The organism is Pseudomonas sp. JV241A (assembly GCF_900275665.1).
Taxonomy (GTDB): Bacteria; Pseudomonadota; Gammaproteobacteria; order Pseudomonadales; family Pseudomonadaceae; genus Aquipseudomonas; species Aquipseudomonas wadenswilerensis.
This window is the reverse complement of the sequence record NZ_OPYO01000032.1, coordinates 1-111143: the sequence shown is the minus strand read 5'-3', so window position 1 is coordinate 111143 and position 111143 is coordinate 1. Positions and strand designations below refer to the sequence as shown.

At 62.1% G+C, this 111143-nt stretch carries 112 protein-coding genes and 1 tRNA gene (1 of these 113 running past the window's edge); 70 read left to right on the top strand and 43 right to left on the bottom strand.

What is annotated here, in order from left to right:
- Positions 1-4, top strand: partial view of a superoxide dismutase family protein gene (gene sodC / locus JV241A_RS20540; protein WP_134064215.1) — the 3' end only. 509 nt of this gene lie to the left of the window's left edge; the window shows 4 of its 513 coding nt (coding positions 510-513); its start codon lies off the left edge, out of view; its stop codon occupies positions 2-4.
- A gap of 156 nt (positions 5-160) precedes the next feature.
- Here the strand turns inward: sodC and JV241A_RS20535 are convergent.
- Positions 161-245, bottom strand: a tRNA-Leu gene (locus tag JV241A_RS20535).
- Between the two features lie 108 nt (positions 246-353).
- Here JV241A_RS20535 and queA point away from each other — a divergent pair.
- From queA to JV241A_RS20505, 6 genes are all read left to right on the top strand, one after another.
- Positions 354-1403 carry a tRNA preQ1(34) S-adenosylmethionine ribosyltransferase-isomerase QueA gene (gene queA / locus JV241A_RS20530; protein WP_115088649.1) on the top strand — a complete coding sequence of 350 codons (1050 nt, stop codon included), beginning with the start codon at positions 354-356 and terminating at the stop codon, positions 1401-1403.
- 14 nt (positions 1404-1417) lie between these two features.
- A complete protein-coding gene (tgt, locus tag JV241A_RS20525) occupies positions 1418-2533 on the top strand; it encodes a tRNA guanosine(34) transglycosylase Tgt (protein ID WP_162195925.1) in 1116 nt (371 codons plus the stop codon).
- 47 nt (positions 2534-2580) lie between these two features.
- On the top strand, positions 2581-2916 hold the full coding sequence (yajC, locus tag JV241A_RS20520) for a preprotein translocase subunit YajC (protein WP_010223473.1): 336 nt from the start codon (positions 2581-2583) through the stop codon (positions 2914-2916).
- 63 nt (positions 2917-2979) lie between these two features.
- Positions 2980-4845: a protein translocase subunit SecD gene (secD, locus tag JV241A_RS20515; protein ID WP_115088648.1), complete on the top strand. Its 1866-nt coding sequence runs from the start codon at positions 2980-2982 to the stop codon at positions 4843-4845.
- Between the two features lie 9 nt (positions 4846-4854).
- On the top strand, positions 4855-5766 hold the full coding sequence (secF, locus tag JV241A_RS20510; protein ID WP_115088647.1) for a protein translocase subunit SecF: 912 nt from the start codon (positions 4855-4857) through the stop codon (positions 5764-5766).
- A gap of 119 nt (positions 5767-5885) precedes the next feature.
- Positions 5886-6434, top strand: a complete 549-nt coding sequence (locus tag JV241A_RS20505; protein WP_115088646.1) for a glycine zipper 2TM domain-containing protein — start codon at positions 5886-5888, stop codon at positions 6432-6434.
- 186 nt (positions 6435-6620) lie between these two features.
- Here JV241A_RS20505 and suhB read toward each other — a convergent pair whose 3' ends face one another.
- A complete protein-coding gene (gene suhB, locus JV241A_RS20500) occupies positions 6621-7439 on the bottom strand; it encodes an inositol-phosphate phosphatase (RefSeq protein WP_010223469.1) in 819 nt (272 codons plus the stop codon).
- A 145-nt stretch (positions 7440-7584) separates the two neighbouring features.
- Here suhB and trmJ point away from each other — a divergent pair, with 145 nt between their 5' ends.
- From trmJ to JV241A_RS20395, 21 genes are all read left to right on the top strand, one after another.
- Complete coding sequence (gene trmJ, locus JV241A_RS20495; protein ID WP_115088645.1) at positions 7585-8358, top strand: tRNA (cytosine(32)/uridine(32)-2'-O)-methyltransferase TrmJ; 774 nt, start codon at positions 7585-7587, stop codon at positions 8356-8358.
- Positions 8359-9141 (top strand): serine O-acetyltransferase, encoded by a 783-nt coding sequence (gene cysE / locus JV241A_RS20490; protein ID WP_115088644.1) that lies wholly within the window; start codon positions 8359-8361, stop codon positions 9139-9141.
- 153 nt (positions 9142-9294) lie between these two features.
- On the top strand, positions 9295-9786 hold the full coding sequence (gene iscR, locus JV241A_RS20485) for a Fe-S cluster assembly transcriptional regulator IscR (RefSeq protein ID WP_115088643.1): 492 nt from the start codon (positions 9295-9297) through the stop codon (positions 9784-9786).
- Between the two features lie 42 nt (positions 9787-9828).
- The gene (locus tag JV241A_RS20480; RefSeq protein ID WP_115088642.1) at positions 9829-11043 is read left to right on the top strand and encodes an IscS subfamily cysteine desulfurase; all 1215 of its coding nucleotides are present in this window, start codon (positions 9829-9831) and stop codon (positions 11041-11043) included.
- Between the two features lie 46 nt (positions 11044-11089).
- On the top strand, positions 11090-11476 hold the full coding sequence (gene iscU / locus JV241A_RS20475; RefSeq protein ID WP_002552476.1) for a Fe-S cluster assembly scaffold IscU: 387 nt from the start codon (positions 11090-11092) through the stop codon (positions 11474-11476).
- Between the two features lie 28 nt (positions 11477-11504).
- Entirely contained in the window at positions 11505-11828 is a 324-nt protein-coding gene (gene iscA / locus JV241A_RS20470; protein WP_010223463.1) for an iron-sulfur cluster assembly protein IscA, read from the top strand.
- Positions 11829-11836: 8 nt separating this feature from the next.
- Positions 11837-12358: a co-chaperone HscB gene (hscB, locus tag JV241A_RS20465; RefSeq protein WP_134064213.1), complete on the top strand. Its 522-nt coding sequence runs from the start codon at positions 11837-11839 to the stop codon at positions 12356-12358.
- Between the two features lie 42 nt (positions 12359-12400).
- Positions 12401-14263 carry a Fe-S protein assembly chaperone HscA gene (hscA, locus tag JV241A_RS20460; protein ID WP_115088640.1) on the top strand — a complete coding sequence of 621 codons (1863 nt, stop codon included), beginning with the start codon at positions 12401-12403 and terminating at the stop codon, positions 14261-14263.
- A 3-nt stretch (positions 14264-14266) separates the two neighbouring features.
- On the top strand, positions 14267-14608 hold the full coding sequence (gene fdx / locus JV241A_RS20455) for an ISC system 2Fe-2S type ferredoxin (RefSeq protein WP_134064211.1): 342 nt from the start codon (positions 14267-14269) through the stop codon (positions 14606-14608).
- A gap of 13 nt (positions 14609-14621) precedes the next feature.
- Positions 14622-14822: a Fe-S cluster assembly protein IscX gene (gene iscX / locus JV241A_RS20450; protein ID WP_028942766.1), complete on the top strand. Its 201-nt coding sequence runs from the start codon at positions 14622-14624 to the stop codon at positions 14820-14822.
- Positions 14823-14913: 91 nt separating this feature from the next.
- A complete protein-coding gene (ndk, locus tag JV241A_RS20445; RefSeq protein ID WP_007964426.1) occupies positions 14914-15339 on the top strand; it encodes a nucleoside-diphosphate kinase in 426 nt (141 codons plus the stop codon).
- A 28-nt stretch (positions 15340-15367) separates the two neighbouring features.
- A complete protein-coding gene (rlmN, locus tag JV241A_RS20440; RefSeq protein WP_134064209.1) occupies positions 15368-16513 on the top strand; it encodes a 23S rRNA (adenine(2503)-C(2))-methyltransferase RlmN in 1146 nt (381 codons plus the stop codon).
- A 13-nt stretch (positions 16514-16526) separates the two neighbouring features.
- Positions 16527-17285, top strand: a complete 759-nt coding sequence (gene pilW / locus JV241A_RS20435) for a type IV pilus biogenesis/stability protein PilW (protein ID WP_134064207.1) — start codon at positions 16527-16529, stop codon at positions 17283-17285.
- A complete protein-coding gene (locus JV241A_RS20430) occupies positions 17285-18319 on the top strand; it encodes a RodZ family helix-turn-helix domain-containing protein (protein WP_134064205.1) in 1035 nt (344 codons plus the stop codon). Before pilW ends, JV241A_RS20430 begins: the two co-directional genes overlap by 1 nt.
- Before the next feature lie 3 nt (positions 18320-18322).
- Complete coding sequence (ispG, locus tag JV241A_RS20425; protein ID WP_115088636.1) at positions 18323-19432, top strand: flavodoxin-dependent (E)-4-hydroxy-3-methylbut-2-enyl-diphosphate synthase; 1110 nt, start codon at positions 18323-18325, stop codon at positions 19430-19432.
- Positions 19433-19460: 28 nt separating this feature from the next.
- Positions 19461-20750 (top strand): histidine--tRNA ligase, encoded by a 1290-nt coding sequence (hisS, locus tag JV241A_RS20420; RefSeq protein ID WP_115088635.1) that lies wholly within the window; start codon positions 19461-19463, stop codon positions 20748-20750.
- A 72-nt stretch (positions 20751-20822) separates the two neighbouring features.
- A complete protein-coding gene (locus tag JV241A_RS20415) occupies positions 20823-21431 on the top strand; it encodes a tetratricopeptide repeat protein (RefSeq protein WP_176470444.1) in 609 nt (202 codons plus the stop codon).
- Entirely contained in the window at positions 21424-22575 is a 1152-nt protein-coding gene (gene bamB / locus JV241A_RS20410) for an outer membrane protein assembly factor BamB (RefSeq protein WP_115088634.1), read from the top strand. Before JV241A_RS20415 ends, bamB begins: the two co-directional genes overlap by 8 nt.
- Before the next feature lie 116 nt (positions 22576-22691).
- On the top strand, positions 22692-24155 hold the full coding sequence (gene der, locus JV241A_RS20405; RefSeq protein WP_115088633.1) for a ribosome biogenesis GTPase Der: 1464 nt from the start codon (positions 22692-22694) through the stop codon (positions 24153-24155).
- Positions 24156-24315: 160 nt separating this feature from the next.
- Positions 24316-25464 carry a pyridoxal phosphate-dependent aminotransferase gene (locus JV241A_RS20400; RefSeq protein WP_134064203.1) on the top strand — a complete coding sequence of 383 codons (1149 nt, stop codon included), beginning with the start codon at positions 24316-24318 and terminating at the stop codon, positions 25462-25464.
- On the top strand, positions 25452-26243 hold the full coding sequence (locus JV241A_RS20395) for an amidohydrolase (protein ID WP_115088631.1): 792 nt from the start codon (positions 25452-25454) through the stop codon (positions 26241-26243). The genes JV241A_RS20400 and JV241A_RS20395 overlap by 13 nt, the downstream gene beginning before the upstream one ends.
- A 63-nt stretch (positions 26244-26306) precedes the next feature.
- On the opposite strand, the gene JV241A_RS20390 is transcribed toward JV241A_RS20395, so the two are convergent.
- Together JV241A_RS20390 and JV241A_RS20385 are read right to left on the bottom strand one after the other, a co-directional pair.
- Positions 26307-28862: a sulfite reductase flavoprotein subunit alpha gene (locus JV241A_RS20390; RefSeq protein WP_134064201.1), complete on the bottom strand. Its 2556-nt coding sequence runs from the start codon at positions 28860-28862 to the stop codon at positions 26307-26309.
- A 104-nt stretch (positions 28863-28966) separates the two neighbouring features.
- On the bottom strand, positions 28967-31219 hold the full coding sequence (locus JV241A_RS20385) for a TonB-dependent siderophore receptor (RefSeq protein WP_115088630.1): 2253 nt from the start codon (positions 31217-31219) through the stop codon (positions 28967-28969).
- Between the two features lie 216 nt (positions 31220-31435).
- On the opposite strand from JV241A_RS20385, the gene JV241A_RS20380 reads away from it, so the two are divergent.
- The 3 genes from JV241A_RS20380 to JV241A_RS20370 all read left to right on the top strand — a co-directional run bounded on the left by JV241A_RS20380 (position 31436) and on the right by JV241A_RS20370 (position 33488).
- Entirely contained in the window at positions 31436-32116 is a 681-nt protein-coding gene (locus JV241A_RS20380) for a Fe2+-dependent dioxygenase (RefSeq protein WP_115088629.1), read from the top strand.
- Between the two features lie 3 nt (positions 32117-32119).
- Positions 32120-32881: a tetratricopeptide repeat protein gene (locus tag JV241A_RS20375; protein WP_115088628.1), complete on the top strand. Its 762-nt coding sequence runs from the start codon at positions 32120-32122 to the stop codon at positions 32879-32881.
- A gap of 112 nt (positions 32882-32993) precedes the next feature.
- Entirely contained in the window at positions 32994-33488 is a 495-nt protein-coding gene (locus JV241A_RS20370) for a hypothetical protein (RefSeq protein WP_134064199.1), read from the top strand.
- A 56-nt stretch (positions 33489-33544) separates the two neighbouring features.
- Here the strand turns inward: JV241A_RS20370 and JV241A_RS20365 are convergent, their stop codons facing one another.
- Positions 33545-34708, bottom strand: coding sequence for a type III PLP-dependent enzyme (locus JV241A_RS20365; RefSeq protein WP_036993923.1), 1164 nt, complete (start codon positions 34706-34708; stop codon positions 33545-33547).
- Between the two features lie 648 nt (positions 34709-35356).
- Here JV241A_RS20365 and JV241A_RS20360 point away from each other — a divergent pair.
- From JV241A_RS20360 to JV241A_RS20350, 3 genes are all read left to right on the top strand, one after another.
- A complete protein-coding gene (locus JV241A_RS20360; protein WP_115088627.1) occupies positions 35357-35845 on the top strand; it encodes a sigma-70 family RNA polymerase sigma factor in 489 nt (162 codons plus the stop codon).
- A gap of 17 nt (positions 35846-35862) precedes the next feature.
- Complete coding sequence (locus tag JV241A_RS20355) at positions 35863-36837, top strand: FecR family protein (RefSeq protein ID WP_115088626.1); 975 nt, start codon at positions 35863-35865, stop codon at positions 36835-36837.
- A 108-nt stretch (positions 36838-36945) separates the two neighbouring features.
- Entirely contained in the window at positions 36946-39384 is a 2439-nt protein-coding gene (locus tag JV241A_RS20350; protein WP_134064197.1) for a TonB-dependent receptor, read from the top strand.
- 67 nt (positions 39385-39451) lie between these two features.
- Here JV241A_RS20350 and JV241A_RS20345 read toward each other — a convergent pair whose 3' ends face one another.
- Genes JV241A_RS20345 through JV241A_RS20330 form a run of 4 tightly spaced genes read right to left on the bottom strand, consistent with a single transcriptional unit; the run spans position 39452 to position 42861 of the window.
- The gene (locus JV241A_RS20345; RefSeq protein ID WP_115088624.1) at positions 39452-40606 is read right to left on the bottom strand and encodes an ABC transporter ATP-binding protein; all 1155 of its coding nucleotides are present in this window, start codon (positions 40604-40606) and stop codon (positions 39452-39454) included.
- On the bottom strand, positions 40603-41250 hold the full coding sequence (locus JV241A_RS20340) for an ABC transporter permease (RefSeq protein ID WP_115088623.1): 648 nt from the start codon (positions 41248-41250) through the stop codon (positions 40603-40605). The genes JV241A_RS20345 and JV241A_RS20340 overlap by 4 nt, the downstream gene beginning before the upstream one ends.
- A gap of 1 nt (position 41251) precedes the next feature.
- Complete coding sequence (locus JV241A_RS20335) at positions 41252-42160, bottom strand: glycine betaine ABC transporter substrate-binding protein (RefSeq protein ID WP_134064195.1); 909 nt, start codon at positions 42158-42160, stop codon at positions 41252-41254.
- 14 nt (positions 42161-42174) lie between these two features.
- A complete protein-coding gene (locus JV241A_RS20330; protein ID WP_166675730.1) occupies positions 42175-42861 on the bottom strand; it encodes an ABC transporter permease in 687 nt (228 codons plus the stop codon).
- A gap of 361 nt (positions 42862-43222) precedes the next feature.
- Between JV241A_RS20330 and JV241A_RS20325 the strand changes: the two genes are divergently transcribed.
- A complete protein-coding gene (locus JV241A_RS20325) occupies positions 43223-44806 on the top strand; it encodes a peptide chain release factor 3 (RefSeq protein WP_010223431.1) in 1584 nt (527 codons plus the stop codon).
- A 130-nt stretch (positions 44807-44936) separates the two neighbouring features.
- On the opposite strand, the gene JV241A_RS20320 is transcribed toward JV241A_RS20325, so the two are convergent.
- The 14 genes from JV241A_RS20320 to JV241A_RS20255 form a co-directional block, all read right to left on the bottom strand.
- On the bottom strand, positions 44937-45299 hold the full coding sequence (locus JV241A_RS20320; protein ID WP_134064193.1) for a hypothetical protein: 363 nt from the start codon (positions 45297-45299) through the stop codon (positions 44937-44939).
- 110 nt (positions 45300-45409) lie between these two features.
- Positions 45410-46489 carry a polyamine ABC transporter substrate-binding protein gene (locus tag JV241A_RS20315; protein WP_134064191.1) on the bottom strand — a complete coding sequence of 360 codons (1080 nt, stop codon included), beginning with the start codon at positions 46487-46489 and terminating at the stop codon, positions 45410-45412.
- Between the two features lie 55 nt (positions 46490-46544).
- Entirely contained in the window at positions 46545-46886 is a 342-nt protein-coding gene (locus JV241A_RS20310) for a cupin domain-containing protein (protein WP_115088618.1), read from the bottom strand.
- Between the two features lie 32 nt (positions 46887-46918).
- On the bottom strand, positions 46919-48325 hold the full coding sequence (locus JV241A_RS20305; RefSeq protein WP_134064189.1) for an FAD-dependent oxidoreductase: 1407 nt from the start codon (positions 48323-48325) through the stop codon (positions 46919-46921).
- Positions 48326-48386: 61 nt separating this feature from the next.
- Positions 48387-49196, bottom strand: coding sequence for a nuclear transport factor 2 family protein (locus tag JV241A_RS20300; RefSeq protein WP_115088616.1), 810 nt, complete (start codon positions 49194-49196; stop codon positions 48387-48389).
- A 137-nt stretch (positions 49197-49333) separates the two neighbouring features.
- Positions 49334-50302 carry a peptide ABC transporter ATP-binding protein gene (locus tag JV241A_RS20295; RefSeq protein WP_134064187.1) on the bottom strand — a complete coding sequence of 323 codons (969 nt, stop codon included), beginning with the start codon at positions 50300-50302 and terminating at the stop codon, positions 49334-49336.
- Positions 50302-51270 (bottom strand): ABC transporter ATP-binding protein, encoded by a 969-nt coding sequence (locus tag JV241A_RS20290; RefSeq protein WP_115088614.1) that lies wholly within the window; start codon positions 51268-51270, stop codon positions 50302-50304. The genes JV241A_RS20295 and JV241A_RS20290 overlap by 1 nt, the downstream gene beginning before the upstream one ends.
- A 10-nt stretch (positions 51271-51280) precedes the next feature.
- Positions 51281-52210, bottom strand: coding sequence for an ABC transporter permease subunit (locus tag JV241A_RS20285; RefSeq protein WP_036993939.1), 930 nt, complete (start codon positions 52208-52210; stop codon positions 51281-51283).
- A 10-nt stretch (positions 52211-52220) separates the two neighbouring features.
- On the bottom strand, positions 52221-53231 hold the full coding sequence (locus JV241A_RS20280) for an ABC transporter permease subunit (RefSeq protein ID WP_036993941.1): 1011 nt from the start codon (positions 53229-53231) through the stop codon (positions 52221-52223).
- A 74-nt stretch (positions 53232-53305) separates the two neighbouring features.
- Positions 53306-54901: an ABC transporter substrate-binding protein gene (locus JV241A_RS20275; protein ID WP_115088613.1), complete on the bottom strand. Its 1596-nt coding sequence runs from the start codon at positions 54899-54901 to the stop codon at positions 53306-53308.
- Positions 54902-54973: 72 nt separating this feature from the next.
- Positions 54974-56323 carry an OprD family porin gene (locus JV241A_RS20270; RefSeq protein WP_115088612.1) on the bottom strand — a complete coding sequence of 450 codons (1350 nt, stop codon included), beginning with the start codon at positions 56321-56323 and terminating at the stop codon, positions 54974-54976.
- A gap of 203 nt (positions 56324-56526) precedes the next feature.
- Complete coding sequence (locus JV241A_RS20265; RefSeq protein ID WP_115088611.1) at positions 56527-58119, bottom strand: ABC transporter substrate-binding protein; 1593 nt, start codon at positions 58117-58119, stop codon at positions 56527-56529.
- Positions 58120-58373: 254 nt separating this feature from the next.
- Complete coding sequence (locus JV241A_RS20260) at positions 58374-59999, bottom strand: ABC transporter substrate-binding protein (RefSeq protein ID WP_115088610.1); 1626 nt, start codon at positions 59997-59999, stop codon at positions 58374-58376.
- 314 nt (positions 60000-60313) lie between these two features.
- Positions 60314-61030 (bottom strand): SIMPL domain-containing protein, encoded by a 717-nt coding sequence (locus JV241A_RS20255; protein ID WP_115088609.1) that lies wholly within the window; start codon positions 61028-61030, stop codon positions 60314-60316.
- 201 nt (positions 61031-61231) lie between these two features.
- On the opposite strand from JV241A_RS20255, the gene JV241A_RS20250 reads away from it, so the two are divergent.
- Complete coding sequence (locus JV241A_RS20250) at positions 61232-62488, top strand: ATP-binding protein (protein WP_010223416.1); 1257 nt, start codon at positions 61232-61234, stop codon at positions 62486-62488.
- On the top strand, positions 62488-63048 hold the full coding sequence (locus tag JV241A_RS20245; protein ID WP_010223415.1) for a response regulator transcription factor: 561 nt from the start codon (positions 62488-62490) through the stop codon (positions 63046-63048). Before JV241A_RS20250 ends, JV241A_RS20245 begins: the two co-directional genes overlap by 1 nt.
- Positions 63049-63163: 115 nt before the next feature.
- On the opposite strand, the gene JV241A_RS20240 is transcribed toward JV241A_RS20245, so the two are convergent.
- Together JV241A_RS20240 and JV241A_RS20235 are read right to left on the bottom strand one after the other, a co-directional pair.
- Complete coding sequence (locus tag JV241A_RS20240; RefSeq protein ID WP_115088608.1) at positions 63164-63352, bottom strand: hypothetical protein; 189 nt, start codon at positions 63350-63352, stop codon at positions 63164-63166.
- A 14-nt stretch (positions 63353-63366) separates the two neighbouring features.
- Positions 63367-65007 (bottom strand): phospholipase, encoded by a 1641-nt coding sequence (locus tag JV241A_RS20235; RefSeq protein ID WP_115088607.1) that lies wholly within the window; start codon positions 65005-65007, stop codon positions 63367-63369.
- Between the two features lie 182 nt (positions 65008-65189).
- Here JV241A_RS20235 and JV241A_RS20230 point away from each other — a divergent pair, with 182 nt between their 5' ends.
- Both JV241A_RS20230 and JV241A_RS20225 read left to right on the top strand, forming a co-directional pair.
- Positions 65190-66131 (top strand): AEC family transporter, encoded by a 942-nt coding sequence (locus JV241A_RS20230; protein WP_134064185.1) that lies wholly within the window; start codon positions 65190-65192, stop codon positions 66129-66131.
- Positions 66132-66183: 52 nt separating this feature from the next.
- Positions 66184-67557: an amino acid permease gene (locus tag JV241A_RS20225; protein WP_134064183.1), complete on the top strand. Its 1374-nt coding sequence runs from the start codon at positions 66184-66186 to the stop codon at positions 67555-67557.
- Positions 67558-67579: 22 nt separating this feature from the next.
- On the opposite strand, the gene JV241A_RS20220 is transcribed toward JV241A_RS20225, so the two are convergent.
- The 6 genes from JV241A_RS20220 to gatC all read right to left on the bottom strand — a co-directional run bounded on the left by JV241A_RS20220 (position 67580) and on the right by gatC (position 72795).
- Positions 67580-67957 (bottom strand): carboxymuconolactone decarboxylase family protein, encoded by a 378-nt coding sequence (locus JV241A_RS20220; RefSeq protein ID WP_115088604.1) that lies wholly within the window; start codon positions 67955-67957, stop codon positions 67580-67582.
- A gap of 10 nt (positions 67958-67967) precedes the next feature.
- Positions 67968-69011 (bottom strand): calcium/sodium antiporter, encoded by a 1044-nt coding sequence (locus JV241A_RS20215; protein WP_134064407.1) that lies wholly within the window; start codon positions 69009-69011, stop codon positions 67968-67970.
- 62 nt (positions 69012-69073) lie between these two features.
- On the bottom strand, positions 69074-69445 hold the full coding sequence (locus JV241A_RS20210) for a septal ring lytic transglycosylase RlpA family protein (RefSeq protein WP_115088603.1): 372 nt from the start codon (positions 69443-69445) through the stop codon (positions 69074-69076).
- A gap of 137 nt (positions 69446-69582) precedes the next feature.
- Positions 69583-71028: an Asp-tRNA(Asn)/Glu-tRNA(Gln) amidotransferase subunit GatB gene (gatB, locus tag JV241A_RS20205; protein ID WP_115088602.1), complete on the bottom strand. Its 1446-nt coding sequence runs from the start codon at positions 71026-71028 to the stop codon at positions 69583-69585.
- Positions 71029-71039: 11 nt separating this feature from the next.
- Positions 71040-72491 (bottom strand): Asp-tRNA(Asn)/Glu-tRNA(Gln) amidotransferase subunit GatA, encoded by a 1452-nt coding sequence (gatA, locus tag JV241A_RS20200; RefSeq protein WP_115088601.1) that lies wholly within the window; start codon positions 72489-72491, stop codon positions 71040-71042.
- A 16-nt stretch (positions 72492-72507) separates the two neighbouring features.
- Positions 72508-72795 (bottom strand): Asp-tRNA(Asn)/Glu-tRNA(Gln) amidotransferase subunit GatC, encoded by a 288-nt coding sequence (gatC, locus tag JV241A_RS20195; RefSeq protein ID WP_115088600.1) that lies wholly within the window; start codon positions 72793-72795, stop codon positions 72508-72510.
- Positions 72796-72997: 202 nt separating this feature from the next.
- Here gatC and mreB point away from each other — a divergent pair, with 202 nt between their 5' ends.
- From mreB to tldD, 8 genes are all read left to right on the top strand, one after another.
- Entirely contained in the window at positions 72998-74035 is a 1038-nt protein-coding gene (mreB, locus tag JV241A_RS20190) for a rod shape-determining protein MreB (protein WP_008371426.1), read from the top strand.
- 143 nt (positions 74036-74178) lie between these two features.
- Entirely contained in the window at positions 74179-75294 is a 1116-nt protein-coding gene (mreC, locus tag JV241A_RS20185) for a rod shape-determining protein MreC (RefSeq protein WP_166675729.1), read from the top strand.
- Positions 75294-75782, top strand: a complete 489-nt coding sequence (gene mreD / locus JV241A_RS20180; RefSeq protein WP_010223402.1) for a rod shape-determining protein MreD — start codon at positions 75294-75296, stop codon at positions 75780-75782. The genes mreC and mreD overlap by 1 nt, the downstream gene beginning before the upstream one ends.
- A gap of 35 nt (positions 75783-75817) precedes the next feature.
- Positions 75818-76420: a Maf family protein gene (locus JV241A_RS20175; RefSeq protein WP_134064179.1), complete on the top strand. Its 603-nt coding sequence runs from the start codon at positions 75818-75820 to the stop codon at positions 76418-76420.
- 80 nt (positions 76421-76500) lie between these two features.
- Complete coding sequence (gene rng / locus JV241A_RS20170; protein WP_010223400.1) at positions 76501-77958, top strand: ribonuclease G; 1458 nt, start codon at positions 76501-76503, stop codon at positions 77956-77958.
- A gap of 88 nt (positions 77959-78046) precedes the next feature.
- Positions 78047-81862 carry a YhdP family protein gene (locus JV241A_RS20165; protein ID WP_134064177.1) on the top strand — a complete coding sequence of 1272 codons (3816 nt, stop codon included), beginning with the start codon at positions 78047-78049 and terminating at the stop codon, positions 81860-81862.
- Between the two features lie 8 nt (positions 81863-81870).
- Positions 81871-82722 (top strand): carbon-nitrogen hydrolase family protein, encoded by an 852-nt coding sequence (locus JV241A_RS20160; protein WP_115088596.1) that lies wholly within the window; start codon positions 81871-81873, stop codon positions 82720-82722.
- Between the two features lie 2 nt (positions 82723-82724).
- The gene (gene tldD / locus JV241A_RS20155) at positions 82725-84164 is read left to right on the top strand and encodes a metalloprotease TldD (protein ID WP_134064175.1); all 1440 of its coding nucleotides are present in this window, start codon (positions 82725-82727) and stop codon (positions 84162-84164) included.
- A gap of 42 nt (positions 84165-84206) precedes the next feature.
- On the opposite strand, the gene yjgA is transcribed toward tldD, so the two are convergent.
- The gene (yjgA, locus tag JV241A_RS20150; protein WP_115088594.1) at positions 84207-84728 is read right to left on the bottom strand and encodes a ribosome biogenesis factor YjgA; all 522 of its coding nucleotides are present in this window, start codon (positions 84726-84728) and stop codon (positions 84207-84209) included.
- A 108-nt stretch (positions 84729-84836) separates the two neighbouring features.
- Between yjgA and pmbA the strand changes: the two genes are divergently transcribed.
- The 6 genes from pmbA to JV241A_RS20120 all read left to right on the top strand — a co-directional run bounded on the left by pmbA (position 84837) and on the right by JV241A_RS20120 (position 90177).
- Positions 84837-86183 carry a metalloprotease PmbA gene (gene pmbA, locus JV241A_RS20145; protein ID WP_115088593.1) on the top strand — a complete coding sequence of 449 codons (1347 nt, stop codon included), beginning with the start codon at positions 84837-84839 and terminating at the stop codon, positions 86181-86183.
- Between the two features lie 216 nt (positions 86184-86399).
- A complete protein-coding gene (locus JV241A_RS20140) occupies positions 86400-86801 on the top strand; it encodes a FagA protein (RefSeq protein WP_134064173.1) in 402 nt (133 codons plus the stop codon).
- The gene (locus JV241A_RS20135) at positions 86794-88170 is read left to right on the top strand and encodes a class II fumarate hydratase (protein WP_134064171.1); all 1377 of its coding nucleotides are present in this window, start codon (positions 86794-86796) and stop codon (positions 88168-88170) included. Before JV241A_RS20140 ends, JV241A_RS20135 begins: the two co-directional genes overlap by 8 nt.
- A gap of 27 nt (positions 88171-88197) precedes the next feature.
- Positions 88198-88659 carry a tetratricopeptide repeat protein gene (locus JV241A_RS20130; protein WP_134064169.1) on the top strand — a complete coding sequence of 154 codons (462 nt, stop codon included), beginning with the start codon at positions 88198-88200 and terminating at the stop codon, positions 88657-88659.
- Between the two features lies 1 nt (position 88660).
- A complete protein-coding gene (locus JV241A_RS20125; RefSeq protein WP_134064167.1) occupies positions 88661-89272 on the top strand; it encodes a superoxide dismutase in 612 nt (203 codons plus the stop codon).
- Between the two features lie 11 nt (positions 89273-89283).
- Positions 89284-90177: a ZIP family metal transporter gene (locus JV241A_RS20120; protein WP_115088588.1), complete on the top strand. Its 894-nt coding sequence runs from the start codon at positions 89284-89286 to the stop codon at positions 90175-90177.
- Between the two features lie 14 nt (positions 90178-90191).
- Here JV241A_RS20120 and JV241A_RS20115 read toward each other — a convergent pair whose 3' ends face one another.
- The 10 genes from JV241A_RS20115 to JV241A_RS20070 all read right to left on the bottom strand — a co-directional run bounded on the left by JV241A_RS20115 (position 90192) and on the right by JV241A_RS20070 (position 97202).
- Positions 90192-90464 carry an HPr family phosphocarrier protein gene (locus JV241A_RS20115; protein WP_115088587.1) on the bottom strand — a complete coding sequence of 91 codons (273 nt, stop codon included), beginning with the start codon at positions 90462-90464 and terminating at the stop codon, positions 90192-90194.
- Between the two features lie 20 nt (positions 90465-90484).
- Positions 90485-91339, bottom strand: coding sequence for an RNase adapter RapZ (rapZ, locus tag JV241A_RS20110; RefSeq protein WP_045196339.1), 855 nt, complete (start codon positions 91337-91339; stop codon positions 90485-90487).
- 2 nt (positions 91340-91341) lie between these two features.
- Positions 91342-91806, bottom strand: coding sequence for a PTS IIA-like nitrogen regulatory protein PtsN (ptsN, locus tag JV241A_RS20105; protein WP_115088586.1), 465 nt, complete (start codon positions 91804-91806; stop codon positions 91342-91344).
- A gap of 12 nt (positions 91807-91818) precedes the next feature.
- Positions 91819-92127 (bottom strand): ribosome-associated translation inhibitor RaiA, encoded by a 309-nt coding sequence (gene raiA / locus JV241A_RS20100; protein ID WP_010223385.1) that lies wholly within the window; start codon positions 92125-92127, stop codon positions 91819-91821.
- Between the two features lie 81 nt (positions 92128-92208).
- Positions 92209-93702: an RNA polymerase factor sigma-54 gene (locus JV241A_RS20095; protein WP_115088585.1), complete on the bottom strand. Its 1494-nt coding sequence runs from the start codon at positions 93700-93702 to the stop codon at positions 92209-92211.
- A gap of 179 nt (positions 93703-93881) precedes the next feature.
- A complete protein-coding gene (lptB, locus tag JV241A_RS20090) occupies positions 93882-94607 on the bottom strand; it encodes an LPS export ABC transporter ATP-binding protein (RefSeq protein ID WP_038996944.1) in 726 nt (241 codons plus the stop codon).
- Positions 94608-95132 carry a lipopolysaccharide transport periplasmic protein LptA gene (lptA, locus tag JV241A_RS20085; protein WP_010223382.1) on the bottom strand — a complete coding sequence of 175 codons (525 nt, stop codon included), beginning with the start codon at positions 95130-95132 and terminating at the stop codon, positions 94608-94610.
- Positions 95119-95694 carry an LPS export ABC transporter periplasmic protein LptC gene (lptC, locus tag JV241A_RS20080; protein ID WP_115088584.1) on the bottom strand — a complete coding sequence of 192 codons (576 nt, stop codon included), beginning with the start codon at positions 95692-95694 and terminating at the stop codon, positions 95119-95121. Before lptC ends, lptA begins: the two co-directional genes overlap by 14 nt.
- An 8-nt stretch (positions 95695-95702) precedes the next feature.
- Complete coding sequence (locus JV241A_RS20075) at positions 95703-96227, bottom strand: HAD family hydrolase (RefSeq protein WP_115088583.1); 525 nt, start codon at positions 96225-96227, stop codon at positions 95703-95705.
- Positions 96228-97202, bottom strand: a complete 975-nt coding sequence (locus tag JV241A_RS20070; RefSeq protein ID WP_115088582.1) for a KpsF/GutQ family sugar-phosphate isomerase — start codon at positions 97200-97202, stop codon at positions 96228-96230.
- A gap of 244 nt (positions 97203-97446) precedes the next feature.
- Between JV241A_RS20070 and JV241A_RS20065 the strand changes: the two genes are divergently transcribed.
- The 14 genes from JV241A_RS20065 (at position 97447) to JV241A_RS20000 (ending at position 108417) form a co-directional block, all read left to right on the top strand.
- A complete protein-coding gene (locus JV241A_RS20065) occupies positions 97447-98256 on the top strand; it encodes an ATP-binding cassette domain-containing protein (RefSeq protein ID WP_010223378.1) in 810 nt (269 codons plus the stop codon).
- Positions 98256-99053: a lipid asymmetry maintenance ABC transporter permease subunit MlaE gene (gene mlaE, locus JV241A_RS20060; protein WP_115088581.1), complete on the top strand. Its 798-nt coding sequence runs from the start codon at positions 98256-98258 to the stop codon at positions 99051-99053. Before JV241A_RS20065 ends, mlaE begins: the two co-directional genes overlap by 1 nt.
- Positions 99053-99520 carry an outer membrane lipid asymmetry maintenance protein MlaD gene (gene mlaD / locus JV241A_RS20055; RefSeq protein ID WP_010223376.1) on the top strand — a complete coding sequence of 156 codons (468 nt, stop codon included), beginning with the start codon at positions 99053-99055 and terminating at the stop codon, positions 99518-99520. The genes mlaE and mlaD overlap by 1 nt, the downstream gene beginning before the upstream one ends.
- A gap of 9 nt (positions 99521-99529) precedes the next feature.
- Positions 99530-100180 (top strand): ABC transporter substrate-binding protein, encoded by a 651-nt coding sequence (locus JV241A_RS20050; protein WP_115088580.1) that lies wholly within the window; start codon positions 99530-99532, stop codon positions 100178-100180.
- The gene (locus JV241A_RS20045) at positions 100177-100482 is read left to right on the top strand and encodes an STAS domain-containing protein (RefSeq protein WP_115088579.1); all 306 of its coding nucleotides are present in this window, start codon (positions 100177-100179) and stop codon (positions 100480-100482) included. The genes JV241A_RS20050 and JV241A_RS20045 overlap by 4 nt, the downstream gene beginning before the upstream one ends.
- Before the next feature lie 115 nt (positions 100483-100597).
- Positions 100598-100837 (top strand): BolA family protein, encoded by a 240-nt coding sequence (locus JV241A_RS20040; protein ID WP_010223373.1) that lies wholly within the window; start codon positions 100598-100600, stop codon positions 100835-100837.
- A gap of 23 nt (positions 100838-100860) precedes the next feature.
- Positions 100861-102126 (top strand): UDP-N-acetylglucosamine 1-carboxyvinyltransferase, encoded by a 1266-nt coding sequence (gene murA, locus JV241A_RS20035; protein ID WP_010223372.1) that lies wholly within the window; start codon positions 100861-100863, stop codon positions 102124-102126.
- A gap of 107 nt (positions 102127-102233) precedes the next feature.
- Positions 102234-102869 (top strand): ATP phosphoribosyltransferase, encoded by a 636-nt coding sequence (gene hisG, locus JV241A_RS20030; RefSeq protein WP_115088578.1) that lies wholly within the window; start codon positions 102234-102236, stop codon positions 102867-102869.
- A 126-nt stretch (positions 102870-102995) separates the two neighbouring features.
- The gene (gene hisD, locus JV241A_RS20025; RefSeq protein WP_115088577.1) at positions 102996-104321 is read left to right on the top strand and encodes a histidinol dehydrogenase; all 1326 of its coding nucleotides are present in this window, start codon (positions 102996-102998) and stop codon (positions 104319-104321) included.
- 2 nt (positions 104322-104323) lie between these two features.
- Positions 104324-105370: a histidinol-phosphate transaminase gene (gene hisC, locus JV241A_RS20020; RefSeq protein WP_134064165.1), complete on the top strand. Its 1047-nt coding sequence runs from the start codon at positions 104324-104326 to the stop codon at positions 105368-105370.
- A gap of 131 nt (positions 105371-105501) precedes the next feature.
- Positions 105502-106161 (top strand): FadR/GntR family transcriptional regulator, encoded by a 660-nt coding sequence (locus tag JV241A_RS20015; protein WP_134064163.1) that lies wholly within the window; start codon positions 105502-105504, stop codon positions 106159-106161.
- A 13-nt stretch (positions 106162-106174) separates the two neighbouring features.
- Positions 106175-107458, top strand: a complete 1284-nt coding sequence (locus tag JV241A_RS20010) for a CynX/NimT family MFS transporter (protein WP_115088884.1) — start codon at positions 106175-106177, stop codon at positions 107456-107458.
- Between the two features lie 149 nt (positions 107459-107607).
- The gene (locus JV241A_RS20005) at positions 107608-108078 is read left to right on the top strand and encodes a nuclear transport factor 2 family protein (RefSeq protein WP_115088574.1); all 471 of its coding nucleotides are present in this window, start codon (positions 107608-107610) and stop codon (positions 108076-108078) included.
- Positions 108079-108117: 39 nt separating this feature from the next.
- Entirely contained in the window at positions 108118-108417 is a 300-nt protein-coding gene (locus JV241A_RS20000) for a GIY-YIG nuclease family protein (protein ID WP_134064161.1), read from the top strand.
- On the opposite strand, the gene yejK is transcribed toward JV241A_RS20000, so the two are convergent.
- Entirely contained in the window at positions 108398-109405 is a 1008-nt protein-coding gene (yejK, locus tag JV241A_RS19995) for a nucleoid-associated protein YejK (RefSeq protein WP_115088572.1), read from the bottom strand. The genes JV241A_RS20000 and yejK overlap by 20 nt on opposite strands.
- A gap of 408 nt (positions 109406-109813) precedes the next feature.
- Here yejK and JV241A_RS19990 point away from each other — a divergent pair, with 408 nt between their 5' ends.
- The 3 genes from JV241A_RS19990 to JV241A_RS27560 all read left to right on the top strand — a co-directional run.
- A complete protein-coding gene (locus JV241A_RS19990; protein WP_009398256.1) occupies positions 109814-110095 on the top strand; it encodes an HU family DNA-binding protein in 282 nt (93 codons plus the stop codon).
- Positions 110096-110180: 85 nt separating this feature from the next.
- Positions 110181-110540: a transposase gene (locus JV241A_RS27740; protein ID WP_010226374.1), complete on the top strand. Its 360-nt coding sequence runs from the start codon at positions 110181-110183 to the stop codon at positions 110538-110540.
- On the top strand, positions 110537-111143 hold a 607-nt coding region (locus JV241A_RS27560; RefSeq protein WP_345789743.1), incomplete at its 3' end, for an IS3 family transposase. The genes JV241A_RS27740 and JV241A_RS27560, both read left to right, overlap by 4 nt.

The window sequence follows — 111143 nt, the reverse complement described above, 5'->3', positions numbered from 1 at the left end:
ATAAGGGGCTATCCACTGCGCAATGCGCTAGGCCTGCACGTGTTGCAATAACGGCGCGTTGGGCGTGTCTGCCTCACGGCGATGAAATCCACCGACAGGTGCAGCGCCTGATCTGCCGGGCACAAAAAAACCGACCCTAGGGTCGGTTTCTTGTTGCGTTTGGTGCCCCGAGGGAGACTCGAACTCCCACTCCTTTCGAAAACGGATTTTGAATCCGCCGCGTCTACCAATTCCGCCATCAGGGCTTGTGGCGGCGAAGTATAGAGAGGCGCCTACCGTTGGTCAATCAGGTTTCATGGTCAATTTTCACCATTTCGGCTAAACTTTCCGGCCCTGTCGAACCGAACACCATCATGCGCGTCGCCGATTTCTCCTTTGAGCTTCCTGATTCCCTGATCGCTCGCCATCCGCTGGCGCAGCGCCATAGCAGCCGGCTGCTGACCCTGGACGGGCCGAGCGGGGCACTGGCGCATCGCCAGTTCACCGACCTGCTCGAGCATTTGCGCCCGGGCGATCTGATGGTGTTCAACAATACCCGGGTGATTCCGGCGCGTCTGTTCGGCCAGAAGGCCAGCGGCGGCAAGCTGGAGATCCTCGTCGAGCGCGTACTCGACAGCCACCGGGTACTGGCCCACGTACGTTCGAGCAAGGCGCCCAAGCCGGGCACGCCGATCGTCATCGACGGCGGTGGCGAGGCCGAGATGGTCGCCCGTCACGATGCGCTGTTCGAGCTGCGTTTTGCCGAAGAGGTGCTGCCACTGCTCGATCGCGTCGGACATATGCCGCTGCCGCCGTACATCGACCGTCCGGATGAGGGCGCCGACCGCGAGCGCTACCAGACGGTGTACGCCGAGCGCGCTGGCGCCGTGGCCGCGCCAACCGCCGGCCTGCACTTCGATGAAGAGCTGCTGGCCAAGATCGCCGCCAAAGGCGTGGAAACCGCCTTCGTCACCCTGCACGTGGGGGCTGGTACCTTCCAGCCAGTGCGGGTCGAGCGCATCGAAGACCACCACATGCATAAAGAGTGGCTGGAGGTCGGCCAGGATGTGGTCGACGCCGTGGCCGCGTGCCGCGCCCGTGGTGGGCGGGTGGTTGCCGTGGGCACCACCAGCGTGCGCTCGCTGGAAAGCGCCGCCCGTGATGGCGAGCTCAAGGCGTTCAGTGGCGACACCGATATCTTCATCTTCCCAGGCCGGCCATTCCATGTGGTCGATGCCCTGGTGACCAACTTCCATTTGCCTGAATCCACGCTGCTGATGCTGGTTTCAGCCTTCGCCGGTTACCCCGAGACCATGGCTGCCTACGCGGCGGCGGTCGAGAACGGGTACCGCTTCTTCAGTTACGGTGATGCCATGTTCATCACCCGCAATCCGGCGCCACGCGGCCCCGAGGATCAAGCATGAGTCGCACCTGTCGTATGTCCTTCGAATTGCTCGCCACCGACGGCAAGGCCCGTCGCGGCCGCCTGACCTTCCCCCGTGGCGTGGTCGAGACCCCGGCGTTCATGCCGGTGGGCACCTATGGCACGGTCAAGGGCATGCTGCCGCGCGACATCGAGGCGATCGGCGCGCACATGATCCTCGGCAACACCTTCCACCTGTGGCTGCGCCCGGGCACCGAGGTGATCAAGGCCCATGGCGACCTGCACGACTTCATGAAGTGGCAGGGCCCGATCCTTACCGACTCCGGTGGTTTCCAGGTGTTCAGCCTGGGCGCCATGCGCAAGATCCGCGAAGAGGGCGTGACGTTTGCCTCGCCGGTCGACGGCTCCAAGGTGTTCATGGGCCCGGAAGAGTCGATGCAGGTCCAGCGCGACCTGGGCTCGGACGTGGTGATGATCTTCGACGAATGCACCCCGTACCCGGCCGATGAAGACGTCGCCCGCGTATCCATGGAGCTGTCCCTGCGCTGGGCCCAGCGCTCGAAAAACGCCCACGGCGACAGCACCGCGGCGCTGTTCGGCATTGTCCAGGGTGGCATGCACGAAAACCTGCGCATGCGCTCGCTCGAAGGCCTGGAAAAGATCGGCTTCGACGGCCTGGCCATCGGCGGCCTGTCGGTGGGCGAGCCCAAGCACGAAATGATCAAGGTCCTGGATTACCTGCCAGGGCGCATGCCGGCTGACAAACCTCGTTACCTTATGGGGGTAGGCAAGCCGGAAGATCTCGTTGAGGGTGTGCGCCGCGGCGTCGACATGTTCGATTGCGTGATGCCCACGCGCAACGCGCGCAACGGTCATCTGTTTGTCGATACCGGCGTGCTGAAAATCCGTAACGCGTTCCATCGCCACGATGATTCGCCCCTGGACGCGACCTGCGATTGCTATACCTGCCAGAACTTCTCCCGTGCTTATCTGCATCACCTGGATAAATGCGGCGAAATGTTGGGCAGTATGTTGAATACGATCCATAACTTGCGCCATTACCAGCGGTTGATGGCTGGTTTACGCGAGGCTATTCAACAAGGTACATTGGCCGCCTTTGTCGATGCCTTTTACGCCAAGCGCGGGCTGCCTGTGCCGCCCTTGGACTGATGTTCTGTCGATCCCTAACAAGTACTGATTTGCAACTGGAGTGCTAAATGAGCTTTCTGATCCCTGCCGCATACGCGGACGCAGCTGCCCCAGCCGCCGGCCCAGCCGGTACTGGCTTCGAGTGGATTTTCCTGGTCGGTTTCCTGGTCATCTTCTACCTGATGATCTGGCGCCCGCAGGCCAAACGTGCCAAAGAGCAGAAGAACCTGCTGAGCAACCTGCAAAAAGGTGACGAAGTTGTCACCAACGGCGGTATCGCCGGCAAGATCGTCAAAGTTGCCGACGACTTCGTCGTTCTGGAAGTGTCCGACAACGTCGAGCTGAAGTTCCAGAAGGGCGCCGTAGCCGCGACCCTGCCTAAAGGCACGCTCAAAGCGATCTAAGTTTCAGTTTTTTACCAATCGACGGGGCGCGCAAGGCGCCCCGCGTCTTGAACGGGCGGCGTGATGCTGAACAAATACCCTCTGTGGAAATACGCACTGATCCTGGTGGTACTGGCGATCGGTTTTATTTATTCCGCTCCCAACCTCTACCCTGATGATCCGGCCGTTCAGGTCAGCGGTGCCAGTACTGCACTGCAGGTCACTCAGGCCGATCTGGACCGCGTGAGCAAAGCGCTCAATGAGTCCGGTATCCAGGTCAAGGCTGCAAGCCTGGGCGAGAAGGGCAAGGTTGGCCTGGTGCGCCTGACCAAACAGGAAGACCAACTGCCAGCCAAGGACGTAGTGCGCAAGGCACTGGGCGACGACTATGTAGTAGCGCTCAACCTGGCCCCGACTACCCCGCAATGGCTGCGCAACCTGGGCGCAAGCCCGATGAAGCTGGGTCTGGACCTTTCCGGTGGTGTGCACTTCCTGCTTGAAGTGGACATGGACAAGGCCATGTCGGCCCGCCTGAAAGTCTACGAAGGCGAAGTCAAAAGCCTGCTGCGCAAAGAGCGCGTGCGCTACCGCAGCCTGCCGCAACAAGATGGCGGCATCCAGCTGGGCTTCTCCGATGATGAATCCCGCGAACAGGCCCGTAGCCTGATCCGCAAGAATTTCAATGATTTCGAGCTGACCACCACCGAGCGTAACGGCCTGTCCGTGCTGCGCCTGGCGATTACCCCGGCCAAGGTCGCGGAAATCCGTGAATACTCGATCAAGCAGAACCTGACCACGGTACGTAACCGCGTCAACGAGCTGGGTGTAGCCGAGCCACTGGTTCAGCGCCAGGGTGCCAACCGCATCGTGGTCGAGCTGCCAGGCGTGCAGGACACCGCCGAAGCCAAGCGTATTCTCGGCAAGACCGCCAACCTCGAATTCCGCCTGGGCGCTGAGCCTGGTGCCTCGAAAGCCACCACCGAAACCTTCGAGTTCCGCGAAGGCGGTCGTTCGGCGGCGGTCGAGCGTGGGCTGATCATCACCGGTGACCAGGTCACCGACGCTCAGGCCAGCTTCGACGAGCAAGGCCGTCCGCAAGTGAACATCCGTCTGGATGGTCATGGCGGCGAGCTGATGAGCCGCGCTACCCGTAGCAACGTCGGTCGCAGCATGGCGGTTATCTTCATCGAACAGCGTCCTACCACGCGCTACGTCAAGCAGATGGTCGACGGCGTCGAGAAAGACGTTGCCGTGCAGACCTTCACCGAAGAGAAGAAGATCATCAGCCTGGCGACCATTCAGTCGCCACTGGGCAGCCAGTTCCGTATCACTGGCCTGAACGGTCAGGGCGAATCGTCGGAACTGGCCCTGCTGCTGCGTGCCGGTGGCCTGGCGGCGCCGATGTACTTCGCTGAAGAGCGCACCATCGGCCCGAGCCTGGGTGCCGACAACATCACCAAGGGTATCGACGCTTCCCTGTGGGGCATGCTGTTCGTCTCGCTGTTCATCATGGCCATCTACCGCTTCTTCGGCCTGATCGCGACCATCGCCCTGGCCGGTAACATGGTCATGCTGCTGGCGCTGATGTCCCTGCTGGGGGCGACGCTGACCCTGCCAGGTATCGCCGGTATCGTCCTGACCATGGGTATGGCGGTCGACGCCAACGTGCTGATCTTCTCGCGGATCCGCGAAGAGCTGGCCAATGGCATGTCGGTGCAACGCGCCATCCACGAAGGCTTCAACCGTGCCTACACGGCGATTGTCGACGCCAACCTGACCACCTTGCTGGTCGGCGGCATCCTCTTCGCCATGGGTACCGGCCCGGTCAAGGGCTTCGCGGTTACCATGTCCCTCGGGATTTTCACCTCGATGTTCACGGCCGTCATGGTTACCCGCGCAATGGTCAACCTGACCTGCGGCGGGCGTGATATCAAGAAGCTGTGGGTTTAAGGGGCTGCCATGTTACGTACCATCAACTTCATGGGTGTGCGCAACCTTGCGTTCGGCATCACCCTGCTTCTGACCGTGCTGGCGCTGTTCAGCTGGTTCTACAAAGGGCTCAACTTCGGCCTGGACTTCACCGGCGGTACGCTCATCGAGCTGACCTACGAGCGTCCGGCCAACCTCGGCCAGGTCCGTGAGGAGCTGGTCAAGGCCGGCTTCCAGGATGCCGTGGTGCAGAGCTTCGGTGCGACTACCGACCTGCTGGTGCGCATGCCTGGCGATGACCCGCTGCTGGGTAATCGTGTGTCCGAGGCGCTGCAAAAGGTCAGTACCGACAACCCGGCTGTGGTCAAGCGCGTCGAATTCGTTGGCCCGCAGGTCGGTGAAGAGCTGCGCGACCAGGGCGGCCTGGGCATGTTGCTGGCCCTGGGCGGCATCATGATCTACCTGGCCTTCCGCTTTCAGTGGAAGTTCGCCCTGGGTGCGATCCTGTCGCTGATCCACGACGTGGTCGTGACCATGGGTATCCTTTCGTTCTTCCAGATCACCTTCGACTTGACGGTGCTGGCGGCGGTGCTGGCGATCATCGGTTACTCGCTCAACGACACCATCGTTGTGTTCGACCGGGTGCGTGAGAACTTCCGGGTACTGCGCAAGGCCTCGCTGATCGAGAACATCAATATCTCGACCACCCAGACCCTGCTGCGGACCGTGGCGACGTCGGTATCGACCTTGCTGGCCATTGCCGCACTGCTGTTCTTCGGTGGCGACAACCTGTGGGGCTTCTCCCTGGCGCTGTTCATCGGTGTCATGGCCGGTACCTACTCGTCGATCTACATCGCCAACGTGGTGCTGATCTGGCTCAACCTGAACAGTGAAGACCTGATCCCGACGGTGAAAGCCGAAGGTGTGGACGAACGTCCATAAGGGTTTTCCCACATTGTGGGTCGTACAAAAAGGCGCGAGTGTTGAACTCGCGCCTTTTTTTATGCTCCAAGGCAGGGAGAAGGCGGGCAATGTTCCGCAGGTACGATCAGGAGGTTCACGTGAACAAGTCGATGCTGGTGGGTGCGGTTCTGGGTGCTGTCGGTGTAACAGCCGGAGGTGCTGTTGCCACCTACAGCCTGGTCAAGGGCGGGCCGGAATACGCCGAGGTGTTGGCGGTGCAACCGGTCAAGCAGACGGTCAAGACACCCCGTGAAGTGTGCAAGGACGTCACCGTGACGCGTCAGGCGCCGGTGAAGGATCAGCACCAGATCGCCGGTACCGTGGTCGGTGCCCTGGCAGGTGGCCTGCTGGGTAACCAGATCGGCGGCGGCACCGGTAAAAAGATCGCTACCGTGGCCGGTGCGGTCGGTGGCGGCTATGCCGGCAACAAGGTGCAGGAAGGCATGCAGGAGCGTGATACCTACACCACTACGCAAACCCGCTGCAACACGGTCAATGACCTGAGCGAGAAGGTTGTTGGCTATGACGTGAAGTATTCGATCGGCGACAAGGTCGGTCAGGTGCGCATGGACCGTGACCCAGGCTCGCAAATTCCGCTGGATAAAGAAGGCAAGCTGGTGCTGAGCCAGGCCCAGCCAGGCCAGTAACGGCGCGGTCTCTGTGGGAGCTGGCCTTGCCGGCGATCGAGCGCGAAGCGGTCGTAATCCAGGCACCGGCTACAGTGTTGGCTATACCGGCCTCATCGCTGGCAAGCCAGCTCCCACAGAGAGAAGGTGGTTCATAAGGCCAAAAAAAAGCACCCCGAAGGGTGCTTTTTTTGTGTTCGATCGAACTTAGCGTTTGATCGAAGCAGGCAGGTGCGGCTGGATAGCAGTCAGGACGGCCTTGAAGCACTTGGTGTTGCCGGCAACGATGTGACCCTTCTCGAGGAAGTCGTGGCCACCGGTGAAGTCGCTCACCAGGCCGCCAGCTTCCTGGATCAGCAGCGCGCCTGCAGCCATGTCCCACTCCGACAGGCCCGATTCCCAGAAGGCATCGAAACGACCGGCGGCAACGTAGGCCAGGTCCAGGCTGGCAGCACCGGCGCGGCGGATGCCGGCGGTCTGGCCGACCAGGGCGCGGAACATGCCCAGGTAGTTGTCCAGGTCAGCCATCTGGTTGTCGCGGAACGGGAAGCCGGTACCCAGCAGGGCGCCTTCCAGGCTGGTGCGAGGGCTGACGCGCAGGCGACGACCGTTCAGCTGGGCGCCACGGCCACGGCTGGCGGTGAATTCTTCCTGGCGGACAGGGTCCAGTACCACGGCGTGCTCAAGGCGGCCACGGTATTTGCAGGCAATGCTGACAGCAAAGTGCGGAACGCCACGCAGGAAGTTGGTGGTGCCATCCAGTGGGTCGATGATCCACAGGTAGTCCTTGCCTTCTTCGCCGCTACCGGCATGCAGGCCGGTTTCTTCGCCGTAGATGGAGTGGTTCGGGTAGGCCTTGCGCAGGGCATCGATGATTTTCTGCTCTGCGGCGCGATCGACTTCGGAGACGTAATCCTTGGCGTCTTTTTCATCAACCTTGATGCTATCCAGGCGCTCGATGGAGCGGAAAATCAATTCACTGGCGCTGCGGGCGGCGCGCAGCGCGATATTCAGCATGGGCTGCATGGACGTTTCACCTGGGTCGTTAAAGAAAGCCGAACATTCTAGCAGAAAACTTTGCGCGAAGAAGGGTGACATTTGCTTTCGTAGCGTAAAGTCGGTCGCTTCTGTAAGATTTGCTCCCCCTTCGCAACGTCTGTGAGCGCTCGCCTTGCTGCAAAATATTCGTGTTGTTCTGGTCAATACCAGCCACCCCGGCAATATCGGCGGCGCTGCGCGTGCCATGAAAAACATGGGCTTGTCGCGGCTGGTGCTGGTCGACCCGCAGAGTTTCCCGTCCCCCGAGGCCGATGCCCGTGCGTCGGGTGCCGATGACGTGCTGGCCGGTGCGCAAGTGGTCGCCAGCCTCGAAGATGCGCTGGTCGGTTGCAACCTGGTGTTTGGCACCAGTGCCCGCGAGCGGCGCATCCCCTGGCCGCTGGTCGATCCGCGCGAGTGCGCCAGCAAAGTCATCGAGCATGCCACCCAGGGCGAGGAGATCGCCCTGGTGTTTGGTCGTGAGCACGCGGGCCTGACCAACGAAGAGCTGCAGCGTTGCCACTTTCATGTGCACATTCCCTCGAACCCGGACTTCAGCTCGCTGAACCTCGGTGCCGCGGTGCAAGTGCTGTCCTATGAAGTGCGCATGGCCTGGCTGGCGCTGGAAGGGCAGTCGTTGAAGTCGGAAAAAATCGACGTGGCGTCGGAGCGCAGCAGCGAGCTGGCGACCATGGATGAAATGGAGCTGTTCTACGAGCACCTGGAAAAGACCCTGGTCGCTATCGGCTTTCTCGACCCGCAGAAGCCCAAGCACCTGATGCCGCGCCTGCGTCGGTTGTATGGGCGCAGCTCGGTCGATCGTTCGGAAATGAGTATTTTGCGCGGCATTCTCACGGAAACCCAGAAAGCGGCCCGTGGCGAACCGCATAAGCGGAAGGATCAATAGATGTTCGAGCGTCTGCGTGAAGATATCCAGAGCGTTTTCCACCGTGATCCGGCGGCGCGCAATGCCTTTGAAGTGCTGACCTGCTACCCGGGCATGCACGCAATCTGGCTGCACCGCGCGGCGCACGCCCTGTGGCGGCGGGACTGGAAGTGGCTGGCCCGGCTGGTGTCGAACTTCGGCCGCTGGCTGACCGGGATCGAGATTCACCCCGGCGCCAAGGTTGGCCGACGCTTTTTCATTGACCACGGCATGGGTATCGTCATCGGCGAAACCGCCGAGATTGGCGACGACGTCACCCTGTACCAGGGCGTGACCCTGGGGGGCACCACCTGGAACAAGGGCAAGCGTCACCCGACCCTGGAAGATGGCGTTGTCGTCGGTGCCGGGGCCAAGGTGCTGGGGCCGTTCACTGTCGGCGCCGGGGCCAAGATCGGCTCCAACGCGGTGGTGACCAAGGCGGTGCCGGCCGGTGCGACCGCCGTGGGTATCCCGGGGCGGATCATCGTCAAGACCGATGCCGAGGTCGAGGCCAGGCGCAAGGCCATGGCCGAGAAGATCGGCTTCGATGCCTATGGTGTCAGCGAGGACATGCCCGACCCGGTGGCTCGCGCCATTGGTCAGTTGCTCGACCACCTGCAGGCTGTCGACGGACGCCTGGAGGACATGTGCGGCGCGCTGAAGAACCTGGGCAGCGACTACTGCGCCAAGGAGCTGCCGGCTTTGCGTGAAGAAGACTTCGCCGAGATCAAGGATGAGGCCCGTAGCGACGCGTCGACGCATTGACAGAAGGGGCGTGCGCAAGCGCCCCTTAGTTTGCTATCATTCCGCCGCCCTCTTGCGGTAAACCCGACTAAAGCACTAGGTCTTATAGTTGACTTAAATGCTCGGGAATAGCATACTCGCTCCCATCCCGTAACCCCGTGGTACCTACTAGCCATGCGACTGACTACAAAAGGCCGATACGCCGTGACCGCCATGCTCGACCTGGCGTTGCACGCGCAGAATGGGCCGGTGTCTCTGGCCGACATTTCCGAGCGCCAAGGCATCTCCCTCTCTTATCTGGAGCAGCTGTTTGCAAAGCTGCGCCGCAGCGGCCTGGTTTCCAGTGTGCGCGGCCCTGGCGGCGGCTATCAGCTGTCGCGAAGCATGGAGAGCATTCAGGTCGCCCAGGTCATCGATGCGGTTAACGAATCGGTCGATGCCACGCGTTGCCAGGGCCTGGGTGATTGCCACGCCGGCGACACCTGCCTGACCCACCACCTGTGGTGCGACCTCAGCCAGCAGATTCACGAATTCCTCAGCGGCATCAGCCTGGCTGACCTTGTCACTCGCCGTGAGGTACAAGAAGTCGCCCAGCGCCAGGACCTGCGTCGTATTGCAGGCCGGGCAACGCAGCTGGACAAGATTGAGACGTCTGCCGTCGAATGACCGTTTCGACGCGCGGCGCGACCGCCTGATAGGAGATATTCAATGAAGTTGCCGATCTACCTCGATTACTCCGCGACCACCCCGGTCGATCCACGCGTTGCCCAGAAGATGAGCGACTGCCTGCTGGTCGACGGGAACTTCGGTAACCCGGCGTCGCGCTCCCACGTCTTTGGCTGGAAAGCCGAAGAAGCGGTCGAGAACGCCCGTCGCCAGGTCGCTGACCTGGTCAATGCCGACCCGCGGGAAATTGTCTGGACCAGCGGTGCCACCGAGTCCGACAACCTGGCAATCAAGGGCGTCGCGCACTTCTACAGCACCAAGGGCAAGCACCTGATCACCTCCAAGATCGAGCACAAGGCTGTTCTGGACAGCACTCGTCAGCTGGAGCGTGAAGGCTTCGAAGTCACCTACATCGAGCCGGGCGCCGATGGCCTGATCACTCCGGCCATGGTCGAAGCAGCCCTGCGTGAAGACACCATCCTGGTGTCGATCATGCACGTGAACAACGAAATCGGCACCATCAACGACATCGCCGCCATCGGCGAGCTGACCCGCGCCCGCGGCGTCATGTTCCACGTCGATGCCGCGCAGTCCACCGGCAAGGTCGAAATCGACCTGCAGAAGCTGAAAGTCGACCTGATGTCGTTCTCGGCGCACAAAACCTACGGCCCTAAAGGCATCGGCGCGTTGTACGTCAGCCGCAAGCCTCGCGTGCGCCTGGAAGCCACCATGCACGGCGGCGGTCACGAGCGCGGCATGCGTTCGGGCACCCTGGCTACCCACCAGATCGTCGGCATGGGTGAAGCCTTCGCCATCGCCAAAGAGCTGATGGCCAGCGAGAACGTGCGCATCAAGGCCCTGAGCGACCGCTTCTACAAGCAGGTCGAAGGCCTTGAAGAGCTGTACATCAACGGCAGCATGACCGCGCGCATTCCGCACAACCTGAACCTGAGCTTCAACTACGTCGAAGGCGAGTCGCTGATCATGGCGCTCAAGGACCTGGCCGTTTCGTCCGGCTCGGCCTGTACTTCGGCTTCGCTCGAGCCGTCCTATGTGCTGCGTGCCCTGGGCCGCAACGACGAACTGGCACACAGCTCGATCCGCTTCACCTTCGGTCGTTTCAGCACCGAAGAAGAAATCGACTACGCCGCGCAGAAGGTTTGCGAGGCCGTAACCAAGCTGCGCGAATTGTCGCCGCTGTGGGATATGTACAAAGACGGCGTCGACATCTCCAAGATCGAGTGGGCTGCGCACTAAGTAGTCGCCGGCAAGAGCGGCTCTCTGATGAGGAAGGAATTGCACCATGGCATACAGTGAAAAGGTCATCGACCATTACGAAAACCCGCGTAACGTCGGCAAGATGAATGCCGAGGACCCGGATGTCGGCACCGGCATGGTCGGCGCTCCGGCGTGCGGCGACGTCATGCGCCTGCAGATCAAGGTCAACGAGCAGGGCGTCATCGAAGACGCCAAGTTCAAGACCTACGGCTGCGGTTCGGCCATCGCTTCCAGCTCCCTCGCTACCGAGTGGATGAAGGGCAAGACCCTGGACGAAGCCGAGACCATCAAGAACACCCAGCTGGCCGAAGAGCTGGCGCTGCCGCCGGTTAAAATCCACTGCTCGGTACTCGCCGAGGACGCCATCAAGGCGGCCGTGCGCGATTACAAGCAGAAGAAAGGTTTGCTCTAAGGTCGCCTGTTGCAGGTAAGGAGTCTCGATGGCTATCAGCATGACAGAAGCCGCCGCCAAACATGTGCGGCGCTCCCTCGACGGACGCGGCAAAGGTGAAGGTATTCGCCTTGGCGTGCGCACCACTGGCTGCTCGGGCCTGGCCTATGTGCTCGAGTTCGTCGATCAGCCGGACAGCGAAGACCTGGTCTTCGAAAGCCATGGCGAGAAGGTGATCATCGATCCGAAAAGCCTGACGTACCTCGACGGTACCGAGCTGGATTTCGTCAAGGAAGGGTTGAACGAAGGCTTCAAGTTCAACAACCCCAACGTGCGCGGTGAGTGTGGCTGCGGCGAAAGCTTCAACGTCTGAGGCTGCGCGTGGGTACTCCTTGTCATTTCGCCCTGTTTGACCTGCAACCTGGCTTCCGTCTGGACCTCGACAAGCTGGCCGTTCGCTATCGCGAGCTGGCCCGCGAGGTCCATCCGGATCGCTTCGCCGATGCCTCCGAACGTGAACAGCGCATTGCGCTGGAGCGTTCGGCTGCGCTGAACGAGGCTTACCAGACTCTCAAGAGCGCGCCCCGGCGTGCCCGCTACCTGTTGGCGATCGGCGGTCATGAAGTACCGCAGGAAGTCACCGTCCATGATCCCGAGTTCCTCTTCCAGCAGATGCAACTGCGCGAAGAGCTCGAAGACCTCCAGGACAGTGCCGACCTCGATGGCGTGGCCGTGTTCAAGCGTCGCTTGAAAGCTGCCCAGGAAGCACTCAACGAGGACTTCGCCGCCTGCTGGGATGATGCTGCGCAGCGTGAACAGGCCGAGCGCCTGATGCGCCGCATGCAGTTTCTCGACAAGCTCGCCTACGAAGTGCGCCAGCTGGAAGAGCGCCTCGACGATTAACCCGGCGCTGCTTCTGGCGGCGCCCCTGGTATTCAGATAAGCATGGCCCTACTGCAGATCGCCGAACCCGGTCAGAGCCCTCAGCCGCACCAGCGTCGCCTGGCGGTGGGTATTGACCTAGGTACCACCAATTCCCTGGTTGCTGCCCTGCGCAGCGGCCGCAGCGAGCCCCTGCCGGATGCCCAAGGCCGGGTTATCCTGCCGTCCGCCGTGCGCTATCACGCCGACCACATCGACGTCGGCCAGCTCGCCCGCGACGCCGCCTCCAGCGACCCGCTCAACACGGTGCTGTCGGTCAAGCGCCTGATGGGCCGTGGCCTTGCAGACGTCAAGCAGCTGGGCGAGCAGTTGCCGTACCGCTTTGTCGGCGGTGAGTCGCATATGCCGTTCATCGACACTGTCCAGGGGCCGAAAAGCCCGGTGGAAGTCTCGGCCGATATCCTCAAGGTGCTGCGCCAGCGCGCCGAAGAGACCCTCGGCGGCGAGCTGGTTGGCGCAGTGATCACCGTGCCGGCCTATTTCGACGACGCCCAGCGCCAGGCCACCAAGGACGCCGCGCGTCTGGCCGGCCTCAACGTATTGCGCCTGCTCAACGAACCGACCGCGGCGGCCGTGGCCTATGGCCTGGATCAGAATGCCGAAGGCCTGGTGGCCATCTATGACCTGGGTGGCGGTACCTTCGATATATCGATCCTGCGCCTGACGGGCGGGGTCTTTGAAGTGCTGGCCACCGGTGGCGACAGCGCCCTGGGCGGCGACGACTTCGACCACGCTATCGCCAACTGGATCGTCGAGCAGGCCGGCCTGTCCTCGGACCTCGATCCGGGTGCCCAGCGCCAGTTGCTGCAAACCGCCTGCGCGGCCAAAGAGGCCCTGACTGATGCTGATTCGGTGACGGTTGCCCATGGCAGCTGGCAGGCCGAGCTGACCCGGGGCGCCTTTGATGCCCTGATCGAGCCGATGGTCGCCCGCAGCCTCAAGGCCTGCCGCCGTGCCGTGCGTGACAGCGGCGTCGAGCTCGAAGAGGTCGCCGCAGTGGTAATGGTCGGTGGTTCGACCCGCGTGCCGCGTGTGCGCGAGGCTGTAGGCGCGCTGTTTGGCCGTACCCCGCTGACCGAAATCGACCCGGACCAGGTGGTCGCCATCGGCGCCGCTATCCAGGCCGATACCCTGGCCGGTAACCGCCGTGATGGTGGCGAATTGCTGCTTCTTGACGTGATTCCGCTGTCCCTGGGCCTGGAAACCATGGGTGGGCTGATGGAGAAGGTGATTCCGCGCAACACCACCATCCCGGTTGCCCGCGCCCAGGAATTCACCACCTACAAAGATGGCCAGTCGGCCATGATGATTCACGTGCTGCAAGGCGAGCGTGAACTGATCAGTGACTGCCGCTCCCTGGCGCGCTTCGAACTGCGTGGCATTCCGGCGATGGTCGCCGGTGCGGCGAAGATCCGCGTAACCTTCCAGGTCGATGCCGACGGCCTGCTCAGCGTTTCGGCGCGCGAGCTGGGTTCGGGCGTCGAATCGAGCATCCAGGTCAAGCCGTCCTACGGCCTGACCGACGGCGAAATCGCCCGCATGCTCAAGGATTCCTTCGAACATGCCGGTTTCGACAAGGTGGCGCGCCAGTTGCGCGAACACCAGGTCGACGCCGAGCGCCTGCTCGAAGCGGTGCAGGGCGCCCTGGACGCCGATGGCGAGCGCCTGCTGGACGCCGAAGAGCGCCTGGCGATCGAGCAACAGATGCAAGACTTGCGTGATTTGATCAACGGCACCGATGGCGCGGCCATCGAGCAACAGACCAAGCGTCTGTCGCAGGTGACCGATGCCTTTGCCGCCCGTCGCCTTGATTCGACGGTAAAAGCCGCTTTGGCCGGGCGCAACCTGAATGAGATCGAGGAATAACTGATGCCGCAGGTGATTTTTCTGCCCCACGAGAGATTCTGCCCGGAAGGCATGGTCGTGGAGGCCGAGACCGGGAAATCCATTCTCGAGGTGGCCCATGACAACCACATTGAGATCGAAAGCGCTTGTGGTGGCGTCTGCGCCTGTACCACGTGCCACTGCGTCATTCGCGAAGGTTTCAATTCGCTCAATGAGGCTGACGAGCTGGAAGAGGACTTCCTGGATCGCGCCTGGGGCCTTGAGCCAACGTCGCGCCTGACCTGTCAGGCGCTGGTCGGTACAGAGGATGTAACTGTCGAGATTCCGAAATACTCGCTCAACCACGCTGCCGAAGCGCCGCATTGATCCTGGAGCCATCATGAGTCTGAAATGGGTTGATGTACTTGAGATTGCAATCCAGCTTGCCGAAAGCAAGCCGGAAGTCGATCCTCGTTATGTGAACTTCGTCGATCTGCACCAGTGGGTGCTGGCATTGCCGGAATTCAGTGACGATCCGCAGCGTGGCGGCGAGAAGGTTCTCGAAGCCATCCAGGCGGCCTGGATCGAAGAAGCCGACTGAGCGCGCTCGGCAGGTTAGGCAATCCCTTGGAACCCGCGTATAATTCGCGGGTTTAATTTTTCGCTTCACTCAACGTTTCTGGAGTTTCACCATGGCTGTTCAACGTACTTTCTCCATCATCAAGCCTGACGCAGTTGCTAAAAACGTGATCGGCGAGATCACCACCCGTTTCGAAAAAGCCGGCCTGCGCGTCGTTGCCTCGAAGCTCAAGCAACTGTCCAAAGCCGAAGCCGAAGGCTTCTACGCTGAGCACAAAGAGCGCGGTTTCTTCGGTGACCTGGTTGCCTTCATGATCTCCGGCCCTGTTGTTGTTCAGGTTCTGGAAGGCGAAAACGCCATCGCTCTGAACCGTGAGCTGATGGGCGCTACCAACCCTAAAGAAGCTGCTGCCGGCACCATCCGCGCCGACTTCGCCGAGTCCATCGACGCCAACGCCGTTCACGGTTCGGACTCCGAAGCCGCTGCTGCTCGCGAAATCTCGTACTTCTTCGCAGCTACCGAGGTAACCACTCGCTAAGCGAAAGCTTACGGGTGAGGGTGAATCCATGACGACATCGACTGGCAAAACTAACCTGTTGGGGCTAACCCAGCCGGAAATGGAAAAATTCTTCGACTCTATCGGGGAGAAGCGTTTCCGTGCCGGTCAGGTAATGAAATGGATTCACCACTTTGGCGTCGATGATTTCGACGCCATGACGAATGTCGGCAAGGTCTTGCGCGAAAAGCTCAAGGCTGTTGCCGAGATTCGCGGTCCGGAAGTGGTCAGCGAGGACATCTCCAGCGACGGCACCCGTAAATGGGTGGTGCGCGTGGCGTCCGGCAGCTGCGTCGAGACCGTGTACATCCCCCAGGGCAAGCGTGGCACATTGTGTGTCTCGTCCCAGGCCGGTTGCGCCCTGGACTGCAGTTTCTGCTCCACCGGCAAGCAAGGATTCAACAGCAACCTCACCGCCGCCGAAGTGATCGGCCAGGTGTGGATTGCCAACAAGTCGTTCGGCAGCGTGCCGGCCACCATCGACCGCGCCATCACCAACGTGGTGATGATGGGCATGGGTGAGCCATTGCTGAACTTCGACAACGTGGTCGCCGCCATGCACCTGATGATGGACGACCTCGGCTACGGCATTTCCAAGCGCCGGGTGACCCTGTCCACCTCCGGCGTGGTACCGATGATCGAAGAGCTGGCCAAGCACATCGACGTCTCCCTGGCCCTGTCGCTGCACGCGCCGAACGATGCGCTGCGCAACGAACTGGTGCCGATCAACAAGAAGTACCCGCTCAAGGTCCTGCTCGAAGCGTGCATGAACTACATGTCGCAACTGGGCGAAAAGCGCGTACTGACCATTGAGTACACCCTGCTCAAGGACGTCAACGACAAGCTCGAACACGCCGTGGAAATGGCCGAGCTGCTCAAGAACGTACCGTGCAAGATCAACTTGATCCCGTTCAACCCGTTCCCGCATTCCGGTTACGAGCGGCCGAGCAACAATGCCATCCGCCGCTTCCAGGACCACCTGCATCACGCCGGTTACAACGTCACGGTGCGTACCACCCGTGGTGAAGACATCGACGCCGCTTGCGGTCAGCTGGTTGGCCAGGTGATGGACCGTACCCGCCGCAGCGAGCGCTATATCGCCGTGCGTCAGTTGAACGCCGACGGTGAAGTGCAAGAAAGCGCCGCGCGCAACTGAAGAGAGGACCTCCATGACCCTGCGCTTCGCGCTGTCGATCCTGGCGCTCGCCCTGCTTGCAGGTTGCGTGTCCGGCGGGAGTTCGGACGCGCTGGGCAGTCGTGAAGGTCGCGAACAGGCGCGACAGGCCTATGTGCAGTTGGGCCTGGGTTATTTGCAACAAGGTTTGACCGAGCAGGCCAAAGCGCCGCTGAAAAAAGCCCTCGACCTCGATAGCCAGGATGCCGCAGCCAATGCGGCCCTGGCTTTGGTGTTTCAGGCCGAAGACGAGCCGGAACTGGCCGAGGCGCACTTTCGCAAGGCCCTGGCCAGCCGCCCGGACGACAGCCGAATTCGCAACAATTACGGCAGTTTCCTTTATGCTCGTGGGCAATACGCCCAGGCGCAGCAGATGTTTGCCCAAGCGGCGGCCGATACCCTGTATCCTGAACGCTCCCGGGTGTTCGAGAACCTCGGCCTGACCGCGCTCAGGCTGGGACAGCGCGCCGAAGCGCAGGAATACCTGGTAAAAGCTTTGCGACTCAACCAGCAGCAGCCGCGCGCGTTGCTGGAAATGGCTGAGTTGTCTTACGAAGACAGGCATTATGTGCCGGCCCGTGACTACTACGATCGTTTCAGCCAGCTGAGCGACCACAGTGCCCGCAGCCTGCTGCTGGGCAGTCGCCTGGCCAGCGTCTTCGAAGAACGGAACAAGGCCAGCGAACTGGGCCTGCAATTACAACGACTTTATCCCGGTACGCCGGAATATCAGCAATACCTGTCGGAGCAATGATGAAAGCGGCGCATCCCGAAGCAGCAGCAGCGACTCGCGAAAATCCCGGTGAAATCCTGCGTCAGGCCCGCGAGAGCAGGGACTGGTCCCAGGTCGAAGTGGCCCGCAAGCTCAACCTCACCGTGAGTTCCCTGAACAATCTTGAAGCCGGCGCCTTCGACAAGCTGCCGGGGCATACCTTTGCCCGTGGCTACATCCGTGCCTATGCCAAGCTGCTGGACATGGACCAGGCCGCCCTGGTGCAAGCCTTCGACCAGTGCACCGGCACCCACGCCCAGGGCAGCGACGTGCACGCCCTTGGCCGCATCGAAGAGCCGGTGCGCCTGTCCCACAACATCCTGCGTATCGTCAGCCTGGTGCTGCTGGTGGTCGTGATCGGTGGCGGCTTCTTCTGGTGGCAGGACCAGACCAGCCTGCGTGGCAAGGACCTGGCCAACATGGCCCTGGAACACGTCGAAGTCGAAAGCGCCGATGGCACCACCCAGATTCACCCGCTGGACGAGCCTGAAGACCAGGCAGTGACCGCTGGTCAGCAACCGGAAAGCACTACCCTGAACCTCGAGCAGGCCCCGGCGCCAACCGAGCAAGTGGCCGCCGCACCGGCTGAGCAAGCACCGCTCAGCCCGGTTGCCGCACCTGTTGCCCCTGCCGCCCCTGCTGTCAGCACTGCGGTAACACCAGTGGCCCCGGCGGCCCCGGTTGTACCTGCGCCAGCGCCGGCGGCGCCGGTGGTCAACAGCGCAGTTGCCGCAGTGCCAACGGCTCCTGCTGTTGCCGCTCCAGCCCCGGCCGGTAGCGGCCAGCTGCACATGCAATTCAACGCCGATTGCTGGACTTCGGTCACCGATGGCAACGGCAAGCTGCTGTTCAGCGCCATCAAGCGCAAGGGCGACAGCCTGGACCTGACCGGCAAGCCGCCGTTTTCGGTACGCCTGGGCTTTGCCCGCGGCGTGCAGGTCAGCTACAACGGCCAGCCTGTCGACGTTGCGCCGTTCACCAGTGGCGAGACCGCTCGCCTGAAGTTGGGACAATAAGTCATGCACGGCGAATCTCCGATCAAACGTCGCGAATCCCGGAAAATCTGGGTAGGTAATGTGCCTGTTGGCGGCGATGCTCCCATCGCGGTCCAGAGCATGACCAACACCGACACCAATGACGTGGCCGCAACCGTGGCGCAGATCAACCGCCTGGTCGATGCCGGCGTCGACATCGTGCGCGTCTCGGTACCGGACATGGACGCTGCCGAGGCCTTCGGCAAGATCAAGCAACAGGTCAGCGTACCGCTGGTCGCCGACATCCATTTCGACTACCGCATTGCCCTGCGCGTAGCCGAGCTGGGTGTCGACTGCCTGCGCATCAACCCGGGCAACATCGGTCGCGAAGACCGCGTGCGTGCGGTGGTCGATGCCGCCCGCGACCGCGGTATCCCGATCCGTATCGGCGTCAACGCCGGTTCCCTGGAAAAAGACCTGCAGAAAAAGTACGGCGAGCCGACCCCGGCGGCGCTGGTCGAATCGGCCATGCGTCACGTCGAGCACCTCGACCGACTGGATTTCCAGGATTTCAAGGTCAGCGTCAAGGCCTCCGACGTGTTCATGGCCGTCGAAGCCTACCGCCTGCTGGCCAAGCAGATCATCCAGCCACTGCACCTGGGCATCACCGAAGCCGGCGGCCTGCGCTCGGGCACGGTGAAATCCGCCGTGGGCCTCGGTATGCTGCTCGCCGACGGGATTGGCGATACTATTCGCATTTCGCTGGCAGCTGACCCGGTCGAAGAGGTCAAGGTCGGCTACGACATCCTCAAGTCCCTGCACCTGCGTTCGCGTGGCATCAACTTCATCGCCTGCCCGAGCTGCTCGCGGCAGAACTTCGATGTGGTCAAGACCATGAACGAGCTGGAAGGGCGCCTGGAAGACCTGCTGGTACCGCTGGACGTCGCCGTTATCGGTTGCGTGGTGAATGGCCCCGGCGAGGCCAAGGAAGCCCATGTGGGGCTCACCGGTGGCACGCCGAACCTGATCTACATCGACGGCAAGCCTGCGCAGAAGCTGACCAATGACAACCTGGTCGATGAGCTGGAAAAGCTCATCCGCCAGAAAGCGGCTGAAAAAGCCGAGGCCGACGCGGCGCTGATCGCCCGTGGCTGACTGACACAGAATTGTTAAGGGATTTTCCGTGAGCAAATCGCTGCAAGCCATTCGTGGCATGAACGACATCCTGCCCGAGCAGACGCCGCTGTGGCGTTATTTCGAGAACACCGTCGCCGGCCTGCTGGATACCTATGGCTATCGCCAGATCCGTACGCCGATCGTCGAGTTCACCGAGCTGTTCAAGCGCTCGATCGGTGAAGTCACCGACATCGTCGAAAAAGAGATGTACACCTTCGATGATCGTAACGGCGACTCCCTGACCCTGCGCCCGGAAGGCACCGCCGCCTGCGTGCGCGCTGTGCTCGAACACGGCATCACCGGTAGTGGCCAGGTGCAGAAGCTCTGGTACATCGGCCAGATGTTCCGCCACGAGCGCCCACAAAAAGGCCGTTATCGCCAGTTCAACCAGATTGGTGTCGAAGTCTTCAACCTCGACGGTCCGGACATCGACGCCGAGCTGATCATGCTGACCTGGCGCCTCTGGGGCCAGCTGGGCATCCGTGACGCGGTCAAGCTCGAGCTCAACAGCCTGGGCACCAGCGAAGCCCGTGCCCGCTACCGTGACGCGCTGGTCGAGTTCCTCTCGGCGCGCCTGGAGCAACTGGACGAAGACAGCCAGCGCCGCCTGAAAAGCAACCCGCTGCGCATCCTCGACAGCAAGGACAGCAACACCCAGGCAGTGCTGGTCGGCGCGCCGAAGCTCGAAGACTACCTGGACGATGAGTCCCGCGTGCACTTCGACGGCCTGAAAGCACGCCTGGATGCCGCCGGCATTCCGTTCGTGATCAACACCAAGCTGGTGCGTGGCCTGGACTACTACAGCAAGACCGTTTTCGAATGGGTCACCGACAAGCTCGGCTCCCAGGGCACCGTGTGTGCCGGTGGCCGCTACGACGGCCTGGTCGAGCAGATGGGCGGCAAGCCGACCCCGGGCGTTGGTTTCGCCATGGGTATCGAGCGTCTGATCCTGCTGCTGGAAACCCTCGAGCAGGTGCCGGAGTCGATCAACCGTCAGGTTGACGTCTACCTGTGCGCCTTCGGCGAGCAGGCCGAACTGGCTGGTCTGACCCTGAGCGAGCGCCTGCGTGACCGTCTGCCGAACCTGCGCCTGCAGGTCAACGCCGGTGCTGGCAGCTTCAAGAGCCAGTTCAAGAAGGCCGACAAGAGCAACGCGCTGTTCGCCTTGATCCTGGGGGACGACGAACTGGCGCAACAAGTGGTAGGTTTCAAACCCCTGCGCGGTCAGGGCGAACAACAAAACATTGCCTGGGATGCTCTGGCAGAGCACCTGGAAGCCTCTCTCGCGCAGGCGTGAGGCGAGTCAACAGCCGATTTGGTGAAAAGGAGTATTGGGGTGTCGAGTACCGATGATGAACAACTGGTCGCGATGAAGGACTGGTGGGACCGCAATGGCAAGCCGCTGGTAACCGGTGGCCTGCTGGCGCTGGTCGTGGTGTTCGGCTGGCAAGCCTGGCAGAAATACCAGACCAACCAGTCGCAAGGCGCCTCGAACCTCTACCAGGCCCTGCTGGAGACTACCCTGACGCCAAGCGGCGAGCCTGACGCGGCCAAGGTCGCCGAGCTGTCCGGCAAGCTCAAGAACGAATTCGGCGGCTCGGCCTATGCCCAGTACGCCAGCCTGTTCGTGGCCAAGGTTGCGGTCGAGAGCGGTAAGCTCGATGACGCCGCTGCCGAGCTCAAGCTGGTGATGGACAAGCCGGCCGACGCGACCCTGGGTGAAATCGCCCGTCAGCGCCTGGCCCGTGTCCTGGCCGCGCAGAAGAAGGTCGACGAAGCGCTGAAGCTGCTTGAAGGCGATGCCGACAAGGCGTTCCTGGCCAGCCGTGAAGAGCTCAAGGGCGACCTGCTGGTGCAACTGGGCCGCGCTGGCGATGCCCATGCCGCTTACGAAAAAGCCAAGGCTGCGCTGTCTGACGACGCCGCGATCGGTGGCCTGCAACTCAAGCTCGACGACCTGGCCAAAGGGGATGCGTGACGTGATCGGTTGGAAACATGCAGCAGTGCTGACCCTGGCCCTTCTGGCCGTGGGTTGCAGCAGCAACAGCAAAAAGGAATTGCCACCGGCCGAACTCACCAAGTTCACCGAAGAAGTGGTCTTGAAGAAGCAGTGGAGCCGCTCGATCGGTGATGGTCAGGGCGAATCCTTCAACATGCTGGTTCCGGCGATCGAAAATGACCGCATCTACGCCGCCGATGTAACCGGCGTGGTGATGGCGCTGGATCGCAACAACGGCGACGTAGCCTGGAAGAAGGACCTCGAACTGCCGGTTTCCGGCGCCGTTGGCGTCGGTTACGGCATGGTCATGCTCGGCACCCTCAAGGGCGAAGTGATTGCCCTGGATGCCAGCACCGGTGAAGAACGCTGGCGCTCGCGCGTTACCAGTGAAGTGCTGGCGCCGCCGGCCACCAACGGTGACGTGGTGGTGGTGCAAACCCAGGACGACCGCGTTATTGGCCTGGACGCCAGCACCGGCGACCGTCGCTGGATCTACGAAAGCACCCCGGCGGTACTCACCCTGCGTGGTACCGGCGCACCGATCGTGACCAACCGTCTGGCCGTTGCCGGCCTGTCGACCGGTAAGGTGGTTGCCCTCGACACCCAGAACGGCGTGCCGGTCTGGGAGCAGCGCGTGGCCATCCCGCAAGGTCGCTCGGAGCTTGACCGGGTCGTGGATATCGACGGTGGCCTGCTGCTGTCCGGCGGTACCCTGTACGTTTCCAGCTACCAGGGTCGCGCCGCCGGCCTGGACCTGGAGAGCGGCCGGGTACTGTGGCAGCGTGATGCTTCCAGCTACACCGGTGTGGCCCAGGGCTTCGGTAACGTCTACGTGAGCCTGGCTTCGGGCACCGTGGAAGGCATCGACGAGCGTTCGTCCAGCGCCCTGTGGAGCAACGACTCGCTGGCACGCCGCCAGTTGTCGGCGCCGGAAGTGTTCTCCAGCTACGTAGCGGTGGGTGACCTGGAAGGTTACCTGCACCTGCTCAGCCAGGTCGATGGTCGTTTCGTCGGTCGTGAGCGTATCGACAGCGATGGCCTGCGCGCCCGTCCGCTGGTGGTGGGTGACACCATCTATGTGTACGGCAACAGCGGCAAGCTCGAGGCGCTGACCATCCGCTGAGGCTATGCTTGAGGCCATGCCGGCCTCGGGCTGCGGCACTTTGGGTGCCGCTCGAACTCCGGCCGCTGCAGTGCAGCGGCCTTTGTATTTTCTGAATTTACGCAGTGGAGAGCCGAATGGTTCCCGTAATCGCCCTGGTGGGCCGACCGAACGTCGGTAAATCCACCATGTTCAACCGCCTGACCAGGACCCGCGACGCTATCGTCGGCGACCTGTCCGGGCTGACCCGAGACCGCCAGTACGGTGAAGCGCGCTGGCAAGGCCGTTCGTACATCCTGGTCGACACCGGTGGTATTTCCGGTGACGAGCAAGGCATGGACGAGAAAATGGCCGAGCAGTCGCTGCTGGCCATCGAAGAAGCCGATGTGGTCTTGTTCCTGGTGGATGCCCGTGCCGGCCTGACCGCCGCCGACCAGATGATTTCCGAGCACTTGCGCAAGCGCAACAAGCGCTCGTTCCTGGTTGCCAACAAGATCGACAACATCGATCCGCTGGCCGCCATCGCCGAATTCTCGCCACTGGGCATGGGTAACGCCATTGGTGTTGCCGGCGCCCAGGGCCGTGGCGTCAACAACCTGCTGGAAGCTGTACTCAGCGACTTCCCGCGGGACAAGGACGAGGAAGAAATCGACACCGACGTCGCCGAAGGCGAGGAAGCGGTGCGTATTCCTGGCCCGAGCGAAAAAGACGGGATCAAGATCGCCATCATCGGCCGGCCGAACGTCGGCAAGTCGACCCTGGTCAACCGCATGCTCGGTGAAGAGCGGGTCATCGTCTATGACCAGCCCGGCACCACCCGCGACAGTATCTACATTCCCTTCGAGCGTAACGAAGAGAAGTACACCCTGATCGACACCGCCGGGGTGCGCAAGCGCGGCAAGATCCACGAAGAGGTCGAGAAGTTCTCCGTGGTCAAGACCCTGCAGGCGATCAAGGACGCCAACGTGGTGATCTTCGTCATGGACGCCCGCGAAGGCGTGGTTGACCATGACCTGAACCTGCTGGGCTTTGCCCTGGAAGCCGGTCGCGCCATCGTCATCGCCCTGAACAAGTGGGACGGCATGCAGCCGGGCGAGCGCGACTACGTGAAGACCGAGCTGGAACGCCGGCTGTTCTTCGTCGACTTCGCCGACATCCACTTCATTTCGGCGCTGCACGGCACCGGCGTGGGCAACCTGTACCAGTCGGTGCAGAACTCGTTCAAGTCGGCGGTCACCCGCTGGCCGACCAGCCGCCTGACCCAGATCCTCGAAGACGCGGTCAGCGAGCACCAGCCGCCGATGGTCAACAGCCGCCGGATCAAGCTGCGCTATGCCCACCTCGGTGGCGCCAACCCGCCGATCATCGTGATCCACGGCAACCAGGTCGAGAAGGTACCCAAGTCCTATTCGCGTTACCTGGAAAACACCTACCGCCGCGTGCTCAAGCTGGTCGGTACGCCGATCCGCATCGAGTACAAGGGCAGTGACAACCCGTACGAAGGCAACAAGAACACCTTGACCGACCGCCAGGTCAACAAGAAGCGTCGCTTGATGTCGCACCACAAGAAAGCCGAGAAGAAGCGTAAAGACAAACGCTAACAAGCATCACGGGTCAAGCCCGCTCCTACTCTGTGGGAGCGGGCTTGACCCGCGATTGGCCTGCGACTGTTACAACCTTTTTCCTGACCGATCAATCCGCTATGCTCGGTCTCAGACCGCGCCGCCTCGAGCCGGATAGTGATGCAGGAAAGAGGGCTCCATGATCAGTAGCAAGTTGCCGAACGTCGGCACGACCATCTTTACCACCATGTCCCAGCTCGCCGCGCAAACCGGCGCCTTGAACCTGTCCCAGGGTTTCCCCGATTTCAACGGCCCGCAAGCACTGCTCGATGCGGTCGGCCGGCATGTCAGTGCCGGACATAACCAGTACAGCCCGATGACCGGCTTGCCTGCCTTGCGCCAACAGGTGGCGAACAAGATCGCCCGCAGCTATGGCGTCAGCGTCGATGCCGAGCATGAAGTCACCATCACCCCCGGTGCCACCGAAGCGATCTTCTGTGCTATCCATGCGGTAATCCGCACGGGCGATGAGGTCATCGTCTTCGACCCCAGTTACGACAGCTACGAGCCTTCGGTGGAACTGGCGGGCGGGCGCTGCGTGCATGTCCAGCTCACTGACGGCGAGTTTGCCATCGACTGGCAGAAGCTCACCGACGCCCTCAGCCCACGCACACGGATGATCATCCTCAACTCGCCGCACAACCCCAGCGGCGCGTTGATCAGCCGCGATGACCTGGACAAGCTGGCGCTGCTGATCGCCGAGCGTGATATCTATCTGATCAGCGACGAAGTCTACGAGCACCTGGTGTTCGACGGCGTGCAGCACGCCAGCGTGCTGGCCCATGAAGCGCTGTACCCGCGCGCCTTCGTGGTCAGCTCGTTTGGCAAGACCTACCACGTCACTGGCTGGAAAACCGGTTATGTGGTGGCGCCACCGGCCCTCAGTGCCGAGCTGCGCAAGGTCCACCAGTACGTCAACTTCTGCGGCGTGACGCCGCTGCAATGGGCGCTGGCTGATTTCATGGCGGCGCACCCCGAGCATGTCGAAGAGCTGCCGGCCTTCTACCAGGCCAAGCGCGACCTGTTTTGCGAACTGCTGACGTCTTCGCGCTTTCAGTTCAAACCCACGCCGGGGACTTATTTCCAGTTGGTGGATTATTCGCAGATTCGCCCGGACTTGAACGACGTTGACATGTCGCTGTGGCTGACCTGTGAACACGGCGTGGCGACCATTCCGGTGTCGGTGTTCTACCAGCAACCCATCCCCGAGCAGCGCCTGGTGCGCCTGTGCTTTGCCAAACGCGAGGAGACGCTGCGTCAGGCAGCGGAAAAACTATGCGCGATCTGAGTAGCCTGCCCAACCTGAACATCGCGTTGGTGCAGACCAGCCTGGTCTGGCAGGACCGCCTGGCCAACTATGAGCATTTCGAAACCCTGCTGGAGCAGGCCCGCGGCGCTGACCTGATCATCCTCCCGGAGATGTTCACCACCGGCTTTTCCATGGACTCCGAAAGCCTGGCTGAGCCCGAGAACGGACCGACCTACAAGTGGCTCAAGAGCCAGGCCAAGAAGCTCGATGCCGTGGTCACCGGCAGCGTGATCATCCAGGCCGCCGACGGCAGCCACCGCAACCGCCTGCTGTGGGCACGGCCCGATGGCGAGATCCTGTTCTACGACAAGCGCCACCTGTTTCGCATGGCCGGTGAGCACAAGCACTACACACCGGGCGAGCGCCAGGTGCAGTTCGAGCTCAAGGGCTGGCGGGTAAGGCCGTTGATCTGCTACGACCTGCGTTTCCCGGTATGGAGTCGCGATGCCCAGGACACCGATTTGCTGCTGTACACCGCCAACTGGCCAGCAGCCCGTCGCCAGCACTGGAACCGCCTGTTGCCGGCGCGGGGTATCGAGAACCTGTGTTATGTGGCGGCGGTGAACCGCGTGGGTACAGACGGCAAGGGCTTTGCCTATACCGGTGACAGCCAGGTGCTGGACTTCCAGGGGGAGAGCCTGCTGAGCGCAGGCGAGGCGGATGGGGTGTTTACCGTCGTACTGAGTGCGGCAGACCTGGCGGCCTATCGCACGCGGTTTCCGGCTAATCTGGATGCCGACACGTTCGATCTGCATTGACCGCCATCGCAAGCCCGCTCCCCGCGGTGGGAGCGGGCTTGACCCGCGATGAGGTCCTGAAGGCTAGTACACATCCCGCCGATAGCGCCCCAGCTCGATCAGCCGTTCAACCTCGGCAGCCCCCAGTACCTCGTTCAGCACCTCATCGACGCCACTGGCCATGCCCTGCAAACTGCCGCAGATGTAGATCGATGCGCCCTGATCCAGCCAGCGCCGCAGCTCGGTTGCCTGTTCGCGCAAACGGTCCTGCACATAGACCTTGTGGCTCTGATCGCGAGAGAAGGCCAGGTCCAGCCGCGCCAGATCACCGCTGCGCTGCCAGCCCTGCAGTTCATCCCCGCACAGGAAGTCGTAAGCCTGGTTACGCTCGCCAAACAGCAGCCAGTTACGCTGTTCGCCGGCCACGATGCGGCCCTTGAGCAGGCTGCGCAACCCGGCAAGCCCGGTACCGTTGCCGATCAGGAGCATCGGCGTTGCCGGCGCCGGCAGGTGGAAACCACTGTTACGACGCAAACGCAGGCTGACGCTGTTTTCCACAGGCAGATGCTCGGTCAGCCACCCCGAGCCAAGGCCGAGGCTGCCATCGGCATGGCGCTCCTGACGCACGATCAGCTCCAGCACGCCATCGCTGGCGATCGAGGCAATCGAATATTCCCGAGCGGCCAGCGGGATCAGCGCATCGACCAGGGCCTGGGCGTGCAGGCCGACCAGGTGCTCGCGGCTTTTCGGCAACTGGCGGCTGGCCAGGGCTTGCAGCAGGCTCTCTTGCAGGCCTTCGACCTGCACGGCTGTTTCGCCTTCAAGCCCCAGGCCCTTGAGGAACTGCTCAAGGCTCCGGGCGCTGTTGCGCGGCAGGATCTCCACTAGGTCACCGGCCTCCCATTGCGCGGGTCGCTCAGGCGTGAGGCCAAGCAGATAGACTGCCGAGCCCTGGCTACCCGGGTTCATCAGTTGGCGACTGACCAACGTCCAGTTAGCGAACTCGGGTGCCTGCCAGGCGGCGGGCGGCGTACTGCCGGTCAGCTGTGCCAGCTGTTGTTGCCAGTGTTGCAGGGCCTTTGGATCGGCGCTGTCGACTTCAACCGGGGCGAACGCCGTCGTCGCCCCGCGCTCGCCTAGCCAGGCCTGCAAGCGCCGGGAAAAGCCGCAGAAGTGCGGGTACTGGCGGTCACCCAAGGCCAGCAGGGCATAGTTCAAGTTGCCCAGGGCCCAAGGTTGGCCAAGTACCTTGCGTTCGAAGCCACGCGCGCTGTCGGGGGCTTCACCGTCACCAAAGGTACTGACCACGAACAGCGCCTGGCGGGCCTGGTTAAGGTCCTGCTCGGTAAGCTCGGCCAGCGGCCGTACCTGTACCGGCAAACCTGCGGCCTGCAGTTGCCCGGCACTCTGCCAGGCGAGTTGCTCGGCAAAGCCGCTCTGGCTGGCAAAACCCACCAGCCAGCCGCCGTCTTGCCCGTTCGATGGCACCAGATTGCCCCGTGCTGCACGCACCTGACGTTTCTTGCGCCGCCGATCGAGGTACAGCAGCCAGCCGGTGACGAAGAACAACGGCATGGTCAGGCTGGCGATGGTCACCACAATTCGCCCGGTCAGGCCGAAGTAGCTGCCCACGTGCAGGGCATAGACGCTGGCCAGCAGTTGCGCCTTGAACGACTTGTCGGCATAGCGCTCGTTGTTCTTTACCTGGCCGTTGGCCGGGTCGATGCTCAGGGTGTTGAGCGCGCGTTCGTGTTCGGCGCCTTCAAGCAAATAGAAGATCATTGCCGGTTGCCCGCCAACTGGCGGCAGGCGCAGGTTGTAGCTGCTCATGCTAGGGCCGGCAGCTGCTTGCAGGTTGCTCCAGATGGCCTCGTAGTCGACCACCAGCGGCTTGACGTCTTTACCTGGCGCACCACCCGGGCGGCCGCCGCGGCCCTCGCCACGCTTGTGTTGCTGGCCGGCGGCAGGGCCATCGGCGAGCAGTTTGTTCAAGCCTTCACGGTACCACTCGTAGCTCCAGAACAGGCCGGTGAGGGCAAACAGCAGGTAGAACAACAGGCACCAGGTGCCGGCCACAGCGTGCAGGTCCCAGTTGAAGGCGCGGCCCTTTTTCGCCCAGTCCAGGGTCAGCCAGGTCCGCCAGTTCAGCGCTTTGCGTGGCCAACGCAGGTACAGGCCGGAGAGACAGAAGAAAATCAGCATCAGGGTACAGGCACCGGTGATCTGCCGGCCGCTATCACCCATGGCCAGGAAGCGGTGCAACTGCAGCATCAGGTCGAAAAAGCCCTGACCGGCTACCTCGCCCTGCAGCTTACCGGTGTACGGGTCGGCATAGCGCAACAAACCGCGACGCTCGCCGGGAGGAGGGGTGAAGAAAACCCGCGCGGCCCTGTCACTGCGGGGCTGGACCCAGAGCATGGCAACCTTGTCGCCTTGTTCGGCCTCGATCCTGCGCACCAGCTCAGGCATCGGCAGCACGCCTTCCTGGCGCACCTCGACGGTGAGCACCTGGGGATTGAACAGCTCCAGCAGTTCATCCTGGAATGACCAGATGGCGCCGGTAATACCCATCAGGGCCAGCACCAGACCTGCGGTGATACCGAAGAACCAGTGCAGTTGAAACAGGGATTTCTTCACCACATCAATCACCTTGTCGTGCCGCAAATGCGAATGCGACGCACATTATGCCTTGATACACAAAAGCCCCGGTCACCTAAATGAACGGGGCTTGCTGCTCGCACGAATCAGAAGTGGAAGTTCGCGCTCATCAGAGCGGTACGTCCGGGAGCGACGTGTGCGTAATGAGTTTGGAACACCTGATCGAAGTAGCGTTTGTCCGTCAGGTTTTGCAGGTTGAGCTGCAGATCCACATTCTTCGTCAGACGGTAGGTCGCCATTGCGTCGTACCGCCAGTACGAAGGCACCTCGACCGAGTTGGCTTCATCGCCGAAGCGTGAATCGACAAAGGTCGCGCCAGCACCAACGGTCAGTTGTGGCACAACATCGTAGGTCGACCAGAAGGTGAAGTTGTTCCGCGGCGTGCTTGGCATATGGTTGCCTTTGTTGGCCGCGGTGGTGGTCTTGACGATCTCGCTCTCCATGTAGGTGTAGCCGCCGTAGACCTTCCACTTGCGGGTCAAGTTACCGGAGTACGTCAGTTCCAGACCCTGGACGCGCTGCTCGCCATCGAGCACCTGGTAAGTCGCGTTGTCCGGGTCGGTGACCCGCGCGTTGGTTTTGTCAGTACGGAACAATGCTGCGGTCAACGACAAGTTTTCGTCGAAGAAGTCCCATTTGGTACCCAACTCGTAATTTCTATTGCGCTCCGGCTCGAGGTCGGCGTTGTTGAGCGCAAGTTCCAGTCCGCCGTTGCCGCTGGTTTCACCCGTCGGGTTGCTGGATGTCGACCAGGCCGCATAGATACTGCCGTTTGCTGCCGGCTTGTAGACAACACCCAACTGATAGTTCCACAGGTGGGCATTGTTCTCGCGCGAGAAGCTGCCCGCCGGGCTGGCGCGTCCGCCGGTACTGTAGCCGCTGGATTTGGTCTGGTAGTCGTCATAACGCAGGCCCAGGTTAACCGACCACTGATCGTTGAGCGTCAGCGTATCGAACACGTAAGCCGCACTGGTTTTGGTATCGGTGTCGGTAAATGCCGGGCTGTCGGTGATCGAACCCGACCAGTTGTCGTCCGGTGACGGGTCGTAGAGGCTGGTGCAGTCACCGGAGGCCAGCAGGGCAGGGTTGCAGGTAGTGCCGGTGCCGGCATCCGAAGTCACGACATAGCCACGGTTGTGGGTATCGGCGTAGGTAAACTCAAGGCCGGTCACCAGGCTGTGTTCGATGAAACCGGTGTTGAACCTGGCACTCAGGTCGGTCTGGTTGACCCAGCCTTTGGTGGTCGAGTTGCGGTTTTTGGTCGAACGATAGACCTGGCCATTGGCGACGTTGCCCTTGCTGTCGTCAGGGTTGGTAACGATGTAATCCAGCGTGGAGCGCGACATACGGAAACTGTTGGACAGGGTCAGGTTATCGTTCAGGTCGTGTTCGATTCTGATGGTGCCACTGTCGTTGGTGGTCTTGCGGTAGTCGCGTCCGTTCAAGCCGTAGAAGTTGTCACGGTCAACATGTGCGGGTTTGTCGACATTGTATTTGCTACGGTCCGCGCTGCGAGTCAGCGGAATGCCGTAGTCAGGCATGTCATCGGTGTTCAGGTGGTAGTAGCCAACCGTTACGCGGGTATCGGTGCCCAGGCCAAAGGCAAAGGAAGGCGCCACGCCCCAACGGCTGACATCAACATCGTCGCGGCCGGCGACGTTGGCTTCATGTTTCATCAGGTTCAGGCGGAACGCCGATGTGTCGGTCAGTTGCTTGTTCAGGTCCAGGGTTGTGCGCTTGGTCTGGTCAGAACCCCAAGTGAAACCACCATTGTAAGCGTCACCCAACCGGGCGGTTTTGCTCACCAGGTTGAGGCTACCACCTGTGGAGCCCGCTCCGGTAAAGGCTGAGCCTGGACCTTTGCTTACTTCTACCGATTCGACGTTAAAAATCTCCCGGCTCTGCGAAGCAACGTCGCGCATGCCATCGACGAAAACGTCACTTTCGGCATTGAAGCCGCGAATGATCGGACGGTCACCTGCCGGGTTACCGCCTTCACCGGCGCCGAAGGTAATGCCAGGGGTGGTACGCAAGGCATCTACCAAGCTGGTGGCGCCAGTGTCGCGGATAACCTGTTGGGGGATGACCGTCACGCTCTTGGGGGTTTCACGCAGTGGGGCCGTGTACTTTTTTGAAGTCGCGGTGTCGGTCTTGTAGCTGGTTTCATCCTGGACACCCTCAATACTGGTCGCGTCCAGAGAAACAACGTTCTCGCTGGCCGGGGCGGGATCTGCCGCGTGAGCCATCTGCGAAGCAGATGTAGCGGTAATCGCTACACCGATGGCGGAGGCAAGCAAACGTGGTGAACTGACAGCGGTTGGCACGTAGTGACGCGGCATGGTGGTCCCCTTCCCCAGATTTTAGGCCGCGAAATATAATGTAAACAAATATGAGTAACAATTGAGAAGAATTGCTATTTGTGCTGAATTTACAATCTTTACATTTTGTAACTGGCGGTTTTTTCCTGCTGAAACGTCCCACCCGCCGAAAGGGCTTGTAGAGAGTCAATGGGAATCAATACCATTGGCATCCTTTCACCTTCAGGTGCCCGAGCCATGCTGCTACCTATTACCGGCCTGTTTTCCACCGAGGAGGTCCAGCGCATTCGTGAGGCGCTGGAGCAAACCGAATGGGCCGACGGCAAGATCACCGCGGGTTACCAGTCGGCCAAGGCCAAGCACAACCTGCAGTTGCCGGAAGGCCATCCGCTGGCCAAGGAGATTGGCACGGCCTTGATCGAACGTCTGTGGCAGCACCCGCAGTTCATGTCGGCGGCCTTGCCGCACAAAGTCTTTCCACCGCTGATCAACTGTTACCGAGAGGGTGGCAATTTCGGCTTCCATATCGACAACGCCCTGCGCCAGCCCCGCGGCAGCCAGGAGCGAGTGCGTACCGACCTGTCGTCGACGCTGTTCCTGAGCAACCCCGAGGACTACGACGGCGGTGAACTGGTGATCCAGGACACCTACGGCGTGCAACAGGTGAAACTGGCGGCGGGGGATCTGGTGCTGTACCCGGGAACCAGCCTGCACAAGGTCAACCCGGTGACCCGTGGCGCGCGCTATGCCGCATTCTTCTGGACCCAGAGCCTGGTGCGCGAAGACAGTCAGCGCGCGTTGCTGTTCGAGATGGATAACGCCATCCAGCAACTGGGCGCCGATGTACCCGATCACCCGGCACTGATCCAGCTGACCGGCACCTACCACAACCTGTTGCGCCGCTGGATCGAGGTCTGAGCCATGACCTTCGCTTTGCGCAACCGCCAGGAACTGGACAGCGAACAGTTCGCCCAGATGCTCGAACACAGCCCGGGCAAAGCTGCCCAGGCATTGCTGGCCGCCGCAGGGCAGGACATCGTCGAGGCGCAGTTGCTGCTCGGGCAGATCCTTCTCGACGGGCGTGGCATCGAGAAAGACCCGGCCCTGGCCCGGCGCTGGTTTGCCATCGCCGCCAACCGTGGCAGCGCCATGGCGCACAACATGCTCGGGCGTTGCCTGGAGCATGGCTGGGGTGGCGATGCTGATGTCGTCAGGGCCGCGCAACATTATCGTCAGGCTGCGCAGGCCGGGTTGGACTGGGGGATGTACAACCTGGCCAACTTGCTGGCTACCGGGCGTGGCGTAGTGCAGGACCATGAAGGCGCATTCGCGCTGTATCTGCAGGCTAGCGACGCGGGGCATGCCAAGTCGATGAACCTGTTGGGGCGATACCTGGAGCAGGGGCTCGTCTGTCGTGTCGATCACGTACTGGCGAACCAGTGGTATCAGCGCTCTGCGCAAGCCGGGGATTTTCGCGGGCAGTTCAGCTACGCGGGCGTGCTGGCTGAAGCCGGCGATATCGACGGTGCGCTGTACTGGCTGGAACAGGCGTTGCTGGCGGGCAATGCCAACTTCTTGCGGGCCAGTGTGCCGAGTCTTGAGCAGGCAATGCAGCCGCGCCTGCGGGCAATGGCGCAGCCGTATGCACAGCGCCTGGCACAACTGGACGGAGTGCATGCTTGATGACTGCGGTTTTCCCCTTGGGGAAAACCTGCGTGGTGGGTCTTGGCACCGGGCCGGGATAGGGTGCTTCAGGTCGTTTCCATCGACCGTCCACCCAGGCCAGGAGGCCATTATGAAAGACCCTCGAAAGCACTCATTCCATGCGTTTCTGAACAGCACGACCCCCGGACATCAGGGGCAGATCGGCGTCTCGCGCACCAGCCGAAGCTTAATTGTCGACCTTGGCACTAGCGGCTGGTTGCAGGTGATAACCGCCAGCAACAGGGGCAACGTCAGCGGTGCGAGATTTCGCTTCGATTACCTGGAAACGCGAAGTGATCGAATTCACTACAGCATCAGTTGCGATTCGCAAGTGGAAAACTACTACGGTCGCAAGCTTGGCGTCAGCCGTAATGGCTACATCGGGCTATATGAAAACGATGCCTCGCCGTTCTGGAAACTCGAGATCATCGGTGACTGGGACGGCAGCAATCGGCTGCAGTTCTATTTGCGTGACCAAAGAGGACATCTGGCAGGAAACTACGAGTCCTTCAATGGCGACAAGTTTCTCAATGTCGATGACGGGAGCCGCTTGAGCCTTGTTGCCAGTGACATCTATCTGCTCTGACATTTGCTCTTGCGCCATTGACGAGGGCGACGCTTGCCGCCGCCCTCGTTCAGGCGTTACAGGTAGTAGGCTTTCAACGGCGGGAAACCGTTGAATTCCACCGCGCTGTAGCTGGTAGTGTAGGCACCGGTTGACAGCCAGTACAGGCGGTCACCGATTGCCAGGTTCAGCGGCAGGCCGTACTTGTAGTGCTCGTACATGATGTCGGCGCTGTCGCAGGTGGGGCCTGCGATCACCACTTCTTCCATCTCGCCTTTCTTCTCGGTCCAGATCGGGAACTTGATGGACTCGTCCATGGTTTCGATCAGGCCGGAGAACTTGCCCACGTCGGTGTATACCCAGCGCTCGACGGCGGTACGCGATTTACGCGCCACCAGCACCACTTCACTGACCAGGATGCCGGCGTTGGCGATCAGCGAACGGCCTGGCTCGAGGATGATTTCCGGCAGGTCGTCACCGAAGTCTTCCTTGAGGAAGCGGATGATCTCTTCGGCATAGGTTTCCAGGCTGTTGGTACGGGTGATGTAGTTGGCCGGGAAGCCGCCCCCCATGTTGATCAGCTTGAGTTCGATGCCGTCTTCTTCTTTCAGGCGCTCGAAGATCACCTTAACCTTGGCAATCGCCGCGTCCCAGACGCTGATGTCGCGCTGTTGCGAGCCAACGTGGAACGACACGCCGTAAGGCACCAGGCCCAGGTCGCGGGCGAGGATCAGCAGGTCCATGGCCATGTCGGTCTGGCAGCCGAACTTGCGCGACAGTGGCCAGTCGGCGGTGGTCGAGCCTTCAGTGAGGATGCGCACATAGACTTTCGAACCCGGCGCGGCCTTGGCGATGTTGCGCAGGTCGGCTTCGGAGTCGGTGGCGTACAGGCGCACGCCCTTCTCGTAGAAGTAGCGAATGTCCTTGGATTTCTTGATGGTGTTGCCGTAGCTGATGCGATCGGCGCTGACACCGCGGCCCATCACTTTGTCCAGCTCGTAGATCGAGGCGATGTCGAAGCTCGAGCCCTTTTCCTTGAGCAGGTCGATGATCTCCACGGCCGGGTTGGCCTTGACCGCGTAGTAGACCTTGGCGAATTCGAAACCGGCGCGCAGGTCATCATAGGCCTGGCTGATCATCTGGGTGTCGATGAGCACGAACGGGGTTTCTTGCTTGTCGGCGAAGGCCTTCATTTTCTGGAAGGTATCGCGCGCGAAGTAGTCTTCGACCTGAATCGACATGCTTAGGGACTCCATGGGCAAACTGAAAAAATAAGTGGCTGCAACTGAACGTCCTCCGTATCCCCACTTTGGTTCGCCTACTTCCCAAGGCATGTCGCCGAAAGCAAAAAGGTCAACCGTGCGTGATAAAGCGAGCTACGGGTGACCTTGCTGTCTCGTCGTCAGTACTTGAGCCGGATGGATCGTTTCCAGCATGGACGTTCGGCGCGAACTTTAGGACCTGAGGGGCTCGAGATCAACAAAAAATGTCGCGTTTTTGCACACGTCCGTCGCCCCGGGGCGGTCAGCCACTTTGTTACCGACCCAGGTAAACAGTAGATGTTCAATTTGATGGCAAAAGCGTTAAAAATACCGGTATACGCCGGGATCTACCGTAGAACACGCAAATGGATGCAATAGTCGAAGTTGGTGGCGAAAGTGCGGTAAATATCGGTCATTTGGGGGCGCAGCGACGCTCAAGCGCAGCGTGCGATTAATCGGCGGCCGTTCATATTTTTTTCCGCCCTGACAGCCGGTCGGCTACACACTTTTTCGCGGATTTTTTTCCTGTCCGGCGCTTCGTCGGCCGCGGTGATCTTCGATTGCCGGTCTTAATAAGAAACATTACTATTCGCGCCATTCCTACTCGCCTGTGAAGACCGGTGCATCGTGTCGCGACACAAAGGCTTTCTCGACCACTACCATGAGCTGATCGGTACCTGGACGCGCAAACTGCGCAGTCGTCAGCAGGCCGAAGACCTGGCGCATGATGCATTTGTGCGGGTACTGGAAAGCGACCAGGCCGGGGTCGAGCAACCGCGGGCTTATCTGCACCAGACTGCGCGCAACATTGCCGTGGACGGCTACCGTCGCGAAGACCGTCGCCAGGCCCTGGAGCAGGATGCTTTCGAGCTCGGCAGTGATGCCAGCGGCGATCCGGAGGCCTACATGAATGCCGTGGAACTGGCCGACAGCGTCGAGCGTGCCCTGGCCGAGTTGCCCCTCAACTGCCGGCGGGTGTTCATCTGGCAGAAGCTCGAAGGCCTGACCCAGGCCGAGATCGCCGAGCGCATGGGCTTGACCAAGAACATGGTCGAAAAGTATATGATCCGCACGCTCCGGCATCTGCGTGAGCACCTGGATGTGTCGACGAGATGAGTCAGGCGAATGTTTTCATGAATCAGCACGCGTGCCCTTGCGGCAGCGAAACCGTGCGCGAACAGGCGGCCCAATGGTTTGCCCGCAGCCGTGATGGCGCCCTGGCGCTGGCGCAACAGGGTGAGCTGCAGCGCTGGCTGGCCGAGCACCCGCAGCACCAATACGAATTCGATCTGCTCGGCACGCTCTGGGACGCTGCCGGGCACGTGCCGCGTGCGCGTCTTGAGGCCCTGTGCCAGGCCGATCCGGTCAGCCAGTTGCCGCGTCGGCGCTTCATCAGTCAGGCATTGGCGGCCGGTGTTGCGAGCCTGGCGCTGGGTTTGGGCTGGTTTGGCTGGCAGCAGCACCAGCTCAATTATCAGGACCAGGTGCAGACGGCCCTGGGCGAACGTCGTCAGCTCGACTTGCCGGATGGCTCACAGCTTGAAGTCAACGGTCGAACGCAACTGGTCGTACAGTTCAGCGCCGGTCAGCGGCGTATCGAATTGCGTGAGGGCGAGGTGATGTTCAGCGTCGCCCACGACAGCGGGCGGCCTTTCATGGTCAGCACCGGGCATGGCACGGTGACGGTCACCGGTACTCGCTTCGATGTTCGCCAGGACCCGGAACAAACCCGCGTGGCGGTCGAAAACGGCTCGGTGCGGGTTGAAGGCCGTGATGCCTCCAGGGCTCTGCTGACCGCCGGGTTCGGTTCGCATATCGATGCCCGCGGCCAGGTGGCGGCGCCCTACGCGGTGGACGCCGCAGCAGTGACCGCCTGGCGCAAGGGCAAGCTGGTGTTCAACGATGTACCCCTCAGCGAAGTGGTCAAGGACGTTTCGCGCTACCGTGAGCTGCCCCTGCGTGTTGCCCCCGGCAAAGTCGCCGCGCTGCGCTTGAGCAGCACCTTCAATGCCGACGATACCGACGCCTTGCTGCGGGCGTTGCCGAGCATCCTGCCGGTGACCATCAAGGCCCATGCCGACGGCTCCAGCGAAATAATCGCAAAATAAATTCAGGTTTTTTTTCAGTTGTTCGTCTTCCTGCCCAACTGCAACTGCCAAGCATTTCCATTTGCACGGCATTGACATCTGTACGGACCCTCAGGACCTCTCGACGACGTGAACAACAACAACGTTTCCCCGCGTTCTTCCCGCTGGTTGCCCCTGGCCCTGGCACTGGCTGTCAGCGGCGGTATCGCCAGCGGCCATGCCGCCCCGGCGCCTGCCAGCATCCAGATCCAGGCCCAGCCGCTGGCTTCGGCGTTGAGCCAGCTGGGCCAGCAGACTTCGCTGCAACTGTTCTTCAGCCCTGAGCTGGTGGCGGGCAAGCAGGCGCCAGCGGTCTCCGGCAACCTGCAACCGGAAGAGGCGCTGCGGGCGTTGCTTGAGGGCAGCGGCCTGATCTACGAAATTTCCCAGGGCACCGTCGTCCTGCACCCGGCGCAGACTGCCGGGACCTTGACTACCGGCAGCCTGGAGCTGGCACCCACCGACGTCAAGGTCGTCGGTGACTGGCTTGGCAGCGCCGAAGAAACCGTGGTCCATAACCATCCCGGCGCACGTACCGTGGTGCGCCGCGAAGCGATGATCGAGCAGGGCGCATTGAACGTACGCGACGTGCTGCGCGGTGTGCCGGGGGTCCAGGTGCAGGACTCCAACGGCACCGGCGGCAGCGACATCGCCTTGAACGTCGGCGTGCGTGGCCTGACCTCGCGGTTGTCGCCACGCTCCACGGTGTTGATCGACGGCATCCCGGCAGCCTTCGCGCCTTACGGCCAGCCCCAACTGTCGATGGCGCCGATCTCCTCTGGCAACCTCGACAGCATCGACGTGGTGCGTGGCGCAGGTTCCGTGCGCTATGGCCCGCAGAACGTCGGCGGGGTGATCAACTTCGTCACCCGGGCGATCCCGGAAAAGGCCACCGGTGAGCTGTCGACCACGATGGAAACCTCCCGCCATGGCGGCTGGAAGCACATCGAGTCGGCTTTTCTCGGCGGCACTGCCGATAACGGCCTGGGCGCGGCGCTGCTGTACTCCGGGGTCAATGGCAATGGCTATCGCAGCAGCAACAACGATAACGATATCGATGACGTGTTGCTCAAGACCCATTGGGCGGTCACCGACAGCGACGAGTTCTGGCTCAATTTTCATTACTACGACGCCAAGGCCGACATGCCCGGCGGCCTGACCCAGGCCCAGTTCGACGACGACCCGTACCAGTCCGACCGCGATTACGATACGTTCAGCGGCCGACGCAAGGACGTATCCTTCAAGTACCTGCGCCAGATCGACGACGTTACCCAGTTCGAAGTGCAGACCTACTACACCGACAGTTTCCGTGGCAGCAGCATCGCTGCCCGCGACCAGAAGACCCTGTCGTCGTACCCGCGCAGCTACCACACCTTCGCCATCGAGCCACGGGTTTCACGGATCTTCTTCGCCGGCCCGACCACTCAGGAAGTCAGCGTCGGTTATCGCTACCTGAAAGAAGCGATGCACGAGCAGTCGACCCGCCTGGCGCTGATCAACAACGTGCCGACCGTGACCCCGACCTCCGACGGCCATGTGTTCCAGGACCGTACCGGCGGTACCGAAGCCAGCGCTTACTACATCGATGACAAGATCGATGTCGGCAACTGGACCATCACCCCGGGTATCCGTTTCGAGCACATCAACACCGACTGGCACGAGCGCCCGGTGCGCGGTACCAACGGCGTGCCCGTGCAGGAAAAGAACCGCAGCGTGACCAGCAACGAGCCGCTGCCGGCGCTGAGCGTGATGTATCACCTGTCTGACGAGTGGAAGCTGTTCGCCAACTACGAGACCTCGTTCGGCAGCCTGCAGTACTTCCAGCTCGGCCAGGGTGGCAGCGGCGACCAGACCGCCAACGGCCTGCAGGCCGAGAAAGCCAAGACCTATGAAGTGGGGACCCGCTACAACAACGGTACCTGGGGTGGTGAACTGACCGCGTTCTACATCGACTTCGATGACGAGCTGCAGTACATCAGCAACGACATCGGCTGGACCAACCTCGGGGCGACCAAGCACCAGGGCATCGAAGCCTCGATGCACTACGACCTGTCGGGCCTTGATCCGCGTCTGCAGGGCCTGAGTGCCAATGCTGGCTTCACCTACACCCGTGCCACCTATGAAGGCGAGATCCCCGGCTTCAAGGGCCGTGACCTGCCGTTTTATTCGCGGCAAATCGTCAATGCCGGGCTGCGCTATGAGATCAATCGCTGGACCTGGAACCTGGATGCCTACGCCCAATCGAAACAGCGCGCACCGGGGACCGGCATGAATGCCGACGGCAGCTTCAACGGCAACTACATCACCGAGCCGAGTGCCGATGGCCAGTACGGCGACATTCCGGGCTACGTGACCTGGGCGGCGCGCGGCGGATATGACTTTGGCAAGGAACTGTCGAACCTCAAGCTCGCGGCCGGGGTGAAGAACATCTTCGACAAGCAGTACTACACCCGCTCCAGCGACAACAACTCGGGGATCTACCTGGGTGAGCCGCGCACCTTCTATGTGCAGGCCAGTGTAGGCTTCTGAGGCCTGATCGCGGGGCAAGCCCGCTCCCACATGTAGGAGCGGGCTTGCCCCGCGATGCGTTTCAGCGTCAGGCCAGCGCTTGTGCCGGCGAGACAATGCAGGTCTTGCCCCCACGCGAACGCCCCGAACTCAGGTAGGCGGCGATCGATTCCTGGGTCACCTCGCCGAGGAACACCTGCTCGGCATCCAGCACCGGCAACCACGAGCGATTGAACTCGTACATCCGTGACAGCAGGATGCGCAGGTGCTCATCGTGCGACGCGGTGGCGTTGAAGGTGCGCAGAAAATCGGTGCAGCTGCCTTGCTGGCGATGCAGGTCGCGGCGGCGCACATAGCCCATGGCCTTGTTCTGCCCGTCGGTGACCACCAGGTAGCGACGGTCATGTTCGTCCATCAGCTCCAGGGCATCGGCCACCGGTGTTTCCGGGCTTACCGACGGCGCGTTGTCGGCGGCGTCTTCGGCACGCACCAGCAACAGGCGCTTGAGGGTGCTGTCCTGGCCAACGAAGTTGCTGACAAAGTCGTCCGCAGGATGGGCCAGCAGGGTGTCCGGGTGGTCGATCTGGATCAGCTTGCCGGCGCGGAAAATCGCAATCTTGTCACCCAGCTTGATCGCCTCGTCGATGTCGTGGCTGACCATGATCACGGTCTTGTTCAACGCCCGTTGCATCTCGAAGAATTCGTTCTGGATCATCTCGCGGTTGATCGGGTCGACCGCACCGAACGGCTCGTCCATCAGCAGCAATGGCGCATCAGCGGCAAGGGCGCGGATCACACCGATGCGCTGTTGCTGGCCACCGGACAACTCACGCGGGTAGCGTTGCAGGTACTGCTTGGGTTCGAGCTTGATCATGCTCATCAGCTCGCGGGCGCGCTCGTGGCATTTCTGCTTGTCCCAGCCGAGCAGGCGCGGGACCACGGTGATGTTCTCCTCGATGGTCATGTTGGGGAACAGGCCGATCTGCTGGATCACATAGCCGATGCGCCGGCGCAGGGTCACTTCATCCAGGCCGGTGGTGTCTTCGCCATTGATCAGCACCTTGCCCGAGGTGGGCGCGATCAGGCGGTTGATCATTTTCAGCGTAGTGCTCTTGCCGCAGCCGGACGGGCCGAGGAACACGCAGATCTCGCCTTCGTTGACGGTCAGGCTGACGGAGTCGACGGCTTTGACGTCTTTGCCGTTGGCGTGAAAGGTCTTGCTGAGGTTCTGGAGTTCGATCATTTGCGCAGTCCTTTTGGAGTCAGGGAGCGTTGCAGGGCTTGCAGCATGAGGTCGGCGAAGATGGCCAGGAGGCTCACCAGTACGGCGCCGACCAGCAGCATCGACATGTCGCTGCGGCTGATGGAGGTGAGGATGAGCACGCCCAGGCCACCGGCACCGATGGTTGCGGCGATGGTCATGACGCCGATGTTCATGACCACGGCGGTGCGTACGCCAGCGAGGATCACCGGCACGGCGATGGGTAGCTCGACCATGCGCAGGCGCTGGCCGAAGGTCATGCCGATGCCACGGGCGGCTTCACGAATGCCCGGCTCGACGTTGGTCAGGGCCAGGTAGGTGTTGCGCAGAATCGGCAACAGCGAATAGAGAAATACCGCCGTGATCGCCGGCAACGGCCCCAGGCCCTGGCCGAACTTGGAGTAGAACGGCAGCAGCAGGCCGAACAGGGCGATCGAGGGGATGGTCAGCAGCACCGTGGCGCTGGCCTGCAACGGGCCTGCGAGCGCCGGGAAGCGGGTCATGAGGATGCCCAGCGGAACGCCGAACAGAATCGCCAGGCTGACGGCGATACCGACCAGGGTGATGTGCTGCCAGGTCAGGTGCAGTACCTGGGCCCAGTCGAGGTGGGTAAAGGTATCGAGCATGTTATGGCTGCTCCTGTGCAGGTGGGTGCTGGCGCAGGTACTCGGCGGCGACTTTGCCCGGGCTCTGGTGCTCGACATCGACCTTGGCGTTGAGCTGGCGCATGGTCTCGTCGTCGAGCTGTTCGGCCAGTGGCTTGAGCAGGCTGGCCAGTTGCGGATTGGCGTCGAGTACGGCCTTGCGCACCACCGGCGCCGCGGTGTAGTCGGGGAAGTAGTGCTTGTCGTCTTCCAGCAGCTTGAGGTCAAAGGCGCTCAGGCGGCCGTCGGTGGTGTACACCAGGCCACTGAATACCTGGCCGTTGCGCAGCGCGGTGTAGACCAGGCCGGCGTCCATCTGGCGGATGTCGCGGCGGGTCAGTTGCAGGTCGTAGGTTTCGGTCAGGCCCACCAGGCCATCGGGACGGTTGGCGAACTCGGTGTCCAGGGCCACCACGTGGGGGCGGTCCTTCTCGTCGCGCAGCAGCTGGTTCAGTTCGCTGATGCTGTTGATCTGCGGGTACTGCTCGGCAACCTTGCGTGGCAGGGCCAGGGCGTAGGTATTGCTGAACTTCGACGGCGTCAGCCAGATCAGGTCTTTCTTCGCATCCAGTTCCTTGACCCTGGCGTAGGTGGCTGCGGCGCTGGGCATGCGTTCGTCGACATGGTTGTAGGACACCAGCGAAACACCGGTGTATTCCCAGACCATGTCCAGCTGGCCGGTTTCGTGGGCGCTGCGGGCAAGGTTGCTGCCCAGCCCGCCGGTGATGCGTACGTCGAAGCCGTTCTGGTTAAGGTACTGGGCGGTGATTTCAGCCAGCACCGTCTGCTCGGTGAAGACCCGCGCACCGAGGCGGATCACAGGTTTGGTCGCGGCCTGGGCAAATCCTGCGAACAGCAGGGCCGCGCCCAGCAACAAGGCGATTCTTTTCATGAGAGTTCCTTCGCTTAGTGGGCCAGGCCGCGTTCAAGCCAACGGCGGCTGGACTGCGCCACCAGGGCGTCGAGCAGCAGGGCGAGCAGGGCGGTACAGGCCGCGCCAAGCAGCAGTTGCGGCTGATTGTTCAGGGCAATGCCGGGGAAGATCAGGCTGCCCAGGCTATTGGCGCCAATCAGGAACGACAGCGGCGCAGTCCCGACGTTGATCGCCAGGGCCACCCGTACACCGCCGACGATGATCGGCACGGCGTTGGGCAGCTCGACCCGCCAGAGGGTCTGGCGCGGGGTCATGCCGATGCCGGTGGCGGCTTCCTTGAGCGAGGCGGGAACGTTTTTCAGGCCTTCGTAGGTGTTGCGCACGATCGGCAGGAGGGAGGCGAGGAACAGCGCGAAGATCGCGGGACCGGCGCCAATGCCCAGGAAACTCAGGGCAATGGCCAGAACGGCCAGAGGGGGGATGGTGTTGCCAATGTTGAAAAACTGCATGAAGCGTTCGGCGCGGTCGACCCGGTGTGGTCGACTCAAGGCAATCCCAGCGGGTATGCCCACGGCTAACGCCGCCACCATCGACAGCAACACCAGCATCAGGTGCGCTTGCAGGTAGAACCACAGATCGGCGCGGTAGTGCGCGATCGTATCGATGCCGATCCAGTGGATCAGCAGGGCCAGGATGACGAGCACGAAGGCACATCCCATCAGCCCCTTGCCATAGCTTTTAGCCACAGGCGGACTCCTTTTGTTGTCGGCGAACACACTCCCGTGGCGGCCACCATTCCAGGCGGCAGGCAGTGTGATCGCGATAAGCAGCGCGTTGTCCGGAAACGGAGTGGAACACGCCATAAGCGAAGCCTCGTCAGGCTCGTAGTGCCGGTGAAACCAACCCTGACGAACGGTCATGACCGATTGCGGATCAGGGGAGTGGACGCCTCCACAGTCGTAAAGGTTCCCATCTGAAGCGGCATTTGGCCAGCGCTGATTAACCCAACGGTTCAGTTCGGGGGCAAATTTGGGCTATAATCTGCGCCCTTTTTTTGAATCACCTGCCAGGCGATTTCCCATGACCAACCAGGCCGCCGAAGTCGCGAAACGCCGCACCTTCGCCATTATTTCCCACCCCGATGCGGGTAAGACCACCATCACCGAAAAGCTCCTGCTGATGGGCAAGGCAATTGCCGTCGCCGGTACGGTGAAATCGCGAAAGTCCGACCGCCATGCCACCTCCGACTGGATGGAAATGGAGAAGCAGCGTGGTATCTCCATCACCACCTCGGTGATGCAGTTCCCCTATCGCGAGCACATGATCAACCTGCTCGACACCCCGGGCCACGAAGACTTCTCGGAAGATACCTACCGTACCCTCACCGCCGTCGACTCGGCGCTGATGGTGCTCGACGGCGGTAAAGGGGTCGAGCCACGGACCATCGCCCTGATGGACGTCTGCCGCCTGCGTGATACGCCGATCGTCAGCTTCATCAACAAACTTGACCGTGACATCCGCGACCCGATCGAACTGCTCGATGAAATTGAAGCGGTCCTGAAGATCAAGGCCGCACCAATCACCTGGCCGATCGGTTGCTACCGCGATTTCAAGGGCGTGTACCACCTGGCGGGCGACTACATTATCGTCTACACCCCGGGCCACGGCCACGAGCGCACCGAGGTGAAGATCATCGAGAAGCTCGACTCCGATGAAGCCCGCGCCCACCTTGGCGACGAGTACGAGCGCTTCCTCGAGCAGCTGGAACTGGTGCAGGGCGCCTGTCACGAATTCGACCAGGGCGAATTCATGCGTGGCGAGCTGACTCCGGTGTTCTTCGGTACCGCGCTGGGCAACTTCGGTGTCGACCACGTGCTCGATGCCGTCGTCGACTGGGCGCCACGTCCGCTGCCGCGCGAGGCCAACGAGCGCGCCGTCGAGCCGACCGAAGAGAAGTTCAGCGGTTTCGTGTTCAAGATCCAGGCGAACATGGACCCCAAGCACCGCGACCGTATCGCCTTCATGCGTATCTGCTCGGGCCGTTACGAAAAAGGCATGAAAATGCGCCACGTGCGCACCGGCAAGGACCTGCGCATCGGCGATGCGTTGACCTTCTTCTCCTCCGAGCGTGAGCAGCTGGAAGAGGCCTGGGCCGGCGACATCATCGGCCTGCACAACCACGGCACCATCCAGATCGGCGATACTTTCACCGAAGGCGAGGCCCTGGGCTTTACCGGTATTCCGCACTTCGCTCCGGAACTGTTCCGCCGCGTGCGCCTGAAAGACCCGCTCAAGTCCAAGCAACTGCGCCAGGGCTTGCAGCAACTGGCTGAAGAGGGCGCGACCCAGGTGTTCTTCCCGGAGCGCAGCAACGACATCATCCTCGGCGCCGTCGGTGTGCTGCAGTTCGATGTGGTCGCCAGCCGCCTGAAGGAAGAGTACAAGGTCGAGTGTGCCTACGAGCCCATCACCGTCTGGTCGGCGCGCTGGATCAGCTGCGACGACAAGAAGAAGCTCGAGGAATTCAAGAACAAGGCCGTGGAAAACCTGGCCATCGACGGCGGTGGTCACCTGACCTACCTGGCTCCGACCCGGGTCAACCTGGCGCTGATGGAAGAGCGCTGGCCGGATGTGAAGTTCCGCGCGACCCGCGAGCATCACTGATTGTCATACCCCGCCGCCTTCGGTGCGGCGGGGTTGCCTCCCTCATGGGTGCAGTTCTGCGCCTAACCGGTAGATCAGCAATGCCAGGCTGTCGGCATTGGACAGCATGATCTGCGCGCGTTTTTCGCTGTCATTCAAGAACACCTGGCGGGCCTGGTTGAGGTCCCGGGTGCCGGTGATCTTGATCGGTTGCCGATGCCTTGCGTAACCAGAGCGGTGCATGGGCAGCAACAGCCTGCGCCTTGGCCCGCTCCCGCAGGCTACCCAGGACCCCGGCAATCTCGTCACGTTCGCTGTAGTAGCGGTTGAGCGCTTTGACCACATTGCCCGGCAGCCGGGCAGCGATGGCCCGGTCGTACGGCGCCAGAACCTGTGTCTGGCGTGACGGCAGCGGAGCGGGTGCAAACGAGATGTCGAGGCGTTCGGCCAGGCCACTGATCAGGGTCAGCAGTTGCTGCTGGTAGTCGCGGCTCAGATGTTCGTCGCGGATCAATTCCTGTTGCAGTATGAAACGGTCCCGGTGGTAAAAGGCAACCGGGGGCCGATCCCCGCGGCAATCGCTGGAGATTGCCGCGAGCAAGCAGGACAGGGGTGTTACTTATATCAATTGCCGGCCTTGATGCTGGTCCAGATCCGGGTGCGGATACGGTCGATCTTCGCCGGCATCGCTTCCAGGGCGTAGAGCTTGCCGAGCATCTCGTCGCTCGGATAGATCATGGTATTGGCCTTGAGCGCGGGGTCGACCAGGGGGTCGGCCTTGAGGTTGCCGTTGGCGTATTGCACATGGTTGCTGATGTTGGCCATCACCTCAGGCTGCAGCAGGTAGTTCATGTAGGCGTAGCCGGCTTTTTCGTCCGGGGCGTCGGCCGGCATGGCGACCATGTCGAACCACATCGGCGCGCCTTCCTTGGGGATCGAGTAGCCGACCTTCACGCCGTTGTTGGCTTCTTCGGCCCGGTTCCTGGCCTGCAGCACGTCGCCGGAGAAGCCCACTACCACGCAGATGTCGCCGTTGGCCAGGTCAGCGGTGTACTTGGAGGAGTGGAAGTAGTTGATATACGGGCGCACCTTCATCAGCAGTTCCTTGGCCTTGTCGTAATCCTTCGGCTGCTGGCTGTGGTGCGGCAAACCCAGGTAGTTAAGGGCGATGGGCAGCAGTTCCGGGCCGTTGTCGAGCACCGCCACGCCGCAGCTTTTCAGCTTGCTGATGTACTCGGGCTTGAAGATCAGGTCCCAGGAATCCACCGGGGCATTGTCGCCCAGCACCGCCTTGACCTTGTCGATGTTGTAGCCGATCCCGGTACTGCCCCACAGGTAGGGGAAGCCGTACTGGTTGCCCGGGTCGTTGACCTCCAGGGCCTTGAGCAGCACCGGGTTGAGGTTTTTCCAGTTGGGCAGCTGGCTTTTGTCCAGTTGCTTGAGCGCCTTGCCCTGGATCTGCCGGGCCATGAAGTGGTTGGACGGGAACACCACGTCATAGCCGGAGTTGCCGGTCATCAGCTTGCCGTCGAGGGTTTCGTTGCTGTCGAACACGTCGTAGGTCGGCACGATGCCGCTGGCCTGCTGGAAGTTCTTCAGGGTGTCGGGGGCAATGTAGCTGGACCAGTTGTAGATTTTCACCGTATCGGCCGCCTGGGCGATGGAGGCGGCCAGCAATAGTGGTGCGAAGAGCAATGGGCGCATGTCTGGATTCCTTGCTTGGTCTGTTTTTTATCGAAGGAGGCAGGCGATCAAATGATCAGAAAATCAGCACGTAGGTCTTGCGCACGGTCTCCTGGATATCCCAGATGCCGGTGCTGTTGGCCGGCAGCAGGATGGCGTCGCCGGCTTCAATGGTCAGCGGTTCGCCGCCGTCAGGGGTGAAGGTGCAGCGGCCCTTGATGAAGTGGCAGAACTCCTGCTGGACGATCTGCCGGCGCCAGCGTCCCGGGGTGCATTCCCAGATGCCGGTTTCGACGCCATCGCTGCGCTCGACGCAGGTCACCGAGGCGATCGAGACCGGCTCGCCGAGCGGCACGGCCACCGGGTTGGATTCGTCCAGGGTGACGCTGTCGGTGTTCTTGAACTGGGTAATGCTCATACCGGTGAGTCCTGTGCAGGGGGATCGAAAAATCAGCGCATGAAACCTTCCATGAAGTCCGCCACGCCGCTGGCCAGGCGTCGGCGCCAGGGGGCGCTGGACGGGTTGGCGAGGGTCTGGTCTTCATGGACGAAACTCTTGATGATCGCGTTGTAGCCCAGCCAGCGGCAGGGTTCCGGCTCCCAGCCGGGCAGGCTGTGCAGGGCACGGTCGTGGCTGGCCCAGGGTTGTTCGGTGAGCACGCCGCGCCGCTCAAGAATCAGATCGGCCAGGGTGCGTCCGCCGAGGTTGCTGGCGCCAACGCCTTCGCCGCCGTAGCCGCCGGCCAGGGCAATGCCCTGGTTGCGGTCGCAGAACATGTGCGGTGCAAAGCGCCGGGCCATGCCCAGGTTGCCGCCCCAGGCGTGGGTGATGTTGACGTTCTTCAGTTGCGGGAACAGTTCGCCGAACAGGTAGCGGCGCAGCTCGATTTCGCTGCTGGTGAGGTCGAAGTTCTCGCGCAGGCGTCCGCCGAATCGGTACCCCCCGCGCGCGCCAAACACCAGGCGGTTGTCAGCGCTGCGCTGGCCGTAGGTCACCTGGCGGCTGTTCTCGCTGAAAGCCTGGCCACGGTTGAGGCCGATCTGATCCCAGATCTGTTCGGGCAGCGGCTCGGTGGCCACCAGCAGGCTTTGTACCGGCAATTGATAACGGCCCAGTGGCGGCAGGTTGACCGAGTAGCCCTCGACCGCCGGTACCAGCCACTGGCATTTGACCCGCGCTTGCAGGGTACGTACTTCGCCAGCGCGCCATTGGGTGACGGGGCTGTTCTCATAGAGTTTCACCCCCATGGCCTCTACCGTGCGGGCCAGGCCACGCACCAGTTTGGCCGGCTGGATGGTGGCGACGTTGGGATTGAAGATTGCGCCATAAGGGCGGCTGATGCGCAGCTCTGGCGCCAGCTCGCTGGGGCTAAGCCAGCGGTAGTCGGCTTCGGTCAGGCCCTGTTTGTAGAGTTTGTTCAGGTACGCGCGCAGGCTGGTTTCCTGCTCGGGGTAGCGCGCTGCGCAATACAGCACGCCACCTTTGCGGTAGTCGCAGTCGATGCCTTCGCGTTCGAGCACCTGGGCAACTTCATCGGGGATGCCGTGCAGCAGGTCGTAGGCGGCGCGCCGCTGTTCGGGCGTGCAGCCGGCGAGCAGGCGGTCTTCGCCCAGCAGGTTGCCCATCAGCCAGCCGCCATTGCGCCCGGAGGCACCAAAGCCTGCAATCTGCGCTTCGACGATGGCGATGTTCAGCTGCGGCGCCAGGCGCTTGAGGTAGTAGGCGGTCCACAAGCCGGTATAGCCAGCGCCGATGATGCAGACGTCGACGTCCAGGTCCTGTTGCAGTGCCGGGCGGGCGCTCAACGGCTCATCGAGTTGGTCCATCCACAGGCTGATACTGCGCCATGCCAGCATTGTTCGGCTCCACATTGGTAACGGTCTGTGGCGATCCTAGAAGCTTGCGGGGCGCTGTGTCTTACGTGCGTGCACGCAGAGAATTCTGCTTCACATAGGCCTTGGGCGACAGGCCGGTGTGCTGGCGAAAACACTTGTAGAACGCCGACAGCGAGTTGAAGCCGGCGGCAAAGGCCAGTTCGTCGATGCGCGCGACCGTGGAGGTGGCACCAAGGCTGGTCAGCAGGTGTTGCAGGCGAGCCTGGTTGACGTAGCGGTAGAAGCTCTGGCCGAGCACCTGGTTGAGCAGGTAGGAGATCTGGTTGCGGCTGTATCCGCTTTCGCGGGCAACGCGCTGCAGGTCGAGTTCCGGGTCGAGGTAAGGTTGCTGGCGCTGGAAGTACTGCTCCAGGTCCTGGGCCATGAAACTCAGCTGGCGCGGTGACAGGCCCAGGCGGCTGACTGCCGGGCGCAGGTCGTTGTGGCCGGGGTCCTGGCTGGGGGTGCGGACCAGCGAGGCGTACTCGTTGACCCGCCAGACCAGCCCGTCGCGCACGGTGATCGCTTCGCTGGACTGGAACGCCACCAGGCCCTCGCCACCACGCAGGGTGACCTGGTACTGGATGAAGGCGGTGCAGCCGTCGACACGTATGCGATCGCTATGGACGATATCTTCATCGGCTTCGCCGGGCATGCTCACGCGCACGTATTCGCGCAGCTCATCCAGGTGCAGGACGCGGTTCTGGAAGTAGTCGTTGTACTGGATATCGGGGTGATACAAGGCCATGACCCCGTCGAGGTCGCGATGCTTCCAGCACAGGTGGTAGCGCAGGACGGTGGCGGCGGTTTCCGGGGTTTGTTCCGGGCCGTCGGGGATTGGGTCTGGGGTCATTGACTGATAGTGCCCCAAGGCTGATCAAGGCTCAACTGCCGTTGGGGCCGCTGCGCGCCCCAATCGCCGGCAAGGCCGGCTCCCACAGGGTCCGGGACACAGGGATCCTGTGGGAGCGGGCTTGCCCCGCGATGCAGTTACAGGAACTGCTCGGCGTAATGGCACGCCACCTGCCGCGTACCCACCTGCCTGAACGCCGGCTCCTCGGCAGCACAACGCTCAGTGGCATACGGGCAACGCTTGTGGAAGGCACAGCCAGGCGGCGGGTTGAGCGGGTTGGGCAGCTCGCCGGCGATCTTGATCTTCGGCTTGAGCGGGTCCGGATGAATGGTTGGCGTGGCCGACAGCAGCGCCTGGGTGTAAGGGTGCAGCGGTTTGGTGTAGATGTCCTCCTTGGGGCCCATTTCCGCTGGCCGGCCCAGGTACATCACCAGCACCTGGTCGGCCACATGGCGCACTACCGCCAGGTTGTGGGAGATGAACACATAAGCGGTGTTGAACTCTTTCTGCAGGTCCATGAACAGGTTCAGCACCTGGGCCTGGATCGACACGTCGAGGGCCGAAGTCGGCTCGTCGGCTACCAGCACTTTCGGTTGCAGCATCATCGCCCGGGCCAGGGCGATACGCTGGCGCTGACCACCGGAGAACATGTGCGGGTAGCGCTGGTAGTGCTCGGGGCGCAGGCCGACCTGCTGCATCATCGCCTGGACCTTTTCGCGGCGCTCGGCCTTGGACAGCTTGGTGTTGATCAGCAGCGGTTCGCCCAGCTGGTCGCCGATCTTCTGCCGCGGGTTGAGCGAGGCGTAAGGGCTCTGGAACACCATCTGCACGTCCTTGCGCAGTTGCTTGCGCTCGGCCTTGTTGGCCCCGGCGACTTCCTGACCGGCAATCTTCAGCGAGCCGGACGACGGCTCCTCGATCAGGGTCAGGGCCCGGGCCAGGGTCGACTTGCCACAGCCGGACTCGCCAACCACGGCCAGGGTCTTGCCCGCTTCCAGTTCAAAGGACACACCGTTGAGTGCACGTACCAGGGCATGGCCCTTGAACAGGCCACGGGAAACTTCATAGTGACGGGTCAGTTCACGGGCGGTAAGGACGACGGTCATTACGCCACCTCCTGGTTCAGCGGATAGAAACAACGCACCAGGCTATGGGCCTGGGGATCGAGGGTCGGCCGTTGCCGACGGCAGCTGTCCTGCACATAGGGGCAGCGCGGCGACAGCAGGCAACCCTCGGGGCGGTCATAGCGACCGGGGACGATACCTGGCAGGGTCGCCAGGCGCTCGGCGCCTTCACTGTGCTCGGGAATCGCCGCCAGCAGCGCTTCGCTGTAGGGGTGCGCAGGCACGTCGAACAATTCCGGCACCTGGCCGACTTCCACGGCCTGCCCTGCGTACATCACGCACACGCGCTTGGCGGTTTCGGCAACCACGGCGAGGTCGTGGGTGATCAGGATCAGCGCCATGTTCTGCTCTTTTTGCAGGTTGAGCAGCAACTCCATGATCTGCGCCTGAATGGTCACATCGAGGGCGGTGGTCGGTTCGTCGGCGATCAGCAGTTTGGGTTCGCCGGCAATCGCCATGGCGATCGCCACCCGCTGGCTCATGCCACCGGAAAGCTGGTGAGGGTAGGCGTCCAGGCGGCTTTCGGCGCCGGGAATTTCCACCTTCTTGAGCAATTCCAGGGCACGCTGGCGGGCGGCCTTGCCACGCAGGCCGAGGTGCTGGCGCAGCACTTCTTCGATCTGGAAGCCCACGGTGTAGCTGGGGTTGAGGGCGGTCATCGGGTCCTGGAAGACCATCGCCATATCCTTGCCCACCACCTTGCGCCGTTGCCGGCCGCTGAGCTTGAGCATATTGGTGCCGTCGAAGGTCAGGGCATCGGCGGTGATCCGCCCCGGTGCGTCGATCAGGCCCATCAGTGCCATCATGGTTACCGATTTGCCCGAACCCGATTCGCCGACGATGGCCAGCACTTCACCTTCATTGACCGTGAGGTCCAGGCCGTCGACCACCGGTACCGCGTTGGCGTCGCCAAAGCGCACATTCAGATTTTTTATTTGCAGAAGTGACATGGCGATCTCCTCAGGCGGCATTCTTGAGTTTCGGGTCCAGCGCATCGCGCAGTCCGTCACCCATCAGGTTGATTGCCAGCACGCTGAGCAAAATGGTCAGGCCAGGCAGGCTCACGACCCACCAGGCGCGTTCGATGTAGTCGCGGGCCGAAGCCAGCATGGTGCCCCACTCGGGGGTTGGCGGCTGCACACCAAGGCCAAGGAAGCCCAGGGCGGCAGCGTCGAGGATCGCCGAAGAGAAGCTCAGGGTGGCCTGGACGATCAGCGGCGCCATGCAGTTGGGCAGCACGGTGACGAACATCAGCCGTGGCAGGCCGGCACCGGCCAGGCGTGCGGCGGTGACGTAGTCGCGGTTCAGCTCGCCCATTACTGCCGCGCGGGTCAGGCGCACATAGGACGGCAACGAGACGATGGCGATGGCGATCACGGTGTTGATCAGGCCAGGGCCGAGGATGGCGACAATCGCCACGGCCAGCAGCAGCGAGGGCAGGGCCAGCATCACGTCCATCAGGCGCATGATCGACGGGCCGAGGATGCGCGGGAAGAATCCGGCCAGCAGGCCAAGGAAGATCCCCGGGATCAGCGAGATCACCACCGACGACAGGCCGATCAGCAGCGACAGGCGCGAGCCCTGGATCAACCGCGAGAGCAGGTCCCGGCCGAGCTCATCGGTGCCGAGGATGAACTGCCAGTTGCCACCTTCGAGCCATACCGGCGGGGTCAGCAGGAAATCACGGTACTGCTCGCTGGGATTGTGCGGTGCCACCCAGGGGGCGAACAGCGCGCAGAACACGATCAGGCTCATGAACATAAGGCCGGCGACCGCGCCCTTGTTGCGTGAAAAGGCCTGCCAGAACTCCTTGTACGGCGAAGGGTAGAGCAGGCTCTGGTCGACAGCGGTGGCCGGGGTGGTGACAGATTTCGGAAGTGGGGTAGTCATGACGGGGCCCTCAGCGCTGATGACGGATGCGTGGGTTGGCCAGGCCGTAGAGGATGTCCACGACGAAGTTGACCAGGATCACCAGGCAGGCAATCAACAGGATGCCGTTCTGTACCACGGGGTAGTCACGGGCGCCGATGGCTTCGATCAGCCACTTGCCGATGCCCGGCCAGGAAAAGATGGTTTCGGTCAGTACCGCACCGGCAAGCAGGGTGCCGACCTGCAGGCCGAATACTGTCAGCACCGGGATCAACGCGTTGCGCAGGCCGTGCACGAACACCACGCGGGCCGGAGACAGGCCCTTGGCCCGGGCCGTGCGGATGTAGTCTTCACGCAGCACTTCGAGCATGGAGGAACGGGTCATCCGTGCGATTACCGCCAGCGGAATGGTGCCGAGCACGATGGCCGGCAGGATCAGGTGCATCAGCGCATCCTTGAAGGCGCCTTCTTCGTCGCTGAGCAGGGTATCGATGAGCATGAAGCCGGTTTTCGGCTCGATGTCGTAGAGCAGGTCGATGCGTCCGGAAACCGGGGTCCAGCCCAGGCTCACGGAGAAGAACATGATCAGGATCAGGCCCCACCAGAAGATCGGCATCGAATAGCCGGCAAGTGAGATGCCCATGACCCCGTGGTCGAACAGCGAACCCCGCTTGAGCGCGGCAATCACCCCGGCCAGCAGGCCGATCACGCCAGCGAAAAACAGTGCCGCCATGGCCAGTTCGAGGGTTGCCGGGAACAGCGCGAGGAACTCGGTCCAGACGCTTTCGCGGGTGCGCAGCGATTCGCCAAGGTCACCCTGGGCGAGCTTGCTGACGTAGTCCAGGTACTGTTCGGGCAGCGGCTTGTTCAGGCCAAGGCGTTCCATGGCCTGGGCGTGCATTTCCGGGTCGACCCGGCGCTCGCCCATCATGACCTCCACCGGGTCGCCGGGTATCAGCCGTATGAGCGCAAACGTCAGCAAGGTGATGCCGAAGAAGGTCGGGATCAGCAATCCCAGTCGCCGGGCAATAAAACTAAACATCTTCTGGAGTACCTCATCAGCCGGTCAGGCATGCCCACCGGCACCCGGGTGGGGCGCCGGCGGTCGTTCTTGTTCTACTTCACCTGGGTAGTGGCGAAGTTGTTATTGGTGAGGGGATTGATGTGGTACCCCTCAACGTTGTCGCGCATGGCGGTAAACATCTGCGGGTGCGCCATGCTGATCCACGGTTGATCTTCATCGTACACCGCCAGAGCCTTTACATAGAGCGCTGCACGCTCATCGTTGTCGGTGACTTCGCGGGCCTTGGTGATCAACTGCTGGAAAGTTTGATTGCACCAGCGGGCATAGTTCTCGCCACTTCTCACCGCGTCGCAGCTAAGCAGTGGGCTGAGGAAGTTGTCCGGGTCGCCGTTGTCGCTGGCCCAGCCGGTGGAAACCATATCGGCTTCGCCTTTTTTGGCGCGGCGCAGCATCTCCGCCCACTCCATCACGCGGATGTCGACCGTCAGGCCGATCTTGGCCAGGTCTGCCTGGAGCATTTCGGCGCTCAGTCGCGGGTTGGGGTTGGTCGGGCCGCCGCCGTTGCGGGTGAACAAGGTCAGCACCGTGCCCTCGGGCACACCGGCTTCCTTGAGCAGGGCACGAGCCTTGTCGAGGTCGCGGGGCGGGTTCTTGTTGTCGGTGTTGTAGCCGATCATGGTCGGTGGGTAAGGGTTGACCGCGACCAGCGCGTTGCCTTTGCCGAACAGCTGGTCGACGTGGGTCTGGCGGTCGAAGGCGATATTGATGGCTTTGCGCACGCGCACATCGCTCAGGTACTTGTGTTCAGTGTTGAGCGAGATGTAGCCGGTGGTCAGTGCTTCCATCTCGGCCACTTTCAATTTGGGGTCGGCCTTGATGCTGGGGATGTCGTCGGGCTTGGGATACAGCGCCACCTGGCACTCGTTGGCCTTGAGCTTCTGCAGGCGCACGTTGTTGTCATTGGCGATGGCGAAAATCAGCGCATCGGCTGGAGGCTTGCCGCGAAAGTACTCCGGGTTGGCCTTGTAGCGAACCTGCGCGTCCTTGTTGTAGCGCTGGAAGATGAACGGGCCGGTGCCGATTGGTTTGCTGTTGAGGTCGGTGGTCTTGTCGGCCTTGAGTAGCTGGTCGCCATATTCGGCAGAGTAGATCGAGGTGAAGGCCATGGCCAGGTCACGCAGGAAGGGCGCTTCGGGGCGGGTCAGGGTGAAGACCACGGTGTGCTCGTCGGTCTTCTCGACGCTTTTGAGCAGGTCCTTGAAACCCATGCTCTCGAAATAGGGGAAGCCGATGCTGGTCTTGTTGTGCCACGGGTGATTCGGGTCCAGCTGTCGTCGGAAACTCCACAACACGTCGTCGGCATTCATGTCGCGCGTGGGCTTGAAGTAATCGGTGGTGTGGAACGTGACCCCTTCGCGCAGGTGGAACGTGTAGGTCAGGCCGTCGTCACTGATGTCCCAGCGTTCGGCCAGGGCCGGCTGGATATCGGTGGTGCCTGGCTTGAAGTCGACCAGGCGGTTGAAGATGGCCTCGGCCGAGGCATCGGCGGTCACGGCAGTGGTGTACTGGACGATATCGAAGCCTTCCGGGCTGGCCTCGGTACACACCACCAGCGGCTTGGCCGAGAGGCCCGCCGCAGTACTCAACAGGACGGCTGCCAGGGCAGCCTGTAGTGGTAACAGTTTCATGAAACCTCCTGCAATCGATTAACCAGAGTAGCCGTCCCGGTCGATTCGGCGAACCGACCGGGCCAGGGCGTTCTAGAGGAAATTGAATGGAATGGTGGTGACAATCCGCAGCTCGTCCAGGCTGCCGTCGGCCTGGGCCTTGCTGGCCCGGTGGGCGGTGTAGGTCGCGCGGATGGTGGTGTCCTTGAGCGTGCCGCTCTGCACCGCGTAGGTGGTGCCGATGCCCCACTCGTAGTGGTTCTCGTCGTCCAGGCCACGGACGTCGTAGCCGGTGCTCTTGTAGTGGGTACCGTCGATGCCCCAGCCGCGGGCGTTGTACAGGTTGAACTTGAGGCCGGGTACGCCGTACTGGGCCATGTTCAACACGTAGGCGATCTGCATCGATTTCTCGTTCGGGCCGTTGAAGTCCGAGAGCAGGGAGTTGGCCAGGAAGATCGCGTTGGTGTCGTGCAGGTAGTCGAAGTACTCGTTGCCGTTGACCTGCTGGTAGGAGAAGGTCAGGTTGTGGGCCTGGTGGGTCAGGCCGAACGACAGACTGTAGGTGTCGTTATCAATGTCGCCGAGCTTGCTTTTGCCTTCGTCCTTGGTCTTGTAGTAGTTCAGGCCAGTGGTCAGGCTCAGCACCGCGCTGTCGCCCAGTTCATGGCTGGCGCCGAAGTAGTACTGGTTCCACAGGTCTTCGACGTTGGACACGTAGAAGCTGGTTTTCAGGCTCTTCAGTGGCTGGTAGCTGACGCCGGCGATGTTGACGTGATCGGCTTCAAAGGCGCGATCACCATACTCGGCAACGAATTTGCTGGTGCCCTGTTCGGTCCGGGTCGAGAGCCGGTCGAAGGTGCCGATATCGAAGGACAGGTTGTCGAATTCTTCGCTGCGGATGCTCACACCCTCGAAACTCGACGGCAAGGCGCGGTTGCCGATATAGGCAAGCACCGGGGTGTCCATCGATTGGCGGCCGGCGGTCAGGGTGGTGTTGGAGACCCGCGCCTTGACGTTGGCCAGGCCCATCTTGCTCCACTGGCCGATGACGTCGCCATCGCTGTGGGTCAGGGTCCGGTTGTTCGGCCCGGCGACTGCGGCACGGCCCCGCTCCAGGGCGATGGCGTTGTAGGCGGCGACTTCGGTGCTGAAGCCGACGGTACCTTCGGTAAAGCCCGAGGTGTAGTTGAGGATGGTGCCCTGTACCCAGTTGTCACGGCTGTGGGTGTCGTGTTGGGTGCCGTCGCTTTTGTAGTACTTCCACATTGGCGCGCGGGTGGCGCGTTCGCGGGCGTACCAGTTGCGGGTCGAGCCGGACAGGCTCTGGCCTTCGATGAAGCCCTTGGCTTCGCTCTGGGCGCTGGTGGATTTGACGCTGACCGGAACGAAGTCCTGGCTGGCGGGCTCGGCTTGGGCCATGGCTGACAGACCACTGAGGGACATTGCCAGTACTGCGGTTTTGGTTCGTCTCAAGGTAAAGCTCCCTTTTCTTTTCTTTTCTTTTTTTAGTTACCGCCTGGCTTTGTGAGCTGGGCGTCTTGCCGGTTGGTACAAGGGTTGCAATCGTTTGCTGTAAGGCGATCGGGCATATTCAGGCTGATATCGGGCGCGAGGGTGGAGTGCACCCCCGTGGCCGATGCAGTGGTTTATTCGGTACTGACGCCTGAGAAGTTGTTGCGCCCGAAGGGGCTTACCTTGAAATCCACGACCTTGGCACTGAGCGGCTGGTTGACCGTCGAATGGGCGATCGGGGTGATGGGCAATTGTTGCTTGAGGCGCTGTTGCGCCTGTTGGTAAAGCGCGGTGCGTTGCTCGCGGTCGGTGATGGTCTTGGCTTTCTTGACCAGGGCGTCGTACTGCGGGTCGCACCACATGGAGTAGTTGTTGCTGCCAATCGCGTCGCAGCTGTACAGGGTGCCGAGCCAGTTGTCCGGGTCACCGTTGTCGCCGGTCCAGCCGATCAGCGAGATGTCGTGTTCACCGTCCTTGGTGCGCTTGAGATATTCGCCCCATTCGTAGCTGACGATCTTCACGTTCAGACCGACCTTGCCCCAGTCGGCCTGGAGCATTTCGGCCATCAGCTTGGCATTGGGGTTGTACGGGCGTTGCACAGGCATGGCCCAGAGGGTGATTTCAGTGCCTTCCTTGACCCCGGCGGCCTTGAGCAATTCGCGGGCCTTGTCCGGGTTGTAATCGGCATCCTTGATGCTGTCGTCGTAGGACCACTGGGTCGGCGGCATGCTGCCCACCGCCAGCTGCCCAGCCTCCTGGTACACCGCTTTGACGATGGCCGATTTGTTGATCGCCATGTCCATGGCCTGGCGCACCTCGAGCTGGTCGAAGGGTTTGTGCCGCACGTTGTAGGCGATGTAGCCGAGGTTGAAACCGGGCTTCTCGATGACCTGCAGCTTCGGGTCGCTCTTCAAGGCGTTGAGATCGGCGGGGCGCGGGTGCAGGGTGACCTGGCATTCGTTCTTGCGCAGCTTCTGGATGCGCACCGACGGGTCGGTGTTGATCGAGAAGATCAACTGGTCGATCTTCACCTGGCTCGGGTCCCAGTAGTCCTTGTTGCCGCGGTAGCGGATCTGCGAGTCCTTCTGGTAACGCTGGAACACGAACGGGCCTGTGCCGATCGGCTTCTGGTTGATGTCGCTAGGGCGCCCCGACGTCATCAGCTGCTCGGCATATTCGGCCGAGAGCACAGAGGCAAAGTTCATCGCCAGGTTTTGCACAAAAGCGGCATCGACGCTGTTGAGGGTAAAGACCACGGTCATCGGGTCGGTCGTCTCGATCCGTGCGATGTTCTTGTCCAGGCTCATGCTGACGAAGTAGGGAAACTCGGTGGGGTAGGCCTTGCGGAACGGGTGGTTGCGGTCGAGCATCCGGTTGAAGGTGAACAGCACGTCGTCGGCGTTGAAGTCGCGGCTCGGGGTGAAATCCTTGTTGCTGTGGAACTTGACCCCTTCGCGCAGGTGGAAGGTGTAGGTCAGGCCATCGTCGGAAACCTCCCAGCTTTTCGCCAGGGCCGGCTTGACGGCCGTCGCACCGCGTTCGAATTCCACCAGGCGGTTATAGATCGGTTCGGCGGCGTCATTGTCGGTGGCGCTGGTGTACTGGGCGGTGTCAAATCCGCCCGGGCTGCCTTCGGAGCAGAACACCAGGTTTTTGGCCAGGCTTGCCGGGGCCTGGGCGAGCAGGCCGAAGCCCAGCAGTGCCGCATAAATCGGGGTGTGGCGCATGACAGTCCCTTCTCTCTTGTTGTTTTTCACGTGGTCCATGGCGCACAGCTGTACGAATCGCGCCGACTACGCTGCACCCTTGACGGTAGGTCCATCAGGGCGTTGCAGATAGGTGCGATTACGCAGAGGTGTGTAGGAGGTATCCGATAGGGCGGGCGACGGTTCCGTGTCGATGCGCTAGCGGTTGACCTGCCAGGCCATCAGGGTACGGCCCCGGGTGCCGTGTGGCGTCGCGGGGCCGATCCGGTTGGCTGCTACTTGGTCACGCTGACCCCATAGAAGGAGTTCAAGCCAAACGGGCTGATCTTGAAGTCCTGTACGGTTGAACGCATAGGTTGATACACCGTCGAGTGAGCGATGGGTGTCATCGGAACCTGTTCTTTGAGGATGTGTTGCGCTTGCTTGTAAAGTTCGGTGCGCTTGGCCTGGTCGGAGGTGGCCTTGGCTTGCTTGACCAGGTCGTCGTACGGCTTGTAGCACCATTTGGAGAAGTTGTTGCCTTCCAGGGCATCACAACCGAACAGGGTGCCCAGCCAGTTGTCCGGGTCACCGTTGTCGCCGCTCCAGCCAATCAGCATGGCGCCGTTTTCGCCGCCTTTGGAGCGCTTGATGTACTCACCCCACTCGTAGCTGATGATCTTGGCCTTGATGCCGACCTTGGCCCAGTCCGATTGCAGCATCTCGGCCATCAGCTTGGCGTTGGGGTTGTACGGGCGTTGCACCGGCATGGCCCAGAGGTTGATCTCGGTGCCTTCCTTGATGCCGGCTTCCTTTAGCAGTTGCTTGGCCTTCTCCGGATCGTACTTGGCATCCTTGATGGTGGTGTCGTAGGACCACTGGGTCGGCGGCATGGCGTTGACTGCCATCTGGCCGGCGCCCTGGTACACCGAGTCAATGATCTGCTGCTTGTTCACCGCCATGTCCAGCGCTTCACGGACCTTGAGCTGGGCCATCGGGTTAGGCTCGTTGCTGCCCTTGATCTTGTCCATCACGTTGTAGGCGATGTAGCCGAGGTTGAAGCCGGCCTGGTCAGGCATCTTCAGATTCGGGTCGTTCTTCAGCGGTTCGATGTCGGCCGGGCGCGGGAACAGGGTGACCTGGCACTCGTTCTTCTTGAGTTTCTGCATGCGCACCGAGGCATCGGTGGTAATGGCGAAGATCAGGTTGTCGATCTTCACATCGTCAGGCTTCCAGTAATCCTTGTTGCCCTTGAAGCGGATCTGCGCGTCTTTCTGGTATTTGCTGAACACGAACGGGCCGGTGCCGATCGGCTTCTGGTTGATGTCGGCGGGCTTGCCCTGCTTGAGCAACTGGTCGGCGTATTCGGCGGACTGGATCGAGGCGAAGCTCATGGCCAGGTTCTGGATGAACGCGGCATCGACGCCATTGAGGGTGAACTTGACCGTGTGGTCGTCGAGCTTTTCGACCTTGGCGATGTTCTTGTCCATGCCCATGTCGGTGAAGTACGGGAACTCGGTGGGATACGCCTTGCGGAACGGCATGTCCTTGTCGAGCATCCGATTGAAGGTGAACAGCACGTCGTCGGCGTTGAACGCGCGGGTCGGCTTGAAGAACTCGGTGGTGTGGAACTTGACCCCTTCGCGCAGGTGGAAGGTATAGGTCAGGCCATCCTCGGAAATGTCCCAGCTGGTCGCCAGGCCCGGGATGACCGCGGTGCCGCCACGCTCGAACTGGCTCAGGCGGTTGAAGACGGTCTCGGCTGAAGCATCGAAGTCGGTTCCGGTGGTGTACTGGCCCGGGTCGAAGCCCGCGGGGCTGCCTTCGGAGCAAAACACCAGGTTAGTCGCCGCAAGGGCGGAGGGTGCGCTGGCAAGCAAGCCTGCGCCGACCAGAAACGGAATGACCGCGTGTTTGAGCATGGTGGCCTCATTGTTGTCATTTTTGATTTGAGGGGGCCTTGTGAGCCGACCTGCGGATACTTATGCAGGCCCCATACCCAATGCAACACTCAAAGGGATGTGTGACAGAAAACAGTGGGACGAACGTACAGGAATGTCGCATCCGTATAATTTTTTACGGAGTTGATCGTTTGCGAGGGGGTGTTTCAGTGTGTTTCGAAGACGATATCTCTGTATCGAGTCAGTCTTTGCACTAAATTGGGGCGCGAGGTGCTACAAGTAACAGCGTTCGCGGCAGCCGAAGCTGCCGCGAAACAGCGGAAAAGTAACGTCGATCAGGGCATCTGGACTTCGATGGTGCCGTCGGCGCTGAGGGTCACCTGGCTGGTGCCCGCTTCGATTTCCGGAACGGCAGCAGCGTCTTCGGCCATGCCGGCTTTCATCATCATTGGCGCGCTACGGGCATAAGGATGCGGGTAGCCGCTGCTGTTGAGGTTGAGGTTGACCACTTTGTAGCCTTTGCCGCCCAGGGCTTCGGTAGCCAGTTGGGCGCGGGCCTTGAAGGCGTTGACGGCATCCTTGAGCAGGTCGTCCTCGCTGGTCTTGCGTGTGGCCGGGGCGATGGAGAAGTCCATGCCGCCCATTTTCAGGTCCTGCAGCAGGGTACCGGTAAGTTGCGACAGGGCCGGGAAGTCGGCGCTTTCCAGGCGCAGTTCGGCGCGCTCACGCCAGCCGGTGATCTTCTGGCCCTTGTTGTCGTAGATCGGATAGCTGTTGCGGCTGCCCTGGCTGATCTTCACGTCCTTGACTTCGCGGGCCTGTTTCACCGCCTTGTTCATGGTCTCGGTGATTTGCGTGGCCAGCTTGCCCGGGTCGGTATTCTGCGCTTCGCTGTACAGGGTCACGACCATCAGGTCGCGGGCCACTTCCTTGCTGACTTCGGCGCGCAGCGAAATCTGGTTGTAGCGGGGCGCTTCTTCAGCCAGTGCCGGAAGACTGGCTAGCAAGCTGGTGGCCATGACCAGGGCGGCGCTGCTGCGGGTGATAGACATGTATGACTCCTTGAAATTGAGGCGCGGGCACGGACATAACCTTTGCACGCTGGCCCATAAGACTGGCAACAGTGTAGTGAGGTTCAAAATGGCCATCATTGTTATGTAAAAAAGTGTGGCGCTTTGCCGCATAACTGCAGACCAGGCCACAGCTTCGGTATACTCGCGACGATTCGCCTGGAGCACTCATCAGGAGAGCTCATGCTCGCCCCCGTACAAATGTTGTCTGCAACCCGTCAGAACCTCTGGCGCCTGACCTTCATCCGCATCCTGGTGCTTGCTGCCCAGGCCGGCTCGGTCGGTGTCGCCTACTGGACCGAACTACTGCCGCTGCCGTGGCTGTCGCTGGTCATCACCCTCGGCCTGTCGATGCTGCTGTGCGCGTTCACGGCCCTGCGCCTGCGCCTGACCTTGCCGGTCACTGAGCTGGAGTATGCCTTCCAGCTGGCCTGTGACCTGTTGATCCACAGTGCCTTGCTGTATTACTCGGGCGGTTCGACCAACCCCTTCGTGTCCTATTACCTGGTGCCGCTGGCCATCGCTGCGGTGACCTTGCCCTGGGTTTACTCGCTGATCCTCTCCGGTATCGCCCTGGCGGCCTACAGCCTGCTGCTGGTGCAGTTCTATCCGCTCGAAACCTTCCCCATGGCCCGGGAGAAGATGCAGGTCTACGGCATGTGGCTGAGTATCGCCCTGGCCGCCGCCGTGATTACCTTCTTCGCCGCGAAAATGGCCGAAGAGCTGCGTCGCCAGGAGCAACTGCGCGCTGAACGCCGCGAGGAGGGACTGCGTGACCAGCAACTGCTGGCCGTGGCCACCCAGGCCGCTGGCGCCGCCCATGAACTGGGCACGCCGCTGGCGACCATGAGCGTGCTGATCAAGGAAATGCGCCAGGACCACAGCGACCCGCTGCTGCAGGAAGACCTGGCGGTGCTGCAGGACCAGGTCAAGCTGTGCAAGGAGACCCTGCAGAACCTGGTGCGCGCCGCGGAAGCCAACCGGCGCCTGGCGGTCGAGAACCAGGAAGTGACCTTCTGGCTCGACGAGGCGCTCAACCGCTGGCACCTGATGCGCCCGGAGGCCAGCTACCGCTTCCAGCGCCTGGGCCAGGGCAGCGTGCCGCGCCTGGCGCCGCCGCCGGACCTGACCCAGGCCTTGCTGAACCTGTTGAACAACGCCGCCGATGCCTGCCCGGATGATCTGGAAGTACGCCTGGACTGGGACGCCCAGGACATGGTGATCAGCATCCGCGACCACGGTCCCGGCGTGCCGGCGGCCATTGCCGAATCGATTGGAAAACCCTTCTTTACCACCAAGGGCAAAGGCTTCGGCCTGGGCCTGTTCTTGAGCAAGGCCAGCGTGACCCGTGCTGGCGGCTCGGTAAAACTCTATAGTCATGAGGAAGGCGGTACGCTCACCGAGCTGCGCCTGCCGCGTGACGCGCGAGGAGATGTGTGATGAGTGATGAAATCCAGGTTGAAGGCGAAGAGCTGCCGCACCTGCTGCTGGTTGACGACGACGCCACCTTTACCCGGGTGATGGCCCGGGCCATGAGTCGCCGCGGCTTTCGCGTGAGCACCGCAGGTTCTGCCGAGGAGGGCCTGAAAATCGCCCAGGACGACGTGCCGGACTACGCCACGCTGGACTTGAAGATGGACGGCGATTCCGGCTTGGTACTGCTGCCCAAGCTGCTGGAGCTGGACCCGGAAATGCGCGTGGTGATCCTCACCGGTTACTCGAGCATCGCCACTGCGGTCGAGGCGATCAAGCGCGGCGCCTGCAACTACCTGTGCAAGCCGGCCGATGCCGACGATGTGCTGGCCGCGTTGCTCTCCGAACACGCCGACCTCGACAGCCTGGTGCCGGAAAACCCGATGTCGGTGGACCGCCTGCAGTGGGAGCACATCCAGCGCGTGCTGACCGAGCATGAAGGCAATATCTCCGCCACGGCCCGGGCCCTGGGCATGCACCGGCGGACCTTGCAGCGCAAACTGCAGAAGCGCCCGGTGCGGCGCTGATAGCTTCAAATCTGTTCTGGCCCCATCGCTGGCAAGGCCAGCTCCCACAGGACTTGTGCATGGCACTGACCTTTGTGGGAGCCGGTCTTGCCGGCGATGGGGGGCGAAGCAGCCCTTAGCGATTCAGGATCGTTCGATCCACCCGCACTGCCAACTGCCCGGCCCCGGGCGCGGCATCAAACACCACCTTGCCCGTTGCAGCCAGCTTGGCGCGGCTGATCACCACGCCATCGCGCAGCAGTTCCAGGGGTACATCCTTGAGCGACTGGCCCGACGCCAGTTCAATGTTCAGGGTAATGCTCATGAGTGATTTCCTTATCACTGGTGTTGATCGATATAGGTCGTGGTGCCCGCATCCAGCGAGGCGATCAGTTCCGGCGAGCCGCCGCGGAACTGGCGGAACAGGTTGCGCGAAACAGACTTGCCGGAGGTGTCCACCGGCACCGTCAGGGTCGGCTGGAAGCGCTCAGTCAATTCGGCATAGTCGCTCCACGGGCCGATGTACGATTCGTTCAGGCCGTTGACCACACTCACTGCGTAACGCACGGCATGACCAGGCAGCCAGTTTGGCTGGCTCGGCACCTGGGTCTGCCAGCCGTCGGCGCGAACGCTCGGGGCTCCGGCAGGGGCTTCGAGGTGGCCGGTGGGTTTGTTCGGGGTGTAGTCCTTGAGCAGCAGGTAAGTACTCCAGCCCCACCAGTTGTCGATCTGCGCCGGGTCATTGAGGTTGTTGACGTCGGCGCGGCGCATCAGTTTGCCGTTGCGCAGGGCAAACAGCGGCGCGAAGTTGCCCGGCACTTGCCCTTCTACTGCGGCCTGCAGGTCGGCGGCGATGCGCAGCGCACCGTAGGCTGTCGGCGCAGGTAGATTGCCCGTGTCGAAAGCCTGGAAAATTTCATCGACAGACTTCTGCACGGCCAGGCCCACCTGCTTGCGGTTGGTCACGTCGATGCTGTCGAAATAGCGCTTGTCGCCATAACCACGCCAGGTATCGCCCTGGGCATTGCGCAGCACCAGGCCGTACTTGCTGTCTTCATCGTGCATGAAACGCGAGATCAGCGAGCCGAGGTCGGCCGGGGTGACGTTGTCCTTGATCGCCTTGCGCGGTACACGCACATGGCCGGCCGAGAACAGGTCGGTGAGGAAGTGATCAGCGAAGGCGTTCATCGCGTAGGCCAGTTCCAGTTGCCCGTCATCGCCACTGGCCCGTGCTTTCACGGCCTGGCGCAGGGCCGCGGTGTGCCCGGCGATGTAGGCCAGCAGCGCCCATTCACCAAAGTGGTCCCAGTTGCTGGCGGCAAGCTTGAGGTAGCGGCCCAGGGGGAACATCGGCGAGACGAAGCTGCCACCGCCGGTGATCTTGTTCCATTCTTCCGAGAGGGTATCGCCCAACTGATCGTAGGCTTCGTGGGGCTGGCGACCGTCTTTGATCGCCTGGTTGGCAGCGGCGATTTCTTGCTGCATGACCGCGAGGATCTTGCCGGCTTCTTCCCGGGAGGCGGGAAGCACGGCCAGCGAATCAAAGGCGGCAGCAAAACGCTGGACGCGTTCTTCAGCATTGGCGCCATCGGCAATCGGCCGCTCGGGAATGCCATAGAAGTCGCCGCCCAGGGCGACGATCTGGCCGTAACTGAGGGTCAGGCCATTGGCCAGGTGCAGGGCGACTTTCCAGGCTGGAATCGGCGCGCTGTCCTGGCTGAAGCGCAGCAGGGCGTTGTCGCCGATGGCGGTGTGTTCGCCGCCTTCAAAGCGCAGCACCGGCTTGCCGCTGGCTGGCGGTTTGGCCGGCAGGCCGAGGCGGTGGTACTTGATGGTGTGGTGGCCGTCGATGACCAATACGACGCGGGTGTCGGGGCCGGGAATCTTGATGCCGTCGACACTGAACAGGGCATCGAGGTCGGCGACCACGGTGGTGGCGAGCGCCTTTTGGGCGTGCAGTCCGGTTTGCATACCTGACATATTCAACTCCTTTGAGATGTCATGGATTTCGATAAATAACTGTATGCATGTACAGTTGTTTTGATCATATCCAAACCATTTCCTACGTCAACAATTCTTTTTTCTTACGTCAGAATGCGAGGCATCAACGGATGGCTGACGTATCATTAGCCACCTAACGACAGCCATCGGGACCACCCTGCATGCTCGCCCTTTTTATCCAGACGCTGAACATCACGGCGCCGGTGTTCGCCATGCTGTTCATGGGCGTGCTGCTCAAGCGCATCAAGGCCATCAACGACGGCTTCATCCACACCGCGTCGTCGCTGGTGTTCAACGTGTGCATGCCGGCGCTGCTGTTTCTGGGGATTTATCACGCCGACCTGACGGCGGCGGTCAAACCCGGGCTGCTGGTGTTTTTCGTGGCAGCCACCCTGGGCAGTTTTGCCCTGGCCTGGGGGGTGGCCCTGTGGCGCTGCCCGCGCGAGGATCGCGGGATTTACACTCAGGGCGGTTTCCGCGGCAATAACGGGGTCATCGGCCTGGCGCTGGCAGCGAGCATGTACGGCGATTACGGTATCTCGCTGGGGGCGATCCTCGCCGGCCTGGTGATCCTGCTGTACAACTCGCTGTCGTCGGTGGTGCTGGCGGTGTACAGCCCGAGCATGAAGTCCGACCCCTGGAGCATCTTCAAGAGTATCCTGCGCAACCCGCTGATCATCAGCGTGCTGCTGGCCACGCCCATGGCCTACGGGCAAGTGCCGCTGCCGAACTGGCTGCTGACCTCCGGCGATTACCTGGCGCAGATGACCCTGCCGCTGGCATTGATCTGCATCGGCGGTACCCTGTCGCTGGCTTCGCTGCGTGAGAGTGGCGGCCTGGCGGTCAGCGCCAGCCTGGTGAAGATGATCTGGCTGCCGGTGATCGGCACCCTGGCGGCCTGGCTTTGCGGTTTTCGCGGGGCGGAGCTGGGCATCCTGTTCCTGTACATCGGTAGCCCGACCGCCGCCGCCAGTTATGTCATGGCCCGAGCGGCCAACGGTAACCATGAACTGGCCGCCTCGATCATCGTGATAACCACGCTGATGGCCGCCATAACCACGAATATCGGCATTTTCCTCTTGCAGTGGGGCGGCTGGATCTAGATTCTGTGCCGACAATAAAGCCAACACTGCCTTCCACCTTCAAGGACACTTCATGCAAGAACAGAACCCCCCAGAGCGATTACAGCGCGGGTTGAAAAATCGCCATATCCAGTTGATTGCCCTGGGTGGCGCCATCGGTACCGGCCTGTTTCTGGGCATTGCCCAGACCATTCAGATGGCCGGCCCGGCCGTGCTGCTGGGGTACGCGATTGCCGGCCTGATGGCGTTCTTCATCATGCGCCAGCTGGGCGAGATGGTGGTCGACGAGCCGGTTGCCGGCAGCTTCAGCCACTTTGCCCACCGCTACTGGAACGAGTTCGCCGGTTTCGTTTCCGGCTGGAACTACTGGGTGGTCTACGTCCTGGTCGGCATGGCCGAGCTGACGGCCGTGGGCATCTACGTGCAGTACTGGTGGCCGGACTTCCCGACCTGGGCGACGGCGGCGATCTTCTTCGTGGTGATCAACCTGATCAACCTCACCCAGGTGAAGGTCTATGGCGAGATGGAGTTCTGGTTCGCCCTGGTCAAGGTCATCGCCATCGTCAGCATGATCGGCTTTGGCGCCTGGCTGCTGGCCAGCGGTAATGGCGGGCCGGATGCCAGCGTGGCCAACCTCTGGCAGTACGGCGGCTTCTTCCCCAATGGCTTCACCGGTTTGCTGATGGCCATGGCGGTGATCATGTTCTCTTTCGGTGGCCTGGAGCTGGTCGGTATCACCGCCGCCGAAGCCGACAACCCGCGCCACAGCATTCCGCGCGCCACCAACCAGGTGGTCTATCGCATTCTGATTTTCTACATCGGCGCCCTGGCCGTGTTGCTGTCGCTGTACCCGTGGCAGAAGGTGGTGCAGGGTGGCAGCCCGTTCGTGATGATCTTCCACAACCTGGACAGCAACCTGGTGGCGACCATCCTCAACGTGGTGGTATTGACCGCCGCGCTGTCGGTGTACAACAGCTGCGTGTACTGCAACAGCCGCATGCTGTTCGGCCTGGCCAGCCAGGGCGACGCGCCGCGTGCCCTGCTCAAGGTCAACCGCCGCGGCGTGCCGCTGACCGCACTGGCGGTTTCCGCCCTGGCCACCGGCCTGTGTGTGCTGATCAACTACTTGATGCCGGGCGAGGCCTTCGGCCTGCTGATGGCGCTGGCGGTATCGGCGCTGGTGATCAACTGGGCAAGCATCAGCATCACCCACCTGAAGTTCCGCCGCGCCAAGCAGGCGTCGGGCGAGTCGACCTTCTACCGGAGCTGGGGCCACCCGGTGACCAACTACCTGTGCCTGGCGTTCATCGGGCTGATTCTGGTGGTGATGTACCTGACCCCGCCGATCCGCATCTCGGTGATGCTGATCCCGGCCTGGATCGCCACCCTGGGCGTGGCTTTCTGGCTGAAGAAGAAGGGGCAGAAGGCCGCCGTCGTCAGCAACTGACGGCCTCGTCCGAAGTGATCGATCAGCCCTGCTGGTAGCTGTCGATCACTTCCTGGGCGGCGCGGAAGGCATCGACCGCCGCCGGCACGCCGGCGTATACCGCGCAGTGCAGCAGCGCCTCACGAATCTCCTCGACCGTACAACCGTTGTTCAAGGCGCCGCGCACGTGGCCCTTGAGCTCTTGCGGGCACTTGAGTGCGGTGAGGGCGGCGAGGGTGATCAGGCTGCGGGTTTTCAGCGGCAGGCCTTCGCGGCTCCAGACGCTGCCCCAGGCATGCTCATTGACGAAGTCCTGCAGCGGCTGGCTGAAGTCGGTGGCGTTGTTCAGTGCGCGATCGACGAAGGCATCGCCCATGACCTGGCGGCGAACCTGTTCGCCGGATTTGTTGTTGTCGCCCATGTTGTTTTCCTTAGTGTTGGCGGCGCCAGGCACGCAGGGTGGTGTACAGCAACAACGTCCCCAGTGCTGGCAATGCGTAGAACAGCATCAGTTTTTCAAGTCGGCTGGCCAGCGGCATGCCGGTGGTGAAAGCCACCACATGCAGGCCATAAGCCAGGTACAGGCAGAGGAACACCAGCCCCTCGGCACGCGTCACCCGGTAACCCGAGTAGAACACTGGCAATGCCAGCACCGCGACCCCGAGCATCACCGGCAGGTCGAAGGCTAGGGCATTGGGCGAGATCGACAGCGGCTCGGGGGCGACCAGCGCGGTCAGGCCGAGTACCGCCAGCAGGTTGAACAGATTGCTGCCGATGACGTTACCTACGGCGATCTCCCGCTCACCACGCAGGGCGGCGATCAGCGAGGTGGCCAGTTCCGGCAGGGAGGTGCAGACGGCCACCACGGTCAGGCCGATGACCCGTTCCGACAGCCCCAGGTCCTGCGCTACCTCCACTGCTGCCTCCAGCAGCAGATGGCCGGCCAGGCTGAGCAGGCCTAGCCCGGCCAGCATCAACAGCACGCTCCCTAGCCAGAATCGGCCACCACGCTGCGGGCGCGGGCCGGGGGCAGGGTAGGTGCGGGCATGGTGTCGGGACTGGTGCCAGAGTATCGCCAGGTAGCCGAACAGGCCGCACAACAGCAGGGCACCCTCCAGGCGCCCCAGCAGTTCGTTGAAGGCCAGCAGGTACACTGCCAGGCTGGCGACGATCATCAACGGGATGTCCAGGCGCACCAACTGGCGCGAGACCCGCAGCGGAATGATCAGCGCGGCCAGGCCCAGGGTTACCAGGATGTTGAAGATGTTGCTGCCGATCACGCTGCCGACGGCGACATCCGGCGCGCCGGTGTAGGCCGCCTGCAGGCTGACGGTCAGTTGCGGTGCGCTGCTGCCGAATGCCACCAGGCTCAGGCCGATGATCAGTGGTCGGACTTGCAGGCTGGCGGCCAGGCGCAGGGCGGCGCGTACCAGCAGTTCGGCGCCGGCGATCAGCAACAGCAGGCCGATGCTCAGTTGCAACAGGCTGAAAGTAGGTAAAGCGGCCAGGTCGAAAATGGTCGTGCTCCGGGGGCAGGTCAGTCGCTGAGACTTTGTACCCGTACGCGCGCGGTTCCGCTACGGATCATCCCGAGTTTTTCCGCGGCAGCGCGCGACAGGTCGATCAGCCGGCCACGGGTATGCGGGCCGCGGTCGTTGATGCGGACTACCACGCTGCGTTCGTTGTTGAGGTTGGTGACTTTGACCCGCGTGCCGAAGGGCAGGCTACGGTGGGCAGCGGTCATGCCGTGTTGGTTGAAGGCTTCGCCACTGGCGGTGCGTTTACCGTGGTGTCGGGAGCCGTAATAGGAGGCGGTGCCGGTCTTGTCGTAACCGCGGGAGTCGATATCGTGGCTGGCGCAGCCGGCCAGCAGGGTGAAGAGCGCGAGTGCGCTGAGGGGACGCCACATCAAATCAGTTGCTCCGAGGTGAAGTGATCACCTGTGGGAGCCGGCGTTGCCGGCGATGGGCTGCTCGGCAGCCCCAGAAACTGGCAAGGCTTCGCCTTGCATCGCCGGCAACGCCGGCTCCCACAGGGTAATGCGAACTACCCTTCGAGCTTGCTCTTGAGCAATTGGTTCACTTGCTGCGGGTTGGCCTTGCCCTTGGAGGCTTTCATGGCCTGCCCGACGAAGAAGCCGAACATCTTGCCGCGCTTGGCTTCGTCAGCGGCGCGGTACTGCTCGACCTGCTCGGCGTTGGCTGCCAACACTTCGTCCAGGACCTTCTCGATCGCACCGCTGTCGGTGACCTGTTTCAGGCCCTCGGCTTCGATGATCTGGTCGGCATCGCCGTCGCCGGCGGCCATCTTCTCGAACACTACCTTGGCAATCTTGCCGCTGATGGTGTTGTCGAGGATGCGCTTGAGCATGCCGCCCAGGTGCGCGGCGCTGACCGGCGACTGGTCGATTTCCACGCCCAGCTTGTTGAGCAGGCTGCCCAGCTCGACCATGACCCAGTTGGCGGCAAGCTTGGCATCGCCACACACGCCGACCACCTGTTCGAAGTAGTCAGCCTGCTCACGGCTGGTCGCCAGCACGTTGGCGTCGTAGGCCGAGAGGCCGAACTGGCTCTGGAAACGCTCGCGCTTTTGCGGTGGCAGCTCGGGCAGGGTGGCGCGGATGTCTTCGAGGAAGGCGTTCTCGATGACCACCGGCAACAGGTCCGGGTCGGGGAAGTAACGGTAGTCGTTGGCTTCCTCCTTGCTACGCATGGAGCGGGTCTCGTCCTTGTTCGGATCATACAGGCGGGTTTCCTGGATGACCCGGCCGCCATCTTCGATCAGCTCGATCTGACGCTGCACTTCGGTGTTGATCGCGCGCTCGATGAAACGGAACGAGTTGACGTTCTTGATCTCGCAGCGGGTACCGAACTCGGCCTGGCCTTTCGGGCGAACCGAAACGTTGCAGTCGCAACGCAACGAGCCTTCGGCCATGTTGCCGTCGCAGATGCCCAGGTAGCGCACCAGGGCATGGATGGCCTTGACGTAGGCAACAGCCTCTTTGGCGCTGCGCATGTCCGGCTCGGAGACGATCTCCAGCAGTGGCGTGCCGGCGCGGTTGAGGTCGATGCCGGTGGAGCCGCTGAAGTCTTCGTGCAGGCTTTTGCCGGCGTCTTCTTCAAGGTGCGCACGGGTAATGCCGACGCGCTTGACGGTGCCGTCTTCGAGGGCGATGTCCAGGTGGCCCTTGCCGACGATCGGCAGTTCCATCTGGCTGATCTGGTAGCCCTTGGGCAGGTCAGGGTAGAAGTAGTTCTTGCGCGCGAACACGTTGTGCTGGCCGATTTCGGCATCGATGGCCAGGCCGAACATGCAGGCCATGCGCACCGCTTCCTGGTTCAGCACCGGCAGTACGCCGGGCATGCCCAGGTCGATCAGGCTGGCCTGGGTGTTCGGCTCGGAGCCGAACGTGGTGGAGCTGCCGGAGAAAATCTTCGACTGGGTGGCGAGCTGGGTATGAATCTCCAGCCCGATGACAACTTCCCATTGCATGTGGTGATCCCTCAGAAGCCGTTAGGTACGCGAGTGTGCCAATCAGTGACTTGCTGATAGCGGTGCGCGACGTTGAGCAGGCGGCCTTCGTGGAAATACGGCGCGAGCAACTGCACGCCAACCGGCAGACCATCGACGAAACCGGCCGGCATCGACAGGCCTGGCAGGCCGGCGAGGTTGGCGGTGATGGTGTAGACGTCTTCCAGGTACTCAGCGACCGGGTCGTTGTTCTTGGCGCCGATTTTCCAGGCCAGGTTTGGCGTGGTCGGGCCGAGAATGACGTCGACGTCGTTGAACGCAGCCATGAAGTCGTTCTTGATCAGGCGACGGATTTTCTGCGCCTGCAGGTAGTAGGCATCGTAGTAACCGGCCGACAGAGCGTAGGCACCGACCATGATCCGGCGCTGCACTTCGGCACCGAAGCCTTCGCCACGGGAGCGCTTGTACAGGTCGGTGAGGTCGACGGGGTTCTCGCAGCGGTAGCCGAAACGCACGCCGTCGAAACGCGACAGGTTGGACGAGGCTTCTGCCGGGGCGATCACGTAGTAGGCCGGAATCGCGTGCTGCATGTTCGGCAGGCTGATTTCCTTGACCACCGCGCCGAGCTTTTCCAGCTCCTTGACGCTGGCCTGGACCAGGTCGGCAATGCGCGGATCGAGGCCGGCACCGAAGTATTCCTTCGGCAGGCCGATGCGCAGGCCCTGGAGCGAGGCATTGAGACTGGCGCTGTAGTCCGGCACCGGTTCATCGATGCTGGTGGAGTCCTTGGGGTCGAAGCCGGCCATGCCTTGCAGCATTAGCGCGCAGTCTTCGGCGGTGCGGGCCAGCGGGCCACCCTGGTCGAGGCTCGACGCGTAGGCGATCATGCCCCAACGCGAAACACGACCGTAGGTCGGTTTCAGGCCGGTCAGGCTGGTGAGTGCCGCCGGCTGGCGGATCGAGCCGCCGGTGTCGGTGGCAGTGGCTGCCGGCAGCAGGCGCGCGGCAACCGCGGCAGCCGAACCACCGGAAGAACCACCGGGCACGTGCTCGAGGTTCCACGGGTTTTTCACCGCGCCGTAGTAGCTGCTCTCGTTGGCCGAACCCATGGCGAATTCGTCCATGTTGGTCTTGCCCAGGGTCACGGTGCCGGCTTCGGCCAGCTTGCTGACCACCGTCGCGTCGTACGGCGCCTTGAAGTTGTCGAGCATCTTCGAGCCGCAGCTGGTGCGGATGCCCTGGGTGCAGAACAGGTCCTTGTGGCCGATCGGCGCGCCGAGCAGGGCGCCGTTCTCGCCGGCGGCGCGGCGGGCGTCGGCGGCCCGGGCCTGGCTGATGGCCAGTTCTTCGGTGACGCTGATGAAGCTGTTGATTTGCGGGTCGAGCTGGTTGATCCGCGCCAGCAGGGCACGGGTCAGCTCTTCGGAAGAAAACTTCTTGTCGGCGAGTCCGCGGGCGATCTCGGCCAGGGTCAGTTGATGCATGGCAGGCTCTATTCCCTTACTCGATGACTTGCGGAACCAGGTACAGGCCGTCTTCCGTCGACGGGGCGATGGCCTGGTAGCTGTCGCGATGGTTACTTTCTGTTACCACATCGGCGCGCAGGCGCTGAGTGGCTTCCAGAGGGTGGGCCAGTGGCTCGATGCCAGTGGTGTCGACCGCTTGCATCTGGTCGATCAGTCCCAGAATACTGTTCAGGGCATCGGTAGTGCGTGGCAGATCGCCTTCATTCAGGCCCAGTCGGGCCAGATGAGCGATCTTTTCCACGTCGCAGCGTTCAAGCGCCATGGGGATCTCCTGGGAAAACAGAAACGGATTTGCTCCGCGATGAGGAACATGCTGGCAGTATTACGGTCATAAGGCCGCGATCATGTGCAGGCTTGCTCGGAAAAACCGCCAATTTAACATATTGGTGCCTTGCCCAAAATCCCCGCCGTTGTTAGAGTTTGCCGCACTTTTTTACCCACGCGTTGCCTAGGGTCACTTTCCCATGTTCAAGAAACTGCGTGGCATGTTTTCCAGCGATCTTTCCATCGACCTGGGCACTGCCAACACCCTTATTTACGTGCGTGAGCGCGGTATCGTCCTGAATGAGCCATCGGTTGTGGCCATTCGTACTCACGGCAACCAGAAAAGTGTCGTCGCTGTCGGTACCGAGGCCAAGCGCATGCTGGGCCGTACGCCTGGCAACATTGCTGCCATTCGTCCGATGAAAGACGGCGTGATCGCCGACTTCAGCGTTTGCGAAAAAATGCTGCAGTACTTCATCAACAAGGTTCACGAGAACAGCTTCCTGCAGCCAAGCCCGCGGGTTCTGATCTGCGTGCCGTGCAAATCGACCCAGGTCGAGCGCCGGGCCATTCGCGAGTCGGCGCTGGGCGCCGGTGCCCGCGAAGTGTTCCTGATCGAAGAGCCGATGGCGGCCGCCATTGGTGCCGGCCTGCCGGTTGAAGAAGCCCGCGGTTCGATGGTCGTCGATATCGGTGGTGGTACCACTGAAATCGCGCTGATCTCCCTGAACGGTGTGGTTTACGCCGAATCCGTACGGGTCGGTGGCGACCGTTTCGACGAAGCCATTGTCACCTACGTACGTCGCAACTACGGTAGCCTGATCGGTGAATCCACCGCTGAGCGCATCAAGCAGGAAATCGGTACTGCCTACCCGGGCGGCGAAGTCCGTGAAGTCGATGTCCGCGGCCGCAACCTGGCCGAGGGCGTGCCACGTGCCTTCACCCTGAATTCCAATGAAGTGCTTGAAGCCCTGCAGGAATCCCTGGCGACCATCGTCCAGGCAGTCAAGAGCGCCCTGGAGCAATCGCCGCCAGAGCTGGCTTCGGACATCGCCGAGCGTGGCCTGGTGCTGACCGGTGGTGGCGCCCTGCTGCGCGACCTCGACAAGCTGCTGGCCCAGGAAACCGGCCTGCCGGTAATCGTCGCCGAAGACCCGCTGACCTGCGTGGCTCGCGGTGGTGGCCGTGCCCTGGAAATGATGGACAAACACACCATGGACCTGCTCTCCAGCGAATAAGCCGGAGCCTGCAGTTCACGCCGCCCGGTTTACAGGTAGTGCCCACAGTGCTACCTGTATGTGCTGGGCTGACGTCCGTGTGGGCGTCGTTTTCCGTCAATCCGCAAGCAGGCCGGTGCGTTGCCGTATGAATGACCTCTTGAATCGTCGTCCACGAGGAGCGGCCCATTAAACCGCTTTTCGCCAAGGGCCCTTCGCTGGGCGTACACCTGCTCGTGCTGGTTGTGCTGTCGATCACCCTGATGGTGGTCGATGCACGCTTCACCCTGCTCAAGCCTCTGCGCAGCCAGATGGGCCTGGTGCTGATGCCGTCCTACCTGGTTACCGATCTGCCCCAGCGCTTGTGGCAGGGGGTTGCCAGCCAGTTTGGCAGCCGTACCGAACTCGCTGCCGAAAACGAGAAACTCAAGACCGAAGCCTTGCTGCTGCAAGGTCGCCTGCAGAAGCTGGCGGCCCTGACCGAGCAGAACGTGCGCCTGCGCGAGTTGCTCAACTCGTCGGCGCTGGTCAACGAGAAGGTCGAAGTCGCCGAATTGATCGGCGTCGATCCCAATCCTTTCACCCACCGGATCCTGATCAACAAGGGCGAGCGCGATGGCGTGGTCCTCGGTCAGCCGGTGCTCGACGCACGTGGCCTGATGGGCCAGGTGGTCGAACTGATGCCCTACACCGCGCGGGTATTGCTGCTCACCGACACCACCCACAGCATTCCGGTGCAGGTCAACCGCAACGGCTTGCGGGCGATTGCCAGCGGTACCGGCAACCCGGAGCGCCTTGAGCTGCGCCACGTTGCCGACACCGCCGACATCAAGGAAGGCGACCTGCTGGTCAGCTCGGGCCTCGGTCAGCGCTTCCCGGCTGGCTACCCGGTGGCCACGGTCAAGGAAGTGATCCACGACTCCGGCCAGCCGTTTGCTATCGTCCGGGCGATCCCGACGGCTGCGCTTAACCGCAGCCGCTACCTGCTGTTGGTGTTCACCGACAGCCGTTCGCCCGAGCAACGTGCCAGCGATGCCGCGATTGCTCAGGAACAGGCTGATCGTCAGGGCCTGCCTGCTTCGGCGGCGGGTACTGCGCCGGCCACGTCCCCGGCTGCGCCTGCTGCGGTCACTCCGGCCGCGTCCGCTTCGACGCCAGCAGCACCAGCGCCTGCCGCACCCGCCACTCCGGCAACCAGTGCCCATCCGCCCGCCACGGCAGCCCCCGCAGCCCCTGCTGCAACGCCGGGCGCGCCAGTCATTTCCCGGGAGAGACACTGATGGTAAGCACCCGCAGCCGTAATGGCTGGGTCGTCTGGCTGACCTTTCTGATCGGTATGCTGCTCAGCGTATCGCCGATGCTGCCCTTCGCCGAAGTGTTCCGGCCGATGTGGCTGGCACTGCTGCTGGCCTTCTGGACCCTGGCCCTGCCGCACCGGGTGGGCATGACGACCGCATTCGTCCTGGGCCTGGCCGAGGACGTGCTGTATGGCACCTTGCTGGGGCAGAACGCCCTGGTGCTGACCCTGATCACCTTCCTGGTGCTGTCGTTGCAACAGCGTTTGCGGATGTTCCCGATGTGGCAGCAGAGCCTGGTGATCCTGGTGATCTTCGGCCTGGCCCAGTTGATCCAGCTGTGGCTCAGTGCCCTGACCGGCAACCGCCTGCCGACCCTGGCGCTGATCTGGTCGGCGGTCATCAGCGCCTTGCTCTGGCCGTGGATCAGCTATGGCCTGCGTGGTCTGCGCCGCCGCCTGAGCATCAACTGAGCACTCACATTCGACGCTGACAGGGAGACGTCAAGATGACCCTGCTGTACCTGGCCTCTGGCTCGCCACGCCGCCGTGAGTTGCTCACCCAGATCGGCATTCCCTTTACTTCGCTGAGTGCCGCGATCGACGAGACGCCGCTGCCCGCCGAATTGGCCGAGGCGTATGTCGAGCGTCTGGCGCGGGAAAAAGCCTGCGCCGGCCTGGCGTCGTTGCCCCAGAGTGACGACAGCCCGGTAGCGGTGCTGGGTGCCGATACCGCCGTGGTGCTCGAAGGTCGAATTCTCGGCAAGCCACAACACCGCGAAGATGCCCTGGCGATGCTGGCAGCCCTTTCCGGGCGCGAGCATCAGGTGCTGACCGCCGTCGCCGTGGCCGATCATCAGCGTTGCCTGAGCGTCAGTGTCAGCAGCCATGTGCTGTTTCGCTCCATCGGTGCTGAGGAAGCCGAGGCCTACTGGGCCAGCGGCGAACCGGCCGACAAGGCCGGCAGCTATGCCATACAGGGTCTGGGGGCAGTTTTCGTACAACGCCTTGAAGGCAGCTATTCGGCGGTGGTCGGCCTGCCGCTGAATGAAACCGCCGAGCTGCTCGGTCAATTCGGCATCCCTTGCTGGCAGCGCCTGCCGGCCCGTTGAGCGAGGATAAGCCAGAACAGCCCTAGCCAGTCGCCCGCGAGCGATCCATCATTACTGAAGTCCTTTGACGAGAGCCTGCCATGAGTGAAGAGATTCTGATCAACATCACACCGATGGAATCACGCGTGGCGGTGGTGGAAAATGGTGTACTGCAGGAGGTGCATGTCGAGCGCACCCAGCGCCGTGGCATCGTCGGTAACATCTACAAAGGCAAGGTGGTGCGGGTGCTGCCGGGCATGCAGGCGGCGTTCGTCGACATCGGCCTGGACCGCGCAGCGTTCATTCACGCCTCGGAAATTTCCCTGCGCGAAGGCTCGTCGGTCGAGAGCATCAGTGCCCTGGTGCATGAAGGACAGAGCCTGGTGGTGCAGGTGACCAAGGACCCGATCGGCTCCAAGGGCGCGCGCCTGACCACCCAGTTGTCGATCCCGTCCCGTTACCTGGTGTACATGCCGCGCACCAGTCATGTCGGCATTTCCCTGAAGATCGAAGACGAGGCCGAGCGTGAGCGCCTCAAGCAGGTGGTCACCGACTGCATCGCCCAGGAAAACATCCAGGACGCCGGCGGTTTCATCCTGCGTACCGCCGCCGAAGGCGCCGGGGCCGATGAAATCCTCATGGACATCCGCTACCTGCGCAGGCTCTGGGAGCAGATCGGCACCCAGATCAAGACCGTCGGCGCGCCGACCGAAATCTACGAAGACCTGGGCCTGGCCCTGCGTACCCTGCGCGACCTGGTCAACCCGAAAATCGAGAAGATCCGTATCGACTCGCGGGAAACCTTCCAGAAAACCACGCAGTTCGTCGCCGAACTGATGCCAGAGATCGCCGATCGTCTGGAACATTACCCAGGCGAGCGGCCGATCTTCGACCTTTATGGCGTCGAAGACGAGATCCAGCGCGCCCTCGACCGCAAGGTCCCGCTCAAGTCCGGCGGCTACCTGGTGGTCGACCCGGCCGAGGCGATGACCACCATCGACGTCAACACCGGGGCCTTTGTCGGCCACCGCAACCTCGAAGAGACCATCTTCAAGACCAATCTGGAGGCGGCCACCGCCATTGCCCGGCAACTGCGCCTGCGCAACATCGGCGGGATCATCATCATCGACTTCATCGACATGGAAGATGAAGAACACCAGCGCCAGGTGCTGCGCACCCTGGAAAAACAGCTGGAGCGCGACCATGCCAAGACCAACATCATAGGCATCACCGAGCTTGGGCTGGTGCAGATGACCCGCAAGCGCACCCGCGAAAGCCTCGAGCAGGTGCTGTGCGAGCCGTGCTATTGCTGCCAGGGACGCGGCAAGCTGAAAACCCCCGAAACTGTCTGTTACGAGATTTTTCGCGAGATCCTTCGTGAAGCCCGCGCCTATCAGGCCGAAGGCTATAGAGTATTAGCCAACCAGAAGGTGGTCGACCGCCTGCTGGACGAGGAATCGGGCAACGTTGCCGAGCTCGAAGCCTTCATCGGCCGAACCATTCGCTTCCAGGTCGAGTCCATGTATTCCCAGGAACAATACGATGTGGTGCTGCTCTGACTCGGTCTGAACACCAATGCGCGCTGTCCGGGCTGGCAAACCGCCGGCTTGCGGCCATAGTTAAGGCACGAACCGGAGGGCCACTGGCATGGAACGACTGATGCGCGTTCTCGGCGCCTTGACCCGCTGGGGGCTGGGCATCAGTGCCTTGCTGGCGGTTCTGGTGGCGTTGTATGTCAGTCTTGGCCGGCAGTTCATCCCGCTGGTGGCCGAGTACCGGGCCGAAGTCGAAGACAAGGCCGAGCAGGCCCTGGGCATGCCGGTGCATATCGGCGCCCTGGAAGGGCACTGGAGCGGCCTGGCGCCGATAGTGCGGGTACGCGACATCCAGGTCGGCGAAGGGCCGAGTGCCCTGCGCCTGGATGGCGTCAAGCTGGTGCCTGACCTCTGGGCCAGTCTGGTTCAGCGCCAGGTGCGCCTGGCTAACCTTGAAGTCGGCGGCCTGCACCTGAGCCTGCGCGAAGATGAAAGCGGCGCCTGGGCCCTGGAAGGGTTGCCGAAAAAAGACGACCAGCCGCTGGACCCCGAACAACTGCTCAAGCAGGTACAGGTTGTGTCCAAAGTCACGGTGGTCGACAGCCAGGTGACCCTGGAGCCGTTCCAGCGCGACCCCATGACCCTCACCTACGTCAGCCTCGGCCTGCAGACGGGCAGCGTGCGTCAGCGCCTGGACGCGCGGGTGACCCTGCCCGATGGCCAGCCGCTGGCGTTGAGCCTGCGCAGCCGCATTCGCCCCAGCCAGTGGCGCGATGGTGAAATCGATGCCTACCTCAGCCTGCCCCAGAGCGACTGGGCGCGCTGGCTGCCGCCGCGCCTGCTGGGCAAGTGGCAGGCTGCCGAACTGCGTGCGGGCGGCGAGTTCTGGGTGAACTGGGGCAAGGGCCAGCTGCAGAGCGCGATGGTTCGCCTCAATGCGCCGGAGCTGCGCGGTAACTATACCGAACGCAAGCCGGTGCAGATCGACAACCTGGCCCTCAATGCCTGGTTCCAGCGAGGCGAAAAGGGCGTTGACGTACTGGTTGACTCGCTGGCCATGAGCCTGGGCAAGACCCGTTGGGAGTCCCACCTGCAGCTCAAGCAGACGGCCGCCACTGAATCGAGCGAAGAAACCTGGCAGATCCAGGCCGACCGCCTCGATCTGACGCCGGTTACCCCGTTGGTCGATGCACTGGCGCCGCTGCCGGAAAAACTCATGGCCGTGGTCGATGGCCTCAAGGTCACCGGCGCCTTGCGCAATGTGCGCCTGGACGTCCGGCCCAAAGCGACCGGTGACCAGCGCTTGAGCTTTGCCGCCAACCTGGAGCGGGTTGGCTTCGACGCCTACCACGGTGCCCCGGCCGCCGGGAATGTCAGCGGCAGCATCAGCGGCGACCTCGGTCAGGGCGAACTGCGCCTGGATACCGATGCCTTCATGCTGCACCTGTACCCGATCTTCGAAAAACCCTGGCACTACCAGAAGGCCAACGCGCGTCTGACCTGGCGCCTGGACCAGGAAGGCTTCACCCTGATTGCACCGTATCTCAAGGTGCTGGGCGAAGAGGGCAAGATCGCTGGCGACTTCCTGATTCGCCTGCTGTTCGATGAAACCCGCGAAGATTACATGGACCTGCGCGTCGGCCTGGTCGAGGGTGATGGTCGTTACACCGCCAAGTACCTGCCCGAGGTGCTCAGCCCGGCGCTGGATGAGTGGCTGCGCACGGCAATCCTCAAAGGCGCGGTCGATGAAGGTTATTTCCAGTACCAGGGTTCGCTCAATCATGGTGCCGCGGAGCAGGCCCGCAGTATCAGCCTGTTCTTCAAGGTCCACGATGCCGCACTGGATTTCCAGCCAGGCTGGCCGCAGGTGCAGAAAGTCACGGGTGATGTCTTCATCGACGACGATGGCGTACGCATCAAGGCGCAAAGCGGGCAGTTGCTCAATACCCAGGTGCGTAACGTGGCGGTCAACATTCCCCATGTTGCGGCCGGTGAACACAATCACCTGTATCTGGACGGCGAATTCGACGGCGGGCTCGGTGACGGCCTGAAAATCCTCCAGGATGCGCCTATCGGTACCGGGCAGATTTTCGCCGGCTGGGAAGGCGAGGGCAGCCTCAAGGGCAAGTTGAAGCTGGATATCCCCTTGGCCAAAGGCCAGCAACCGAAGATCGTGGTCGACTTCGATACCCGCGACGCACGGCTGAAGATCGCCTCGCCCGCCCTGGAGTTGCACCAGCTCAAGGGCGACTTCCGCTTTGACTTCGACAAGGGCCTGAGTGGCGAGAACATCAGTGCGCGGGCCTTCGACAAGCCGATGACCGCGCAAATCTTTGCCGAAGGCAAGTCTGGTCAGTTGCAGACACGGGTCAACGCCAAAGGTCAGATGCCCCTCAAGGCACTGACTGACTGGCTGCAGCTCAAGCAAACCTTGCCGCTGTCCGGCGAATTGCCTTACCAGTTGCAGGTGAGCCTGGGCAGTCGCGACAACCAGCTGACGGTCGATTCCAGCCTCAAGGGCCTGGCGGTGGACTTGCCCGCGCCTTTCGGCAAGGCCGCCAACGAGACTCGCAACAGCCAGTTCAGCATGAGCCTGCAGGGACCGGAGCGGCGGTTCAATGTCACTTACGCCGATGTCGCCAAGGCGATCTATGCGGCGCCCATGGACAAGCTCGACCAGGGTCGCGGCGAATTGCTCTTCGGCGCCGGGACCGCCCAGTTGCCACCGGGCCAGGGCCTGCGGGTGCGTGGTCGTCTGGCAGAGCTGGACCTGGAACCCTGGCAGAAACAGCTTGATCGCGTTGCCGGTAACGACCCCGGTGGCAGCGCCAAGCAGATGCTGCGCGGCGTCGACCTGAGCATCGGCCAGCTCAAGGGCTTTGGCCTGAACCTGGCCCAGGCGGTGGTGCGTGTGGACCGCGGCGGCAACCTGTGGGCCGTGCGCCTGGACAGCAAGGAAGTCATCGGCAACGCACGCATCCCTGATGCCAAGGGCGCGCCGATGGTGATCAACCTGCAGACCATTCACCTGCCGGCTGCCGACCCTGCTGAAACTACTTCCGATGATGGCCCGGACCCGATGGCCAGCATCGATCCGCGCAAGATTCCGGCCGTTGATCTATCGATCGACAAGCTGTTCCGCGGTGACGACCCGCTCGGCAGTTGGGCGGTAAAAGTCCGCCCGACCGCCAAGGGCATCGCCCTCAATGACCTGGACGTCAACGTCAAAGGCCTGCAGATCGACGGTAACGGCGGTTGGGAAGGCGTCCCGGGAGCCAGCAGCAGTTGGTACAAGGGCCGCCTGGAAGGCAAGAACCTGGCGGACATCCTCAAGGCCTTCAACTTCGCGCCGACGGTTACCAGCCGAGATTTTCGCCTGGATGTCGATGGTCGCTGGCCCGGCTCACCGGCCTGGGTCGGTCTCAAGCGTTTCTCCGGTAGCCTCGATGCCGCCTTGCGCAAGGGCCAGTTCGTTGAAGTCGAAGGCGGTGCCCAGGCCCTGCGGGTGTTCGGCCTGCTCAATTTCAACTCGATTGGCCGGCGCCTGCGCCTGGACTTTTCCGACTTGCTCGACAAAGGCCTGAGCTACGACCGGGTCAAGGGCCTGCTGGTGGCCAGTGAGGGGGTCTATGTGACCCGTGAACCGATCACCGTGACCGGCCCCTCGAGCAATCTTGAACTGGACGGTACCCTGGACATGGTCCGCGACCGGGTCGATGCCAACCTGCTGGTCACCTTGCCGGTGACCAACAACCTGCCGATTGCCGCGCTGATTGTCGGAGCGCCAGCCATCGGCGGGGCGCTGTTCCTGGTCGACCGGCTGCTCGGTGATCGGGTGGCGCGTTACGCCAGTGTGCATTATCGCGTCGAGGGGCCGTGGAAAGAGCCTAAGATTAGCTTTATCAAACCCTTCGAAAAATCGCGCTAGGAGCCGGCATGAAGTCAGCGGTTATCCAGATGGTCAGCCAGAGCGACGTTCTGGCCAACCTGGAACGAGCCCGGCACCTGCTCGAGCAGGCGGCTGCAGGTGGCGCGCGGCTTGCCGTGCTGCCGGAGAACTTCGCCGCCATGGGCCGGCGTGACAGCGCTGCAATCGGCCGTGCCGAAGCGCTGGGCGAAGGCCCGATCCTGCCCTGGTTGAAACAGGCAGCTCGCGACCTCAAGTTATGGATAGTGGCGGGTACCTTGCCGTTGCCGCCGGTCGGCCAGGCCGAGGCCAAGTCCCATGCCTGTTCCTTGCTGATCGATGAGCACGGCGAGCAGGTGGCGCGCTACGACAAGCTGCACTTGTTCGATGTCGATGTGGCCGATAACCGCGGTCGCTATCGCGAATCCGATGACTATGCCCATGGCGGGCAGGTGGTGGTCGCCGATACCCCGGTGGGACGCCTGGGCCTGAGCGTCTGCTATGACCTGCGCTTCCCCGAGCTGTACAGCGCGTTGCGCGAGGCCGGGGCCGAATTGATCAGTGCACCGTCGGCCTTCACCGCCGTGACGGGTGCCGCGCACTGGGAAGTGCTGATCAGGGCGCGGGCCATCGAAACCCAATGTTATGTCCTGGCCGCGGCCCAGGGCGGAACCCACCCGGGGCCGCGGGAAACCTATGGCCATGCGGCGATCGTCGACCCCTGGGGGCGCATCGTCGCCGAACAGGCAAGTGGCGAAGCCGTGCTGCTGAGCGAACGCGACAGCAGCGAACAAGCGTCCATCCGGGCGCGGATGCCGGTGACCTTGCACCGGCGCTTTTTCTCGCAGGACGCTTTGCGGCCTGCGCACACCTCGGAGTGACTATGAGCGAGATGTTATCCACTGTCAGCGAACACCTGCTGGCGCCGGGCGGCCTGACCCTCGACAGCCTGCAGTCGGTGCTGGGCGAGCTGGCCGGGCCAGGCATCGATGCCGCCGACCTGTACTTCCAGGGGCAGATTTCCGAATCCTGGGCGCTGGAAGACGGCATCGTCAAAGAAGGCAGCTTCAATCTTGACCAAGGCGTGGGCGTGCGTGCCCAGTCCGGCGAGAAGACCGGCTTTGCCTACAGTAACGCCATCAACCTTGAAGCCCTGACCTCGGCGGCCCGCGCGGCCCGTTCGATTTCCCGTGCCGGGCAGAACGGCAGCGTGCAGGCGTTCAACAGCCAGGACGTTACCCAGCTGTATGGCACCGACAACCCGCTTGAGGTGATCAGCCGCGCCGAAAAGGTCGAGCTGCTCAAGCGCGTCGACGCCGCCACGCGCAAGCTCGATCCACGTATCCAGCAAGTCAACGTGAGCATGGCCGGGGTCTGGGAGCGCATTCTGGTCGCCGCCGCCGATGGCAGCCTGGCGGCCGACATTCGCCCGCTGGTGCGCTTCAACGTCAGTGTCATCGTTGAGCAGAACGGTCGCCGCGAACGTGGCGGTCATGGTGGTGGCGGGCGCACCGATTACCGCTATTTCACCGACGAACGGGTCATGGGCTTTGCCCGTGAGGCCTTGCGTCAGGCACTGGTCAACCTCGAAGCCATTCCGGCGCCGGCCGGTACCCTGCCGGTGGTGCTCGGTTCGGGCTGGTCCGGGGTGTTGCTGCACGAGGCGGTGGGCCATGGCCTGGAAGGCGACTTCAACCGCAAGGGCAGCTCGGCCTACAGCGGCCACATGGGCGAGAAGGTCGCCTCGAGCCTGTGCACCATTGTCGATGACGGTACCCTGGAAGGCCGCCGTGGTTCGCTGAGCGTCGATGACGAAGGTACGCCGACCGAGTGCACCACGCTGATCGAGAACGGCATTCTCAAGGGCTACATGCAGGATAAGCTCAATGCCCGCCTGATGGGCATGGCCCGCACTGGCAACGGCCGCCGCGAATCCTACGCGCACCTGCCGATGCCGCGCATGACCAACACCTACATGCGTGCCGGCGACAGCGACCCGGCAGAAATCATCGCTTCGGTGAAAAAGGGCATCTACTGCGCCAACCTCGGCGGTGGCCAGGTGGACATCACCAGCGGCAAGTTCGTGTTCTCTACCAGCGAGGCGTACCTGATCGAAGACGGCAAGATCACCGCCCCGGTCAAAGGCGCAACCCTGATCGGCAACGGGCCGGAAGCCATGAGCCGGGTATCGATGGTCGGCAACGACCTGTCACTGGACAGCGGTGTCGGTACTTGTGGCAAGGATGGGCAATCGGTGCCGGTGGGCGTTGGCCAGCCGACCCTGAAGATCGATGCGATCACCGTCGGTGGCACGGGCGCATGAAGATGAAACCGGGCAGGCAGGGCGCCTGCCCGTGTGCGGGGCTCAACGCAGGCCGCGTTGGACCTCGTCGAGTTCGCGGATGTACTTGAAGATCTTGCGGCTCGCGCTTGGTGCCTTGTTGCGCGCAAGCTCGTGCTGGGCCTGGCGGATCAGCGAGCGTAGCTGCTGGCGATCGGCTTCCGGAAACTCCTGGACGAACTTCTCCAGGACTTCGTCGGTACCGTCGATCAGCCGGTCGCGCCAGCGTTCGAGGTTGTGGAACCGCTCGTTGTACTGGCGCGAGGATGCGTCGAGCTGGTCAAGCAGGGCATTGATCGCGTCGATGTCCTGGTCGCGCATCAGCTTGCCGATGAACGACTTGTGACGCCGCTTGGCCTCGTTCGCGGTGTGCCGCTTGTGTTCTTCCAGAGCCGCGCGCAGCTCGTCGGTCAACGGCAGTTTGGCCAGGGTGTCGGGCTTGAGCGTGGTGAGGCGCTCGCCCATGTCGACCAGCGCCTGCATCTCGCGCTTGATCTGGGTTTTGCTTTTTTCGCCGTCAAAGGCGGTGTCGTAAGAATCAACCATGGGGGCAGTCCGCTGAGAATCGCCGCCATGATAACCAGTCGGGGGCCGCTTGTCCGGTCCGGTCGTAGATTGACCCGTGCCGAACGCAGAATTTGAGTGGAGAAAACCATGAGTGCAGTCCAGAGCGTAGGTCCGCAGGCCCTGCCGGCGTTGCAGGAACAGGTCGAACAGATCATCGCCGAAGCCAGGCGCCAGGGTGCCAGTGCCTGTGAAGTGGCGGTATCGCTGGAGCAGGGGCTGTCGACCTCGGTGCGCCAGCGCGAAGTCGAGACCGTCGAGTTCAACCGCGACCAGGGCTTTGGTATCACCCTGTACGTGGGGCAGCGCAAGGGCTCGGCGAGCACTTCGGCCAGCGGCAGCGAGGCGATCCGGGAAACCGTTGCCGCGGCCCTGGCGATTGCCAGGCACACCTCCGAAGACGAGTGCGCCGGGCTTGCCGACCCGGCGCTGATGGCCCGTGAACAGCCGGATTTCGACCTGTATCACGCCTGGGACATCACCCCCGAGCAGGCCATCGAAAAGGCCCTGGAGTGCGAGGCTGCGGCGTTCGACACCGATGCGCGGATCAAGAACGCCGACGGCACCACCCTCAACACTCACCAGGGCTGCCGCGTCTATGGCAACAGCCATGGCTTCATCGGCGGCTACGCCTCGACCCGGCACAGCCTGAGCTGCGTGATGATCGCCGAAGCCGACGGGCAGATGCAGCGCGACTACTGGTATGACGTCAACCGCCAGGGCGAATTGCTGGCTGACCCGCGCAGCATCGGTATACGCGCCGCGCAACGGGCGGCGAGCCGCCTGGGCGCACGCCCGGTGCCGACCTGTGAAGTGCCGGTGCTGTTCTCGGCCGAGCTGGCGGGCGGGTTGTTCGGCAGCTTCCTCTCGGCGATTTCCGGCGGCAACCTGTACCGCAAGTCATCGTTCCTCGACGGCGCCATGGGCCAGCGCCTGTTCCCTTCCTGGTTGACCCTGGACGAGCGTCCGCACCTGCAAAGGGCGCTGGCCAGTGCTGCGTTCGACGGTGACGGCCTGGCGACCTACGCCAAACCGTTCGTTGAAAATGGCCAGCTGGTGTCCTACGTACTGGGTACCTATTCCGGGCGCAAGCTCGGCTTGCCGAGTACTGCCAACGCCGGTGGCGTGCATAACCTGTTTGTTACCCATGGTGTAGAAGACCAGCCTGCCTTGCTGCGGCGCATGGGCCGTGGCCTGTTGGTCACCGAGCTGATGGGCCATGGCCTGAACATGGTGACTGGCGACTATTCCCGTGGTGCCGCAGGTTACTGGGTAGAAAACGGCGAGATTCAGTTCGCCGTTCAAGAAGTGACGATCGCCGGCAATATGAAGGATATGTTCCAGCAAATCGTCGCGATTGGTAATGATCTGGAAACCCGCAGCAATATCCACACAGGCTCCGTGTTGATCGAGCGGATGACCGTAGCGGGCAGTTAAGCCCCTACCGGCCTCATTGCTGGCAAGCCAGCTCCCACAATGGTTCGATGTAAGCTGGACCTGTGGGAGCTGGACTTGCCAGTGATCGAGCGCGCAGAGCCCGTTCCTACACCCCCTCCAAAAGCCCGGCCATGTGTCGGGCTTTTTGTTTTTCTTTTTTCATTTCCTTGAACTGATTCTGATTATCACTTAATAATGAATATCATTATCTAGGCGATGATGTTCATGAAACCAGTCCTCCACGAATTGCCCTACCTGGAAAACTGGCGCTGGCTGAGCCGGCGCATTCGCTGTGCCCTTGACCCGGACGAGCCGCGGCTGATCGAACACTACCTCACCGAAGGCCGCTATCTGGTGTGTTGCACCGATACCAGCGCCTGGACCGTCGCCTTGACCTCTTTCCACCTGCTGCTGGATACCGCCTGCGATCGCGCGCTGCCCTGGCATTGGCGCTGCCTGTGCCTGGACCAGGCCTGGCGACCGCTGCTGGAACTGCGCAACCTCGACCGTCGCGAACACAACCAGCGCTGGCAGCCCTTCGCCCTGCAACTGGCGAACTGCGTGCTGCTGCCTTCGATTTCCTACGATGAACTGATGCAAGGACTTGATGATGAGTAATACCCGTATCGAGCGCGACAGCATGGGTGAACTGCTGGTGCCGACCGAGGCCCTGTATGGCGCTCAGACCCAGCGCGCGGTGAACAACTTCCCGATCAGCCAGCAACGCATGCCGACCCAGTTCATCCGCGCGCTGCTGCTGGCCAAGGCTGCCGCGGCCAAGGCCAATATCGAGCTCAAGCAGCTGGACCAGGCCCGTGGCGAGGCGATCGTCAACGCCGTGGAGCAACTGCTGGCGGGCGATTTCATGCAGCACTTCCCGGTGGATATCTTCCAGACCGGTTCCGGGACCAGCTCGAACATGAACGCCAACGAGGTGATCGCCACCCTGGCCAGCCGCGTGCTGGGCGACACGGTCAACCCCAACGATCACGTCAACTGCGGGCAAAGCAGCAACGACATCATTCCCACCACCATTCATGTCAGTGCCGCCCTGGCGTTGCACGAGCAGCTGCTGCCGGCGCTGAACCACCTGGTCAAGGTGATCGACGCCAAGGCCGAGCAGGTGCATCCGTTCATCAAGACCGGCCGCACCCACCTGATGGACGCCATGCCGGTGCGCATGAGCCAGGTATTGGGTGGTTGGGCGGCGCAGATCAAGGCGGCCATCGGCCATCTACAGGCCACCCTGCCAAGCCTGCAGGCGCTGGCCCAGGGCGGCACTGCCGTAGGTACCGGCATCAATGCCCACCCTGAATTCGCCGCGCGCTTCAGCCAGCAACTGACCGCGCTGACCCGCGTCGAATTTGTCCCGGGGCAGAACCTGTTCGCCCTGATCGGCTCGCAGGACACAGCCGTGGCGGTGTCCGGTCAGCTCAAGACCGCCGCCGTGGCGCTGATGAAGATCGCCAACGACCTGCGCTGGATGAACTCCGGGCCGCTGGCAGGCCTTGGCGAAATCGAGCTCGAAGGGTTGCAGCCGGGCTCCTCGATCATGCCGGGCAAGGTCAATCCGGTGATTCCGGAAGCGACCGCCATGGTTGCCGCGCAGGTTATCGGCAACGACGCAACCATCGCCGTGGCCGGGCAGTCGGGCAACTTCGAGCTCAACGTGATGCTGCCGATCATCGCCCAGAACCTGCTCAGCAGTATCGAGCTGATGGCCAACGCCAGCCGCTTGCTGGCCGACAAGGCGATTGCCAGCTTCAAGGTCAATGAGCCCAAGCTCAAGGAAGCGTTGGCGCGCAACCCGATCCTGGTGACCGCGCTGAACCCGATCATCGGCTACCAGAAGGCTGCCGAGATCGCCAAGACCGCCTACAAGCAGGGACGCCCGATCATTGACGTGGCCCTGGAACATACCGACCTGCCGCGCAGCCAGCTTGAAGCGCTGCTCGACCCGGAAAAGCTCACCGCTGGCGGGATCTGAGCCGGTCCACCGCTCTGGAGGTTTGCCATGCAGCACTGGAAACGCACCACCGAAATTGCCAACTGCCTGTTCGAACAGGGCGAGCTGGTCGACGCCCGCGAGTTGTATCTGCAGGCCCTGGCGCTTGCCCAGGTGTTGTTCGAGCGCTGGCATGACGCCGACGAGGCGGTGGCCGTTTGTGTCATCGCTCACCACAACCTGGCCGACCTGCACCTGCGCCTGAATCAGCCGCAGGAAAGCGCCGAGTACCTCTGCGCCATTCATCAGCGGCTGTTACAGACCGCCCAGGATCCGCGCATGGCGCCGATGCTGCGCACAGCTGCGCTGCGCCACAGCAGCAAGACCTACACCGAGTTGTTGAGCTTCATCGGCGAGTACGGCCAGTACCCGCGTACCGAACGCCTGCTCTACCGGCACGAGCCGCAGCCGGCCCTGCATGCCGGCCAGGAAAGCGCCGGGCCTTCACCCCTACAATATGGAATCCAGTGAAATGCCTTACACCTTGCCTGCATTGCCCTACGCCTACGATGCGCTGGAACCGCACATCGATACTCAGACCATGCAGATTCACCACAGCAAGCACCACCAGACCTATATCAACAACCTCAATGCGGCGGTAGAAGGCAGCGAGTATGCCGAGTGGCCGGTGGAAAAACTGGTCGCCAGCGTCAGGCAGTTGCCGGAGAAGTTGCAGAACGCAGTGATTAACCAGGGCGGCGGCCACGCCAACCATTCGCTGTTCTGGAGGGTGATGTCGCCCAAGGGCGGGGGCTTGCCACAAGGCGCCGTGGCCAAGGCCATCGAGGAGCAATTGGGTGGTTTCGACGCCTTCAAGGAGGCTTTTACCAAGGCTGCGCTGACCCGTTTCGGCAGCGGCTGGGCCTGGTTGAGCGTGACCCCGGCCAAGACCCTGGTGGTCGAAAGCAGTGGTAACCAGGACAGCCCGCTGATGAACGGCAACACGCCGATACTCGGCCTGGACGTCTGGGAGCATGCTTACTACCTGCTGTACCAGAACCGCCGTCCGGAATACATCAACGCGTTCTACAACGTGATCGACTGGTCCGAGGTAGAGCGTCGTTACGCAGCCGCGCTTGTGTGAGTCGCGCTGGTATGCGTTCGGATGTGATGTCCATTGCCGGAGTGCGGCTGTTTCGCCTGGCGCTCGGTACCCTGTTGTTGCTGGTCGGCTTCGCGCTGCTGGTGGCTCAGGGTATCGCCTGGCTTGATCTTGAGCCGCGCATGTTGCGGGCACTTGAAGGCGGTGCGCTGTGCGCCCTGGGCACTGCCCTGGGCGCCGTGCCGGTGCTGGTGATCCGCAACATGCCGGTGGCGCTCGCCGATACCCTGCTGGGCTTCGGGGCCGGGGTGATGCTGGCAGCCACGGCTTTCTCGCTGATCATTCCCGGGCTGGATGCCGCCCAGGCCATTGGCCTGGGTAAATGGGGTGCGGGTGGGTTGGTCAGCTTCGGCTTGTTGTTCGGGGCCTTCTGTCTGTACCTGGTGGACCTGAAGGTCTCCGGCGCTTCACCGGAGGCGCTGGTCGGCACTGCCCAGCAGCCGGTGATCGCCGCGCGGATCTGGGTGTTCGTCATCGCCATCATTGCCCATAACATTCCGGAAGGGATGGCCATTGGCGTGTCTGCCGGCGGCGGCATGCCTGATGCCGACAGCCTGGCCATGGGTATCGCCTTGCAGGATGTGCCCGAAGGCCTGGTCATCGCCCTGGTGCTGGCAGGGGCGGGGATGGCCCGCTTCAAGGCGTTTCTGATCGGTGCGGCTTCAGGTCTGGTCGAGCCGCTGGCGGCGGTGGTGTGCGCCTGGCTGGTTAGCGTGGCGGAGTTGTTGCTGCCATTGGGGCTGGCTTGCGCGGCGGGTGCGATGTTGCTGGTGGTGACCCAGGAAATCATTCCGGAATCACGCAGCAATGGCCATCACCGGCTGGCCAGTCTTGGCCTGTGCATCGGCTTCTGCCTGATGATGGTGATGGATACGGCGCTTTCGTGAGAAAACGGGGGCGGTTACTCGCCCTCGTCGAAGTAATTGTTGATCAGCTCGATCAGGGCCTTGAGTGCATCATCGTCCTGTTCGCCCTCTGTGTGCAGATGAATGGCGGTGCCTTTACCGGCCGCCAGCATCATGACCGCCATGATGCTCTTGCCATCGACCAATGATTCCGGGGCTCGGCCAACGCGAACCTGGCAGGGGAACCTGCCAGCGACTCCAACGAACTTTGCCGCCGCCCGGGCGTGCAGCCCCAGCTTGTTGATGATGGTGATTTCTTTTGCGGGCATCGAGGCGCTGGTCCTGTGGGCTAGAGGTCGCGGTGGCGGACCTGGACGTTCTTTAACGATTGTTGCAGTAACTGGCCCAGGCGCTCGGTCAGGTACACCGAACGGTGGTGGCCGCCAGTGCAGCCAATGGCAATGGTGACATAAGCACGGTTGCTGGCGGCAAAGCGTGGCAACCATTTGAGCAGGTAGCTGGAGATGTCCTGGAACATGTCCTCGACATCCGGCTGCGCTGCCAGGTAATCGATTACCGGTTGCTCGAGGCCCGAATGGTCACGTAGTTCCGGCTTCCAGTAGGGGTTGGGCAGGCAACGCACATCGAACACCAGGTCGGCGTCTACCGGCATGCCGCGCTTGAAGCCGAAGGACTCGACCAGAAATGCCGTGCCTGGCTCCGGCTGGTTGAGCAGGCGCAACTTGATCGAATCACGCAGCTGATACAGGTTCAGGTTGGTGGTGTCGATTTTCAGGTCGGCGAGGTCAGCGATCGGCCCGAGCAGTTCACTTTCGACCTCGATCGCTTCGGCCAGCGAGCGTTCGTTGTTGGTTAGCGGGTGGCGGCGGCGGGTTTCCGAGAAGCGTTTGAGCAGGGTTTCTTCATCGGCATCCAGGTACAACACGTCACACTGGATGTGCCGGCTACGGGCGTCCTCAAGCAACTCGGGAAAGCGCGAGAGGTGGCTGGGCAGGTTGCGCGCGTCAATCGATACGGCCACTTTGGGCTGCATCAATTCAGTGTTGATCAGGGCGCTTTCGGCCAACTGCGGCAGCAAGCCCGCCGGCAGGTTGTCGATGCAGTAGTAACCGTTGTCCTCAAGTACATCGAGGGCGGTGCTCTTGCCGGAGCCGGACCGGCCGCTAACGATGATCAAGCGCATGTTCAGTGCCCGTTTTGTACGTCCAGCACGACCTGGTACAAGGATTCGTTACTGGTGGCCGCACGCAGTTTTTCGCGTACGTCCTTGCTATCGAGCATGCTGGCGATCTGGCGCAGCAGCTCCAGGTGCGCATCGGTAGCCGCTTCCGGGACCAGCAGTACGAACAGCAGGTCGACCGGAGCGCCATCGATGGCGTCGAAATCGATAGGGGCGTCAAGGTGCAACAGTGCGCTGACCGGCGATTCGCAGCCCTTGAGGCGGCAATGCGGAATGGCAATGCCGTTGCCGAAGCCGGTAGAGCCCAGTTTTTCCCGGGCGATCAGGGCTTCGTACACGTCCTGGGTGTCCAGCTCGGGCACTTGTTTGCCGATCAGATTGGCGATCTGTTCGAGCGCACGCTTTTTACTGCCGCCCGGCACGTTCACAAGGGAACGGCCGGGGGTCAGGATGGTTTCAAGTCGGATCATGGATGAGGGGGATCAGCGGGCCGCTGCACCTTGCAGCAGGCTTTGCTGTTTTTCCTTGTGTTTTTTCAGTTGGCGGTCGAGCTTGTCAGTCAAGGCATCGATCGCTGCATACATGTCTTGGTGTTCGGCATTTGCAACCACTTCGCCGCCGGGAATGAACAGCGTTGCTTCAATCTTCTGCTGCAACTTCTCGACCTTCATGATTACCGTCACATTGGTAATCTTGTCGAAATGCCCCTCCAGCCGTTTCAATTTTTGCTCGACGTACTCACGCAGGGGCTGAGTAACTTCTACATGCTGTCCACTGATATTGACTTGCATACAGCTTCTCCTTTGTTGCCGGTGCATAAGAGGCAGGTGTTGCGCCTGCCACTGAACTGCGGTGGCACACCTCAGGAGCCGTTACATCAATCGCTTGCGCTCGCTCGACGGTGCAATGCCGAGGGACTCGCGGTACTTGGCGACGGTGCGACGTGCTACCTGGATGCCTTGTGCCTCCAGTAAACCAGCGATCTTGCTGTCACTCAATGGCTTTTTCTGATTTTCCGCTGCAACCAGTTTTTTGATGATCGCGCGGATCGCCGTGGACGAGCATTCGCCGCCTTCGGAGGTGCTGACGTGGCTGGAGAAAAAGTACTTCAGCTCGTAAATACCGCGGGGCGTGTGCATGTATTTTTGCGTGGTCACCCGGGAAATCGTCGACTCGTGCATGCCCACTGCTTCGGCGATATCGTGCAACACCAGCGGTTTCATCGCTTCGTCGCCATGATCGAGGAAGCCACGCTGGTGCTCGACGATCTGGGTGGCGACCTTCATCAGGGTCTCGTTGCGGCTTTGCAGGCTCTTGATGAACCAGCGCGCTTCCTGCAGCTGGTTGCGCATGAAGGTGTTGTCGGCGCTGGTGTCGGCGCGGCGAACGAAGCCGGCGTACTGCGGGTTGACCCGCAGGCGGGGGACCGCTTCCTGGTTGAGCTCGACCAGCCAGCGTTCGTTGTCCTTGCGCACGATCACGTCCGGCACCACGTATTCGGCTTCGCTCGACTCGATTTGCGAGCCGGGGCGCGGGTTGAGGCTCTGTACCAGCTCGATGACCTGGCGCAGTTCGTCTTCCTTGAGCTTCATGCGGCGCATCAGCTGGCTGTAGTCGCGGCCACCGAGCAGGTCGATGTAGTCGCTGACCAGGCGCTGGGCTTCGGCCATCCACGGCGTGCGCGGCGGCAGCTGGCGCAGTTGCAGCAACAGGCACTCGCTGAGGTTGCGCGCGCCGATGCCGGCCGGTTCGAACTGTTGAATACGGTGCAGCACGGCCTCGACTTCATCCAGCTCGATGTCGAGCTCGGGGTCGAAGGAATCACAGACTTCTTCCAGGGTTTCGTCGAGGTAGCCCTGGTTATTGATGCAGTCGATCAACGTCACGGCGATCAGCCGGTCGGTGTCGGACATCGGAGCCAGGTTCAGTTGCCAGAGCAGATGGCTTTGCAGGCTCTCGCCAACGGAGGTGCGGGTGGTGAAGTCCCACTCGTCATCGTCGTTGCTGGGCAGGCTGCTGGCGCTGGTCTGGTAGATGTCTTCCCAGGCGGTGTCGACCGGCAGCTCGTTGGGGATGCGTTCGTTCCACTCGCCTTCTTCGAGGTTGTCCACCGTCGGGGCGGTCTCCTGGAAGCTGGTTTCCTGAACTTCGGCGACGGGTTTGCTCTCGGCGTTGTCGGCCATCGGGTCGCTGTTGTCGAAGTCGTCGCCATCTTCCTGGCGCTCGAGCATCGGGTTTGATTCCAGCGCTTCCTGGATTTCCTGCTGGAGGTCCAGGGTAGAAAGCTGGAGCAGACGTATGGCCTGTTGCAACTGCGGGGTCATCGTCAGTTGCTGGCCCATTCTTAGGACGAGCGATGGTTTCATGGCAGGGGCTTAACACCTTATTTGCCGGCGCACATGCGCCATCCACTACAAGGGCACCGAAGCGCCAACTTTAAGCAAATTATATGCCTGAAATTGCAGCGTTTGCCTAGAGCGCCGTAACAATTAAGCCATGAACTGGCTTGATCGAGAGCGCTCTGGCAGCGCCTTACACCTTGAGCCTACAGGCGGAACTCATGGCCGAGGTAAACCTCTTTGACCAGATCGTTGGCCAGGATGGTTTCTGCATCGCCTTCGGCGATCAGTTGGCCATCGTTGACGATGTAAGCGGTTTCGCAGATATCCAGGGTCTCACGGACGTTGTGGTCGGTGATCAGAACGCCAATGCCCTTGGCCTTCAGGTGGTGGATGATCTGCTTGATGTCGCCGACCGAGATCGGGTCGACACCGGCAAAGGGTTCGTCGAGCAGAATGAACTTGGGCGCGGTGGCCAGGGCGCGGGCAATCTCGACGCGGCGGCGTTCGCCACCGGAGAGGCTCATGCCGAGGTTGTCGCGGATGTGGCTGATGTGGAATTCCTGCAGCAGGCTTTCCAGCTCTTTGCGCCGGCCATCGCGGTCCAGGTCCTTGCGGGTTTCGAGGATCGCCATGATGTTGTCGGCCACCGACAGCTTGCGGAAGATCGAGGCTTCCTGCGGCAGATAGCCAATGCCGGCGCGGGCGCGGCCGTGCATGGGCTGGTGGCTGACATCGAGGTCGTCGATCAGGACGCGGCCCTGATCGGCCTGGACCAGGCCGACGATCATGTAGAAACAGGTGGTCTTGCCGGCGCCGTTGGGGCCGAGCAGGCCGACGATCTGGCCGCTGTCGATCGACAGGCTGACGTCGCGAACCACTTGGCGGCTCTTGTAGCTCTTGGCCAGGTGCTGGGCTTTGAGGGTTGCCATTTACTCGGCCTTCTTCTTCGGCTGGATCACCATGTCGATGCGCGGACGCGACTCGGTGACTTTGCCACCGCGACCGGCGGTAGCGATCTGTTTCACCGTGTCGTAGACGATCTTCTCGCCTTCGGTGGTGTTGCCTTCGTTGATCACTTTGGCGCGGTCGATCAGGACGATGCGGTTTTGCGGCGCATTGTACTGGATGGTCTTGCCATAGCCTTGCATCTTGTCTGGCTTGGCCGCGCTCTGCTGCTGTTCGAAGTAGGCCAGGTTGCCTACCGAGGTCACCACGTCGATGTCGCCACCGGCAGTGCGGGTGATGGTCACGGTGTTGCCTTTGATCATCATCGAACCCTGGGTGATGATCACGTCACCGGTGTAGGTGGCGACGCCTTGTTTGTCATCCAGTTGAGCATGGTCAGCCTGGATACGGATCGGCTGGTCACGGTCGGTCGGCAGGGCCCAGGCGCTCGCGCTTCCCAGTGCTGCGCTCAGGCTGAGCAAAAAGGGGAGGGTTTTAACGAGCCTCATACTGTCCTCTTACGTTGGACAGCAGGTCCATCCTGCCGTCTTTCAAATACGCTTTCATTCCATTGCCCGTAGTTACGCCACCGGCGCCGTCGATTCTAACGGCTTGCTCGGTTTGCGCATATTGCTTCTGCGGGAATACCGTCATGCGGCTGGTGGTAATGATCATGGTGCGGTTTTTTTCATCGGTGCGGGCAACCCGTACCGAATCGATCAATTCGACTTCGCTGCCATCGGGGTTGACCTCGCCGCGCTCGCTCTGCACGTGCCACGGGTAGGTGGTGCCGCGGTACATCTGCAGGTCAGGCGTGGTCAGCAGGGTGACTTCGCTGACCTTGAGGTGTTCGACCTTGTCGGCGGTCATCTCGTACTGCATCTTGCCGTCAGGCAGGAACTGCACGCTATGGGCATTGATCGCGTAGTAGTCGATGGCGCTCTGGTCGGGCGCGGCTACCGGCTTGTTGTCGAGAAAGCTCTCGGGGCTGATGTTCCAGTAGCCAACCGCCACCAGCAAGGCGGCAAGCACACTGAACAGCGCAATGTTACGGATTTTCTTACTGAACATGTGTCGCTCTACAGGTAGTGGGCATTGGCCGCGTCCAGGTTGCCCTGGGCTTGCAGGATCAGTTCGCAGAACTCGCGGGCTGCGCCTTCGCCACCGCGCGCGCGGGTTACGCCATGGGCGTGCTCGCGGACGAAGGTAGCGGCATTGGCCACTGCCATGCCCAGGCCCACCCGGCGGATCACCGGCAGGTCGGGCAGGTCGTCGCCCAGATAGGCGACCTGTTCATAGCTTAGGTTGAGCTGGCCAAGAAGCTCGTCCAGAACCACCAATTTATCTTCGCGCCCCTGATACAGGTGGGGGATGCCGAGGTTCTTTGCCCGGCGCTCGACCACCGGGGTCTTGCGCCCGCTGATGATGGCGGTGGTCACGCCCGAGTTCATGAGCATCTTGATGCCCTGACCGTCGAGGGTGTTGAAGGTCTTGAATTCGCTGCCATCTTCGAGAAAGTACAGGCGTCCGTCGGTGAGTACGCCGTCTACGTCGAAAACCGCCAGTTTGATGGCCTTGCCGCGCTGGAGCAGGTCCTGGGTCATTTACATCACTCCCGCACGCAACAGGTCGTGCATGTTCAGGGCGCCGACCGGGCGCTCGTCCTTGTCGATCACCACCAGGGCGCTGATCTTGTGGTCTTCCATGATCTTCAGGGCTTCGGCGGCGAGCATTTCGGCGCGTGCGGTCTTGCCGTGGGCGGTCATGACGTCTTCGATGAGGGTCTTGTGTACGTCGATGTTGCGATCGAGGCTGCGGCGCAGGTCGCCGTCGGTGAAGATCCCGGCCAGCCGTCCGTCGGCTTCAAGCACCACGGTCATACCCAAACCTTTGCGAGACATTTCAAGGAGTGCGTCCTTGAGCAGGGTGCCGCGTTGTACTTGGGGCAGCTCTTCACCCGCGTGCATGACGTTCTCGACTTTCAGCAGCAGTCGTCGGCCCAGGGCGCCGCCTGGGTGCGAGAACGCGAAGTCTTCAGCGGTGAAACCACGGGCTTCGAGCAAGGCGATGGCCAGGGCGTCGCCCAGGACCAGGGCCGCGGTGGTCGAAGACGTCGGTGCCAGGTTCAGCGGGCAGGCCTCCTGGGCAACGCGGGCATCGAGGTTGACTTCGGCGGCCTTGGCCAGCGGCGAGTCGGGGTTGCCGGTGAGGCTGATCAGCTGGATGCCCAGGCGCTTGATCAGCGGCAGCAGGGTAACGATCTCGGCGGTCGAGCCCGAGTTGGACAGGGCCAGGATCACGTCATCACGGGTGATCATGCCCATGTCGCCATGGCTGGCTTCGGCCGGGTGGACGAAAAACGCCGGCGTACCGGTGCTGGCCAGGGTGGCGGCGATTTTGTTGCCGATGTGCCCCGACTTGCCCATGCCGACCACCACTACCCGGCCTTTGCTGGCCAGGATCAGCTCGCATGCCTTGACGAAATCGGCGTCGATGTGGGCCAGCAGGCCCTCAACCGCCTCGAGTTCGAAACGGATGGTGCGCTGCGCGGATTGGATCAGGTCGCTGGATTGGCTCATGTCGAAAATCGGATTGCCTGATGAAAAGGCGGCGATTATAGCGGTAAAGGGCAAAAGCCTCACCTTGTGATTGTCATACAGTCGTCCACTTAGCTTAACCATACCTGAACAAGCACCGTGGCGGCCTTGGGGCGGCCCTATCAGCGGTGCTATAGTTCGCCGCTGTTCGGCCCGCTCGGCGCGTGCGTGCCTCCACGAAGGGGGCGCGCGTCTGAGTGAGAAGGCTGCATCGCAAGGAGTCTAGATGAGCGTTGATAACGCCTACGCGGTCGAATTGAAGGGTGTGACCTTCAAGCGCGGTTCGCGCAGCATCTTCAATAATGTCGATATACGCATTCCCCGCGGCAAGGTTACCGGCATCATGGGGCCTTCCGGGTGCGGCAAGACCACGCTGCTGCGGCTGATGGGCGCACAGTTGCGTCCGGCCAGTGGCGAGGTCTGGGTGGCCGGGCAGAACCTGCCGACCCTGTCGCGCAGCGACCTGTTCGATGCCCGCAAGCAGATGGGCGTGCTGTTCCAGAGTGGTGCGCTGTTCACCGATCTCGATGTGTTCGAGAACGTGGCGTTCCCGTTGCGGGTGCATACCCAGCTGTCTGACGAGATGATTCGCGACATCGTCCTGATGAAGCTCCAGGCCGTTGGCTTGCGCGGCGCCATCGAACTGATGCCCGACGAGCTGTCCGGTGGCATGAAGCGCCGCGTCGCCCTGGCCCGGGCGATTGCCCTTGACCCGCAGATCCTCATGTACGACGAACCGTTCGTCGGCCAGGACCCGATTGCCATGGGTGTACTGGTGCGGCTGATTCGCCTGCTCAACGATGCCCTGGGCATCACCAGCATCGTCGTTTCCCATGACCTGGCCGAAACCGCCAGTATTGCCGACTATATCTATGTGGTCGGTGATGGCCAGGTGCTGGGGCAGGGTACGCCAGAAGAACTGATGGGCTCCGACAACCCGCGCATTCGTCAATTCATGAAAGGCGACCCGGATGGCCCGGTACCCTTTCACTTTCCTGCGCCGGATTACCGCGCCGATCTTCTGGGGAAGCGTTGATGCGCAGAAAATCCATGCTCGAACGTATTCGTCGCTTTGGCCGCTCGGCCATCGACGTACTGGCCGTGCTCGGCCGTTCCTTTCTGTTCCTGCTGCATTCGCTGGTAGGGCGCAGTGGCACCGGCGGCGGCTTCCAGCTACTGGTCCGGCAGCTTTACTCGGTGGGCGTGCTGTCGCTGGCGATCATCGTCGTTTCCGGCGTGTTCATCGGCATGGTGCTGGCCCTGCAGGGGTTCAGCATCCTCACCAAGTACGGTTCCGAGCAGGCGGTGGGGCAGATGGTCGCCCTGACCTTGCTGCGTGAGCTGGGGCCGGTGGTTACCGCGCTGCTGTTCGCTGGCCGCGCCGGTTCGGCGCTGACCGCCGAGATCGGCAACATGAAATCCACCGAGCAGCTGTCCAGCCTGGAAATGATCGGTGTCGACCCGCTCAAGTACATTGTCGCTCCGCGGCTGTGGGCCGGTTTCATCTCCCTGCCGTTGCTGGCGCTGATCTTCAGCGTGGTCGGCATCTGGGGTGGTTCGTGGGTCGCGGTGGACTGGCTGGGCGTCTACGAAGGCTCGTTCTGGGCCAACATGCAGAACAGTGTTTCCTTTACCGATGATGTGCTCAACGGGGTGATCAAAAGCCTGGTTTTTGCCTTCGTCGTGACCTGGATCGCCGTATTCCAGGGTTATGACTGCGAGCCCACCTCAGAAGGGATCAGTCGTGCCACCACCAAGACCGTGGTCTATGCCTCATTGGCAGTCCTGGGTCTGGACTTTATTCTGACCGCCTTGATGTTTGGAGATTTCTGATGCAAAACCGCACCCTGGAAATCGGTGTCGGCCTGTTTCTTCTGGCCGGGATCCTGGCGCTGATCCTGCTGGCCCTGCGCGTCAGCGGCCTGTCGGCGAGCCCGAGCAGCGACACGTATAAACTTTATGCCAATTTCGACAATATCGCCGGTTTGACTGTCAGAGCTAAAGTGACCATGGCCGGTGTGACCATCGGCAAGGTCACTGCCATCGATCTGGATCGTGACACCTTTACCGGTCGGGTGACGCTGCAGCTGGAAAAACGGGTAGATAACCTGCCTGTCGATTCCACTGCATCCATCCTCACCGCCGGGTTGCTCGGCGAGAAATACATCGGTATCAGCGTGGGCGGAGAAGATGCGGTGCTCAAGGATGGTGCAACCATTCATGACACCCAGTCGGCGCTGGTACTGGAAGATCTGATTGGCAAGTTCCTGCTCAATACCGTTGGCAAAGAAGCTAAATAAGGAGTTTCCATGATTTCTATCCTGCGACGCGGCTTGCTGGTGTTGCTGGCAGCGCTGCCATTGATGGCCGGTGCGGCTGCTCAGTCACCCAAAGAAGTGATCGAGAAGACCACCACCCAGTTGCTGTCTGACCTCAAGGCCAACAAAGAGCAGTACAAGGCCAACCCGAGCGCGTTCTACGATGCGCTCAACGCCAACCTGGGCCCGGTTGTCGATGCCGATGGCATCTCGAAAAGCATCATGACCGTCAAGTATTCGCGCAAGGCCACCCCTGAGCAGATGCAGCGCTTTCAGGAGAACTTCAAGCGCAGCCTGATGCAGTTCTATGGCAATGCCCTGCTCGAGTACAACAACCAGGGCATCACCGTCGGCAGCGAGAAGAAAGATGGTGACGAGCGTGCCAGCGTCGACATGAGCGTCAAGGGCAACAACGGTGCCGTGTACCCGGTGCAGTACACCCTGACCAAGCTCAATGGCGAGTGGAAGGTGCGCAACGTTATCGTCAACGGTATCAACATCGGCAAGCTGTTCCGTGACCAGTTCGCCGATGCCATGCAGCGCAACGGCAACGACCTGGACAAGACCATCGACGGGTGGGCCGGTGAAGTGGCCAAGGCCAAGGAAACCACCGAACAAGCGGCTGAGAAGCAAGCGCAATGACCGACAGCGCCGTGACCATGAGCGAGCCAGGTATATTGAGCCTGGCCGGGGTGCTCGACTATCGCAGCGGGCCGGCCTTGCGCAAGGAAGGCAAGGCCTTGATTGCGGCGTGCAAGGCCCCGGGCCTGGTGCTGGATTGCTCGAAAGTGGAGAAATCCAGCAGCGTCGGTCTGTCCCTGCTGCTGGCCTTCATGCGCGATGGCAAGGCGGCCGGCAAGGCCGTCGAAGTTCGCACGATGCCCCAGGACATGCGTGAAATCGCCGAGGTTTATGACCTCGACGAGGTGCTGGCCGGTCAATGACCGCCAGCCAGCGACTGGCCCCTCTGTCAGAGTCTCCGATTACGGGGTTCGCAGGCGAGGGGCTTTTTTGTATGATGGCCGACCCGCGCGCAAAGGGCGCCGATTGAGGTTGAGCATGCAGGCCGTAGAAGTTAAGAACTTCCTTGAAGAAAAGTTGCCGGGAACCCGGGTCGAAGTTGAAGGCGAAGGCTGCAACTTCCAGTTGAACGTGATCAGCGACGAATTGGCGGCCCTGAGCCCGGTCAAGCGTCAGCAGCAGATCTATGCTCACCTTAACCCGTGGATCACCGATGGCAGCATCCATGCGGTAACCATGAAATTTTTCAGCAGCGCAGCCTGGGCTGAGCGCACCTGAGCCAACTTGGCGGCGAGACTCTAATGGACAAACTGATTATTACTGGCGGCGTTCGCCTCGATGGCGAAATCCGCATTTCCGGGGCAAAGAACGCTGCCCTGCCGATTCTGGCGGCCACCTTGCTCTGCGATGGCCCGGTCACCGTTGGCAACCTGCCGCACCTGCATGACATCACCACGATGATCGAGCTGTTCGGCCGCATGGGCATTGAGCCGGTGATCGACGAGAAGCTCTCGGTCGAAATCGACCCACGCACCATCAAGACCCTGGTCGCGCCTTACGAGCTGGTGAAAACCATGCGCGCCTCGATCCTGGTACTGGGCCCGATGGTTGCCCGCTTTGGCGAAGCCGAAGTGGCCCTGCCCGGCGGTTGCGCCATTGGTTCGCGTCCGGTCGACCTGCACATCCGCGGCCTTGAAGCCATGGGCGCGAAGATCGAGGTCGAAGGCGGCTACATCAAGGCCAAGGCCCCTGAAGGCGGCCTGCGTGGCGCACACTTCTTCTTCGATACCGTGAGTGTGACCGGTACCGAGAACATCATGATGGCCGCAGCCCTGGCCAAAGGCCGCAGCGTGCTGCAAAACGCCGCGCGCGAGCCGGAAGTGGTCGACCTTGCCAACTTCCTCAACGCCATGGGTGCGAAAGTCCAGGGCGCCGGTACCGACACCATCACCATCGATGGCGTCGAGCGCCTGGGTTCGGCGACCTACCGCGTCATGCCTGACCGCATCGAAACCGGTACCTACCTGGTCGCCGCTGCCGTTACTGGCGGCCGCGTCAAGGTCAAGGACACCGATCCGACCATCCTTGAAGCCGTCCTTGAGAAACTCAAGGAAGCCGGCGCCGAAGTCACCACCGGTGAAGACTGGATCGAGCTGGACATGCACGGCAAGCGGCCGAAAGCCGTCAACCTGCGTACCGCTCCGTACCCGGCGTTCCCGACCGACATGCAGGCGCAGTTCATCTCGCTCAACGCCATTGCCGAAGGCACTGGTGCGGTGATCGAGACGATCTTCGAAAACCGCTTCATGCACGTCTACGAAATGCACCGCATGGGTGCCCTGATCCAGGTCGAAGGCAACACTGCCATCGTTACCGGGACCAAGACCCTCAAAGGCGCTCCAGTAATGGCCACCGACCTGCGGGCTTCGGCCAGCCTGGTGCTGTCGGCGCTGGTTGCCGAAGGCGATACGCTGATCGACCGCATCTACCACATCGACCGTGGTTACGAGTGCATCGAGGAAAAACTGCAGATGCTCGGCGCCAAGATCCGTCGCGTACCGGGCTAGTCTGTGAGTGGCGCAGGGACGCGCCAGCCAATTGCTGCACCGAATTAATGCGGTCGGGCCTGTTGAGTGCCCGGCCGGCTGTAGCCGCATAAGGACCGACGTTTCCCATGTTGACCATCGCGCTATCCAAAGGTCGGATTCTCGACGACACCCTGCCGCTACTGGCGGAAGCCGGTATCGTTCCGACCGAGAACCCGGACAAGAGCCGCAAGCTGATCATCCCTACGACTCAGGAAGACGTACGTCTGCTGATCGTGCGCGCCACCGACGTGCCGACCTATGTCGAGCATGGTGCCGCCGATCTGGGCGTGGCCGGCAAGGACGTGCTGATGGAGTACGGTGGCCAGGGCTTGTACGAGCCGCTGGACCTGCAGATTGCCCAGTGCAAGCTGATGACCGCCGGCAAGATCGGCGCTGCCGAGCCTAAAGGCCGTCTGCGCATCGCCACCAAGTTCGTCAACGTCGCCAAGCGTTACTACGCCGAGCAAGGCCGTCAGGTCGATATCATCAAGCTGTATGGCTCGATGGAGCTGGCGCCGCTGATCGGCCTGGCCGACAAGATCATCGACGTCGTCGATACCGGTAACACCCTGCGTGCCAACGGCCTGGAACCCCAGGAACTGATTGCCACCATCAGCTCCCGGCTGGTGGTCAACAAGGCTTCGATGAAGATGCAGCACGCCCGCATCCAGAGCCTGATCGACACCCTGCGCCAGGCTGTCGAATCGCGACACCGCGGCTGACTTCTGCGCGCGACCTTCGCTGTCGCGCCCGTCTATCCGCGTCATAGCCAATTTTCTCGGGTGCCCGCGCGGATGGACTGGTAGCTTAGGGCGCCTGAGCATTCGCCATTTATTGAGGCCCTCGCTATGACCACGTCCACTGCAATCGCCCGACTCAATGCCGCTGACCCGGATTTCGCCCGACATCTGGATCATCTGCTGAGCTGGGAAAGTGTCTCTGACGACGCGGTCAACCAGCGCGTGCTCGACATCATCAAGGCTGTGCGCGAGCGTGGCGATGCGGCGCTGGTAGAGTTCACCCAGCGTTTCGATGGCGTGCCGGCCACCTCGATCGACGACCTGATCCTCGGTCGCGAGCGCCTGGAGCTGGCCCTGACCCGTATCACTCCGGCCCAGCGCGAAGCCCTGGAAAAGGCCGCCGAGCGGGTGCGCAGCTACCACGAACGGCAGAAGCAGGATTCCTGGAGCTACACCGAAGCCGACGGCACCGTGCTCGGCCAGAAGGTCACGCCACTGGACCGCGCCGGCCTGTATGTGCCGGGCGGCAAGGCGTCGTACCCCTCTTCGGTACTGATGAACGCGATTCCGGCCAAAGTCGCCGGTGTCGGTGAAGTGGTCATGGTGGTGCCGACCCCGCGTGGCGAGGTCAATGAGCTGGTGCTGGCTGCCGCCTGCATCGCCGGTGTCGACCGGGTCTTCACCATCGGTGGCGCCCAGGCGGTTGCTGCCCTGGCCTATGGCACCGAAAGCGTGCCGCAGGTCGACAAGGTGGTCGGCCCAGGCAACATCTACGTGGCCACCGCCAAGCGTCATGTGTTCGGTCAGGTCGGTATCGACATGATCGCCGGTCCGTCGGAGATTCTCGTGGTATGCGACGGCCAGACCGACCCGGACTGGATCGCCATGGACCTGTTCTCCCAGGCCGAGCACGACGAAGATGCCCAGGCGATTCTGGTCAGCCCTGACGCCGCGTTCCTCGACAAGGTTGCTGCGAGCATCGACAAGCTGCTGCCGACCATGGAGCGCGCCGAGATCATCAAGACCTCGATCAACGGCCGTGGTGCGCTGATCCAGGTGCGCGACATGCAGCAGGCGATGGACGTTGCCAACCGCATTGCGCCGGAGCACCTGGAGTTGTCGGTGGCCGATCCGCAGGCCTGGCTGCCGCAGATTCGCCATGCCGGTGCGATCTTCATGGGCCGCCACACCAGCGAAGCCCTGGGCGATTACTGCGCAGGCCCCAACCACGTGTTGCCGACTTCCGGTACCGCGCGCTTCTCGTCGCCACTGGGGGTGTATGACTTCCAGAAGCGTTCGTCGATCATCTTCTGCTCCGAGCAGGGCGCCTCCGAGCTGGGCCACACCGCCTCGGTACTGGCCCGCGGCGAATCGCTGACCGCCCACGCCCGCAGCGCCGAATACCGCATCCTTGCCGACAAGAAGGGGAACTGAACATGAGTAAATTCTGGAGCCCCTTCGTCAAGGACCTGGTGCCTTACGTGCCGGGCGAACAGCCAAAGCTGGCCAAGCTGGTCAAGCTCAACACCAACGAGAACCCCTACGGCCCATCGCCCAAGGCGCTGGAAGCCATGCGCGGCGAGCTGAACGACAACCTGCGCCTGTACCCGGACCCTAACAGCGACCTGCTCAAGCAGGCGGTAGCGGACTACTACGGGGTGCAGGGCAACCAGGTGTTCCTCGGCAACGGTTCGGATGAAGTGCTGGCGCACATCTTCCATGGCCTGTTCCAGCACGATGCGCCGCTGCTGTTCCCGGACATCAGCTACAGCTTCTACCCGGTCTACTGCGGCCTGTACGGCATCCCGTTCGAGGCGGTGGCGCTGGACGAACAGTTCCAGATCCGCGTCGGGGACTACCGCAAGGCCAATGGCGGGATCATCTTCCCCAACCCCAACGCGCCGACCGGTTGCCTGCTGGCCCTGGAGGCCATTGAGCAACTGCTCAAGGCCAACCCCGATTCGGTGGTGGTGGTCGATGAAGCCTACATCGATTTTGGTGGTCAGACGGCGATCAGCCTGGTGGATCGCTACGACAACCTGCTGGTCACCCAGACCCTGTCCAAGTCGCGTTCGCTGGCGGGCTTGCGGGTCGGCCTGGCGGTGGGCCATCCGGACCTGATCGAGGCGCTGGAGCGGATCAAGAACAGCTTCAACTCCTATCCGCTCGATCGTATGGCGATCGTCGGTGCGGCGGCAGCGTTTGCAGACCGCGCGTACTTCGACGAAACCTGCCGCAAAGTGATCGACAGCCGCGAGTTGCTGGTCAAGGAATTGAGCGCCCGTGGTTTCGAAGTATTGCCGTCGGCGGCCAACTTCATCTTTGCCCGCCACCCGCAGCAGGATGCTGCCGAACTGGCAGCCCGCCTGCGTGAACAAGGGGTGATCGTGCGGCACTTCAAGCAGGCGCGGATTGCCCAGTTCCTGCGCATCACCATTGGTACGCCGGAGCAGAACCAGGCGTTGCTTGATGCGTTGAACTGATAGAGCGCAGCCCTTGTCGCGGGGCAAGTCGAGGCGTCGCACCGCCGCTCCCACAGTGACCCTCTGTGGGAGCGGGCTTGCCCCGCGATGGATTTTACCGGTAACCTCCCTTTCTCAAATTCATCCGATGATTGGATGTCATGACCTTACTGATCAAGCGCTCCCTGGTCGAACAAGCCGTCGAGCAACTGCGCCAGCGCGTCGCCAGCGGCGCCTGGACCGTGGGCCAGCGCCTGCCCACTGAGCCAGAGCTGGCCAGCGAACTGGGTATCAGCCGTAATACCGTGCGTGAAGCCATGCGCGTTCTGGCCTTCAGCGGGTTGGTCGAGGTTCGCCAGGGTGACGGCAGTTACCTGCGGGCCACGGTCGACCCCCTGCAAACCGTACAGGCCTTGTCGCGCTGCAGCCTCAAGCAGGCGCGCGAAGCGCGGCACATCCTCGAAGCCGAAGCCATCGGCCTGGCGGCGTTGCGCCGTACCGACGAAGACCTCAAGGGCCTGCACGAAGCCTTGCGCGACAGCAGTGCGCATTTTCATCACGACCTGGATTGCTATATCGCCTGCGACCTGGTGTTCCACCAGCGTCTGGTCGACGCTGCGCACAATCCGGCGTTGAGCGAGTTGTACCGCTACTTTTCCGGCGTGCTGGCCAGCACTCTGCATCACAGCATGAACGAAGGACCGCGACGCCAACCGGTGCTGGACCTGCACCGGGAGATCCTCGAGGCAGTAGAGCAAGGCGACGCGGAGCGCGCCAAGGCCCTGACCCGGACACTTATCAATGAACCCTGACACCGAGACCGCCATGTCCCAGGATATTGTCCAGACCGAACGCGCAGGACGCGCGCCGGAACTTGAAGAACTGCTGATCGACGCCGAAGCCGACGACGAACAGGTCCAGCACCAGCCCCTGCTGTTGAGCCGGCCCTGGCTGTTGCTGCTCGGTCTGGTACTGGTGGCGTTGAACCTGCGTCCGGCGCTGTCGAGCATGGCGCCGCTGCTTAGCCAGGTGTCCGACAGCCTCGGCCTGACAGCCTCTCAGGCGGGCCTGTTGACCACCTTGCCGGTGCTGTGCCTGGGCCTTTTCGCCCCGCTGGCACCGGTTCTGGCGCGTCGTTTTGGCAGTGAGCGAGTGATCCTCGGCATTCTTCTGGTGCTGGCTGCGGGTATTGCGGTGCGTAGCGCCTTTGGCGCCACCGGCGTCTTCGTCGGTAGCCTCATGGCCGGGGCGAGCATTGGCGTGATCGGTGTGTTGCTGCCGGGCATCGTCAAGCGTGATTTCCCCCAGCATGCCGGGACCCTCACGGGGGTCTACACCATGGCCTTGTGCCTGGGCGCGGCAATGGCTGCTGGCGCTACCGTGCCATTGACCGAGCAATTGGGCGACAGCTGGTCGCTGGGGCTGGGCTTCTGGCTGATCCCCGCACTGCTGGCGGCGCTGATCTGGTTGCCCCAGGCCCGTCACGGCCATGGTGCCCACCACGTGGCCTACCGCGTACGAGGCCTGCTGCGTGATCCGCTGGCCTGGCAGGTGACCCTGTACATGGGCCTGCAGTCGTCGCTGGCCTACATCGTTTTCGGCTGGCTGCCGTCGATCCTCATCGGTCGCGGCCTGAGCCCGACCCAGGCGGGGCTGGTGCTGTCCGGTTCGGTGATCGTGCAATTGATCAGCTCCCTCAGCGCGCCCTGGTTGGCAACCCGCGGCAAGGACCAGCGCCTGGCCATCGTGATTGTCATGCTCATGGCCCTGGCCGGTTTGTTTGGCTGCCTGTACGCGCCGCTGGACGGCCTGTGGGGCTGGGCCATCGTGCTTGGGTTGGGGCAGGGCGGCACCTTCGCCCTGGCGCTGACCCTGATCGTCTTGCGCTCCAAGGACGCCCATGTGGCGGCCAACCTGTCGAGCATGGCCCAGGGCATCGGTTATACCCTGGCTTCGATGGGGCCGTTCGCGGTCGGCCTGGTGCATGACTTGACCGGTGGCTGGAACGCGGTGGGCTGGATCTTTGCCGTGCTCGGTGTCGGCGCTATCGGCTTTGGCCTCAAGGCCGGGCGCAACCTGCATGTGCAGGTAGTCAGCGAGCGGGTTTGAGAGTGCGTTGAAGCAATCGCCGGCCTTGCTGGCGATGGCTGCGAAGCAGCCCGGATTTAACCAGGCATTCGCCAGGCAAATGCCCATAGCTTTTTGCCACATCTGCGGACTATCGTTCAGGTCTATTCCCTCGGAAACGGACCCGCCCCATGAGCGACGCCAACACCGCCTTGATCACCCGCTTCTACCAGGCCTTCCAGCGCCTGGACGCCGAAGCCATGATCGCCTGCTACAGCGACGATATCGTCTTCAGCGACCCGGCCTTCGGCACCTTGCGCGGCAAGGATGCCGCTGACATGTGGCGCATGCTCACCACCCGCGCCAAGGACTTTTCCCTGGCCTTCGACAGTGTGCGTGCCGACGAGCGTGGCGGCAGTGCCCACTGGGTGGCCCGCTACCTGTTCAGCCAGACCGGCCGCACCGTGGTCAACGACATCCAGGCACGCTTCGTGTTTCGTGACGGCAAGATTTGCGAACACCACGACAGCTTCGACTTGTGGCGCTGGTCGCGTCAGGCATTGGGCACCACCGGGTGGTTGCTGGGCTGGTCACCGCTGGTGCAGGGCAAGGTGCGCGCCCAGGCCCAGAAAGGCCTGCGGGCGTTCCAGGCGGGGCGCTGAGGCGCTAAGCTGTGCGCTTTGCCGTCGATAGTAGCCACCGTGTCCGAGCCCACTCCCGAACCGCTGAACAAACCCTGGTACGTCTACCTGGTGCGCGCCGCCAATGGCTCGCTGTACTGCGGGATTAGTGATAACCCCGAGCGGCGCTTCCTGGCCCATCAGAAGGGCCAGGGCGCACGCTACTTCAGCACTAGCCCGGCGGTGGCGCTGGTCTATGTCGAAGCCTGGCCGGACAAGGCCAAGGCCCTGCAACAGGAGCGGCTGGTGAAGAGGCTGCGCAAAAGCGCCAAGGAAGCCCTGGTGGCCTCCTGGCCCGGTCTCAGTCCTTGCGGCGCTTGAGCTGATCGGTCAATTGCGTCGGCAAGCCCTTGATGATCAGCGTACCGGCTTCTTCGTCGTACTCGATCTTCGAGCCCAGCAGGTGCGCCTCGAAGCTGATCGACAGGCCTTCGGCGCGGCCGGTGAAGCGGCGGAACTGGTTGAGGGTACGTTTGTCGGCGGGGATTTCCGGCGACAGGCCGTAGTCCTTGTTGCGGATGTGCTCATAGAAGGCCCGTGGCCGGTCTTCGTCGATCAGTCCCGATAGCTCCTCGAGGGCCACCGGCTCGCCGGCCTTGGTCTGGCTGGTGGCGTAGTCGACCAGGGTCTGGGTTTTCTCGCGGGCGGCTTCCTCGGGCAGGTCTTCGCTTTCGACGAAGTCACTGAAGGCCTTGAGCAGGGTGCGGGTCTCGCCCGGGCCGTCGACGCCTTCCTGGCAGCCGATGAAGTCGCGGAAGTACTCCGAGACCTTCTTGCCGTTCTTGCCCTTGATGAACGAGATGTACTGCTTGGAGGCCTTGTTGTTCTGCCACTCGGAAATATTGATGCGCGCAGCCAGGTGCAACTGGCCCAGGTCCAGGTGGCGCGACGGGGTCACGTCCAGCTCGGCGTTCACCGCCACGCCTTCGCTGTGGTGCAGCAGGGCGATCGCCAGGTAGTCGGTCATGCCCTGCTGGTAGTGGGCGAAGAGGACGTGGCCGCCGACGGACAGGTTGGACTCTTCCATCAGCTTTTGCAGGTGCTCGACGGCGACGCGGCTGAAGGCGGTGAAGGTGCTGCCTTCATCCAGGTATTCCTTGAGCCAGCCGCTGAACGGGTGGGCGCCGGATTCTGCGTGGAAGAAGCCCCAGGCTTTACCCTGTTTGGCGTTGTAGCTGTCGTTGAGGTCGGCCAGAAGGTTTTCGATGGCCCCGGACTCAGCCAGTTCAGAGTCGCGGGCGTGCAGCACGGCGGGGCTGCCATCGGGTTTCTTGTCGATCAGGTGGACGATGCAATGACGGATCGGCATGGGATTCTCGGTCGAAAATGGGCGGTGCTGGCCGCGTTGCAAAGTCGCCAAGTGTACCTCAGCACAGGGGTGATTCAGCGGCCAGATGTTGGCAGATATGTCGGTTGTTCGTTTTTTGTTCAAAATTTTGCGTTTTTTCGCGCAAACCCCCGAAAAACCTGCACATTTGCCCTGTGGGAGGCGGATATTTATCTATTCCTGTGGTAGTTTTGCCCGGTCTTGCGCCCCGTGTGTGGCGCATTGCTGGCAGACCGCTCGCGTCACGTCGAACCAAACGTCGTTTTACGTATCTACATACGCGATTGACGTGGCTGTAACACCGGACCGCCGGTTACCCCGCAGGTCTGGCTCGATGACTGACGTAGCACTCTGCATACTCACTGAATTTGATAGGGAAGGAACACCACCATGGCATTGACCAAAGACCAACTGATCGCCGATATCGCTGAAGCTATCGACGCGCCAAAAACCACCGCGCGTAACGCTCTGGAGCAACTGGGCCAGATCGTTGCTGATCAACTGGAAAATGGCAGCGAAATCACCCTGCCAGGCATCGGCAAACTGAAAATCACCGAGCGTCCTGCCCGTACCGGCCGCAACCCTTCGACTGGCGCTGCCATCGAAATCGCTGCCAAGAAAGTCGTCAAGTTCGTACCAGCCAAAGTGCTGACCGACGCTGTAAACAAGTAATTGTAAGCAGCTCGAAAAAGCCGCGTCCGGGTTGCCCGGACGCGGTTTTTTTATGCCTCTGTAGGAGCGGGCTTGAACTGGCCTAATGATTTTGGACACCTTCGTCGGGCGCTATTATGGCGCCCAATTGGAGGCAAAATCAGTGCGAAAATCTTACTCGAACGAATTCAAAATCAAAGCTGCCGAGATGGTGCTGGACGATGGTGAGTCAGTCCCTGATGTCTGCGAGAGCCTTGGTCTAGGGCGGACCGCGCTTCGTCGCTGGGTCGAGCAACTGCGCCAGGAACGAGAAGGTCAAACACCGGTCGGCGCGAAGGCCATCACTCCAGAGCAGCAGCGAATCCAGGAGCTGGAAGCGCTAGTCCGGCAAAAGGACCGGGATATCGAAATCCTAAAAAAGGCCAGTGCTCTCCTGCTTCGGGACTCCAAGGATCGTTCTCGCTGATCAACGAACTGAGTGAGCAATTTGGTGTTTTCGACTGCTGTCGCGTCCTTGGAGTTCGGCGCAGTAGTTTCTACGCATGGCGAAAACGCCAGGGACGAAAGGATCCGGTCAGAGAGGATCTGCGTTCAACGATGGCCAGCCTTTTCAAGGCCTCTCGTAGCTCTGCTGGGTCGCGAACGCTGGTTCGGGAATTGCGTCGTGCTGGCCATAAAGCCGGGCGATACAAGGTACGTATGCTGATGAAGGAAGCCGGTCTGCAATGCAAGCAACGCAGGCCGCATCGTTACCGATCATCGGGCACAGAAGCATTGATCGCGAGTAACCAGCTCAAGCGAAACTTCAACGTCTCGACGGTCAACCAGGTGTGGTGCGGCGATGTCACCTACATCCAGGTAGGCAAGCGTTGGCTGTACTTGGCGGCTGTGATCGACTTGTATGCTCGCCGAGTGGTGGGCTGGGCTTTCTCAATGATCGCCGATGCCCGGCTTGCCTGCGAGGCGCTACGAATGGCGGTCGAATCTAGAGGTAGACCGGCTGGAGTGATGTTCCACTCGGATCAGGGTTGTCAGTACACCAGCCATAAATTCAGGGCTGCTCTTGAGG

What these genes read in the sequence shown, in the direction of transcription:
- queA (WP_115088649.1), top strand. Translation starts at nt 354, where the DNA reads ATGCGCGTCGCCGATTTCTCCTTTGAGCTTCCTGATTCCCTGATCGCT.
- tgt (WP_162195925.1), top strand. Translation starts at nt 1,418, where the DNA reads ATGTCCTTCGAATTGCTCGCCACCGACGGCAAGGCCCGTCGCGGCCGC.
- yajC (WP_010223473.1), top strand. Translation starts at nt 2,581, where the DNA reads ATGAGCTTTCTGATCCCTGCCGCATACGCGGACGCAGCTGCCCCAGCC.
- secD (WP_115088648.1), top strand. Translation starts at nt 2,980, where the DNA reads ATGCTGAACAAATACCCTCTGTGGAAATACGCACTGATCCTGGTGGTA.
- secF (WP_115088647.1), top strand. Translation starts at nt 4,855, where the DNA reads ATGTTACGTACCATCAACTTCATGGGTGTGCGCAACCTTGCGTTCGGC.
- suhB (WP_010223469.1), bottom strand. Translation starts at nt 7,439, where the DNA reads ATGCAGCCCATGCTGAATATCGCGCTGCGCGCCGCCCGCAGCGCCAGT.
- cysE (WP_115088644.1), top strand. Translation starts at nt 8,359, where the DNA reads ATGTTCGAGCGTCTGCGTGAAGATATCCAGAGCGTTTTCCACCGTGAT.
- iscR (WP_115088643.1), top strand. Translation starts at nt 9,295, where the DNA reads ATGCGACTGACTACAAAAGGCCGATACGCCGTGACCGCCATGCTCGAC.
- JV241A_RS20480 (WP_115088642.1), top strand. Translation starts at nt 9,829, where the DNA reads ATGAAGTTGCCGATCTACCTCGATTACTCCGCGACCACCCCGGTCGAT.
- iscU (WP_002552476.1), top strand. Translation starts at nt 11,090, where the DNA reads ATGGCATACAGTGAAAAGGTCATCGACCATTACGAAAACCCGCGTAAC.
- iscA (WP_010223463.1), top strand. Translation starts at nt 11,505, where the DNA reads ATGGCTATCAGCATGACAGAAGCCGCCGCCAAACATGTGCGGCGCTCC.
- hscA (WP_115088640.1), top strand. Translation starts at nt 12,401, where the DNA reads ATGGCCCTACTGCAGATCGCCGAACCCGGTCAGAGCCCTCAGCCGCAC.
- fdx (WP_134064211.1), top strand. Translation starts at nt 14,267, where the DNA reads ATGCCGCAGGTGATTTTTCTGCCCCACGAGAGATTCTGCCCGGAAGGC.
- iscX (WP_028942766.1), top strand. Translation starts at nt 14,622, where the DNA reads ATGAGTCTGAAATGGGTTGATGTACTTGAGATTGCAATCCAGCTTGCC.
- ndk (WP_007964426.1), top strand. Translation starts at nt 14,914, where the DNA reads ATGGCTGTTCAACGTACTTTCTCCATCATCAAGCCTGACGCAGTTGCT.
- rlmN (WP_134064209.1), top strand. Translation starts at nt 15,368, where the DNA reads ATGACGACATCGACTGGCAAAACTAACCTGTTGGGGCTAACCCAGCCG.
- pilW (WP_134064207.1), top strand. Translation starts at nt 16,527, where the DNA reads ATGACCCTGCGCTTCGCGCTGTCGATCCTGGCGCTCGCCCTGCTTGCA.
- JV241A_RS20430 (WP_134064205.1), top strand. Translation starts at nt 17,285, where the DNA reads ATGAAAGCGGCGCATCCCGAAGCAGCAGCAGCGACTCGCGAAAATCCC.
- ispG (WP_115088636.1), top strand. Translation starts at nt 18,323, where the DNA reads ATGCACGGCGAATCTCCGATCAAACGTCGCGAATCCCGGAAAATCTGG.
- JV241A_RS20415 (WP_176470444.1), top strand. Translation starts at nt 20,823, where the DNA reads ATGAAGGACTGGTGGGACCGCAATGGCAAGCCGCTGGTAACCGGTGGC.
- bamB (WP_115088634.1), top strand. Translation starts at nt 21,424, where the DNA reads ATGCGTGACGTGATCGGTTGGAAACATGCAGCAGTGCTGACCCTGGCC.
- der (WP_115088633.1), top strand. Translation starts at nt 22,692, where the DNA reads ATGGTTCCCGTAATCGCCCTGGTGGGCCGACCGAACGTCGGTAAATCC.
- JV241A_RS20400 (WP_134064203.1), top strand. Translation starts at nt 24,316, where the DNA reads ATGATCAGTAGCAAGTTGCCGAACGTCGGCACGACCATCTTTACCACC.
- JV241A_RS20395 (WP_115088631.1), top strand. Translation starts at nt 25,452, where the DNA reads ATGCGCGATCTGAGTAGCCTGCCCAACCTGAACATCGCGTTGGTGCAG.
- JV241A_RS20385 (WP_115088630.1), bottom strand. Translation starts at nt 31,219, where the DNA reads ATGCCGCGTCACTACGTGCCAACCGCTGTCAGTTCACCACGTTTGCTT.
- JV241A_RS20380 (WP_115088629.1), top strand. Translation starts at nt 31,436, where the DNA reads ATGCTGCTACCTATTACCGGCCTGTTTTCCACCGAGGAGGTCCAGCGC.
- JV241A_RS20375 (WP_115088628.1), top strand. Translation starts at nt 32,120, where the DNA reads ATGACCTTCGCTTTGCGCAACCGCCAGGAACTGGACAGCGAACAGTTC.
- JV241A_RS20370 (WP_134064199.1), top strand. Translation starts at nt 32,994, where the DNA reads ATGAAAGACCCTCGAAAGCACTCATTCCATGCGTTTCTGAACAGCACG.
- JV241A_RS20365 (WP_036993923.1), bottom strand. Translation starts at nt 34,708, where the DNA reads ATGTCGATTCAGGTCGAAGACTACTTCGCGCGCGATACCTTCCAGAAA.
- JV241A_RS20355 (WP_115088626.1), top strand. Translation starts at nt 35,863, where the DNA reads ATGAATCAGCACGCGTGCCCTTGCGGCAGCGAAACCGTGCGCGAACAG.
- JV241A_RS20345 (WP_115088624.1), bottom strand. Translation starts at nt 40,606, where the DNA reads ATGATCGAACTCCAGAACCTCAGCAAGACCTTTCACGCCAACGGCAAA.
- JV241A_RS20340 (WP_115088623.1), bottom strand. Translation starts at nt 41,250, where the DNA reads ATGCTCGATACCTTTACCCACCTCGACTGGGCCCAGGTACTGCACCTG.
- JV241A_RS20335 (WP_134064195.1), bottom strand. Translation starts at nt 42,160, where the DNA reads ATGAAAAGAATCGCCTTGTTGCTGGGCGCGGCCCTGCTGTTCGCAGGA.
- JV241A_RS20330 (WP_166675730.1), bottom strand. Translation starts at nt 42,861, where the DNA reads ATGGGATGTGCCTTCGTGCTCGTCATCCTGGCCCTGCTGATCCACTGG.
- JV241A_RS20325 (WP_010223431.1), top strand. Translation starts at nt 43,223, where the DNA reads ATGACCAACCAGGCCGCCGAAGTCGCGAAACGCCGCACCTTCGCCATT.
- JV241A_RS20315 (WP_134064191.1), bottom strand. Translation starts at nt 46,489, where the DNA reads ATGCGCCCATTGCTCTTCGCACCACTATTGCTGGCCGCCTCCATCGCC.
- JV241A_RS20310 (WP_115088618.1), bottom strand. Translation starts at nt 46,886, where the DNA reads ATGAGCATTACCCAGTTCAAGAACACCGACAGCGTCACCCTGGACGAA.
- JV241A_RS20305 (WP_134064189.1), bottom strand. Translation starts at nt 48,325, where the DNA reads ATGCTGGCATGGCGCAGTATCAGCCTGTGGATGGACCAACTCGATGAG.
- JV241A_RS20300 (WP_115088616.1), bottom strand. Translation starts at nt 49,196, where the DNA reads ATGACCCCAGACCCAATCCCCGACGGCCCGGAACAAACCCCGGAAACC.
- JV241A_RS20295 (WP_134064187.1), bottom strand. Translation starts at nt 50,302, where the DNA reads ATGACCGTCGTCCTTACCGCCCGTGAACTGACCCGTCACTATGAAGTT.
- JV241A_RS20290 (WP_115088614.1), bottom strand. Translation starts at nt 51,270, where the DNA reads ATGTCACTTCTGCAAATAAAAAATCTGAATGTGCGCTTTGGCGACGCC.
- JV241A_RS20285 (WP_036993939.1), bottom strand. Translation starts at nt 52,210, where the DNA reads ATGACTACCCCACTTCCGAAATCTGTCACCACCCCGGCCACCGCTGTC.
- JV241A_RS20280 (WP_036993941.1), bottom strand. Translation starts at nt 53,231, where the DNA reads ATGTTTAGTTTTATTGCCCGGCGACTGGGATTGCTGATCCCGACCTTC.
- JV241A_RS20275 (WP_115088613.1), bottom strand. Translation starts at nt 54,901, where the DNA reads ATGAAACTGTTACCACTACAGGCTGCCCTGGCAGCCGTCCTGTTGAGT.
- JV241A_RS20270 (WP_115088612.1), bottom strand. Translation starts at nt 56,323, where the DNA reads ATGTCCCTCAGTGGTCTGTCAGCCATGGCCCAAGCCGAGCCCGCCAGC.
- JV241A_RS20265 (WP_115088611.1), bottom strand. Translation starts at nt 58,119, where the DNA reads ATGCGCCACACCCCGATTTATGCGGCACTGCTGGGCTTCGGCCTGCTC.
- JV241A_RS20260 (WP_115088610.1), bottom strand. Translation starts at nt 59,999, where the DNA reads ATGCTCAAACACGCGGTCATTCCGTTTCTGGTCGGCGCAGGCTTGCTT.
- JV241A_RS20255 (WP_115088609.1), bottom strand. Translation starts at nt 61,030, where the DNA reads ATGTCTATCACCCGCAGCAGCGCCGCCCTGGTCATGGCCACCAGCTTG.
- JV241A_RS20250 (WP_010223416.1), top strand. Translation starts at nt 61,232, where the DNA reads ATGCTCGCCCCCGTACAAATGTTGTCTGCAACCCGTCAGAACCTCTGG.
- JV241A_RS20245 (WP_010223415.1), top strand. Translation starts at nt 62,488, where the DNA reads ATGAGTGATGAAATCCAGGTTGAAGGCGAAGAGCTGCCGCACCTGCTG.
- JV241A_RS20240 (WP_115088608.1), bottom strand. Translation starts at nt 63,352, where the DNA reads ATGAGCATTACCCTGAACATTGAACTGGCGTCGGGCCAGTCGCTCAAG.
- JV241A_RS20235 (WP_115088607.1), bottom strand. Translation starts at nt 65,007, where the DNA reads ATGTCAGGTATGCAAACCGGACTGCACGCCCAAAAGGCGCTCGCCACC.
- JV241A_RS20230 (WP_134064185.1), top strand. Translation starts at nt 65,190, where the DNA reads ATGCTCGCCCTTTTTATCCAGACGCTGAACATCACGGCGCCGGTGTTC.
- JV241A_RS20225 (WP_134064183.1), top strand. Translation starts at nt 66,184, where the DNA reads ATGCAAGAACAGAACCCCCCAGAGCGATTACAGCGCGGGTTGAAAAAT.
- JV241A_RS20220 (WP_115088604.1), bottom strand. Translation starts at nt 67,957, where the DNA reads ATGGGCGACAACAACAAATCCGGCGAACAGGTTCGCCGCCAGGTCATG.
- JV241A_RS20210 (WP_115088603.1), bottom strand. Translation starts at nt 69,445, where the DNA reads ATGTGGCGTCCCCTCAGCGCACTCGCGCTCTTCACCCTGCTGGCCGGC.
- gatB (WP_115088602.1), bottom strand. Translation starts at nt 71,028, where the DNA reads ATGCAATGGGAAGTTGTCATCGGGCTGGAGATTCATACCCAGCTCGCC.
- gatA (WP_115088601.1), bottom strand. Translation starts at nt 72,491, where the DNA reads ATGCATCAACTGACCCTGGCCGAGATCGCCCGCGGACTCGCCGACAAG.
- gatC (WP_115088600.1), bottom strand. Translation starts at nt 72,795, where the DNA reads ATGGCGCTTGAACGCTGCGACGTGGAAAAGATCGCTCATCTGGCCCGA.
- mreB (WP_008371426.1), top strand. Translation starts at nt 72,998, where the DNA reads ATGTTCAAGAAACTGCGTGGCATGTTTTCCAGCGATCTTTCCATCGAC.
- mreD (WP_010223402.1), top strand. Translation starts at nt 75,294, where the DNA reads ATGGTAAGCACCCGCAGCCGTAATGGCTGGGTCGTCTGGCTGACCTTT.
- JV241A_RS20175 (WP_134064179.1), top strand. Translation starts at nt 75,818, where the DNA reads ATGACCCTGCTGTACCTGGCCTCTGGCTCGCCACGCCGCCGTGAGTTG.
- rng (WP_010223400.1), top strand. Translation starts at nt 76,501, where the DNA reads ATGAGTGAAGAGATTCTGATCAACATCACACCGATGGAATCACGCGTG.
- JV241A_RS20165 (WP_134064177.1), top strand. Translation starts at nt 78,047, where the DNA reads ATGGAACGACTGATGCGCGTTCTCGGCGCCTTGACCCGCTGGGGGCTG.
- JV241A_RS20160 (WP_115088596.1), top strand. Translation starts at nt 81,871, where the DNA reads ATGAAGTCAGCGGTTATCCAGATGGTCAGCCAGAGCGACGTTCTGGCC.
- tldD (WP_134064175.1), top strand. Translation starts at nt 82,725, where the DNA reads ATGAGCGAGATGTTATCCACTGTCAGCGAACACCTGCTGGCGCCGGGC.
- yjgA (WP_115088594.1), bottom strand. Translation starts at nt 84,728, where the DNA reads ATGGTTGATTCTTACGACACCGCCTTTGACGGCGAAAAAAGCAAAACC.
- pmbA (WP_115088593.1), top strand. Translation starts at nt 84,837, where the DNA reads ATGAGTGCAGTCCAGAGCGTAGGTCCGCAGGCCCTGCCGGCGTTGCAG.
- JV241A_RS20140 (WP_134064173.1), top strand. Translation starts at nt 86,400, where the DNA reads ATGATGTTCATGAAACCAGTCCTCCACGAATTGCCCTACCTGGAAAAC.
- JV241A_RS20135 (WP_134064171.1), top strand. Translation starts at nt 86,794, where the DNA reads ATGAGTAATACCCGTATCGAGCGCGACAGCATGGGTGAACTGCTGGTG.
- JV241A_RS20130 (WP_134064169.1), top strand. Translation starts at nt 88,198, where the DNA reads ATGCAGCACTGGAAACGCACCACCGAAATTGCCAACTGCCTGTTCGAA.
- JV241A_RS20125 (WP_134064167.1), top strand. Translation starts at nt 88,661, where the DNA reads ATGCCTTACACCTTGCCTGCATTGCCCTACGCCTACGATGCGCTGGAA.
- JV241A_RS20120 (WP_115088588.1), top strand. Translation starts at nt 89,284, where the DNA reads ATGCGTTCGGATGTGATGTCCATTGCCGGAGTGCGGCTGTTTCGCCTG.
- JV241A_RS20115 (WP_115088587.1), bottom strand. Translation starts at nt 90,464, where the DNA reads ATGCCCGCAAAAGAAATCACCATCATCAACAAGCTGGGGCTGCACGCC.
- rapZ (WP_045196339.1), bottom strand. Translation starts at nt 91,339, where the DNA reads ATGCGCTTGATCATCGTTAGCGGCCGGTCCGGCTCCGGCAAGAGCACC.
- ptsN (WP_115088586.1), bottom strand. Translation starts at nt 91,806, where the DNA reads ATGATCCGACTTGAAACCATCCTGACCCCCGGCCGTTCCCTTGTGAAC.
- raiA (WP_010223385.1), bottom strand. Translation starts at nt 92,127, where the DNA reads ATGCAAGTCAATATCAGTGGACAGCATGTAGAAGTTACTCAGCCCCTG.
- JV241A_RS20095 (WP_115088585.1), bottom strand. Translation starts at nt 93,702, where the DNA reads ATGAAACCATCGCTCGTCCTAAGAATGGGCCAGCAACTGACGATGACC.
- lptB (WP_038996944.1), bottom strand. Translation starts at nt 94,607, where the DNA reads ATGGCAACCCTCAAAGCCCAGCACCTGGCCAAGAGCTACAAGAGCCGC.
- lptA (WP_010223382.1), bottom strand. Translation starts at nt 95,132, where the DNA reads ATGAGGCTCGTTAAAACCCTCCCCTTTTTGCTCAGCCTGAGCGCAGCA.
- lptC (WP_115088584.1), bottom strand. Translation starts at nt 95,694, where the DNA reads ATGTTCAGTAAGAAAATCCGTAACATTGCGCTGTTCAGTGTGCTTGCC.
- JV241A_RS20075 (WP_115088583.1), bottom strand. Translation starts at nt 96,227, where the DNA reads ATGACCCAGGACCTGCTCCAGCGCGGCAAGGCCATCAAACTGGCGGTT.
- JV241A_RS20070 (WP_115088582.1), bottom strand. Translation starts at nt 97,202, where the DNA reads ATGAGCCAATCCAGCGACCTGATCCAATCCGCGCAGCGCACCATCCGT.
- JV241A_RS20065 (WP_010223378.1), top strand. Translation starts at nt 97,447, where the DNA reads ATGAGCGTTGATAACGCCTACGCGGTCGAATTGAAGGGTGTGACCTTC.
- mlaE (WP_115088581.1), top strand. Translation starts at nt 98,256, where the DNA reads ATGCGCAGAAAATCCATGCTCGAACGTATTCGTCGCTTTGGCCGCTCG.
- mlaD (WP_010223376.1), top strand. Translation starts at nt 99,053, where the DNA reads ATGCAAAACCGCACCCTGGAAATCGGTGTCGGCCTGTTTCTTCTGGCC.
- JV241A_RS20050 (WP_115088580.1), top strand. Translation starts at nt 99,530, where the DNA reads ATGATTTCTATCCTGCGACGCGGCTTGCTGGTGTTGCTGGCAGCGCTG.
- JV241A_RS20045 (WP_115088579.1), top strand. Translation starts at nt 100,177, where the DNA reads ATGACCGACAGCGCCGTGACCATGAGCGAGCCAGGTATATTGAGCCTG.
- JV241A_RS20040 (WP_010223373.1), top strand. Translation starts at nt 100,598, where the DNA reads ATGCAGGCCGTAGAAGTTAAGAACTTCCTTGAAGAAAAGTTGCCGGGA.
- murA (WP_010223372.1), top strand. Translation starts at nt 100,861, where the DNA reads ATGGACAAACTGATTATTACTGGCGGCGTTCGCCTCGATGGCGAAATC.
- hisG (WP_115088578.1), top strand. Translation starts at nt 102,234, where the DNA reads ATGTTGACCATCGCGCTATCCAAAGGTCGGATTCTCGACGACACCCTG.
- hisD (WP_115088577.1), top strand. Translation starts at nt 102,996, where the DNA reads ATGACCACGTCCACTGCAATCGCCCGACTCAATGCCGCTGACCCGGAT.
- hisC (WP_134064165.1), top strand. Translation starts at nt 104,324, where the DNA reads ATGAGTAAATTCTGGAGCCCCTTCGTCAAGGACCTGGTGCCTTACGTG.
- JV241A_RS20010 (WP_115088884.1), top strand. Translation starts at nt 106,175, where the DNA reads ATGTCCCAGGATATTGTCCAGACCGAACGCGCAGGACGCGCGCCGGAA.
- JV241A_RS20005 (WP_115088574.1), top strand. Translation starts at nt 107,608, where the DNA reads ATGAGCGACGCCAACACCGCCTTGATCACCCGCTTCTACCAGGCCTTC.
- yejK (WP_115088572.1), bottom strand. Translation starts at nt 109,405, where the DNA reads ATGCCGATCCGTCATTGCATCGTCCACCTGATCGACAAGAAACCCGAT.
- JV241A_RS19990 (WP_009398256.1), top strand. Translation starts at nt 109,814, where the DNA reads ATGGCATTGACCAAAGACCAACTGATCGCCGATATCGCTGAAGCTATC.
- JV241A_RS27740 (WP_010226374.1), top strand. Translation starts at nt 110,181, where the DNA reads ATGATTTTGGACACCTTCGTCGGGCGCTATTATGGCGCCCAATTGGAG.